This window comes from Puniceibacterium confluentis, assembly GCF_007923445.1.
Classification (GTDB): domain Bacteria; phylum Pseudomonadota; class Alphaproteobacteria; order Rhodobacterales; family Rhodobacteraceae; genus Puniceibacterium; species Puniceibacterium confluentis.
The window spans coordinates 114,002-229,344 of the sequence record NZ_VOJI01000001.1 but is presented as its reverse complement, the minus strand read 5'-3'; the positions used below and the strand labels follow the sequence as shown (position 1 = coordinate 229,344).

Annotated in this window: 100 protein-coding genes and 1 tRNA gene (1 of these 101 cut by a window edge); 38 read left to right on the top strand and 63 right to left on the bottom strand. The window is 63.3% G+C overall.

All coding sequences use genetic code 11. The features are described from left to right. Positions 1–964, bottom strand: partial view of a carbamoyl-phosphate synthase large subunit gene (carB, locus tag FOY53_RS01020; RefSeq protein ID WP_146584771.1) — the 5' portion only. Its footprint begins 2,384 nt before the window's first position; only the first 964 of its 3,348 coding nucleotides appear in the window; the start codon lies at positions 962–964; the stop codon falls past the left edge of the window. A gap of 290 nt (positions 965–1,254) precedes the next feature. Here carB and aspS point away from each other — a divergent pair, with 290 nt between their 5' ends. Next, the gene (aspS, locus tag FOY53_RS01015; RefSeq protein WP_146584769.1) at positions 1,255–3,030 is read left to right on the top strand and encodes an aspartate--tRNA ligase; all 1,776 of its coding nucleotides are present in this window, start codon (positions 1,255–1,257) and stop codon (positions 3,028–3,030) included. Between the two features lie 76 nt (positions 3,031–3,106). Here the strand turns inward: aspS and FOY53_RS01010 are convergent, their stop codons facing one another. The 7 genes from FOY53_RS01010 to FOY53_RS00980 form a co-directional block, all read right to left on the bottom strand. Next, positions 3,107–6,499, bottom strand: a complete 3,393-nt coding sequence (locus FOY53_RS01010; protein ID WP_146584767.1) for an efflux RND transporter permease subunit — start codon at positions 6,497–6,499, stop codon at positions 3,107–3,109. A gap of 3 nt (positions 6,500–6,502) precedes the next feature. Further along, positions 6,503–7,975, bottom strand: coding sequence for an efflux RND transporter periplasmic adaptor subunit (locus FOY53_RS01005; RefSeq protein ID WP_146584765.1), 1,473 nt, complete (start codon positions 7,973–7,975; stop codon positions 6,503–6,505). Between the two features lie 89 nt (positions 7,976–8,064). Beyond that, positions 8,065–8,604 (bottom strand): molybdenum cofactor biosynthesis protein B, encoded by a 540-nt coding sequence (gene moaB / locus FOY53_RS01000; protein WP_146584763.1) that lies wholly within the window; start codon positions 8,602–8,604, stop codon positions 8,065–8,067. 3 nt (positions 8,605–8,607) lie between these two features. Then, complete coding sequence (locus FOY53_RS00995; protein ID WP_146584761.1) at positions 8,608–9,375, bottom strand: uracil-DNA glycosylase; 768 nt, start codon at positions 9,373–9,375, stop codon at positions 8,608–8,610. Positions 9,376–9,573: 198 nt separating this feature from the next. Beyond that, entirely contained in the window at positions 9,574–10,839 is a 1,266-nt protein-coding gene (locus FOY53_RS00990; RefSeq protein WP_146584759.1) for an ABC transporter permease, read from the bottom strand. After that, the gene (locus tag FOY53_RS00985) at positions 10,836–11,642 is read right to left on the bottom strand and encodes an ATP-binding cassette domain-containing protein (RefSeq protein ID WP_146584757.1); all 807 of its coding nucleotides are present in this window, start codon (positions 11,640–11,642) and stop codon (positions 10,836–10,838) included. The genes FOY53_RS00990 and FOY53_RS00985 overlap by 4 nt, the downstream gene beginning before the upstream one ends. A gap of 123 nt (positions 11,643–11,765) precedes the next feature. Next, the gene (locus tag FOY53_RS00980) at positions 11,766–12,770 is read right to left on the bottom strand and encodes a taurine ABC transporter substrate-binding protein (RefSeq protein ID WP_146584756.1); all 1,005 of its coding nucleotides are present in this window, start codon (positions 12,768–12,770) and stop codon (positions 11,766–11,768) included. Between the two features lie 403 nt (positions 12,771–13,173). Between FOY53_RS00980 and FOY53_RS00975 the strand changes: the two genes are divergently transcribed. Together FOY53_RS00975 and FOY53_RS00970 are read left to right on the top strand one after the other, a co-directional pair. Next, positions 13,174–14,562 (top strand): aminotransferase family protein, encoded by a 1,389-nt coding sequence (locus tag FOY53_RS00975; protein ID WP_146584753.1) that lies wholly within the window; start codon positions 13,174–13,176, stop codon positions 14,560–14,562. 77 nt (positions 14,563–14,639) lie between these two features. Then, entirely contained in the window at positions 14,640–15,314 is a 675-nt protein-coding gene (locus FOY53_RS00970) for a GNAT family N-acetyltransferase (protein ID WP_146584751.1), read from the top strand. 224 nt (positions 15,315–15,538) lie between these two features. Here FOY53_RS00970 and FOY53_RS00965 read toward each other — a convergent pair whose 3' ends face one another. Next, a complete protein-coding gene (locus tag FOY53_RS00965) occupies positions 15,539–15,832 on the bottom strand; it encodes a hypothetical protein (RefSeq protein ID WP_146584749.1) in 294 nt (97 codons plus the stop codon). 826 nt (positions 15,833–16,658) lie between these two features. On the opposite strand from FOY53_RS00965, the gene dps reads away from it, so the two are divergent. Then, positions 16,659–17,132 (top strand): DNA starvation/stationary phase protection protein Dps, encoded by a 474-nt coding sequence (gene dps, locus FOY53_RS00960; protein WP_146584747.1) that lies wholly within the window; start codon positions 16,659–16,661, stop codon positions 17,130–17,132. 282 nt (positions 17,133–17,414) lie between these two features. Beyond that, a complete protein-coding gene (rlmN, locus tag FOY53_RS00955) occupies positions 17,415–18,593 on the top strand; it encodes a dual-specificity RNA methyltransferase RlmN (RefSeq protein WP_146584745.1) in 1,179 nt (392 codons plus the stop codon). Between the two features lie 9 nt (positions 18,594–18,602). On the opposite strand, the gene FOY53_RS00950 is transcribed toward rlmN, so the two are convergent. The 3 genes from FOY53_RS00950 to FOY53_RS00940 form a co-directional block, all read right to left on the bottom strand. Next, positions 18,603–19,202 carry a DedA family protein gene (locus FOY53_RS00950; RefSeq protein WP_146584743.1) on the bottom strand — a complete coding sequence of 200 codons (600 nt, stop codon included), beginning with the start codon at positions 19,200–19,202 and terminating at the stop codon, positions 18,603–18,605. A 114-nt stretch (positions 19,203–19,316) separates the two neighbouring features. Then, complete coding sequence (locus tag FOY53_RS23590) at positions 19,317–19,556, bottom strand: isoprenylcysteine carboxylmethyltransferase family protein (protein ID WP_246107238.1); 240 nt, start codon at positions 19,554–19,556, stop codon at positions 19,317–19,319. Between the two features lie 237 nt (positions 19,557–19,793). Further along, positions 19,794–19,985: a hypothetical protein gene (locus FOY53_RS00940; protein ID WP_246107256.1), complete on the bottom strand. Its 192-nt coding sequence runs from the start codon at positions 19,983–19,985 to the stop codon at positions 19,794–19,796. Between the two features lie 365 nt (positions 19,986–20,350). Here FOY53_RS00940 and FOY53_RS00935 point away from each other — a divergent pair, with 365 nt between their 5' ends. Beyond that, positions 20,351–20,812 (top strand): hypothetical protein, encoded by a 462-nt coding sequence (locus FOY53_RS00935; RefSeq protein WP_246107237.1) that lies wholly within the window; start codon positions 20,351–20,353, stop codon positions 20,810–20,812. A gap of 80 nt (positions 20,813–20,892) precedes the next feature. Beyond that, complete coding sequence (gene cueR / locus FOY53_RS00930) at positions 20,893–21,282, top strand: Cu(I)-responsive transcriptional regulator (protein WP_146584741.1); 390 nt, start codon at positions 20,893–20,895, stop codon at positions 21,280–21,282. A gap of 1 nt (position 21,283) precedes the next feature. Here cueR and FOY53_RS00925 read toward each other — a convergent pair whose 3' ends face one another. The 4 genes from FOY53_RS00925 to FOY53_RS00910 all read right to left on the bottom strand — a co-directional run bounded on the left by FOY53_RS00925 (position 21,284) and on the right by FOY53_RS00910 (position 25,220). Continuing rightward, a complete protein-coding gene (locus FOY53_RS00925) occupies positions 21,284–22,048 on the bottom strand; it encodes an NAD(P)-binding domain-containing protein (protein WP_146584739.1) in 765 nt (254 codons plus the stop codon). Positions 22,049–22,210: 162 nt separating this feature from the next. Next, entirely contained in the window at positions 22,211–22,987 is a 777-nt protein-coding gene (locus tag FOY53_RS00920) for an ATP-binding cassette domain-containing protein (RefSeq protein ID WP_146584737.1), read from the bottom strand. Beyond that, a complete protein-coding gene (locus FOY53_RS00915) occupies positions 22,984–24,072 on the bottom strand; it encodes an ABC transporter permease (protein WP_146584735.1) in 1,089 nt (362 codons plus the stop codon). The genes FOY53_RS00920 and FOY53_RS00915 overlap by 4 nt, the downstream gene beginning before the upstream one ends. Before the next feature lie 113 nt (positions 24,073–24,185). Beyond that, entirely contained in the window at positions 24,186–25,220 is a 1,035-nt protein-coding gene (locus FOY53_RS00910; RefSeq protein WP_146584733.1) for a sugar ABC transporter substrate-binding protein, read from the bottom strand. Between the two features lie 294 nt (positions 25,221–25,514). On the opposite strand from FOY53_RS00910, the gene FOY53_RS00905 reads away from it, so the two are divergent. The 3 genes from FOY53_RS00905 (at position 25,515) to FOY53_RS00895 (ending at position 30,300) form a co-directional block, all read left to right on the top strand. Continuing rightward, positions 25,515–25,955 carry an RbsD/FucU family protein gene (locus tag FOY53_RS00905; protein WP_146584730.1) on the top strand — a complete coding sequence of 147 codons (441 nt, stop codon included), beginning with the start codon at positions 25,515–25,517 and terminating at the stop codon, positions 25,953–25,955. Positions 25,956–26,037: 82 nt separating this feature from the next. Next, entirely contained in the window at positions 26,038–27,207 is a 1,170-nt protein-coding gene (locus FOY53_RS00900) for an ROK family transcriptional regulator (RefSeq protein WP_372833463.1), read from the top strand. Between the two features lie 105 nt (positions 27,208–27,312). After that, complete coding sequence (locus FOY53_RS00895; protein WP_146584728.1) at positions 27,313–30,300, top strand: cytochrome P460 family protein; 2,988 nt, start codon at positions 27,313–27,315, stop codon at positions 30,298–30,300. 76 nt (positions 30,301–30,376) lie between these two features. On the opposite strand, the gene FOY53_RS00890 is transcribed toward FOY53_RS00895, so the two are convergent. The 6 genes from FOY53_RS00890 to leuD form a co-directional block, all read right to left on the bottom strand. Beyond that, positions 30,377–30,453 (bottom strand) — tRNA-Pro (locus FOY53_RS00890). 45 nt (positions 30,454–30,498) lie between these two features. Further along, on the bottom strand, positions 30,499–31,464 hold the full coding sequence (locus tag FOY53_RS00885) for a DMT family transporter (RefSeq protein WP_146584726.1): 966 nt from the start codon (positions 31,462–31,464) through the stop codon (positions 30,499–30,501). A gap of 160 nt (positions 31,465–31,624) precedes the next feature. Continuing rightward, entirely contained in the window at positions 31,625–32,734 is a 1,110-nt protein-coding gene (leuB, locus tag FOY53_RS00880; RefSeq protein ID WP_146584724.1) for a 3-isopropylmalate dehydrogenase, read from the bottom strand. Between the two features lie 112 nt (positions 32,735–32,846). Continuing rightward, positions 32,847–33,830, bottom strand: coding sequence for an endonuclease/exonuclease/phosphatase family protein (locus tag FOY53_RS00875; protein WP_246107236.1), 984 nt, complete (start codon positions 33,828–33,830; stop codon positions 32,847–32,849). 17 nt (positions 33,831–33,847) lie between these two features. After that, a complete protein-coding gene (locus FOY53_RS00870) occupies positions 33,848–34,678 on the bottom strand; it encodes a hypothetical protein (protein WP_146584722.1) in 831 nt (276 codons plus the stop codon). Positions 34,679–35,028: 350 nt separating this feature from the next. Further along, positions 35,029–35,634 carry a 3-isopropylmalate dehydratase small subunit gene (gene leuD, locus FOY53_RS00865; RefSeq protein WP_146584720.1) on the bottom strand — a complete coding sequence of 202 codons (606 nt, stop codon included), beginning with the start codon at positions 35,632–35,634 and terminating at the stop codon, positions 35,029–35,031. 93 nt (positions 35,635–35,727) lie between these two features. Here leuD and FOY53_RS00860 point away from each other — a divergent pair, with 93 nt between their 5' ends. Further along, positions 35,728–35,940, top strand: coding sequence for a hypervirulence associated TUDOR domain-containing protein (locus tag FOY53_RS00860; protein ID WP_146584718.1), 213 nt, complete (start codon positions 35,728–35,730; stop codon positions 35,938–35,940). 23 nt (positions 35,941–35,963) lie between these two features. Here the strand turns inward: FOY53_RS00860 and leuC are convergent, their stop codons facing one another. Continuing rightward, the gene (leuC, locus tag FOY53_RS00855) at positions 35,964–37,370 is read right to left on the bottom strand and encodes a 3-isopropylmalate dehydratase large subunit (protein ID WP_146584716.1); all 1,407 of its coding nucleotides are present in this window, start codon (positions 37,368–37,370) and stop codon (positions 35,964–35,966) included. A gap of 539 nt (positions 37,371–37,909) precedes the next feature. On the opposite strand from leuC, the gene FOY53_RS00850 reads away from it, so the two are divergent. Then, positions 37,910–39,262 carry a mechanosensitive ion channel family protein gene (locus FOY53_RS00850; protein ID WP_146584713.1) on the top strand — a complete coding sequence of 451 codons (1,353 nt, stop codon included), beginning with the start codon at positions 37,910–37,912 and terminating at the stop codon, positions 39,260–39,262. Positions 39,263–39,276: 14 nt separating this feature from the next. Here FOY53_RS00850 and tdh read toward each other — a convergent pair whose 3' ends face one another. From tdh to FOY53_RS00830, 4 genes are all read right to left on the bottom strand, one after another. Continuing rightward, complete coding sequence (tdh, locus tag FOY53_RS00845) at positions 39,277–40,341, bottom strand: L-threonine 3-dehydrogenase (RefSeq protein WP_146584711.1); 1,065 nt, start codon at positions 40,339–40,341, stop codon at positions 39,277–39,279. Position 40,342: 1 nt separating this feature from the next. Next, on the bottom strand, positions 40,343–41,527 hold the full coding sequence (locus FOY53_RS00840) for a glycine C-acetyltransferase (protein ID WP_146584709.1): 1,185 nt from the start codon (positions 41,525–41,527) through the stop codon (positions 40,343–40,345). Positions 41,528–41,693: 166 nt separating this feature from the next. Continuing rightward, complete coding sequence (locus tag FOY53_RS00835) at positions 41,694–42,260, bottom strand: helix-turn-helix domain-containing protein (protein ID WP_146584707.1); 567 nt, start codon at positions 42,258–42,260, stop codon at positions 41,694–41,696. A gap of 32 nt (positions 42,261–42,292) precedes the next feature. After that, a complete protein-coding gene (locus FOY53_RS00830; protein WP_146584705.1) occupies positions 42,293–42,484 on the bottom strand; it encodes a hypothetical protein in 192 nt (63 codons plus the stop codon). Positions 42,485–42,719: 235 nt separating this feature from the next. Here FOY53_RS00830 and FOY53_RS00825 point away from each other — a divergent pair, with 235 nt between their 5' ends. The 3 genes from FOY53_RS00825 (at position 42,720) to FOY53_RS00815 (ending at position 47,969) form a co-directional block, all read left to right on the top strand. Continuing rightward, complete coding sequence (locus FOY53_RS00825) at positions 42,720–43,898, top strand: acetyl-CoA C-acyltransferase family protein (RefSeq protein WP_146584703.1); 1,179 nt, start codon at positions 42,720–42,722, stop codon at positions 43,896–43,898. A gap of 171 nt (positions 43,899–44,069) precedes the next feature. Further along, complete coding sequence (gene lysA / locus FOY53_RS00820; RefSeq protein WP_146584700.1) at positions 44,070–45,335, top strand: diaminopimelate decarboxylase; 1,266 nt, start codon at positions 44,070–44,072, stop codon at positions 45,333–45,335. A gap of 36 nt (positions 45,336–45,371) precedes the next feature. Further along, on the top strand, positions 45,372–47,969 hold the full coding sequence (locus tag FOY53_RS00815; protein ID WP_146584698.1) for a TIGR02302 family protein: 2,598 nt from the start codon (positions 45,372–45,374) through the stop codon (positions 47,967–47,969). 162 nt (positions 47,970–48,131) lie between these two features. Here the strand turns inward: FOY53_RS00815 and arfB are convergent, their stop codons facing one another. The 6 genes from arfB to FOY53_RS00785 form a co-directional block, all read right to left on the bottom strand. Beyond that, on the bottom strand, positions 48,132–48,554 hold the full coding sequence (gene arfB, locus FOY53_RS00810; RefSeq protein ID WP_146584696.1) for an alternative ribosome rescue aminoacyl-tRNA hydrolase ArfB: 423 nt from the start codon (positions 48,552–48,554) through the stop codon (positions 48,132–48,134). Positions 48,555–48,837: 283 nt separating this feature from the next. Continuing rightward, a complete protein-coding gene (locus tag FOY53_RS00805) occupies positions 48,838–49,467 on the bottom strand; it encodes a queuosine precursor transporter (RefSeq protein WP_146584694.1) in 630 nt (209 codons plus the stop codon). A gap of 88 nt (positions 49,468–49,555) precedes the next feature. Then, positions 49,556–50,440, bottom strand: coding sequence for an esterase-like activity of phytase family protein (locus FOY53_RS00800; protein WP_146584692.1), 885 nt, complete (start codon positions 50,438–50,440; stop codon positions 49,556–49,558). After that, positions 50,413–51,273 carry a penicillin-insensitive murein endopeptidase gene (gene mepA / locus FOY53_RS00795; protein WP_246107255.1) on the bottom strand — a complete coding sequence of 287 codons (861 nt, stop codon included), beginning with the start codon at positions 51,271–51,273 and terminating at the stop codon, positions 50,413–50,415. The genes FOY53_RS00800 and mepA overlap by 28 nt, the downstream gene beginning before the upstream one ends. 80 nt (positions 51,274–51,353) lie before the next feature. After that, on the bottom strand, positions 51,354–52,718 hold the full coding sequence (locus tag FOY53_RS00790) for an MFS transporter (RefSeq protein WP_146584688.1): 1,365 nt from the start codon (positions 52,716–52,718) through the stop codon (positions 51,354–51,356). Between the two features lie 105 nt (positions 52,719–52,823). Further along, positions 52,824–53,396 (bottom strand): acyl-CoA thioesterase, encoded by a 573-nt coding sequence (locus FOY53_RS00785; protein ID WP_146584686.1) that lies wholly within the window; start codon positions 53,394–53,396, stop codon positions 52,824–52,826. A gap of 135 nt (positions 53,397–53,531) precedes the next feature. Between FOY53_RS00785 and FOY53_RS00780 the strand changes: the two genes are divergently transcribed. The 3 genes from FOY53_RS00780 (at position 53,532) to FOY53_RS00770 (ending at position 57,088) form a co-directional block, all read left to right on the top strand. Beyond that, positions 53,532–53,825: a YggT family protein gene (locus FOY53_RS00780; protein ID WP_146584684.1), complete on the top strand. Its 294-nt coding sequence runs from the start codon at positions 53,532–53,534 to the stop codon at positions 53,823–53,825. Positions 53,826–53,955: 130 nt separating this feature from the next. After that, positions 53,956–56,025 (top strand): DNA helicase RecQ, encoded by a 2,070-nt coding sequence (recQ, locus tag FOY53_RS00775; protein WP_246107235.1) that lies wholly within the window; start codon positions 53,956–53,958, stop codon positions 56,023–56,025. A gap of 307 nt (positions 56,026–56,332) precedes the next feature. Beyond that, entirely contained in the window at positions 56,333–57,088 is a 756-nt protein-coding gene (locus tag FOY53_RS00770; RefSeq protein WP_146584682.1) for a YaaA family protein, read from the top strand. 99 nt (positions 57,089–57,187) lie between these two features. Here FOY53_RS00770 and FOY53_RS00765 read toward each other — a convergent pair whose 3' ends face one another. After that, the gene (locus tag FOY53_RS00765) at positions 57,188–59,707 is read right to left on the bottom strand and encodes a response regulator (RefSeq protein ID WP_146584680.1); all 2,520 of its coding nucleotides are present in this window, start codon (positions 59,705–59,707) and stop codon (positions 57,188–57,190) included. Positions 59,708–59,838: 131 nt separating this feature from the next. Here FOY53_RS00765 and FOY53_RS00760 point away from each other — a divergent pair, with 131 nt between their 5' ends. Genes FOY53_RS00760 through pbpC form a run of 3 tightly spaced genes read left to right on the top strand, consistent with a single transcriptional unit; the run spans position 59,839 to position 67,859 of the window. Continuing rightward, complete coding sequence (locus FOY53_RS00760) at positions 59,839–65,274, top strand: alpha-2-macroglobulin family protein (protein WP_146584678.1); 5,436 nt, start codon at positions 59,839–59,841, stop codon at positions 65,272–65,274. A gap of 10 nt (positions 65,275–65,284) precedes the next feature. Continuing rightward, a complete protein-coding gene (locus FOY53_RS00755) occupies positions 65,285–65,845 on the top strand; it encodes a putative glycolipid-binding domain-containing protein (RefSeq protein WP_146584676.1) in 561 nt (186 codons plus the stop codon). Further along, entirely contained in the window at positions 65,835–67,859 is a 2,025-nt protein-coding gene (pbpC, locus tag FOY53_RS00750) for a penicillin-binding protein 1C (protein WP_146584674.1), read from the top strand. The genes FOY53_RS00755 and pbpC overlap by 11 nt, the downstream gene beginning before the upstream one ends. Positions 67,860–67,946: 87 nt before the next feature. Here the strand turns inward: pbpC and FOY53_RS00745 are convergent, their stop codons facing one another. The 3 genes from FOY53_RS00745 to argH are packed head-to-tail and all read right to left on the bottom strand — an operon-like array spanning position 67,947 to position 69,822. Continuing rightward, positions 67,947–68,255 carry a DUF2834 domain-containing protein gene (locus FOY53_RS00745; protein WP_246107234.1) on the bottom strand — a complete coding sequence of 103 codons (309 nt, stop codon included), beginning with the start codon at positions 68,253–68,255 and terminating at the stop codon, positions 67,947–67,949. Between the two features lie 8 nt (positions 68,256–68,263). Further along, on the bottom strand, positions 68,264–68,434 hold the full coding sequence (locus FOY53_RS22915; protein WP_186766473.1) for a hypothetical protein: 171 nt from the start codon (positions 68,432–68,434) through the stop codon (positions 68,264–68,266). Continuing rightward, positions 68,431–69,822, bottom strand: a complete 1,392-nt coding sequence (gene argH / locus FOY53_RS00740; protein WP_146584670.1) for an argininosuccinate lyase — start codon at positions 69,820–69,822, stop codon at positions 68,431–68,433. Before argH ends, FOY53_RS22915 begins: the two co-directional genes overlap by 4 nt. Positions 69,823–69,845: 23 nt before the next feature. Between argH and FOY53_RS00735 the strand changes: the two genes are divergently transcribed. Further along, entirely contained in the window at positions 69,846–70,403 is a 558-nt protein-coding gene (locus FOY53_RS00735) for a TlpA family protein disulfide reductase (protein WP_146584668.1), read from the top strand. A 73-nt stretch (positions 70,404–70,476) separates the two neighbouring features. On the opposite strand, the gene FOY53_RS00730 is transcribed toward FOY53_RS00735, so the two are convergent. From FOY53_RS00730 to FOY53_RS00685, 10 genes are all read right to left on the bottom strand, one after another. Next, a complete protein-coding gene (locus FOY53_RS00730; protein ID WP_146584666.1) occupies positions 70,477–70,767 on the bottom strand; it encodes a hypothetical protein in 291 nt (96 codons plus the stop codon). Between the two features lie 265 nt (positions 70,768–71,032). After that, positions 71,033–72,127 carry an AbrB family transcriptional regulator gene (locus FOY53_RS00725; RefSeq protein WP_246107233.1) on the bottom strand — a complete coding sequence of 365 codons (1,095 nt, stop codon included), beginning with the start codon at positions 72,125–72,127 and terminating at the stop codon, positions 71,033–71,035. A gap of 121 nt (positions 72,128–72,248) precedes the next feature. Then, positions 72,249–72,938, bottom strand: a complete 690-nt coding sequence (locus tag FOY53_RS00720) for an extensin-like domain-containing protein (RefSeq protein WP_342783932.1) — start codon at positions 72,936–72,938, stop codon at positions 72,249–72,251. Positions 72,939–73,162: 224 nt separating this feature from the next. Continuing rightward, complete coding sequence (locus FOY53_RS00715) at positions 73,163–74,083, bottom strand: prephenate/arogenate dehydrogenase family protein (RefSeq protein WP_146584662.1); 921 nt, start codon at positions 74,081–74,083, stop codon at positions 73,163–73,165. Further along, positions 74,080–75,165, bottom strand: a complete 1,086-nt coding sequence (hisC, locus tag FOY53_RS00710; protein WP_146584660.1) for a histidinol-phosphate transaminase — start codon at positions 75,163–75,165, stop codon at positions 74,080–74,082. The genes FOY53_RS00715 and hisC overlap by 4 nt, the downstream gene beginning before the upstream one ends. A gap of 142 nt (positions 75,166–75,307) precedes the next feature. Further along, positions 75,308–76,729, bottom strand: coding sequence for a homospermidine synthase (locus FOY53_RS00705; RefSeq protein WP_146584658.1), 1,422 nt, complete (start codon positions 76,727–76,729; stop codon positions 75,308–75,310). 146 nt (positions 76,730–76,875) lie between these two features. Next, positions 76,876–77,991: an ABC transporter ATP-binding protein gene (locus FOY53_RS00700; protein ID WP_146584656.1), complete on the bottom strand. Its 1,116-nt coding sequence runs from the start codon at positions 77,989–77,991 to the stop codon at positions 76,876–76,878. A 52-nt stretch (positions 77,992–78,043) separates the two neighbouring features. Further along, a complete protein-coding gene (locus tag FOY53_RS00695; RefSeq protein ID WP_146584654.1) occupies positions 78,044–78,925 on the bottom strand; it encodes a carbohydrate ABC transporter permease in 882 nt (293 codons plus the stop codon). Then, the gene (locus FOY53_RS00690) at positions 78,925–79,821 is read right to left on the bottom strand and encodes a carbohydrate ABC transporter permease (RefSeq protein ID WP_146584652.1); all 897 of its coding nucleotides are present in this window, start codon (positions 79,819–79,821) and stop codon (positions 78,925–78,927) included. Before FOY53_RS00690 ends, FOY53_RS00695 begins: the two co-directional genes overlap by 1 nt. 70 nt (positions 79,822–79,891) lie before the next feature. Beyond that, positions 79,892–81,139 (bottom strand): ABC transporter substrate-binding protein, encoded by a 1,248-nt coding sequence (locus FOY53_RS00685; protein ID WP_146584650.1) that lies wholly within the window; start codon positions 81,137–81,139, stop codon positions 79,892–79,894. Positions 81,140–81,367: 228 nt separating this feature from the next. Between FOY53_RS00685 and FOY53_RS00680 the strand changes: the two genes are divergently transcribed. Next, positions 81,368–82,399, top strand: a complete 1,032-nt coding sequence (locus tag FOY53_RS00680) for a LacI family transcriptional regulator (protein ID WP_222435205.1) — start codon at positions 81,368–81,370, stop codon at positions 82,397–82,399. 3 nt (positions 82,400–82,402) lie between these two features. Here FOY53_RS00680 and pncB read toward each other — a convergent pair whose 3' ends face one another. The 3 genes from pncB to pncA all read right to left on the bottom strand — a co-directional run bounded on the left by pncB (position 82,403) and on the right by pncA (position 86,638). After that, complete coding sequence (pncB, locus tag FOY53_RS00675; protein ID WP_146584646.1) at positions 82,403–83,692, bottom strand: nicotinate phosphoribosyltransferase; 1,290 nt, start codon at positions 83,690–83,692, stop codon at positions 82,403–82,405. Then, on the bottom strand, positions 83,629–85,977 hold the full coding sequence (locus FOY53_RS00670; protein WP_146584643.1) for a PAS domain-containing hybrid sensor histidine kinase/response regulator: 2,349 nt from the start codon (positions 85,975–85,977) through the stop codon (positions 83,629–83,631). Before FOY53_RS00670 ends, pncB begins: the two co-directional genes overlap by 64 nt. Positions 85,978–86,044: 67 nt before the next feature. Further along, positions 86,045–86,638 carry a bifunctional nicotinamidase/pyrazinamidase gene (gene pncA, locus FOY53_RS00665; protein WP_146584641.1) on the bottom strand — a complete coding sequence of 198 codons (594 nt, stop codon included), beginning with the start codon at positions 86,636–86,638 and terminating at the stop codon, positions 86,045–86,047. 110 nt (positions 86,639–86,748) lie between these two features. On the opposite strand from pncA, the gene trhO reads away from it, so the two are divergent. The 7 genes from trhO (at position 86,749) to FOY53_RS00630 (ending at position 94,452) form a co-directional block, all read left to right on the top strand. Beyond that, positions 86,749–87,669 (top strand): oxygen-dependent tRNA uridine(34) hydroxylase TrhO, encoded by a 921-nt coding sequence (trhO, locus tag FOY53_RS00660; protein ID WP_146584639.1) that lies wholly within the window; start codon positions 86,749–86,751, stop codon positions 87,667–87,669. 191 nt (positions 87,670–87,860) lie between these two features. Next, positions 87,861–88,817 (top strand): aldose epimerase family protein, encoded by a 957-nt coding sequence (locus tag FOY53_RS00655; protein ID WP_186766472.1) that lies wholly within the window; start codon positions 87,861–87,863, stop codon positions 88,815–88,817. Between the two features lie 45 nt (positions 88,818–88,862). Then, positions 88,863–89,885, top strand: coding sequence for a hydroxyectoine utilization dehydratase EutB (gene eutB, locus FOY53_RS00650; protein WP_146584635.1), 1,023 nt, complete (start codon positions 88,863–88,865; stop codon positions 89,883–89,885). Next, on the top strand, positions 89,875–90,846 hold the full coding sequence (locus tag FOY53_RS00645) for a cyclodeaminase (protein ID WP_146584633.1): 972 nt from the start codon (positions 89,875–89,877) through the stop codon (positions 90,844–90,846). The genes eutB and FOY53_RS00645 overlap by 11 nt, the downstream gene beginning before the upstream one ends. Further along, positions 90,843–91,319 carry an Lrp/AsnC family transcriptional regulator gene (locus FOY53_RS00640; RefSeq protein WP_146585398.1) on the top strand — a complete coding sequence of 159 codons (477 nt, stop codon included), beginning with the start codon at positions 90,843–90,845 and terminating at the stop codon, positions 91,317–91,319. The genes FOY53_RS00645 and FOY53_RS00640 overlap by 4 nt, the downstream gene beginning before the upstream one ends. 190 nt (positions 91,320–91,509) lie before the next feature. Further along, on the top strand, positions 91,510–92,994 hold the full coding sequence (locus FOY53_RS00635) for an NAD-dependent succinate-semialdehyde dehydrogenase (RefSeq protein WP_146584631.1): 1,485 nt from the start codon (positions 91,510–91,512) through the stop codon (positions 92,992–92,994). Between the two features lie 87 nt (positions 92,995–93,081). Then, positions 93,082–94,452, top strand: a complete 1,371-nt coding sequence (locus FOY53_RS00630) for an aspartate aminotransferase family protein (RefSeq protein ID WP_146584629.1) — start codon at positions 93,082–93,084, stop codon at positions 94,450–94,452. Positions 94,453–94,694: 242 nt separating this feature from the next. Here FOY53_RS00630 and FOY53_RS00625 read toward each other — a convergent pair whose 3' ends face one another. The 9 genes from FOY53_RS00625 to glpD all read right to left on the bottom strand — a co-directional run bounded on the left by FOY53_RS00625 (position 94,695) and on the right by glpD (position 105,034). After that, a complete protein-coding gene (locus FOY53_RS00625; protein ID WP_146584626.1) occupies positions 94,695–95,678 on the bottom strand; it encodes a class 1 fructose-bisphosphatase in 984 nt (327 codons plus the stop codon). Positions 95,679–95,702: 24 nt separating this feature from the next. Continuing rightward, the gene (glpK, locus tag FOY53_RS00620; protein WP_146584624.1) at positions 95,703–97,190 is read right to left on the bottom strand and encodes a glycerol kinase GlpK; all 1,488 of its coding nucleotides are present in this window, start codon (positions 97,188–97,190) and stop codon (positions 95,703–95,705) included. A gap of 141 nt (positions 97,191–97,331) precedes the next feature. Continuing rightward, complete coding sequence (locus FOY53_RS00615) at positions 97,332–99,053, bottom strand: ABC transporter substrate-binding protein (protein WP_146584622.1); 1,722 nt, start codon at positions 99,051–99,053, stop codon at positions 97,332–97,334. A 72-nt stretch (positions 99,054–99,125) separates the two neighbouring features. Then, positions 99,126–99,398, bottom strand: coding sequence for a DUF2160 domain-containing protein (locus FOY53_RS00610; protein ID WP_146584620.1), 273 nt, complete (start codon positions 99,396–99,398; stop codon positions 99,126–99,128). Positions 99,399–99,458: 60 nt separating this feature from the next. Then, positions 99,459–100,331, bottom strand: a complete 873-nt coding sequence (locus tag FOY53_RS00605; protein ID WP_186766471.1) for a carbohydrate ABC transporter permease — start codon at positions 100,329–100,331, stop codon at positions 99,459–99,461. Position 100,332: 1 nt separating this feature from the next. Beyond that, a complete protein-coding gene (locus FOY53_RS00600) occupies positions 100,333–101,205 on the bottom strand; it encodes a carbohydrate ABC transporter permease (protein ID WP_146584618.1) in 873 nt (290 codons plus the stop codon). Further along, entirely contained in the window at positions 101,205–102,305 is a 1,101-nt protein-coding gene (locus FOY53_RS00595) for an ABC transporter ATP-binding protein (RefSeq protein WP_146584615.1), read from the bottom strand. Before FOY53_RS00595 ends, FOY53_RS00600 begins: the two co-directional genes overlap by 1 nt. A gap of 12 nt (positions 102,306–102,317) precedes the next feature. After that, on the bottom strand, positions 102,318–103,406 hold the full coding sequence (locus FOY53_RS00590) for an ABC transporter ATP-binding protein (RefSeq protein WP_146584613.1): 1,089 nt from the start codon (positions 103,404–103,406) through the stop codon (positions 102,318–102,320). A 23-nt stretch (positions 103,407–103,429) separates the two neighbouring features. Then, positions 103,430–105,034 carry a glycerol-3-phosphate dehydrogenase gene (glpD, locus tag FOY53_RS00585; protein WP_146584611.1) on the bottom strand — a complete coding sequence of 535 codons (1,605 nt, stop codon included), beginning with the start codon at positions 105,032–105,034 and terminating at the stop codon, positions 103,430–103,432. Between the two features lie 306 nt (positions 105,035–105,340). On the opposite strand from glpD, the gene FOY53_RS00580 reads away from it, so the two are divergent. Continuing rightward, positions 105,341–106,105, top strand: a complete 765-nt coding sequence (locus tag FOY53_RS00580) for a DeoR/GlpR family DNA-binding transcription regulator (RefSeq protein WP_146584609.1) — start codon at positions 105,341–105,343, stop codon at positions 106,103–106,105. Positions 106,106–106,117: 12 nt separating this feature from the next. On the opposite strand, the gene fliP is transcribed toward FOY53_RS00580, so the two are convergent. Genes fliP through fliF form a run of 4 tightly spaced genes read right to left on the bottom strand, consistent with a single transcriptional unit; the run spans position 106,118 to position 109,368 of the window. Further along, a complete protein-coding gene (gene fliP / locus FOY53_RS00575; RefSeq protein WP_146584608.1) occupies positions 106,118–106,855 on the bottom strand; it encodes a flagellar type III secretion system pore protein FliP in 738 nt (245 codons plus the stop codon). After that, positions 106,852–107,145 (bottom strand): FliM/FliN family flagellar motor switch protein, encoded by a 294-nt coding sequence (locus tag FOY53_RS00570; RefSeq protein ID WP_146584606.1) that lies wholly within the window; start codon positions 107,143–107,145, stop codon positions 106,852–106,854. The genes fliP and FOY53_RS00570 overlap by 4 nt, the downstream gene beginning before the upstream one ends. Next, the gene (locus FOY53_RS00565; protein WP_246107232.1) at positions 107,138–107,737 is read right to left on the bottom strand and encodes a FliH/SctL family protein; all 600 of its coding nucleotides are present in this window, start codon (positions 107,735–107,737) and stop codon (positions 107,138–107,140) included. The genes FOY53_RS00570 and FOY53_RS00565 overlap by 8 nt, the downstream gene beginning before the upstream one ends. Then, the gene (gene fliF / locus FOY53_RS00560; protein WP_146584602.1) at positions 107,737–109,368 is read right to left on the bottom strand and encodes a flagellar basal-body MS-ring/collar protein FliF; all 1,632 of its coding nucleotides are present in this window, start codon (positions 109,366–109,368) and stop codon (positions 107,737–107,739) included. Before fliF ends, FOY53_RS00565 begins: the two co-directional genes overlap by 1 nt. A gap of 118 nt (positions 109,369–109,486) precedes the next feature. Between fliF and FOY53_RS00555 the strand changes: the two genes are divergently transcribed. The 7 genes from FOY53_RS00555 (at position 109,487) to FOY53_RS00525 (ending at position 115,252) form a co-directional block, all read left to right on the top strand. Next, the gene (locus FOY53_RS00555) at positions 109,487–109,993 is read left to right on the top strand and encodes a flagellar basal body-associated FliL family protein (protein WP_146584600.1); all 507 of its coding nucleotides are present in this window, start codon (positions 109,487–109,489) and stop codon (positions 109,991–109,993) included. Positions 109,994–110,005: 12 nt separating this feature from the next. Next, positions 110,006–110,386 (top strand): hypothetical protein, encoded by a 381-nt coding sequence (locus FOY53_RS00550; protein ID WP_146584598.1) that lies wholly within the window; start codon positions 110,006–110,008, stop codon positions 110,384–110,386. Next, on the top strand, positions 110,383–111,009 hold the full coding sequence (locus FOY53_RS00545; protein WP_146584596.1) for a MotE family protein: 627 nt from the start codon (positions 110,383–110,385) through the stop codon (positions 111,007–111,009). Before FOY53_RS00550 ends, FOY53_RS00545 begins: the two co-directional genes overlap by 4 nt. 239 nt (positions 111,010–111,248) lie before the next feature. Then, entirely contained in the window at positions 111,249–111,836 is a 588-nt protein-coding gene (locus tag FOY53_RS00540) for a TetR/AcrR family transcriptional regulator (protein ID WP_146584594.1), read from the top strand. 179 nt (positions 111,837–112,015) lie between these two features. Then, complete coding sequence (locus FOY53_RS00535; RefSeq protein WP_146584593.1) at positions 112,016–112,474, top strand: (2Fe-2S)-binding protein; 459 nt, start codon at positions 112,016–112,018, stop codon at positions 112,472–112,474. 3 nt (positions 112,475–112,477) lie between these two features. Further along, on the top strand, positions 112,478–114,652 hold the full coding sequence (locus tag FOY53_RS00530) for a xanthine dehydrogenase family protein molybdopterin-binding subunit (protein WP_146584589.1): 2,175 nt from the start codon (positions 112,478–112,480) through the stop codon (positions 114,650–114,652). Further along, on the top strand, positions 114,653–115,252 hold the full coding sequence (locus FOY53_RS00525) for an Isoquinoline 1-oxidoreductase subunit (protein WP_146584587.1): 600 nt from the start codon (positions 114,653–114,655) through the stop codon (positions 115,250–115,252). Positions 115,253–115,343 lie beyond the last annotated feature (91 nt).

The window sequence follows — 115,343 nt, the reverse complement described above, 5'->3', positions numbered from 1 at the left end:
CCGAGGAGCGTGACACCCGCGGGTTCATTTCGATCACCACCATGCGGCCATCGACGGGGTTCACCGCCCATTGCACGTTCGAGCCGCCGGTTTCGACCCCGATTTCGCGCAACACGGCAATGCTGCCGTTGCGCATGATCTGGTATTCCTTGTCGGTCAGGGTCAGCGCCGGGGCCACGGTGATCGAATCCCCGGTGTGCACGCCCATCGGATCGACGTTTTCGATGGCACAGACGATGATGGCGTTGTCGGCCTTGTCGCGCACGACCTCCATCTCGAATTCCTTCCAGCCCAGCAGCGACTCGTCCACAAGGATCTGGTTGACCGGCGAGGCGTCCATGCCGGTGCGGCAGTAATATTCATAGTCTTCGCGGTTGTAGGCCACGCCGCCGCCGGTGCCGCCCAGCGTATAGGCCGGGCGGATGATCGCGGGCAGGCCGACATATTCCAGAGCCTCCAGCGCCAGCCGCACACCTTCCTTCAGGTCCGCCTTGCCGTTTGCCAGCTTGGGGGCGGTGATGATCGTTGCCTTGGGGTTCTCAAGGCCGATACGGTCCATCGCCTCGCGGAACAGCTTGCGGTCTTCGGCCATTTCGATGGCCTCGCGCTTGGCGCCGATCATCTCGACATTGTATTTCTTCAGCACACCCATCTCTTCGAGCGCCAGAGAGGTGTTCAGGCCGGTCTGGCCGCCCATCGTCGGCAGCAGTGCGTCGGGACGCTCTTTCTCGATGATCTTGGCGACGACTTCCGGCGTGATCGGCTCGATATAGGTGGCATCGGCCAGTTCCGGGTCGGTCATGATCGTCGCCGGGTTCGAGTTCACAAGGATGACACGGTAGCCTTCTTCACGCAGGGCCTTGCAGGCCTGGGCTCCGGAATAGTCGAACTCGCAGGCCTGGCCAATCACGATGGGGCCAGCTCCGATGATCATGATGGATTTGATATCGGTACGTTTCGGCATGGCTGACCTCGTCAAAGCGGCAGGAGAGTGCACCCGGCGACCCGGGATGCAGACTCGGGGCCGGGGTGCAAATTGTCGTGGGTTATAGACAACGCGGGTTCGGGCGCAACCCCATACCCGCCCGCCCGCCCGACGCGTTCGTGTCGGCCAAAGGCAGAGTTGCCGCAGGCGGCGACGGCATCCGGACGCCGGAACCGGCGATGTCGGCGTCTGACGGCGCGTGCGGCTTGACTTTCGCGCCGCCACAGGATGTACCGCCCTCACCCGGATTTCTAAGAGGACCAGTGCTTATGCATGCCTATCGCACCCACACCTGCGCCGATCTCACGGCCGCGAATGTCGGCGACACCGTCCGCCTGTCGGGATGGGTGCACCGGGTCCGCGATCATGGCGGCATCCTGTTCATCGACCTGCGTGACCACTATGGCATCACCCAGGTTCTGTGTGATCCGGATTCGGCTGCCTTTGGTGACGTAGAAAAGGTGCGCAGCGAGTGGTGCATCCGCATCGACGGCGAGGTCAAGGCACGCGACGCGGCGCTGGTGAACCCCAAGCTGCCCACCGGCGAAATCGAAGTCTTCGTGCGGGGCATCGAGGTACTGGGCGCGGCCGATGAACTGCCGCTGATCGTCTTTGGCGATCAGGAATACCCCGAGGAAACCCGCCTGCGCTATCGTTACCTCGATCTGCGCCGCGAGGTGATGCAGAGGAACATGACCCTGCGTTCGGATGTGGTCGCCTCGATGCGCCGCCGGATGTGGGATCAGGGCTTTCGCGAATACCAGACGCCGATCATCACCGCGTCGTCGCCCGAAGGCGCGCGCGACTTTCTGGTGCCCAGCCGTCTGCACCCGGGCAAGTTCTATGCCCTGCCGCAGGCGCCGCAGCAGTTCAAGCAGCTGATCATGGTGTCGGGTTTTGACAAGTATTTCCAGATCGCGCCCTGTTTCCGCGACGAAGACCCGCGCGCCGACCGCTCGCCCACCGATTTCTATCAGCTTGACCTCGAGATGTCGTTTGTCACCCAGCAGGACGTGTTCGACACCATCCAGCCGGTGATCGGCGGCGTCTTCGAAGAGTTCGGCAAGGGCCGCAAGGTCGACCAGACCTGGGAGCAGATTTCCTACAAGGATGCGGCGCTCTGGTACGGCACCGACAAGCCCGACCTGCGCAACCCGATCAAGATGCAGGTTGTGAGTGAACACTTCGCTGGCTCCGGGTTCGCGATCTTCGCCAAGCTGCTGGAGCAGGACGGAACCCAGATCCGCGCCATCCCCGCCCCCGGCGGCGGCTCGCGCAAGTTCTGCGACCGGATGAACGCCTTTGCGCAAAAGGAAGGTCTGCCCGGCATGGGCTATATCTTCTGGCGCGATCAGGGGCAGGGCATCGAAGCCGCCGGACCGCTGGCCAAGAACATCGGCCCCGAGCGGACCGAGGCGATCCGCCAGCAACTGGGCCTGGATGTTGGCGACGCGGCCTTCTTCCTGGGGGGCAAGCCCAAGCAGTTCGAGGCGGTCGCAGGCCGGGCGCGCACCGCGATCGGTGAAGAGCTGGGCCTGACCGACAAGGACCGCTTTGCCTTTGCCTGGATCGTGGATTTCCCGATCTACGAAAAGGACGCCGAGAGCGGCAAGATCGACTTTGAGCACAACCCCTTCTCGATGCCGCAGGGCGGGATGGAGGCGCTGCTCGGGGATCCGCTCGACGTGCTGGGGTTCCAGTATGACCTGGCCTGCAACGGCTATGAACTGGTCAGCGGCGCGATCCGCAACCACCGCCCCGAGATCATGTTCAAGGCCTTCGAGATCGCCGGCTATGGCGAGGAAGAGGTGCGCAAGCGCTTTGGCGGCATGGTCAATGCCTTCCGTTTCGGCGCCCCGCCGCACGGTGGCTGCGCCGCCGGCATCGACCGCATCGTGATGCTGCTGGCGGACGAGGCGAACATCCGCGAAGTCATCATGTTCCCGATGAACCAGCGCGCCGAGGACGTGATGATGGGCGCACCGAGCGAGCCGACCCCGGAGCAGCTGATGGAGCTGCGCCTGCGGTCGCTGCCACAGGAATAGTTCAATGCGTGGCGGCCTTCGGGTCGCCACCTTTGCCTCCACCGCCGTGTATCGTGGCGGCCGGGGCTGAAAGCTTTCAGCCCTGCGCCGGTCGCCGCCACAGCAGGCGCGCCAGTGACGCCAGCACGAACATGCCCACGGATACCGCCGCCGCGCCCGTCACGAACAGCAGCAGCCCGGCCTGAAGGGCGCCCAGTGCGGCAAGCGGGCCGAACCGCAGCGCTGTCGGCAGGTCTCCGGTCACCGCCGCCCAACCCAGCGTCACCGCCAGCCAGCCCGTCACCAGCATCGCCGCGCACAGCATCAGCCCGCGCACGCCGCGCAGCCGGAACCGCAGCCCGTGGCGCAGCGCCTTGATCTGGCGCGCGATGTCCTGCTGAACCGCGATCAGCGCCGGCACCACCAGCAGCACCAGCACCATGCCGAACCCGAGACCGTAGACCAGGGTGATCACCGTGGGTTTGAGAAACTGCGCATCGGCGGACTTTTCATACAGCAGCGGTGTCAGTCCCAGCACCGTGGTCAGCGTGGTCAACATCACCGGGCGCAGCCGGTCCGCCGCGCCGTCGATGATGGCGGGCACCACGCCGCGCGTGGCGCCGTATTCGTCGATGGTGGTCACCAGAACGATGGAATCGTTGATGATGATGCCGGTCATGCCCAGCAGACCCACCACGGTGAACATGCTGAGCGGCACCTCCCACAGTGCATGGCCGTAGATCGTGCCGACAAGGCCGAAGGGAATGATCGCCATCACCACCAGCGGCCGGGACCAGCTGGCAAAGACCCAGGCGAGCACGAGATAGATCCCCAGCAGCACCAGGATCAATCCGGTCAGTGCATCGCTTAGGAATGCGTCCTCCTGCTCGGACAGACCCGACAGGCGATAATCGACCTGCTTCTCGGCGGCAATCTGCGGCAGGATCTCCTGTTCCAGCGCCTGCATGATCTCGGTCGCGCGTGCGGGATCGTCTTCGGAAATGTCGCCGGTGACGGAAATCAGCCGGATGCCGTTTTCGCGGCGTACCGTGGAAAAGCCGGTGGACCGGGTAACCTGCACCAGGTCAGCGAGCAGGACATAGGCGCCGCCCGGGGTGCGCAACATCATCCGTTCAAGAAAATCCGCCGTCAGTTCCTCTGCGGGCAGCTCCACACGGATCGCCGCCGAGCGCGGCCCGTCGGGATAGGTGGCCGCCTCGATGCCATTCAACCGGTTGCGCAGCGTCGCCCCAAGCGAGTCGATGTCAAAGCCCAGCGCCTGCCCCTGCGGGGTCAGCTCCAGTATCAACTCTTCCTTGTCATAAGACAGATTGTCCTCGACCGCCGACACCTCAGGGAACCGTACCAGAGCGGTCTTGAGCGCCTCGGAGGCGGATTTCAGTACTTCGGCGCTGGCTCCATAGAATTGCACGTCCAGCGCATCGCCGCCGGGTCCGGACCGCATGCCGCGAAAGCTGACGGTTTCGGACATCGGGTGCGGCACCACCGCGTCCTGCAGCGCCGCGACAAAGGCAAAGCTGGAATAGGGCCGCAGGTCCGCCTCGATCAGTTCGATCGAGATCGCGCCCAGCTGATCCGCGTCCTTGCTGTCGGTGCCCGCCATCCCGCGTCCGGCGTTGCCGCCCACCTCGGCGATGACATAAGCGATGGGATTCAGGCCGTATTCTTCCTTGTACTTCTGTCCCAGCGCCTCGGCGGCACGCTGCATTTCCTGCATCATCGCCAGGCTGTCGGCGCGCGTCGCCCCCGGAGCCATGGCAAAGTTTCCGGTGATCGAGGCCTGTTCGGGTGCGTTGAAAAACCGCCATTGCACGTCACCGCGGATCAGCAGGGCCACCTGCGACGCGAGCAACACAACCACCCCGGCCAGAACCGCGTAGCGGAACATCACGACCCCGGCCATGAACGGGCGGAACAGGGTGTCGCGCAGACGGCGGAAGCCCCGGTTCATCAGCCGCGAGGGCAGGTCGTACCAATGTTCCCGGGCCGAATGGGCGATGGCATGGGCCATGTGGTTTGGCAGGATCAGAAAACATTCCACCAGCGAGGCGAGCAAGACCACGATCACGGTAAAGGGAATGTCCTTGATCAGATCGCCAAACCGGCCGCCAACGGCGACCAACCCGAAAAAGGCGATGACCGTGGTCAGTGTGGCGCAGAACACCGGCAGCGCCATCCGCTTGGCCGCCGTTTCCGCCGCTTCGACCGGCGGCATGCCACGGCGGGCCAGGTGGTCGGCGTGTTCGCCCACGACGATGGCATCGTCGACCACGATGCCAAGAGTGATGATCAGCGCAAACAGCGAGATCATGTTGAAGGTGATGCCAAAGGCGAACATCAGCGCGATTGCCGCCAGCATCGCCGTCGGGATTCCGGCCGCGACCCAGAAAGCGGTGCGCGCATTGAGAAACAGAAACAGCAGCAGCACCACCAGCCCCAACCCGGTAAGACCGTTTTCCAGCAGAATATTCAGCCGCCCGGTGATCGCTTCTGACCGCGTGCGGATGAGGTCGATGGTGACGCCGGCGGGCAGTTCCGCCTCCATCCGGTCCGCAACCTGCTGGACCTGATCCTGGATACCGATCGCATCGCCCCGAGCGGTGCGGTCAACGCGGATCGAAATCGCCGGATTGGCGCCGACAAAGTAGGTCCGCTCGCGGTCGGTGCCCTGCAGTTGCAGCCGCGCCACATCGCCCACCGTCACTGTCGATCCGTCCGGGTTCGAGCGCAGGGTGATGCGCGAAATCTGCTCGGCCGAGCGTTTCTCGACCCCGGTCCGGACGCGGGCGTTGGCGCCGCTGACATCCCCTGCCGGGTCGGCATCGACCTCGGCAGCGATGGCGTCGGCGATCTCGCGCAGCGTCACGTCATAGGCGATGAGATTGGCGCCGGGAACTTCGATCAGGATCTGCGGCGCGGCCAGACCGCGGATCGTGGTCCGGGTGACGCCTTCGGCAAACAGGCGGGTGACAAGTTCGTCGGCAAAACGCGCCAGCTGGTCAGGCGCCAGCGGGCCGGTGATCACGAGATCGGTCACGCGATCGTACCAGGCGCCCCGGGTGACCTCGGGCTCGTCCGCCTCGTCCGGCAGGCCGGTGACGGCATCGACGGCCGACTGCACATCCGCGGCCGCCCGCGCCATGTCCCAGTTCGGTTCAAACTCGAGCTGAACCACAGCGCTGCCTTCCCGAGAACGGGATTCCGACGATTCGACGCCCTGCACCACCAGCAGGGCGGGCTCCAGAACCTGCACGATGGCGGAATCGACATCCGCCGCCCCGGCCCCGTCCCAGGTCACCGTGACACTGATGTCATCGACAACGACATCCGGAAAGAACTGGGCGCGCATGTTGGGCAGCGCCAGCCCCCCGGCGGCAAGCATAAGCACCAGCAAAAGGTTGGCCAGCGTCCGATGCCGGGTGAAATAGCTGAGCAGACCACCGGCCGCGGGAGGGGTCGCGCGCACCATGCCCTACCCACCGATCCGGGCTTCGAGGCGCTGAACAACCTGCGCCGGCACCTGCGGTTCGCCCAACTGGGCCAGAATACGCTGCTTCGCCTCGTCCGGCATCCGGCCATTGCCCTGCACAAACGCAACCAGCCGGGCCCGGCGTTCATCGCTGAGTTCGAGCATTTCCGGCTGTGCGGGGGCATTGTCCGCAACGGGGGCGGCACCGGGCGGCTGCAGCGCCCGCACCTTGATGCCCGCGCCCAGCAGCGGCGTGCGCTCGGCCACCACGGCACGCCCTTCCAGGCCCGGAGCACGGACCAGCACATCGTCACCCTGCCGCCGCAGCAACTGCACCTGCATCACTTCGAGCCGGTCGTCCGCACCAAGAACCAGCACCTCGTCCGCCGCGCTCAGGGCCGAGGACGGCAGCCGGATCACGGAATGCAGCGGCGCTTCGTCGATCGAAACGGTCACAAAATCGCCGGGCTTGAATCCGCGCGCCCGGTCGAGGCGGGCAAACAGCTGGCGGCCGGTCTGTCCCTCACCCACGGCGGCGCCTTCCCGCGACAGCGTCCCCGTGGCGACCAGATTGGTGCCAAAGACGTCGAGTGTTGCCGTGACCCTTGCCGGGTCAAGGGCCCCGTCTTCCGTCAGCAGGCGCGCGTACTGCTGGGTCGAGACGCGGAACGCCACCTCGAGCGCGTCGGTGTCGATCAGCTGGGCAAGCTGTTCATTGGCTGACACCAGACGACCCTCGATCACGCTGACCGCGCTCAGCGTTCCGGCAAAAGCCGCGCGGACCTCTGTGTCGGACAGCAGTCGCTGCGCCTCGGAGCGGGCAATTTCGGCACGGGCAAGCGTTGTGCGGGCCTGGTCCACCCGCGCCTCGGCCTCGGCCAGCGCCTTGCGCCGGGCCAGGATGGTGCCGCGCGCCGTCGACGCCGAAAGCTCGGCTGTGTCAGAGGCCGCATCGGTCCCGACTCCCCTCTTCCTCAGGTCAAGCTGGCGCTGAAACTGGCGCTGGTACAACGCGGCCTGTTCCTCGGCTGCGGCGAGATCATCCCGCGCAAGGCTGACAGCCCCGACGGCTTCGCGGATTTCGGCCTCGGCATCCAGCATATCGCTGTTGGCCCGGTCAAGTTCTGCCTGCGCCTGAGACGGATCGATGCGCACCAGCAGCTGATCCTTGGCAACCTTGTGCCCCTCTTCGAATTCCGGGGCGAAGTCGATCAGCCGCCCCGAAGCCGCAGCGCGCAGTTCCAAGGTGCGACGGCTTTGAATCTGACCGAAGGCGGTGAGAACCGGCGCAACGGAGCCCGCCTGCGCCATGAGTGTGTTCACCGCAAAGACCCGTTCGCGGTTTTGCGGTACCCGGGGCTCGTCCGCCATGCGAACCTGCACCGCGTCGCGTACAAGAGCCGCGGCATAAACCAGCAGGCCCAGCGTCAGGGACGCGAGGAACAGTCCTGTCAGGCTCTGTCTCAAAAACCGCATCTGAATTTCTCCTGTCCGGACCCGAAGTCTACCGGATCCGGTCTGCACGCCAAGCCACGACCACGTGACAGGTGATACGTGTGCCGGGGCTATTTCCGTCGCTGGTGTTCGTCGAGGCGCGGAAATATCTCGACAAAGTTACAGGGCCTGTGACGGTAGTCGAGCTGCTTCACCAGGATTTCGTCCCAGGCATCGCCGCACGCCCCCGGGCTGCCCGGCAGCGCAAACAGATAAGTGCCGTTGGCAACCCCGCCAGTGGCGCGGCTTTGCACGGCGGACGTGCCGATCTTGTTCATCGAGACGATGGTGAAAACGGTGGAAAAGGCGTCGATCTCTTTCTCATAGACATCGCGGTGCGCCTCGACGGTCACATCCCGCCCGGTGAGACCGGTGCCACCGGTGGAAATCACCACATCTATGCCGGGATCGGCGCACCAGGCGCGCAGCTGTGTGGCGATTTCATCGCGTTCGTCCCGCAGGATGCGGCGGTCAGCAAGTGTGTGCCCCGCCTGCGTCAATCGCGCGACCAGGACATCGCCCGACCGGTCCTGTGCTGCACCCCGCGTGTCGCTGACGGTCAGGATGGCGATCCGCACCGGGAGAAAATCGCGTGTGGCTTCAGGACTCATGGATCAAGCTTTCAGTTTTGCCTGCAGGTTCAGCAGGTCGGCCCAGGCCGCGCGTTTGGCGATCGGAGTGCGCAGCAGATAGGCCGGATGGACCATTGGCAGCGCCGGCAGGCCAAACGCTTGCGTCCACTGGCCGCGCAGGCGCGTTATTCCGCGTTTTCCAAGACAGGCCTGACAGGAAACATTGCCCATCAGGATCAGCAGGTCGGGTTTCACAAGGGCAACGTGTCGCTGCAGGAAAGGCAGCATCATGGCGATTTCCGCCGGGCTGGGATCGCGGTTCTGCGGCGGACGCCAGGGCACGACGTTGGTGATGTAGACGGCACTGTCGCCACCGCGCTCGCGGCCCAGTCCGATCGCCGAGAGCATTTGGTCGAGCAACTTTCCAGCTTTGCCAACGAATGGCTTGCCTTGCAGGTCCTCTTCGCGGCCCGGCGCCTCGCCGATCAGCATCACCCGCGCAGGCGTGTTGCCGTCCGCGAACACCAGATTACGCGCGCCCTTCTGCAGGTCGCAGAGGCCGTAGCTTTCCAATGCAGCCCGCAGCGCCGGGAGATCCTGTGCCGCCCCGGCCGCTTTTCGCGCCGTATCGACCGGATCTTCAGCCACGTTGGGATGCGGGAGCGCGGCACCGGATGCGGCCGCCGCCACCGCCTCGGCGGCCGCCGCGTAACGGTTTACCGGCATGTCCGAGATCGCCTCGGTCACCCCAAGTTCCACCTGCCATTCAAGCAGGGCCCGCGCACTGTGCCACTCAAGATGCGATTCCATGCCGTCACATTACAACGGAGCACGACGGGCCGAAAGATGCGGCGGTGTCAGCCTGCGCGTCGGCTGGCACATCCCGCATTTGAAAAAGTGCGGAACTGTTTGTGCTGTTCCGACGCCAAAAACTTTTCCTCAAAAGTTTTTGCAAGAATTTTATCAAAATTCTTGGCGCGGCGATCTGTGGCGGAGTGCGCGCGCATCTCAGCTTTTGCCCTTCCACGGCACCAGGATCCGTTCGGCCCAACGCATCAACATGTCGATGCCAAAACCAATCACACCGATCAGAATGATCCCCATGATCACGATGTCGGTCAGCTGAAATTTGGACGCCACCATGATCATCATCCCGGCGCCTTTTTCTGCGGCCACCAGCTCCGCGGCAACAACCGTGCCCCAGCAGACCCCCATTGCCACACGCGCCCCGGTAAATATCTCTGGCAGCGAGTTCGGCACGATCACGTGGCGCATGATCTGCGCCTTGCTGGCACCCAGGGAATAGGCAGCGTGCACTTTGGCGATGTTGACCCCGGACACCCCCGACCGCGCGGCGATGGCCATGATCCAGAGTGCCGCCAGGAACAGCAGGATGATCTTGCCGGTCTCGCCGATGCCCGCCCAGATGATCACCAGCGGGATCAGCGCCAGCGGCGGCACCGGGCGCATGAATTCCACAATCGGGTCAAACCAGCCGCGGAACCAGGCTGACAGCCCCATGGCATAGCCCAGCGGGATCCCCACAAGCGCGCCAAAGAGGAACCCCACCACCACGCGAAACAGGGAAAACCCCAGATGTTCCCACAGAGTGCTGTCCCGATACCCGTCACGGGCGATGTCGACAAAACGCGCCGCCACAGCCTCGGGCGAGGGCAGCCAGATCGGCTCCATCTGCCATCCTTTGGCGGGTTCGAAATTCAGGGTGCCCTTGGGACTCATCCCGACACGGCCGTAGGCGGTCTGGACCGTCCCGCCAGGAGCGAGCGGTTCTCCGTTCACCGCGACGACCGTTTCCTCGACCCCCTCGGGCACTTCGTCATTGCGATCGACCCGCACCAGTCCCGAGCGCCAGGCCCCGATCACATCGACGTCGTTCTTGGCAAATCCATCGCCTGGATCGACCTCGGGAACCTCCGGCGTGTCACCGGCGCGGCTGACGATCACCGTGACCGTGGCGTCATCGCGGCGCCCGTCGCTGAGTTCAGCCGTATAATCAAAACTGGCGGTGCCGATGAACGGGCCGGGCGCGTGCAGGAACGACGGCACCAGTGACGATCCGGTGAAGGCGGCCCAGAGCAGGAAGATCGTCAGCAGCGACACAAACGACGCGAGGCGGTCCGGCACCACCGCGCTTTCGTCGCCAAAGGTCACCGTCTTGAGCGAGGCGTAATCGGTGGTGGTCCGGTGCACGATGCTTTTGACCAGCAGGTAGGAGGCCACGAAGATCGCGGCATACAGCGCCAGAACAATCATGACGCCACCTCTGTACGGCCCATGATTTCCTCTTCCATATCCCAGATCATGCCCAGGATTTCTTCGCGTCGCGCGGCAAATTCGGAATGTTTCTTGACCTGCCTCAGATCGGCCGAAACCCCCATGTCGGCAAAGGGCAGACGGTATTCGCGGTGAATACGCCCGGGCCGGGGTGCCATGACAAGCAGGCGTTCGCCCAGCAGCAGCGCCTCTTCGACCGAATGCGTGATCAGGATGATGGTCTTGCCGGTCTCCTTCCACAGCTTCAGCACCAGGCTCTGCATCTTTTCGCGGGTCAGCGCGTCCAGCGCACCCAGCGGTTCGTCCATCAGGATCACGTCGGGGTCGTTGGCAAGACAGCGCGCAAGTGCCACGCGCTGCTGCATGCCGCCCGACAGTTCATAGACCGACTTTTCCATGAAATCGCGCAGGCCGACGACGTTGAGAAGGTGGTCGACATTGGCACCGTAGTCCTTTTCCCGCAGGCCGCGCATCCGCGGCCCGAAACTGACGTTTTCGCGCACGTTCATCCATTCGAACAGCGCGCCCTGCTGGAACACCATACCGCGTTCCGCATCCGGACCGGTGACGCGGTGGCCGTTCAGCGTGATACGGCCTTCGGTCGGGGCGAGAAAACCTGCCACGATGTTCAGCAGCGTCGTCTTTCCGCAACCCGAGGGCCCCAACACCGAGAGCAGCTCACCCTGCGCCAGTTCGAGCGAGACATCCTGCAGCGCCTGGACCGATGTGCCGTTGGGCAGATCGAAGCGCATCGAGAGGTTTTCGATCACAAGTCCAGTCATTGCGGCCTCATTGCTGTTCCAGATAATAGAAACTGCCCCCGCATTCCGGCTCTCGATCCCGACCCGCTGCCGCGCTGGACAGGGGGTGACGAGGTCGGCGCGGAACACAGGGGCAGCGTTGGCCTACATGCCGTTGGCGGCAGCGAGCGGTCCGGTGTTCACATTGTCCGCATAACTCGGCAGCGCGGAATCGATGGATCCAGCATCCACAAAGACCTGCGCGACGCCCTTCATGAACTCCTGAGCCCCGCCAGCGAGCCATTTGGACGACAGCTGATCTTCGACCGACGGGAAGATGAAGGTCGCAAGCGTCGCCATGGTTTCCTCTTCGGACATGCCCGCATCCTTGGCAATCACCGGCAGCATCTCGGCGCGCTTCGACTCATCGGCCCACATCGCATTGGCATCGGCCGTCACCTTCAGAAACTTCGCCGCGGTATCGCTGTTCTCGGCAACCCAGGAGGCCGGTGCGCTGGTGACGTCAAACACCAGAATGCCCAGATCTTCCTTTTCGGCGCCCGTCAGCAACACATTGCCGAATTCCTTGGCCCGGCGCAGCGAACCGCCCCAGCCGCAGAACATGTCCACCGATCCCTGCGCAATCGCGGCAGCCCCGTCCGGCGGCGCCATATCGACAACATTCAATCCGGCAACATCAACGCCAAAGTGGGACATCTGCTTGAGAAACCCATAGTGCGCGGCAGTGCCCAGAGGCACCGCGACCTTCTTGCCCGCCAGTTCTCCCGTGCTGTCCTTGTCGATCTCGAGCGCTTCGGCCACAACGCAATTGTCATTGTCGGAATAGCTGACCGCCACATCGAGAATCTGCAGATCCTGTCCAGCGCTGGTCGCCACCACAAACGGCGGCACACCCTGGCTGACCGAAATCTGCACATCACCCGACGCCATTGCCGCAGACATGGCCGTGCCGGTGTCAAAGGACACCCAGTTCACGGTCATCCCCAGAGCCTCGTCATAGGTGCCCATCTGCTTGGCGTATTCAAAGGGCATCGGCCATTCGAGGAAATACCCCACGGTCAGCGTGCCATGTGCCGCCGCATGCGCCTGGCCCGCACCGACCAGCGCCAAAGCCGCCGCGGTTCCCATCATCATTCGTTTCATTGTCATTTCATACACTCCCGTTGGCCCCCGTTCTGCGGGGGGACGTTGCGGCCTTGCGGGCGATCAGTCGCCTCTCTGAGCCTGAAGGCGCCCGAAAGAGCGCCCTGCCATTGATCCGAACGGAAAAGTACAAAGCGATCAACGTTTATTCTTGGTGCCGCCCGGCATGTCGTCGCGCCTCCGCCTGGGCGCGTAAAAACCCAACCCCCAAGGAATCGTCGGCTTTTCAGGCTCTTCCCGGAGATTTCCATACCATTTCGCGTTTGCCACAGTTGGATTGGCTATATAGGCGCGCCCGATCTGGCCCTAACCAACGCCGTGGAAAGGGGCTGATGTGACGGTGTCACGGACACCCTCTGTCCCGGGGCCATACTGGCTATCGCCCATCCTCATTCCAACGGAGTTTCCCATGGACGGAACATTCTCTGAAAACGACCTCAGCCGCGTGGTGGCCGCCGACAAGGCCCACGTCTGGCACCATTTGAGCCAGCACAAACCCTACGAGACCACCGACCCGCGGATCATCGTCGAGGGCAAGGGCATGAAGGTCTGGGACCAGCACGGCAAAGAGCACCTTGATGCCGTGTCGGGCGGTGTCTGGACCGTCAACGTCGGCTATGGCCGCGAAAGCATTGCCAACGCCGTGCGCGATCAGCTGATCAAGCTCAACTACTTTGCCGGCTCCGCAGGTTCGATTCCCGGCGCCCTGTTTTCGGAAAGGCTGATCGAAAAGATGCCGGGCCTGACCCGCGTCTATTTCACCAACTCTGGTTCCGAGGCGAACGAAAAGGCATTCAAGATGGTCCGCCAGATCGCGCACAAGCGCTATGGCGGCAAGAAGAACAAGATCCTGTTCCGCGACCGCGACTATCACGGCACCACCATCGCCTGCCTGTCGGCGGGTGGTCAGGACGAGCGCAACGCCCAGTACGGTCCTTTTGCCCCCGGGTTCGTGCGGGTGCCGCACTGCCTGGAATACCGCGCCGCCGATCAGGGAGCTCCGGTCGATAATTACGGCGAATGGGCCGCGAACCAGATCGAAGAGGTCATCCTGCGCGAAGGCCCCGACACCATCGGCGCGCTGTGCCTCGAACCCGTGACCGCTGGCGGTGGCGTGATCGTGCCGCCCGCAGGCTACTGGCAGCGGGTGGGTGATATCTGCAAAAAGTACGACATCCTGCTGCATATCGACGAAGTCGTCTGCGGCGTCGGGCGCACCGGCACCTGGTTCGGCTATCAGCACTACGGGATCGAGCCGGATTTTGTGACCATGGCCAAGGGCGTTGCCTCGGGCTATGCCGCCATCGCCTGCTGCGTCACGTCGGAACGGGTGTTCGAGATGTTCAAATCGGATGCATCGGATCCGATGGACTATTTCCGTGACATCTCGACCTTTGGCGGCTGCACGGCCGGCCCGGCGGCAGCGCTTGAGAACATCCGCATCATCGAAGACGAGAACCTGCTCGAAAACACCACCCGCATGGGTGACTACATGCTCGACCAGCTCGGTGCGATGATGGACCGTCACCGGGTGATCGGCAACGTGCGCGGCAAAGGTCTGTTCCTTGGCGCCGAACTGGTCAGCGACCGGGACAGCCGCACGCCCGTCGCGGAAAAGCAGGTTCAGGCGGTGGTGTCCGACTGCATGGCCCAGGGTGTCATCATCGGCGCGACCAACCGCTCGGTGCCGGGGTTCAACAACACCCTCTGTTTCTCACCCGCACTGATTGCGACAAAGGATGACATCAACCATATCCTCTCGGCCGTCGACGGCGCCCTGACCCGCGTATTCGGCTGATCCTCTCCCGCCCTGCAGATCGCTGCGGGGCGGAGTTGGCCGCGTTCCGGACTCACCCGTTTCCGAAAGCTTCCCCCATGACCCGACCGCAGCCCGTCGGCGCACCCGTTTCGCTGTCCCTGCCGCGCCCGCGCCCACCGCGCAGCGCCATGCAGGGGAGCTATGGACGCCTGGAACCAACCAGCCTTGCGCATGTGCCCGCGCTTTACCGCGCGTTTGCCGTGGACGGGGGCGCAGGTGACTGGACCTATCTTCCCTACGGTCCGTTCGCGTCAGAGACGGCCTTTGCCGACTGGGTGTCAGTGGCCTGTCCGGGCGAGGATCCGCTGTTCCACACCATCTATGACAGGGACGGCACGGCGCAGGGGATGGCGAGTTACCTCAGAATTGATCCCGCCAACGCGTCGATCGAAGTCGGTCACATTCATTTTTCCCCGGCCCTGCAACGCACCGCACTGGCAACCGAAGCGATGGCCTTGATGATGGCCCGCGCCTTCGACGAGCTTGGCTACCGGCGCTACGAGTGGAAATGCGATGCGCTGAATGCGCCGTCACGGGCCGCAGCCGAGCGGCTTGGCTTCACTTTCGAAGGCATCTTCCGTCAGGCATCGGTGGTCAAGGGGCGCAACCGCGACACCGCGTGGTTCTCGGTGCTCGACAGCGAATGGCCGCGCATCAAGGACAGGTTTGCACACTGGCTGGCGCCACAGAACTTCGACGCCGCCGGACAACAGATCGCCGCCTTGCGCTGACTCCAGAGGTCCGAAATTTCCCGGATTGCAGGCCTCCTGTCAGGAACGGATATTTCGGCAGTGGCCAAAGAGGTTTCACCGGGCATTTTGTCGGGATGTCGGCTGGCGGCATACAAGTACCAGCCGCAGCCTGCGCGCCCCGCGGTCCGCACGGGCGGCAATGGCGAGGGTCATGCCCTTTCGGGTTGCGGCGGCGGTCAGGTCGAAGCGCCGGTCAGGAGGCTTCAGGACTTTGCCAAACGGCTTTGCGGACGGGTGCTGCCCACTGGATAGAACGGAAGATCCTCGTGGCCGACCGCGCTGGCGTCATCCGCCCTTGGGCGCCTGCCGCTCATGGCGCAGTAGACCGTCGTGAAACACAGGCAGAGGAAACTGCCAAAATTGTAAAGTGCAAAGGCCTTTAAAAAGCTCGCGCCCATCAGCAGGCTCACAGCCAGCACGACCGCCCCGAGCAATATGGCCATGAACATCAGGCCGGCAACATTGGGGCCCTCCTGTACATCCAAATCAACGTCCATCTGTTTTCTCCTTTTCCCGGATCTGGCAGGAACACCATACCGAAAACCGGGAATTTCCTGTCCGCGCAAAGGGCGAGAACGGCCGACCTTAAGATCGCGCCCTACCCGGACGTATAGACCGTCGGCACCCCATCGACTTGAGGGACTGATTGGTGCTGCGGTGAGCACGTGTCCTCCGGCGGCGACCGGATGTGCGGTGTCGCAGGGCACGGCAAGGCGCAGGATTGCCGCGGGGACCGGGCGTGCCCACAAGGCGCTGGACTGCCGGATCAGCAATGCTGCAATGCAGAAATTACATAGCTGAGCTATTGTGCGCTCGCAGCATAGGCCCTATCTTGAGGGGGAAGATCGGTTCTTCCTCCTCCCTGGACCGATCAGAACTAGAGGGCGGCACCTACCTCCTCCCGGGTGCCGCCTTTTTTCTTTTCCCGACGATCCGTCCGGAAAAGGCCCGTGCCAAATCCCACCGCCCGCTACCTGCCTGCGCACTGCCAAGCCGTGAATGTGACGGTCCGGGCGGGACGACAGAAAAGTCACGGCAGAACCCGTTCAGCAGGTGCAGCCGTTGCCAGGGCCCGCAGCACAACCGGGATCTGACGCCCGGGGTACCGTTCGGCCGCCCGCGATGACCTGATGCTGTGATCCTTCACAGTCCGCACGGGACGGAACGGTTTGGGACATTGATGCGTTGACCCGCCGAACGCAGGGAAAAGCCAGTGCAACCTGTGCGGACCTGTGCCGCCGTCGCTGTCCTCGGCCATACGCGCCCTGCTCTCGCATCGCCGCCCAAGCCTCGTGCGGCCCAATGAATCAATAGGAGATGCCAATGCCCACTCATTTCGTGGAAGAACTGAAGCAGGATGTCCGGCAGCAGATGGTCGATCTGCTGAACGAAAACCTGTCCAACGCCATTGCCCTGACGCTGGCCGTCAAGCAAGCGCACTGGAACGTCAAAGGCCGGGGGTTCATCGGTGTCCACGAACTGCTGGACGATGTTGCCGACCGTCTGCGCGAGGGCGCGGACCTGATGGCGGAACGCGCCGTCATACTTGGCGGCTTTGCAAAAGGCACCACCGAAGTTGTCTCTGAGAAAGCCACCATGGAGGCTTACCCGGTCGACATTTCGGACATCGAAGCACACATCAAAGCCTTGAAAGAGCGCTTCATGTTTGTCGGCGGCGAGGTCCGCAAGGCGATTGAAACCGCCGGTGACGCAGGCGACGAGAACACTGCGGACATTCTGACCGAAGTGAGCCGCGCGCTGGACAAGGATGCCTGGTTCATCGGCGCCAACGCCTGAACCATCACCGCATTTGAGGCACGACCTGCACTTTATTGCAGGTCGTGCCCACGCGGCAGAGCGAGCCAACGTCTTCGTGCCCCGATGACCGCAGCAAACGTCATCGCCCAGTGCCTGCGCGGCCATTCGCCGAACGACAACGCCGTGGCGCGGGAAGATCTTATACGACCGTCTCGCACATTCTCTCCCGGACAGCGGCGCATCCGGCGGGGCGGCGATTCTTTTTGGCAATTGCCGACGAATCCTGTATGGGGCGCTCTTTGAGACTTAGGATGACGTGTCATGTCTGCGCAAACGCCGATCACTCAGGACGTTCTGACGATCCCCCGCAAGCTGCCCGAGGGGCCGGTGAACCTTGTCGGCCTCACCCGGCCTGCGATGGCCGAGGCGCTGCGCGCCGTCGGCACCCCGGAAAAGCAGATCAAGATGCGGGTCAACCAGATCTGGCAGTGGGTCTATCACTGGGGGGTGCGCGACTTTGATCTGATGACCAACCTGGCCAAGGAGTTCCGCACAAAGCTGTCGGAAAACTTTGTGATCAGCCTGCCCGAGATCGTCTCGAAGCAGGTGTCGTCGGATGGCACCCGCAAGTATCTGGTGCGGATCGCCGGCGGACACGAAGTCGAGGTGGTCTACATCCCCGAAGAGGACCGCGGCACGCTCTGTATCTCGTCCCAGGTGGGCTGCACGCTGACCTGTTCGTTCTGCCACACCGGAACCCAAAAGCTGGTGCGCAATCTGACCGCAGGCGAAATTGTCGGCCAGATCATGCTGGCCCGCGACGATCTGGGGGAATGGCCCGAGCAGGGAGCGCCCAAAAACGAAACCCGGTTGCTGTCCAACATCGTGCTGATGGGTATGGGCGAGCCACTGTATAATTTCGACAACGTCCGGGACGGCATGAAGATTGCCATGGACCCGGAGGGCATATCGCTGAGCCGCCGCCGGATCACCCTGTCGACCAGTGGCGTGGTGCCGGAAATCGCCAAGACCGCGCAAGAGATCGGCTGTCTGCTGGCGGTGTCGTTCCATGCCACGACGGACGAGGTCCGCGACCGGCTGGTGCCGATCAACAAGCGCTGGAACATCGAGACGCTGTTGGGCGCGTTGCGGGACTATCCGAAAGTTTCGAATTCCGAGCGGATCACCTTTGAATACGTGATGCTGAAAGGGGTGAACGATTCGGACGAGGACGCGCATCGTCTGGTCGAACTGATCCAGGGCATCCCGGCCAAGATCAACCTGATCCCGTTCAACGAATGGCCCGGCGCGCCGTACCAGCGCTCCTCCGGCAACCGCATTCACGCCTTTGCCGATATCATCTACAAGGCGGGATATGCGTCGCCGATCCGCACACCGCGCGGCGAGGATATCATGGCCGCCTGCGGTCAGTTGAAATCGGCCACCGAACGGGCGCGCAAGTCGCGGGCGCAGATCGCCGCAGAGACCGGACAGGGGTGAGCCCGGCGCTCAACTGCGCAGGAAGCTCTGGACCAGGCGCCACAGGTACACCGCGAGCAACAGCAGCAAAATGCCGTTGGTGATCGGGTTCAGCCAGTCGGCGACACGGTCAAAGTGGCTGCGCAGCAGGTATCCCGCAAGCGCCAGCGCTGTGGTCCACAACAGGCTTCCAACCGCCGAATAGAGCAGGAACGGCAGCATCGGCATGCGCGTCAATCCGGCCGGAACCGAGATCAGCGTGCGCACGCCCGGCACCATCCGGCCGAAAAACACCGCCCCGGCCCCATGGCGGCGAAACCAGGCCAGCGCCCGGTCCAGGTCTGTGTTTGTCAGGGTCAGCCACCTGCCATAGGCGCTGATGAACCTGCGCAGCCGGTCTTCGTTCGTCCACCGGCCGACCCAGTACCAGAGCGCCGCTCCGCCGACCGACCCGAGCGTGCCCATCAGGATGATCGCCACAAAGCTGAGCTGTCCCTTTGCCGACAGGTAGCCGGCAAAGGGCATCACCAACTCCGAGGGGATAGGAGGAAACACGTTCTCGAGCAGCATCAGAAGGGCCACACCCAGGCTGCCCAAAGCCGACAACCAGTTGGTGATGACATCAAACATGGGCCTGCTTCGATCGCTTCAATGGAAAATCGTCCGGACGGCGGTCACGGACCGCTACACCCAACGCGCGGCGCAGCAGATTGATCCGAACATTTCGGGCAAACGGCGCATCCGTCACGTCGGTCGCTGCGCCGCCAGGGTGCTGTTTTCCACCCGGATGCGTTTCCATAGCATCGCTGCATTCAACACGGCAAAGATCCCCGCAACCCAATGCAGACCCGGCAACATCGGTGCCGCGACAATTTCAGCCACCACCAGAGTATAATTCGGACCGTGCACGACCAGCGGGTGATGCAGGACAATCACCCGTGTCGTCCAGCGGTGGCCCAGGGTGGCCAGTCTCCAGACACGCAACACCTGCAGCCCCGGCAAAGAGCGCGAGCCAGGGCCAGGACACCGGGCGGCTGTGGCCAAAGACGACGATGCACGACAGCCACGCCGCGTGCAGCGCCACCATGGCCGGGTAGTGCCCGGCACCCACTTCGTAGCCGCCCTGCGCCAGCAACCGCGCCGTGTTCCGACGGGCGATGACAAGTTCGCTGAACCGTTGCAGCAGGAGAAAGCCAAGAAACAGCCCTGTCGCGACCGGCATCAGACAGCGCGTGCCGAAACATGGAACGGCAGGAACGAGGCGGTAAAACCGGGCCCCGGAGCGCAGGCCATCATCTGGCCGGCCTGGCCGGAGTCCAGCACCGCCTTCATCACGAAAAGCCCTGTCGGCGCAGACTTGTTGCCGGACTGCCGCAGCGTTTCGCGCTCGGCATCGAGACTGTCCCGTCGCAGGCGCAGGGCGCCTTCGACCGCCTTGACAACCTTGGTTCCACCGGGGTGGCAGACAAACCGGTCGATCTGGCTGGATTCAAGGTTGGCCGCGTTCAGAGCGCCGGTCGCGGCATCGGCAAATGCCTCGGCAGATCATGGCCGCGGCGGACCGGTCACACCACTTGATACCTGAGCAGTGTTTGGGTTCCCTGTGGCCCTGCCATCAACGCCGGGTTCTGCCCGGCGGGATCGAGCGTGCGCCGGGTGGCACGTCGTCCCGCCCGCGAAAGCCCGCGGTGCGACCTGTAGTGGCACCGGCGTGGAATAGATATCATACTAATTTTATCAGGATTGACAAAGCCGGAACGTCGCGGCATGGATTTTGCATGAAACACGCCCTTTTCGATGTGACCCCGCCCCGACCGAAGACGTTGCGCGACCTGCGCCAGCCCGAGGCGCGACTGGTGGCGATGCTGCGGCTCTGGCACACGGATGAAGCCGGGCAGGTACAGGTCTGGAATGACTTGTGTGCCGTGCTCGGATCGCACCGGGCACGCGCCTGCCTGTCCGCTTTTGAGGATGTGCTCCGGTTGTTGCACCACCACGGTTGGCGGGCGCCCAGCCTTTTGCCCCCGGAAACCAACCGTCTGTCGGCGGACGAGACCAGTTTTGCCCGCTTTGTGCTGGCTGCCACCGAACAGGACCGGGACGCCGCCTCGGCCGAGGCGCATTATCATGTGCGCTGCGAAGGCATTCTGCCGCTGGTGCTTGCAGCCTCTCGGCTGGGGCTTCCGCTGTTGTGTGAAGAAAGCCGCTGTCGTCTGCATGCGGCAATGCGTCCGATCTGAGCCTGCGGCAGAGGGGCTTGACCTTCCTGCTGCCGGAACCTTTATCAGAGGAACAGAGACACTCGTAGGGGAGAAATGCTGTGAATATCGGAGATGTTGCCAGACGCGCGAGCCTGCCCGCCAAGACCATCCGCTATTACGAGGATATCGGCCTGGTCAAACCCCTGCGGGACACCAATGGCTACCGCGCCTTCCGGGACCAGGACCTGCACAAGCTGGCATTTCTGAGCCGTGCCCGCACCCTGGGGTTTACCATCGAGGACTGCCGCACCCTGATGGCGCTTTATGCCGATCAGGAACGGGCGAGCGCGGACGTCAAACGGATTGCCGAAGTGCACCTGACGCAGATTGACGACAAGATCGCCCAGCTTGAGGCGATGCGCGACACGCTTTCGGAACTGGTGCGCAGCTGCGCCGGGGACCATCGCCCCGACTGTCCCATTCTGAAAGATCTGGCTGCCGGCGTATAGGTCAGGGCCTGGCGCGCATGCTGTCTGCGATCCCGTCCAGGATCCCGGGCAGGGCATCTAGCGTGCCGGAACGGGTCAGCCCGTCGACCATCTGCAGATTCAGCGTCTGCGGCGTGGCAAGTTCCGCGCGCGCCTCGGACAGGCGGCCGGAACGGTCAAGCGACAGGTTTTGCAGAAATCCCGTGACCAGGTTGGCCACATAGATCTCGGCCTGATCGGCATCGCCGGTCTGGCCCGCCAGCCACTGGCTGGCCTGCTCCAGAAGGCTCAGCGCGGCGGTGGTCATCGTGGAAGCCGCAAAATGGTCGATCAGCGCCGCCTCGTCCGTTTGCGGCAGGACCGGATTCCGGCCCCCGAACAGCGCTGTCAATGCGCCCGGGTTGCCTGCAACCGGAAGCGGGCAGCCGCCGCTTTCGATGAAGCCATAGGGAATGGTCACGGAGAGCTCGGTTGCGGGGGCACAGGCGGCCGCGAGAGCGACCAGCGGCACTCCGGCCATCACCGAAATCACCCGGTGCTCAGCCCGCCACGGAAGTGACGGGACCACATCGGCCCAAACGGCCGGGCGCAGGCACAGAAACACGATGTCGCTGGTCTCGACAACTTGCGGGTTGGCGGCGACGCGGATGCCCAGCCCGGCAGAGGCAAGCGCCGCCGCCGTGTCGGCACTGCGCTCGGACACCGTGACGGCATGGCCGTCCCGCGCCAGAGCCCGCGCCATCGGGGCCGCAATGTGGCCGGTGCCGATAAAACCGATGCGCTGCATTAGGGGCCTCCTGTTCCGTGCACAGGTCCAGTCTGGCGCACCCGGCGCGGGGATGCACCCCTGATTGCAGACGGCGACACCCGCGCCGGTTCGGGCGCGGGTGTCGTTTGCTTGCGTGGCCGGCGGGGCGAATCCCGGTGCCCGACGGCGCGGTGCCCGCCCTCAGGCCGCGGCCACCTGATCCGGGACCTTGGCCCCGGTCATATAGGCCACCGCATCCGACATCGAATGTTCCTTCGGATCGATCACACACAGACGGCTGCCCAGACGGTGGACGTGGATCCGGTCGGCCACCTCGAACACATGCGGCATGTTGTGGCTGATCAGCACGATCGGAATCCCGCGCGAGCGTACTTCCTGGATCAGTTCCAACACCTTGCGGCTTTCCTTCACCCCCAAGGCTGCGGTCGGCTCGTCGAGGATGATGACCTTGGAGCCGAAGGCCGCGGCGCGGGCGACCGAAACACCCTGACGCTGGCCCCCCGAGAGGGTTTCCACCGCCTGGTTGATGTTCTGGATCGTCATCAGGCCCAGATCGTTCAGCTTTTCCCGGGCGATGCGGCCCATTTCCTTGTTGTCGAGCATCTTGAGGTATTTGCCCATGAACCCCTGCTTGCGGATCTCGCGGCCGACAAACATGTTGTCGACGATCGACAGGGCCGGCGACAGGGCGAGGGTCTGGTAGACGGTCTCGATCCCGGCGTTGCGGGCGTCCAGCGGATTGGCAAAGTGAATCGGCTTGCCTTCCAGTTCGATGGTGCCTTCGTCAATCTGCACCGCGCCCGAGATCGCCTTGATCAGCGATGATTTCCCGGCGCCGTTGTCGCCGATCACCGCCAGGATTTCCCCGGGATACAGATCGAAATCGGCGTTGTTCAGGGCGGTGACGCGACCGTAGCGTTTAACCAGTCCACGGGCCTTGATCATTGGCTGTGTCATGCTGAAACCTTTCTGATCCACTGGTCGATTGCGACCGCAAGAATGATGAGCCAGCCGATGGCAAACACCTGCCATTGCACGTCCAGACCAGCCAGACGCAGACCCGATTCAAAGACACCGACGATAAGCGCCCCGAACAGCGGGCCGAGGATCGAGCCGCGTCCGCCAAAGAGCGAGATGCCCCCGATCACCACGGCGGTGATGCTTTGCAGGTTGGCTTCGGCAAAGGCATTCGGAGAGATCGACCCGACCCGGCCGATCGAGGCCCAGGCCGCGATGCCGACGACCAGACCGGCGCTCATGTAGACAGTCAGCAGGGTACGGTCGGTCTTGATGCCGGCCAGTTCGGCGGCTTCCTTGTCATCGCCGATGGCATAGACATGGCGGCCCCAGGCGGTCTTGTTCAGCATGTACCAAAGCACCGCAAAGACCAGGATCATCAGGACCACGCCAAAGGTGATGCGGGCCGAACCCAGCGAGATGAAACTGCCAAAGACCTTGAGCGCGGCTGCTTCGGCATCAATGTCCTGGCTGCGGATCGACTGCGATCCGGTCAGCAGACGCAGGATCGACAGGAAGATGTACCAGGTGCCCAGCGTCACGATGAACGGCGGCAGCTTGATCCGGGTCACGAACAACCCGTTCATCAGCCCGCCACCGACCGCGACGATAAATCCGGCGATCAGGGCAAAGAAAGTCGGGACGCCCAGATTCACCCCGAGCAGCCCCATGACGACGGCGGAAAAGATCATCAGCGCCCCCACCGACAGGTCGATGCCGGCAGTCAGGATGATCAGCGACTGTGCCGCCGCCAGAATGCCGATGATAGACACCTGTTGCATCACCAGCGACAGGTTGAACATCGTCAGGAACTTGCCCTCGGTGACCATCGGCAGGCTGAAGACAAGAACACTGACCACCAGAACCAAGACCGGAACCAGCGTCGGATTCAGGTGCAGCACATGCTGGACCGTGCCCATGAACCCCCGGCGACTGTGCTCGAACTGGGCGACCTTCTTGTCGCTTGCGTCCAGCGTGCTTTCAAAATCCTGACCCTTGCGGGCCGGTTGCGATGTATCGGACATAATGTCTCCTCCCCCGCCTCAAGAATGCTTGCGGCGACTGGATACGTCAAAACTTTCAATGGATGAGGGCGGGTGGGACGGGGCTTGAGCGCCCCGTCCCGGATGTGCGGGGCTTAGCCCCAGCACTTTTCCAGGGCTTCGTCGGACGTGATCGACGGGATGCCGTCAACCGGCTGGTCGGTCACCAGCTCGACGCCGGTGTTGTAAAAGTCGAGACCTTCGGAGTTGCTCGGCTTTTCACCGCTTTCGGCGAAGTTCTTGATCGCGTCGATGCCCAGCGATGCCATCAGCAGCGGGAACTGCATCGAGGTCGCGCCAATCACGCCTTCCTTGACGTTCTGGACACCTGGGCAGCCGCCATCGACCGACACGATCAGCGCCTGATCCTGCATGCCAAAGGATTTCAGCGCCTCATAGGCACCGGCGGCGGCGGGTTCGTTGATGGTGTAGACCACGTTGATGCTGCTATCGATCTGCATCAGGTTTTCCATCGCCGTGCGGCCGCCTTCTTCGTTGCCGTTGGTGATGTCGTTGCCGACGATGCGGGGGTCGTCTTCGTCACCGATGTCGGTCGGGTCCTTGATGTCGATGCCAAAGCCCTGAAGGAACCCGTTGTTGCGCAGGTAATCGACAGAAATCTCCGAGGCGTTGAGGTCAAGCAGTGCGATCTTGGCGCCCGAAGTATCCCCCATCTTGGCGGCGGCCCATTCGCCGATCAGTTCGCCCGCCTTGAAGTTATCGGTGGCGAAGGTGGCATCAGCCACGTCCGCAGGCTCGAAGGGCGTGTCGAGCGAGATGACCAGAATGCCGGCCTCGCGGGCCTGGGTGACGACCGGTGTCAGCGCCGGGCCGTCAGACGGTGTGATCAGGATGCCCTTGACGCCGGCGGCGATGCAGGTCTCGACAGCGGCAATCTGAGATTCCACGTCGCCGTCAAGCTTGCCCGCAAAGGTTTGCAGGTTCATGCCATTCTCTTCGGCGGCCTTCAGAGCGCCTTCCTTCATCTTGACGAAGAAGGGGTTGGTATCGGTTTTGGTGATCAGGCAGGCGCCGGTTTCATGCGCAGCGGCAAAGGCCGGCGCGGCCAGCAGGGTCATCACGGCGGCGGTGCCCATCAGGCCTGCGGTACGGGTTTTGGTGAAAGTCATGGTTGTCCTCCCATCGGGTAGCAAAGACCGGCACTGCCGGCGTTCAGTCCGGGGACACACCTCCCTGTGTGCCGCCCTTGTTATCATATGACATAGAATCACCCCGTTGTGTCAATAAATAAATCACTCTTATTTATTATTGACAGACTGGCCAGATCGCGACAGTATTTTGATACATCATCGCGACACACGGCAGGAAATGGAGGAGGGGGTAAACGCGATGCACAAATGTTCGGCTCGCCTGAAACACCTCCTCAAGCATGTTAGCGGCACCAGTTCCACGGAGAATAACGCATGTTGATTGGCATTCCTGCCATATTAGGGCCTGAACTGCTCTTTACGCTTCGCTCCATGGGGCACGGCGACGAAATCGCCCTCGTGGACGGGAATTATCCTGCGCAGGAACATGCCCGGCGGCTGATCCGGGCGGACGGTCATGGTGTTCTGGCGCTGTTCGAGGCGATCTTGCGGGTGATGCCGCTGGACAGAACCGCGCCGGTCGCTATCTTTCGCTCGGCGCTGAACAACGACCCTGCGCAGCGTGGGCCGGTTCATGACCAGATAGACGCGGCGAGCGCCCGGCTGGCCCCGAGTTTCGGAATCGAGCCTCTGTCGGGCCAGGATCTTTATCCCCGGGTCCGCTCCGCCCACACGATCGTTGCCTCCAGCGAGACGGCGCTTTTTGCGAATGTGGTGCTTCGCAAAGGCGTCATTGACCAGACAGACCTCCCATAACCTGTTGCAGCCAATAGGATTGACTCCCGTGACACAGCCTCAAACCCCTGCTTCCGACCTGCTGAAATCCGACGGCAACGGCATGCGCGGCACGAACCAGAGCGGGATGCGGGCACACAATGAACGCCTCGTGCTTACCCTGGTGCGCCGCCATGGCGCGCTGGCCAAGGCCGAGATTGCCCGCGCCACGGGCCTGTCGGCGCAGACGGTATCGGTCATCATGCGTCAGCTTGAAACGGACGGGCTTCTGGTCAAGGGCGATCCGGTGCGCGGCAAGGTCGGCCAGCCTTCGGTGCCGATGCGTCTCGACGCAGAGGGTGCCTACTTCCTGGGGCTGAAGATCGGGCGGCGCAACGAAGAGCTGGTTCTCATCGACTTCCTGGGGCAGATTCAGGGCCGGGTGCAACGCACCCATGCCTATCCTCGCCCTGACGACACCTTGCGCTTTGCCCTGGACGCCCTGGAAGCTCTGACCGCCCCGCTGAAAAAGGCCCAGCGCGCGCGAATCGCCGGGCTGGGCGTCGCGATGCCCTTTCAGATGTGGAACTGGGCGAGCCTGATCGGCGTCGACCCGGCCGAGATGGCCTCGTGGCAGAATCGGGACATCCAGGCGGATCTGGCCGAACATGTGCCCTATCCGGTCTATATCCAGAACGACGCCTCCTGCGCCTGTGGGGCCGAACTGGTATTTGGCGAACGCGATACCCCGCGCGACTTTCTGTATTTCTACGTTGGCTACTTCATCGGCGGCGGACTTGTCCTCAACGGCGCGCTCTACAACGGCCGCACCGGAAATGCCGGCGCCCTGGGCTCGATGCCCGTTCCCGGTCCGACCGGTTCCGTGCAGTTGATCGACGTGGCCTCTCTGTCGGGCATCGAACGACTGCTCATCGCTCGGGATGAACCCACGCAACACCTGTGGGGGGCACCGGAAAACTGGAGTCTTGATCCTGTGGTGTTGGACCAGTGGATTGACGGGGCAGCACGCGGCATCGCCCATGCAATCGCCGCCGCATCCTCGCTCATCGACTTTGAATCCGTGATGATCGACGGCTGGATCCCACCGGCCCTGCGGGACCGGCTGGTGATCGAAGTCAGCACCGCTCTGGCCGACATCAACATGGCTGGAATCACACCGCCTGCGGTGCAGGTCGGGACGGTCGGCCCGGCAGCAAGGTCGCTGGGCGCGGCCTGCCTGCCGCTGTCGGAACGGTTTCTTGTCGATGGTCAGACCTTTCTGAAACAGCTCTGACAACGTCAGGTCGGTCTCTGCACAGCATCGCTACACTTTTTAGTTGCATGACAGCCCATCCCTTCGCATCCTGACCCAAAGCTATTTTCAGCAAAGGGGATTGTGATGACGCGTCTGTTGGCATGCCTGGCGTTTGTTTTGGGATCGGTGCAGGGCGTACAGGCTCAGGGGCAGCCCGCCAACCTGCCGTTGCCTTCCGAATTGCCGCTGCTGGATTATGAAAGCGCGCTTTATCCGTTCATCGCGGAACGCCGGTTTGCCGAACTGGGCTGGACTCCGGACAAGAGCTGGCGGGATACCGGCCCTTTCGTGCTGGATACCTCGTACGGCGTGCATCCCGCTGTGCGGATCTATTACTCTCCCGGCGTGATCGACTGGCTTGAAGGCGGACGTCTGGGCGCGGTCCCGGACGGCGCCATCGTGGTCAAGGAAATGGTCAGCCCACCGGCGGCGCGCTACAACGAATACCGCGCATTGCTTGAGTACATGCATCCCGACGACCCGGCCCGGGTCGAGGCCGAGATGCTTGGCTACCTGAAAAAGGACAACAACCTGAACTGGACCGTGATGGTCAAGGACAGCGCGCTCAGCCACGGCGGGTGGTTCTTCGCCTCGGTGGCGCAGGATGCCAGGACGGACAGCTTCGATGCGCCCTACAACCCGCCCTCGGGTCAGGCCGGTGCCGGAACCTGCATGCGCTGCCATGCCTCCTCGGCCAACGAACTGATCTTTTCGACCCTGTCCAATGTCCAGGGGTACCCGGGCGAGCCGCTGATCTTCAGCGTCGACGAAAGCTGGCGCAAACTTGACGATTTTCCCCCGGGGCCATTCAACCTGCCCAAGTGGCAGCGTCCCGCCATGGGGGCCTCCGAAGGGGAGTTGATCGACGATCTGTTCCATGACCGCACGGTTCTGGCCAAGCTGAACGCCACCGCCCCGGATTCGCCCGCAGAGGTGAATCCGGTCTTTGCCGAGATGTTCCCGCCCACAGGTGGCATTGATGTGCCGCAGGATCAGGTGCAGAAACTGCCCAGCGAATGGCTTGATCATGTGCCGGCGCGACCCGACGATCCGCAGCACTTCCTGAGTTCGGACAATTGCATCGGTTGTCACGGCGGCCTTGGCGGGCCGCCCTCGGGCACGACGATGTTCCTGCAGGACGGACCGAAATACGGCGACGGCTACAACATTTCGGAATATGGCGAGTGGCGCTGGTCACCGATGGGCCTGGCCGGGCGCGATCCGATCTTCTTTGCCCAGCTGGAAAGCGAATTCGCCCTGCTGGAAGCGGCCGGAAACGGCGATCTGGTCGCCAATGTCGGCACCACCTGCCTGTCCTGCCACGGCGCAATGGGCCAGCGCCAGCTCGAGATCGACGCCCATGCCAACCCCGACGCAGGCCTTGATCCGAACAACTTCAAGGTCGCTTACTCCCTGTTGCACGACCCGTTGACCCAGGCCGAGAAAGAGGCGCAGCAGGCGGATGGCACCTATCCCTACCACCAATATGGCAACCTCGCACGCGAAGGCATCTCCTGCGCCGTCTGCCATCACATCGCGCCCCCCCAGCGGGCCGAGGGCCAGCCGGAATACAACAAGCTCGACACCTACCTCATGAACGGCACGACGGGCGTTTTCCGTCTGAACGCCGCAGACAAGCTGATCGGCCCGTTCCAGGGCGTGCGTCAGAAGCCGATGCAGAATGCCATGGGCCTCACCCCCGAGCATGACGACTACATCAAGGACAGCGAGTTGTGCGGCGCCTGTCACACCATCAACCTGCCCAATGTCGATGCCAGCCCCGACAAACCCCTGCCCGGGTACACCGAGGCGGATCAGGCCGTGTTCAATCAGGCCTCGGCCAATGGGTCGGCCTTCCTGAACAGCCAGTATGGCGTCACCTTTCCCGAGGCGTTGACCCAGTTCCAGCATTCGGTCGAACAGGCGACCTATATCGAATGGGTCAACAGTTCCTATGCAGATCCGGGCACGGCACAATCCTGCCAGGACTGCCACATGAAGGGCAATTTCCAGAGCGTCGACGGCAAAATCAAGGTCGACGCGATCACCACGCAGATTGCGACAATTCAGGACAGCATGATGCCTGATGTGGAAAACCTGCTGCCCGTCGAAGACGTCACCGTACCCTTCCGCGAAGGCTACAAACGGCACAACTTTGTCGGACTGAACGCATACATGATCGAAATGATGCGCCAGTTCACCGACGAGACGGGCCTGAGCCTCACCGATCCGATGACCTATGCCGACAACGGCGCGCAATTGTCGATCGACACGATGCAGTTGCAGGCCGAGAACGAGACGGCCCTGGTGACACTGGACCTGGACTCAGGATACGGCGGCCTGGTGGCTCAGGTCTCGGTGGAAAACAGGACCGGGCACCGTCTGCCGTCGGGCGTCGGGTTCCGGCGCGCCTTCCTCGAGGTGAAAGCGGTGGATGCGGCGGGAGATACGCTGTGGTGTTCCGGCTGCTCCAACGACGCCGGCGTCATCCTGGGCGCCGAGGGCACGCCGCTGAAGACCGAGTTTCTGGACGTCGTGCCGGATGGCGCGGACGAGGCACTGTACCAGCCGCATCACCAGATCATCGACAGCCCCGATCAGGTCCAGATCTACGAAGAACTGACCCAGAACGCGGAGAAGGTCTTTACCACCAGCTTTGTCCACCGGGTGTACCACCCCAAGGACAACCGGTTGACGCCACACGGCACGCTGACCCCGGGAACCGAAGCCTTTCGCGCCAAATTCGGCGACAGCGAAGTGACGGCCGCCTTCATGAAGGCCACCCTGCCCGAGGGCCGCGCCGCATCGGATCCGGATTTTGAACCCGGCAGGGATCGGCTGGAATACCGAATCACGCTGCCGGACGGCGTGGACCCGGGCACGGTGACGGTGACGGCGACGCTGATGTCTCAGGCGATACCGCCCTATTATCTCAAGCAGCGCTTTCAAACCGCGCCCACTGGGCCGGCAACGCAACGGCTGTACTATTTCGCGAGCCGCCTTCAGACGACCGGCACGCTGATCGAAGGCTGGAAATTGCGCACGGCGTCAGCATCGGCGCAACTGCCCTGATCCACCGGGCAAAGGCGTCAGTCGACCGGGTCTGACCGAGAGGCGGATGCGGGTGACTGGGCGTTTTCGGGGAAATTGGTCGGAGTGAGAGGATTCGAACCTCCGACCCCCTGCTCCCGAAGCAGGTGCGCTACCAGGCTGCGCTACACTCCGACCGTGGCGGGCGGGATAGCCCGTTGTGAATGGTTTGGCAAGGGGTCAGTGCGGTTCTCTGTCACGGTCTTTGCGCAGCCGCAGGAGCGAACTGATCCGCGGAATGGTTCCGGTCTCGAACCGGCTGCGGTTTTGCAGCACGGGGGTGTTTTCCGAATTGTCGGCAACCCCCTCGCGCACCACGATATAGATGCCGCTGGCGATGATGATGCCGGCGCCCAACACCGTCAGAGCGTCGGGAAATTCGTCAAACAACAGGACGCCGAACACCGTGGCCCACAAGATCTGGGAATACTGCATCGGTGCGACAATGACCGCTTCGGCCGCCTTGTAGGCGTAAATGATGATGATCGACGCGGTGAACCCCAACAGCGCCATTGCGGCATTCATCGACAGATGCTCCAGCGGCATCGGGACATAGACAAAGGCCGTCAGGATCCCCATCACCACAAAGTTTGTCAGCATCGGATAGAGCACCAGAACCACCGGGCGCTCTTCGTTGCCGATCTTGCGCACGATGATGGAGGCCAGCGCCGAGGTGAAAGACGCCACCAGCGCGGCCATGTGGCCGACCGACAGTTCCGTTGTCCCGGGACGCAGCACGATCAGGACTCCGCCCAGACCCACGATTACCGCCATCCAGCGCCGCAGGCGCACCCGTTCGCCCAGAATCGGAATCGACAGGACGGTGATCATCAGCGGCGCCGCAAACAGAATCGCGTAGACCTCTGCCAGCGGCAAATTGGAAAACGCGTAAAAGGCCGCCCCCCCCGTGGTCACCGCAGCCACCGTGCGCAAGGCCGTCCACCAGGGGTGGATCGGGCGAAGATGTCCCGGCTCGGCATCGCGAATCAGCAATATTATGGCCAGCGGAAAACTGAACAACACGCTGAAGAACACGATCTGAAACGGGCTGTAGGTGCCGCCCAGCGCTTTGACGATGACGTCGTGGCTGGCGTAGATCCCAAAGGACAGCAGCGACAGCAACGCCCCTCTCGCGTTCGGACTCATCATCGCGCCACCCTTGTTGTTTTCGCTAACAGGCACCGTGCTAAACCCGCAACCCGGCGCATTTCAAGAGAGAATGCCGCGGGACTTCGATTGCACCCGGTGATCGGCAACAAAAAGCCCCCGCTCGGGGGGCTTTCGCGATCTCAGACCTGTCCGCGGCTCAGGACAGGCTGGCGTCAAGCGCGGCAACCACCGCATCGCCCATTTCGCTGGTCGACACCGGGCTACGCCCCTCTTCCCCCAGAAGATCCGCAGTGCGGTAGCCGTCCGCGAGAACTTTCTCCACAGCCTGCTCCAGCCGCGTGGCCTCGTCCCCCTGATCAAAGCTGTAGCGCAGGGCCATGGCAAAGCTGAGGATACAGGCGATCGGGTTCGCCTTGCCCTGCCCCGCGATGTCAGGGGCCGAGCCGTGCACCGGTTCGTACAGCGCCTTGGGACGGCCATTGGCCATCGGTGCGCCAAGACTGGCCGACGGCAGCATGCCCAGCGAACCGGTCAGCATCGCGGCGAGGTCCGACAGCAGATCTCCGAACAGGTTGTCGGTGACGATCACGTCGAACTGCTTGGGCCACCGCGTCAGCTGCATGGCGCCGGCATCAGCGTACATGTGCGACAGTTCCACGTCGGGATATTCGGTGTCACCGATGCGCTGAACCACCTCGCGCCAGAGCACGCCGGACTCCATGACGTTGGCCTTTTCCATCGAGCACAGCTTGTTGCCCCGCTTGCGGGCCATTTCGAAACCGGACCGCGCCACACGCTCGATCTCGGATTCTGTATAACGCTGGGTGTTGATGCCGACGCGCTCGTTGCCCTCCTTGATGATGCCGCGCGGTTCGCCGAAATAGACGCCGCTGGTCAGTTCGCGGATGATCATGATGTCGAGCCCGGCGACCACGTTCTTTTTCAGCGAGGAAAAATCCGCCAGCGCATCAAAGCACTGCGCCGGACGCAGGTTCGCATACAGGTCCATTTCCTTGCGCAGACGCAGCAGACCGCGTTCGGGTTTCACACTGAAGTCCAGAACATCGTATTTCGGGCCACCGACCGCGCCGAGCAGAACCGCATCGACCTCCTGAGCCTTTGCCATGGTGTCGTCGTGCAGCGGCGTACCATGCTTGTCATAGGCCGCACCGCCAACCAGATCCTCGCTCACATCAAAGGCCAGGTCGCGCTTGGTGCCATACCAGTCGATGATCTTGCGGACTTCGGTCATGACCTCGGGGCCGATGCCGTCGCCGGGCAGGATAAGAAGCGAGGGGTTGCTCATGGTGGGGTGTCCTTTGGTCACATGCGTTGCGCCCTCGCGTAACCGGGCGGCGCCGGATCGTCAAGAAATGCCGTCTTGCCTGCGTTCGGGACACCGGCGTTTCGAGGCGCGATCACGATCCGGGATCGGTGTCGATGTCGACCCAGACCGGTCGGTGGGCGCCCACCGGATCACCCTGCCCCGCGGCCACAACCCGCAGGGCGGACGAAGGCAGGGCGTAGCTGACCCGCATGGTCCCGGGCCCCGGGGCTGGCCAGTGGGCGGTGTCGCTGCCAGGGGCCGGATCCTGCACCCTGGGGTCTGCCAGGAACGCCCGCATCGCCGCGCGACGACCGTCACCACGCAGCGGATCGAGATTGGCATTGCCCAGCAGAACGAACCGCTCACCGGGTGGTGGCTGCGGCAATGCGCCATTCAGATACTGCTGCCAGAGCCGCAGTTCATCCGCGTTGCGTCGGCCATTGCGGTCCTCGGGCCCGTCAAAAACCGGCGGTGTGGCGTGAAAGGCCAGGACGTGCAGTCTTTCCCCGTTCGACAGGATGACCGGGACGTCCCAATGCGCCGTGCTCGACAGCCGCTGAAGATCGGCGCCGACGTCATCCAGGGCCATGCTGCTGCCCGGAAAATCACGCCAAAGCAGTTGACTGAGATCGGAAATCTCGCCGGTGTCCAGCGGCAGACGGGACAAGAGTGCAAGCCCGCCCTGCCCGTTGAAATAGCCAAAGCCCTGCGCGTCGCGTGGCCCGCCCAGGCGCCCGTCGCCGTCAAGGTCAAGCCCGGTCGGCCAGCCGCTGTTTGGACGTCGTGCGAACAGGTGCGCAAATCCGGCACCGTGCTCTGCCAGACGTGCGTTCAAAGCAGCAAGCGCCTGTAGGTCATGGTCGAAATCAATATCGCTCAGCAACAGGACATCCGCCTTCAGACGCGCGATTTCCTGTACCACGGTCGAAATTTCCGGGTCGCGATCCTCGAGAATGTCGCGCAGCAGCAGGCCCGGACCCTTGCGGCTGAGATCCACATGCCACGTGGCGACGCGCAGGGTTTCGGCGCCGATGACCGTGGGGAAAAGCGTGCTGGCGACGATCTGCAACGCCACAATCAGCAGAGCCTTTATCAGGCGGCCTGATACTCGGTCTGCGCATAGGCGCGGCGACGCTTTTCCTCGATCAGCTCGGCGATCCGGCTGAGGGCGATACCGCGCATCATCAGGCTGGCCGGCAGAAACGCCCATGCAGTCATTGTCCAGATCAGGGTTTGCGGATCACTGAGTGAGATCGGATCCGCAATACCGGTTGCGGCTTTCATTACAGCCGGGATCAGGAATGGCAGAAGAAACCCTAAGGCGACGTTAACATGCGCGTCGCGCTTGAGCCGGAAAATGACGTCACCGCCGGCCGTGGGGTCAAACAGTGGCAGGTTGACCCAGAAATTGAACGCCCCCTTGCGAATAGGCCAGTTCAGCACCCGGACCAGCGCCACAAAGATCAGCATGGAAGAGAACGAAATCAGATAGGCCAGACCGGCATGGGTGCGCACCTTTTCCAGCACCGCCAGCGGCGCGTCGTGCGGCACCAGCAGCACCATTAGCCGGACCGGCGAAAACGGAAAATCCATGGCCGCCCCGATGCGGGCACCGATATTGGTCAGTGTCTGGCTCAACAGGGTCGGGTCGGTCACGCCATGGCTGATCGCCGTCAGCAGCACCACGGTCAGGAACAAGGCGACAAAGCGCAGGCGGTTGAAGGGCGGCGCGTTGCGGAATTCGATCACGCTGGGGTAGAGGCTGTAATATTCGACAAAGGTCAGCAGGGCAGCAAGCAACGCGAGCAGAGCGACCATCTGGGTCGTATCCGCAGACACGCCACGCAAAGTCAGCGCGGGCAATGCAATGAGCATAGCCACCATAAAGGCGCGAGCGCCCGCGCCGATTATGCGCTGTATCACTGCCGTATCCTTTCAAATCGGACGGACGCGATTCGATGCCGCGCCCTTGTCCCAACCTGTGTGCGCCAATTGTGGCGCTCTGCCTCATTCTTGCCCAATTCTTGCCTTCTTTCCTCAGGAGCCTCAAGCACCTTGGAAACAATCGGCAATGATTACGGCCAAAACAGGGTGGGGTTGATGCCCGATTACATCAAAAATTTAGCGACAATAAGGCCACTCTATGGGGAACAACCAGATGTCGTGTACCCATACGGCTCGCTCCACTAGAGTGGCGGTAAAGTTTTAAACATCTATTAGGACAAAAGACGCCCCCGCGCCGCTTTTCTTGCGCTGGCACGGGGGAATCCGGGTCAGACCCAGGGGCGGGACTGGGCTGCGGCCTTTTCGAACGTGTCGATTGCGGCGGCCTTTTCCATCGTCAGGCCGATATCGTCGAGACCGTTCATCAGGCAGTGTTTCTTGAAGGCATCCACGTCGAAGGAAAACACCTCGCCGTCCGAGGTGGTGATGGTCTGGGCCTCAAGGTCGACCTGCATCCGGGCGTTGGCCCCCTTTTCGGCGTCCTTCATCAGCACGTCGATCTGCTCTTGCGGCAGGGCAATGGGCAGGATGCCGTTCTTGAAACAGTTGTTGTAGAAGATGTCGGCAAAACTGGGGGCGATGACGCAGGAGATGCCGAAATCCTTGATCGCCCAGGGGGCGTGTTCGCGCGAGGAACCGCAGCCGAAGTTGTCTCCCGCGACGATGATCTGTGCATCGCGATACTGTGGTTTGTTCAGCACGAAGGTCGGGATCTCGTTGCGGTCGTCGTCATAGCGCATCTCGTCAAAGAGATTCACCCCAAGACCGGAGCGTTTGATCGTCTTCAGGAATTGCTTGGGAATGATCATGTCGGTGTCGACGTTGATCAGGTCGAGCGGCGCGGCAATGCCGGTAAGTTTGTCGAACTTGTCCATTGGATGTGTCCTTTTCAAAGGCTCCTGGGCCGGTTGCGGAGCCGCGGCGCGGCGCCGCGGGTTGGCACGGGCAGAAGCAAGGGAGTTTGCATCATGTCGTTACGCGAAGGCTCAAAGGTTGAGTGGGACTGGGGCAACGGCACCGCCACCGGCAAGATCGTCAAACGTTATACGCAGAGGATCACGCTGGACATCAAGGGGACCGAGGTCACCCGGAACGCCAGCGAGGGCGAACCGGCCTTCCGGATCGAGCAGGACGACGGCGACGAGGTGCTGAAGTCCGCAAGCGAGGTCCGCAAGGCCTGAGGTCATGTCGGTGCCGCCGCCGGTCACATCAGATCACGCACGTCTGTGAGGTGCCCGGTCACCGCCGCCGCCGCCGCCATTGCCGGTGACATCAGGTGGGTGCGTCCGCCGCGTCCCTGGCGACCCTCGAAATTGCGGTTGGACGTCGCCGCACAACGCTCGCCCGGCGAAAGCTGGTCGGGGTTCATCGCAAGGCACATGGAACAGCCGGCCATGCGCCACTCGAATCCGGCCTCGATGAAGATGTCGGCCAGTCCCTCTTCTTCGGCCTGCGCCCGGACCAGGCCCGAGCCGGGAACGACCATCGCGCGCATCCCGTCCTTGACCTTCTTGCCCTTGAGGATCGCTGCGGCGGCGCGCAGATCCTCGATGCGGCCGTTGGTGCACGATCCGATGAAGACGGTGTCGATCTTGATCTCGGACAGCGGCGTGCCGGCTGTCAGACCCATGTATTCAAGCGAGCGCTTGGCGGCGTCGACCTTGCCCCCGGTGAAACTTTCGGCGGCGGGAACAAGGGCGGTAATCGGCAGGACGTCCTCGGGTGAGGTGCCCCAGGTGACAACCGGAGCGATGTCTTCGCCCCTGATGGTGACCACTTTGTCCCATTGAGCATCCTCATCGGTGAACAGGGTCTTCCACCAGTTCATCGCCGCTTCCCACTGGGCGCCCTTGGGGGCGTGCGGACGACCTTTTACATACTCAAATGTCTTTTCGTCCGGCGCGATGAGACCGGCGCGGGCGCCACCTTCGATCGCCATGTTGCAGACGGTCATGCGGCCTTCCATCGACAGGTCGCGGATCGCCTCGCCGCAATACTCGATGACATAGCCGGTGCCGCCGGCGGTGCCGGTCTTGCCGATCACCGAGAGGGTGATGTCCTTGGCGGTGACACCGGGCGCGAGCTTGCCGGTGATCTCGACCTTCATGTTCTTGCCTTTGCGCTGGATCAGCGTCTGGGTCGCCAGTACGTGTTCGACCTCGGAGGTGCCGATGCCGTGGGCCAGCGCACCAAAGGCACCGTGGGTCGCGGTGTGGCTGTCGCCGCAGACCACGGTCATGCCGGGCAGGGTCCAGCCCTGTTCCGGGCCGACGATGTGCACGATGCCCTGGCGCACGTCCGAGACCGGGTAGTAGTGGATGCCGAAATCCTTGGCGTTCTTGTCGAGCGCCTCGACCTGGATGCGGCTGTCTTCGGTCATGGTGGAGGCATCGGCGCGGTCAAGCGTGGTCGGCACGTTGTGATCCGGTACGGCGATGGTCTTGTCCGGGGCGCGCACGGTGCGGTTTGACATGCGCAAGCCCTCGAACGCCTGCGGGCTGGTCACTTCGTGCACCAGATGGCGGTCGATGTAGAGCAGGCAGGTGCCGTCGTCAGCCTCGTGGGCGACATGGGCATCCCATATCTTGTCATAGAGCGTCTTGGGGGACATGCGTCCTCTCCCTTTGATGATATTCGTAAATTGGGGGCTGGCAGTGCCGATGTGCGCCCGGGTCCGGGCGCGCAGACTTATAGTCGGGCCAGCACAGTGTGCGTGGCGCCGAAAAAGCGCTCGCGCAGGCGTGCGCGGTCATCAAGGTCGAACACCAGTGTCATAGGTCGGCAGATACCCCTTTGATCCGAGTCTATCAAGAGCCGGGTTGACCACAGCCTCTCCGGCGCCTTGCCGGATATCCCGCGTCCCGCGTTGCCGACCGGGGCATCTCTTCAGGGTCTGCCTCAGGGCCGCGGCCCGCGGGTCTGCCGTCTCCGCCTGTAGATTTGTCCAACGGTCTGCCCATCGGACCGGCACACCAGATCACCCGGTCCCCTGCCGGTTACTCCCGGACGCGCCCTGTCCCGGGATGGCGCAGGGCCCGGCGCCGGGTCGGCTGCCTGCACCCCGGCCGGCTTTGCCGACCGCCACTGCGTGACGCTTGCCTTGCCGGGATTCTTGGTGCAACGCTGGGCAGATGGCATACAGGATTGCACATGAACCCAGATGAGCAGACGGAAGCGCCGCTCGATCAGGTGCAGGAAATCGCTCTGGGTCTGTTCGCGCGCAGCGAAGCCTTCCTGATCGGACTGCTCCGCCCCTGGAATGCCTATCAGCTGATCATTGCCCTCGGGGTCTTTGCAGTCGCGCATGTGCTGGCGGCGATCCTGAAGCCACGGGTCTACGAATGGATGCGCGGGCTGGAAGGCTTGCCGAAGTGGCAGATGCGCCTGTTGGTCATCATGCACCGCCGACTGCGCATGATCCTGTTTGTTCTCATCATCTGGCTCATTGTGGCCATCATGCTGGAGGTCACCTGGCCGTCGCGGTCCTACATCCTCGGGGTGATTGCCGACCTGGCCACGGCCTGGCTGTTCATCGTCTTTGCGACGCGCCTGATTGCCAACGGCTTTCTGCGCGCCGCGGTGCGCTACGGCGCCTGGGCCTGGGTGACCCTGACGATCCTGGGCCTGACCGGCGATGCCCAGACCGTGCTCGACAGCTTCGCGCTCAGCGTCGGGGAAACACGCATATCGGTGTGGCTGGTGCTGCAGGCGGCGGTGACTCTGGGTTTGCTGATCTTTGTCGCGCGGTTCCTGGCCACCACCACGTCGGCGCGGATCCGGCGCAACGACGAGATTTCGCCGTCGATGCAGGTGCTGGCCATCAAGTTCCTGCAGGTGGTGCTGTATGGAACGGCGTTCTTTTACGGGTTGAAGCTGGTTGGCGTCGACCTGACCGGACTTGCCGTGCTGTCCGGTGCAATCGGCGTCGGCCTGGGCTTTGGCCTGCAAAAGGTGGTGTCCAACCTTGTCTCGGGCATCATCATCCTGCTCGACAAGTCCATCAAGCCGGGGGACGTGATCAGTCTTGGCGAGACCTTCGGCTGGATCGAGGCGCTGGGAGCGCGCTATGTCAGTGTTGTCACCCGTGACGGCAAGGAATACCTGATCCCGAACGAGGACCTGATCACCGGGCAGGTGGTGAACTGGTCCCATTCCAACGAATTCGTGCGGCTGGATATCTATTTCGGCACCGCCTATCAGGATGACCCGCATCGTGTGCGCCGCATCGCCATTGACGCCGCCGCCGGTGTGACCCGGGTACTCGCCTTCAAACCGCCCGTCTGCCACATCGTCGGGTTCGGCGATTCCTCGGTCGACTATATCCTGCGCTTCTGGATCAGCGATCCGACCGGGGGCCTGACCAATATCCGGGGCAACGTCTATCTTGCGCTCTGGGACGCGTTCCGGGAAAACGACATCTCGTTCCCCTACCCGCAACGCGAAGTCAAGGTTCTGGACGGCTCGGTCCTGCGCACGACTTCAGAGCGCGCATTGCCAGAATAAGCGGGCGCCCGGCGTCACTCGGGTTGTGCCCCGCGCGCCCCACCGCGCCAGTCCAGCACCACTTTGCCACTGGTTCCCGCGCGCATCGCCGCAAAGCCTTCGTCGAATTGATCGACCGCGAAACGGTGGGTGATCACCCGGCGCACATCCAGTCCATTTTCGAGCATGGCGATCATCTTGTACCAGGTCTCGAAAATCTCGCGACCATAGACCCCTTTCAGGGTGATCGCCTTGAACACGATCCGGCTCCAGTCCACCGGCGATTTGCCCGGCGGAATGCCCAAGAGCGCGATGCGGCCGCCCATGACCAGCGCCTCGACCATCTGATCCAGCGCACGCTGGTTGCCCGACATCTCAAGCCCGACGTCAAAGCCCTGCTTCATCTTCAGTCTGGGGATGACGTCCATCAGATCCTCGCGGCCGACATTGACCGGGACCACATCCGTCACCGTAGCGGCCAGATCCAGCCGCGCCTGGTTGACGTCGGTGATCACCACGTGCCGCGCGCCGACATGGCGCGCAACCGCCGCGGCCATGATGCCGATCGGCCCGGCCCCGGTGATCAACACGTCCTCGCCGACCAGATCAAAGGACAGAGCGGTGTGCACGGCATTGCCCAGCGGGTCGAGAATCGCGCCGATCTCGTCATCAATGGCTTCGGGCAGAGGCACCACGTTGAAGGCAGGCAGACGCAGGTATTCGGCAAAGGCGCCGGGTTCATTCACCCCGATCCCGCGGGTGGCCGGATCGAGGTGGAATTTGCCCGCACGGCTCTGGCGGCTGGTCTTGCCGATCAGGTGCCCCTCGCCCGAACATCTCTGCCCCAGTTCCAGCCCTTCGACATTGCGGCCGATCTCGACAATCTCGCCCGCGAACTCATGCCCGGTGATCAGCGGCACCGGCACGGTGCGCTGCGCCCAGTCGTCCCAGTTCCAGATATGCACATCGGTGCCGCAGATGCCGGTCTTGTTGATCCGGATCAGTACATCCTCGGGGCCGATCTCGGGGACCGGCGCGCGCTGCATCCACAATCCCTCGCGGGGTTCGGCCTTGACCAATGCCTTCATGTCATTGCGCATCTCAGATCACCCCCAGTGATTTGCCAACCCGGCCAAAGGCCGCCAGCGCCGTGTCCAGATCGTCGCGGAACAGCGCCGCGTTCATCTGCGTGCGGATCCGCGCGCGCCCCTTGGGCACCACCGGAAAGAAGAAACCCGAAACATAGACGCCTTCGTCGAACAGGCCGCTGGCCATGTCCTGCGCCAGCCGCGCGTCGTGGGTCATCACCGGGATGATCGGATGCTCGCCGGGCAGCACTTCGAATCCAAGGTGCTCGAGCCCGGCACGCCAGTAGCGGGCATTCTCGAACAGACGGTCGCGCAGACGATCGCCTTCGCGAACCAGGTCCAGCACTTCGAGTCCGGCGGCCACAACCGCGGGCGGCAGCGCATTGGAGAACAGGTAGGGTCGCGCCCGCTGCCGCAACAGGTCGATCACCGGTTGCGGCCCGGCGATATAGCCGCCGATGGCGCCGCCCAGCGCCTTGCCCAGCGTGCCGGTCAGAATGTCCACATTGACGCCAAAGTGTTCGGGCATGCCCGCGCCCGTCGCGCCCATGAACCCGGTGGCATGACAGTCATCCACCATTGTCAACGCCTCGTAGCGCGCAGCCAGCGCCGTGATCTCGGGCAGCGGCGCGAGAAAGCCATCCATGCTGAACACGCCGTCGGTGGCGATCATCACATGCCGCGCTCCGTCCGCGCGGGCCTGCTTGAGCTGCGTCTCAAGGTCGTCCATGTCGGCATTGGCATAACGATAGCGGCGCGCCTTGCACAGCCGCACCCCGTCGATGATCGAAGCATGATTGAGGCTGTCACAGATGATGGCATCCTCTGGCCCAAGAAGCGGCTCGAACACTGCGGCATTGGCATCGAAACAGGCCGCGAACAGGATTGAATCCTCTTTGCCCAGGAAAGCTGCCAGCTTTTGTTCCAGCGCCCTGTGCAAATCCTGGGTGCCGCAGATGAACCGGACCGAGGCCATGCCGTAACCCAGCCTGTCCATCGCCGCTTTTGCCGCCGCGATCAGCCGGGGGTGTGCGGCGAGCCCAAGATAATTGTTGGCACAGAGGTTCAGCATCCCGTGACCGCCGACGGTGATCCTTGCGCCCTGCGGCGACGTGAGGGGCCGTTCCACCTTGAGCAACCCGTCCGCCTCGATGTCGCGGAGTGTTTCGGTGATCCGGCTCAGAAAGGCGTCATTCATGCTGTTCTCCTGATCGCTGCGCGGTTTCTATCATAACGGATTAATATCTCAAATAGAGGAAATGCGTTAAAGTGGAAAAATTCCACTATCGCGGAAATACGCGAGGCCGTGCAGCGATCAGCGGCAGGCCACGCGGCCGGGATCCGGCGCCGACCCACCACGGGCGTCAGGCGTCTTGTACCACCAGAAACGCCCGGGCGGCGCCGTCCTGCGCGCGGATCGCGTGTGGCAGATCCGCCGCATAGCGCGCTGTGTCACCCGGCCCCAGAATCTCGGAAGCCGTGCCGGAGGTGATTTCGATCCGACCCGCGATGACGGTCAGATGCTCACGCGCGCCCCGCCGGTGCGCGGCACTGACCAGAGCCCCACCCTCGCCAAGTTGCAGGTCGTAAACTTCGTGCCGACCCGCGTCTTCGGGTGGCGACAGGATCCGCAGGCGGCAGGACTTGCCCCGGTTGTCTATCGTGGGCACCTCATCATTGCGCAACAGTTCGATCCCGGCGCCGGTGGTCGCGCCGTCCAGAAGCCCGGCAAAGTCGACCTGAAGCGCGCGGGTCAGATTCCAAAGCGTCGCGATGGTCGGCGACGACGTGCCGCGTTCGATCTGGCTGACCATCGAACGCGAGACGCCCGAAACCTTGGCCACGGCGTCCAGCGACAGCCCCTGCGCGCGCCGGGCATCCCTGAGCCGCGTCGGCAGGCGTGACAGGATATCTTCCGGTTCTTCCGTCATAGCAGAATCCATGTCCTGCGCGGTGACGGCTGTCAACTGCGGATCAAACCTCCACCGCGCCAATCAGCATTTGCGGCGGTGGCCGTGATGTTCACGATGTCCCCAAACACAGGTCCGGCATCGGTCATCACCGCATCCATCACGGACTGATCGGCAAAGACCGGCGTCGCGATGGCACAGTGTGCCGCAAGCGTGTCCGGCCCGCCCGCCGCCCCCTTTGTCACCAGACTCTGCGCAATATGCGACCCGATCCGGGCAGCCCCATCGGAATGTGGGGATCTAGGTAAAGGTCATAGTCTAAATTTGTCGCCTCGGTGATCGGGCAGAAGAGCTGCACAGAAAGGCTCGTGTTCTGCCTTTCTGCTCGCGCCGGGTTCGCGCAGGTCTGACGAAACGTTGCGGCTGACAAGCAGGTCACGCCGCCGCATAGTCCGTGCAAAGCATCAAGGAGTTACCCCCATGTCCGACGACATCGTCATCCTGAGCGGTGCACGCACCGCCATCGGCACCTTTGGCGGCGCGCTGGCGTCCACTCCGCCCATCGCCCTGGGCGCCACAGTCACCCGGGCCGCGCTGGAACGTGCCGGAGTCGAAGGCGGGCAGATCGGTCACGTCGTCTTTGGCCATGTGATCAATACCGAGCCGCGGGACATGTACCTGTCCCGCGTTGCGGCGATCGAGGCCGGCATTCCCGACACCGTCCCGGCGATGAACGTCAACCGGCTTTGCGGGTCCGGCGCGCAGGCGATAGTCTCGGCGGTGCAGTCGCTGATGCTGGGCGATGCGGATTTTGCCGTCGCGGGCGGCGCGGAAAACATGTCCCGCAGTCCGTTCATCGTGCCGCAGCAGCGATGGGGCGCCAAGATGGGCGACGTGCGCACGCTGGATATGATGCTGGGGGCGCTGAACTGTCCGTTCGGCACCGGGCACATGGGGGTGACCGCGGAAAACGTCGCCGCCGAACACGACATCAGCCGCGGGGACCAGGACGCCTTTGCGCTGCAAAGTCAGGAACGTGCCGCAAGCGCCATCGCCGAGGGCCGGTTCAAGGAACAGATCGTGCCGGTCGAGGTACGCGTCAAGCGCGATGTCGTGGCCTTCGACACCGACGAGCATCCCAAGGCGACCAGTGCCGCGGCGCTGGCCGGGTTGCGCGCGGTGTTCCAGAAGGAGGGCAGTGTGACCGCCGGCAATGCCAGCGGCATCAACGATGGCGCGGCGGCGCTGGTCTTTGCACGTGCAGGGGCGGCATCCTCTGCGGGGCTGACCCCGAGGGCGCGGGTGCTTGGCTATGCCCACGCCGGTGTGCGCCCCGAGGTCATGGGCATCGGCCCGGTGCCGGCGGTGCGGAAGCTGTTGGAACAAACCGGTCTGTCGGCTTCCGATTTCGACGTGATCGAGAGCAACGAAGCCTTCGCCGCGCAGGCTTTGGCCGTGAACAAGGTCCTTGGTCTCGACCCGGCCCGGGTCAACCCCAATGGCGGCGCCATCGCGCTGGGGCATCCGGTTGGCGCAACCGGCGCGATCCTGACCGTGAAGGCGCTGTACGAACTGGAGCGCACGGGCGGCAAGCGGGCGCTGATCACAATGTGCATCGGCGGCGGGCAGGGCATCGCTCTGGCCATCGAGCGGGTGTAAGCCCGGCGCTTGGTCCGACCCGGGGGGCGCGGTCCTTCGGGTCGGACCAGAGAAATTGCCGGCCGATACGCCCTCGTGGTCGGCCTTCCCGGTGAGGTCAGCGCCTGTTTTCGGGCTGGTCCGGGGCGCGACGCTGCGGTAGATGGCCCCTATCAACGGACGGAGGCCGGCTTGGACCATTTTCTCTATCGCGACGGCCATCTCTATGCCGAGGATGTGCCGCTGAGCGAAATTGCGGCGCAGGTGGGCACACCGTTCTATGTCTACTCCACCGCCACGCTCGAACGGCATTACCGGCTGTTTGACGAAGCGCTGGAAGGCATGGAGCATCTGGTCTGCTACGCCATGAAGGCGGCGAGCAATCAGGCCATTCTCAAGACGCTGGCCGCCCTTGGCGCCGGCATGGACGTGGTTTCGGGCGGCGAATATGCCCGCGCCAAAGCCGCCGGCGTGCCGGGAGAGCGGATCGTGTTTTCCGGCGTCGGCAAAACCCGCGATGACATCGCAATGGCGCTGGCAGGCGGCATCCGCCAGTTCAACGTCGAGAGCGAGCCGGAGATGCTGGTGCTTTCAGAGGTCGCCAGCGCGATGGGAAAGGTGGCGCCGATCACCATCCGGGTCAACCCGGATGTGGATGCCAAGACCCATGCCAAGATTGCCACCGGCAAATCCGAGAACAAGTTCGGCATCCCGATTGCCAAGGCCCGCGCCGTCTATGCACAGGCCGCCGCGCTGCCGGGGATCGAGGTGGTCGGAATTGACGTGCATATCGGATCTCAGCTGACCGATCTCGCGCCGTTCGAGGCAGCCTATCTCAAGGTGGCCGAACTGACCGAACTCCTGCGCGCCGACGGTCATGCCATCCGCCGCCTGGATCTGGGGGGCGGACTGGGCATCCCCTATGCCCGCTCGAACGAGGCGCCGCCGCTGCCGACGGATTACGGCAAACTGATCCGGCGCACTGTCGGCCATCTGGGCTGCGAGATCGAGATCGAACCGGGGCGGCTGATCGCCGGGAACGCCGGACTGCTGGTCAGCGAGGTCATTTACGTCAAACAGGGCGAAGACCGCGAATTCCTGATTCTGGACGCGGCGATGAATGATCTGATCCGCCCGGCGATGTATGACGCCTGGCACGACATCGTGCCGCTGGTGGAACCCGAAGCAGGCCAGGAACGGGTGCCCTATGACATTGTCGGCCCGGTCTGCGAATCCGGCGACACCTTTGCCAAGGGCCGGATGATGCCCAGATTGCAGGCGAACGACCTCGTGGCCTTCCGGTCTGCCGGTGCATATGGCGCGGTTATGGCGTCAGAATACAACACAAGGCCGCTTGTCCCCGAAGTTCTGGTGAAAGACGATCACTTTGCGGTCATTCGGGCCCGTCCAAGCTTTGACGAAATGATATCCCGCGATACCATCCCCGAATGGCTGTAGGGCATCCTTCCTGCGGCTGATCTGCAGGAGCGACCCATGGCGCCACCCGAAACACTGCCGCACGAGGTCTTTCAGGCTGTGCGCGGGCCGTTGCGGCTGACACGCGCGGGCATGCTGGCCGAACGTCTTGTGCGCTGCTTCTGGCCGCTGTGGTCGGTGCTGATTGCCGCTTTGGCTGCGCTGATGCTCGGCCTTCAGGATCTGGTAAGGGTCGAGGTGGTCTGGGGCGTCGCACTGGCGCTGGCGCTGGCGATGCTGGCCGCCCTGATCTGGGGACTGCGGCGTTTCCGGGTGCCGACCCGCGAGGGGGCACTGACGCGGCTGGACGCCACGATGCGCGGCAATCCGATCCAGACGGCGCTGGATACCCAGGCGATCGGCGGCGACGACGCCGCCTCGCTGGCTGTCTGGCGCGCACATCAGGCGCGGATGCGGGCACGGCTGGCCGAAGCACGGGCCGCGCACCCGGACTTGCGGGTGTCGCGCGCGGACCCGTTCGCGCTGCGGTATGTGGCGCTTCTGGCGCTGTTCACGGCGCTGCTGTTCGGCTCGGTCCTGCGGGTGCAGTCCGTCACCGGAATGGGCCCCGGCGGCGGTGGGCTTGCAACCGGTCCGACCTGGGAGGGCTGGCTCGAGCCACCGGGATACACCCGGCTGCCGTCGGTTTATCTGAATGACATCACCAATGCCGCGCTGATCGCCCCCGAGGGCGCACAGATCACCCTGCGCATGTATGGCGAGGTTGGCGCGCTGCGCGTGACCGAAACCGTTTCCGGCAATCCCCTGCCCGAAGACGGCAATACCGCCACGGCGCAGGAATTCACCGTGGTACAGTCCGGCACGCTTTCCATCAATGGTCCCGGCGGTCGCAGCTGGGATGTGGCGATGACCCCGGACACGCCACCCATTGTCACTCAGTCCGGCACTGTCGAGACGAGTTATGACGGCGAGGCCGCGATTCCGTTTTCCGCCAGTGACGATCATGGAGTCGTTGCCGGCACCGCGCGGTTTTCCCTGGCCCTGAGCGAGGTTGACCGGCGCTACGGGCTGCGCATCGACCCCGAACAGCGCCCGGTGATCGAGGTGCCGCTGCCGATGCCGATTTCGGGCGACCGGTCTGATTTCAGCGAGACCCTGATCGAGAATTTTTCGGAACACCCCTGGGCCAACCTGCCGGTGACCGTGCGCTTTTCGGTCGAGGACGCGGCACAGCAATTCGGTACGGCGGCAGATCAGATCATGACCCTGCCCGGACGCCGGTTCTTTGATCCGATGGCTGCCGCGATCATCGAACAACGCCGCGCGCTGCTGTGGAACCGCGACAATGCACCCGAGATCGGGCAGTTGCTGCGTGCGGTTTCGCACCGGCCGGACGATATCTTTCGCTCAGCGGTGCATTACCTGCGGCTGCACACGATCCTGCGGCGGATGGGGAATTTTGCCGACCACGGCATGACGGACGAACAGCAGGCCGAACTGGCGACCGCGATGTGGGATCTGGCCCTGCTGCTGGAGGAGGGCAATCTCGAGGATGCCCGCGAAAGGCTCAAACGTGCGCAGGACCGGCTGTCCGAAGCGATGAAGAACGGCGCCTCGGATCAGGAGATTGCCGAACTGATGCAGGAGTTGCGCGAGGCTACCGACGATTACATGCGCCAGCTTGCCGCCGAAGCGCAGAAAGAGGCCGAGCAGAATCCGGAGTCCGAGATGTCCCAGAACCAGCAGGGCATGGAGATGAGCCAGAGCGACCTGCAGGCGATGATGGACCGGATCCAGCAATTGATGGAAGAAGGCCGCATGGCGGAGGCGCAGCAGGCGCTGGAAGAGTTGCGCGAGATGATGGAAAACATGCGCGTCACCCAGGGCCAGGGTCAGGGCCAGCAGTCCCCCGGACAGCAAGCGATGGAAGGACTGGCCGAGACGCTGCGCGAACAGCAGGGCCTGTCGGATCAGGCCTTTCGCGACTTGCAGGATCAGTTCAACCCCGACCAGCCGCCCGGTCAGCAGGGCCAGCAACCGGGCGAGGGTCAGCAGCAGGGACAGGGGCAGCAACCGGGACTGGGGCAGCAGGGCCAGGGTCAGCAGCCGGGTGAGGGCCAGGGTCAGCAGCGTGGCGAACAGGGTCAGGGCGGCCAGCCGCTGGAGCAGGACCTCGCCCAGCGACAGCGCGAGCTGCGCGACGAACTGAACCGGCAGCGCGGCCGCCTGCCCGGCCAGGGTACGGCCGAGGGCGAGGCTGCGCGCGACGCGCTGGAACGGGCCGAAGGCGCGATGGAGGGCGCCGAGGATGCGTTGCGCGGCAATGATCTGGCCGAGGCGATCGACAGACAGTCAGAGGCGATGGAAGCCCTGCGCGAAGGCATTCGCAACCTGGGTGAAGCCATGGCGCAACAGCAACAGAACCAGGGACAGCAGGGCATGGCCGAGGGCACCGAGCCCGGGCAGCAGCGCGACCCGCTGGGACGCAGCGCCGGCAGCAATGGCCAGATCGGTTCCGAAGAAGGTATGTTGCAGGGCGAAGACGTCTACCGGCGCGCCCGCGAGCTTCTGGACGAGATCCGCCGCCGCTCTGGTGAGGGACAGCGGCCCGATGCCGAGCTCGAATACCTCGAACGCCTGCTGGAACGGTTCTGACCGGTCTTGCCACCGGGCATTCCGTCGCTTTGGACCCGGGGTGCCCAATCTGTGAAAGGGGCGCCTGTGCGCCGCGTCGGACCGCCTCCGGCGGGAGTATTTGCAAAGAGAAGAAACCGCCTGTCTGCGCCTGAAGGCCGCCGGGTCGGCACAGGGGCTGCGTCAGATGTCGCCGTCGACGCGGCCACGCAGCGATTTCACCTCGCCCCGGACCTTCTTGGCCTGCAGGCGGCGCTTTTTCGATCCGAGTGTGGGTTTTGTCGGAATCCGGCGTTTGGGTTTTTCACAGGCCTGCAGGATGAGCGCGCCCAGCCGGTCGCGGGCAATTTCGCGGTTCCGGGCCTGGCTGCGGGTCTCGTCCACCTGGAGTATCAGCGCGCCGTCCTTGGACCAGCGGCGCCCGGCCAGTTTGCGCAGACGGGTCTTGACCGGCGGCGGCAGGTTGGGTGAGCGCTCGGCCTCGAAGCGCAATTCGACGGCCGAGGACACCTTGTTCACATTCTGCCCTCCGGGGCCGGAGGCGCGGATGAACTGTTCGCTCAGCTCCCAGTCCTCGATCGTGATCCTGTCGTTGATCCGTAGCATCGTCTGTCCCGTCACCCTGGCGTCGTTCAAGGTCGACACCGTGCAGTCGGAAAGGGCCGCCCGATCTTCGGACGGCCCTTCGAGAATTCAGGAGGTGGGGCCGGTTAGGCACTCACCAATTCGGGGTTTGCCACCCAAGGGATTGCCCTACGGCGCGCGCCTCCGAACTGTTCCGACACCTCTCTCCAATGTTTCTCTCGACACTGGATCACCTCCTTTCAGTTTTGTTGAACCTAAGGAAAAGGTGGCACGAGATGTTTGAATCGCAAAGCGTTTTTTGTCCTCAGGCGTGGATTTTTCCGGCAAGTGCCTTTGAAACGATCATCCGGAACGGCACCAGCGCAACCAGGGCAAGCGCCAGTTTCACGCTCCAGTCGGCAACGGCCAGAGACACCCAAAGCGGTACAACCGGCCCGATGCCCAGCAACGGCAGCGCCTCTCCCGCCCAGGAGACGTCATTGCCGGGTTCGATGAACGTCAGCGCGGCCGAGAACGCAATGGTGAAGAACAAGGCGGTGTCGACAGTCGACCCGACAAGGGTCGATGCGAGCGGGGCACGCCACCAGGCCCCGGCACGCAGCCGGTCAAAGATGGCCACGTCAAGCAACTGCGCCGTGAGAAACGCCAGGCCGGAACCGATGGCAATGCGCCAGGTGACCAGCGGGCCGAATTCGCCGACGATCCGGGTGCCGATGAAAGAGCAGAGGATGCCGACCACAAAGCCGGCGAACACCACCTGGCGGGCAGCGCGCGCACCGTAGATCCGGTTCATCAGGTCGGTGACCAGAAAGGCGAAGGGATAGGTGAAGGCCCCCCAGGTGAGCCAGTTTCCGAACAGGAACTGCACGAGGATGTTGGAGGCAAGGACGATGGCCGCCATGGCCACAATTCCGGGAAGGTGTTGACGTGTCATCTGCATGGCCCGTTTTTCCAAGGTTGCGGGAACTTGGCCCCCTGTCGGGGACCGGAGGGCCTTAAACCCGGTCGGGCCGCCGCGCAAGTTATTCCGTGACGGCGTATTCCACGAACTCGGTGCGCTGGAAGAATTTGAAGTTGTCATCCGAGATCATTGTCAGCCGGATCCGCCCGTCTGTGTCGCGCCAGACCGACAGCCCTTCGAGGTTGTCGAACTGGCCGTTGCGGGATTGCAGCAGGATTTCTCCGTGGCTGATGCTGGATCGGGTGACGTCAAAGCGGCGCACACGGGACAGAAAGCTGAGGCCGGTAAAGCTGCGTTCCAGAATGTAGAGTCGACCGTCGGGGCCAAAGTCCGCGCCCACCACCAGAAAGCCGCCAAACCGCGGAATCGAGAACGGCTGATCCCAGCGGCCGTTCCGGAAACGGTAGACCGGGAAGCCGGTCGTCAGCTCTCCGGACCGCTCGGGCAGGGTGTACAGCCAGCCGCGTGCGTCTACCGCCAGCGCTTCCAGCCCCGAATTGTTCCGCATCTGCTGGAACGCCGGCGGCCGGGGCAGCGGCACGGGGCGTGCCTTGCGGTATTCCCAGACACGGGTGTCGCCCTCGAAGGAAATGTAGGTGCGCCCGTCTGCCGCGATGGCGAGTCCCTCGCTGTCACCGTGGTGCTGCGGCAAGGGCCTGCCTTCGCGGCCCTCAAGCGCGTGAAGCGGCCCCGAGGCGACACGGCTGATGCGCCCGTTGCTGCGGGTGAATGTGCCGCGCAGGATGTGGGCGCGATCGCTGATGGCGGTAAAACCGGTGCCGTCGGCACTCAGCTCGAGTCCGGAAAACCCGCCAAAGTCCGGGTCCGGCAGGGACCATGTGAACGCGCCGATGAATTGCACCCGCCCCGACGGCTCGGCCGACACGCCAAGTGTCAACAGAGCCGCAAGCGCCGCGCCTAGCGCGATGCGAGCACGCCGGAGCATTGACCGGGAAGATCGTTCAGAGTGAGTTCACGTTTGGGTTTCGGCTTGGGTGCGTCGGGATCGCGCGGCTTGGCTGGCGGCGGGTTCAGGATGTTGTTGACCCAGGACTGCGCGTCGGCGCAGCCATCCCCGGCGGGTGGCGGCGTCTGGTTGACGCAACCCGACGCCCCCGGGGGGCAGGCCAGTCGCACGTGGAAATGAAAATGATGTCCGTACCAGGGCCGGACCTTGCCCAGCCAGCTGCGTTCACCCTTTTCGTCGTTGCACATCTGCACCTTGGCGCCGGGAAAGATGAAAATCCGCGCGACACGCGGGTCGCTGGCGGCGGCCTTGATTATTTCATGGTGGGCACGGGTCCAGTCACTATTGACGTAGGCGCCTTTGGCCCGCTGCATGGAGATCGAGGAAATGTCCTCGCGTTCGGCACGGCTGCGCGAGAGCGTCGTGGGTGGCAGCATCCAGATATCGGCATCCAGTCCGATCTGGTGGCTGGCGTGGCCGGTCAGCATCGGGCCGCCCTTGGGCTGACTGATGTCGCCGACATACAGCCCGGCCCAGCCGGGATGTTGCGCCGCCTTGCGCGACAGGTCCTGAATGAAATCAATGGTGGTCGGCTGCCCCCAGTTCCGGTTGCGCGACAGGCGCATCGCCTGCCAGGTCGCACCGGTTTCGGGCAGCTGGACATTGCCGGCGGCGCAGCCCTTGGCATAGCTGCCAAAGGGTTCGGCCCGCTGCGCCGAGGCGCTGTGTTCATTGCCAAACAGCTGCTTGGCGCTTTTGCTGGAGACCACTCCGGACACCGGCACCGCCATTGCGGCGGCCCCGCGCGACATGGACTGGAGGTTGCTGGAAGGTTTCCCGCCACCACAGCCGACAAGGGCGGTGATCAGCGTCAGGGCCAGAATGGGTCGGATCATACTGCTCGATCTCCGTCGGGTTTTACCCAGAGTAGCAGAATCAACCCCACTGCGAAAAGCCCGATCAGCGGCGAGACCCCAACTTGTTGTGATCCGCTGGCATAGGTGGCAATCCCGATCAGGGTCGGCGCCATGAAACTGGTGGCCTTGCCCGCCAGCGCATAGAGGCCGAAGGCTTCGGTCATGCGCAGCGGGTCCGCCTGACGCACCATCATCGTGCGGCTCGCGGACTGGATCACCCCGCCGGCGGCGCCGATCATCGCGCCAACGACGTAAAATGCGATGTCGGGCAGCTTAGACCCCGGCGCGACTGCAATGCCCAGAACGGAGTCGCGCGAAATCAGCACAATGGCGACGGCCACACCGGTCAGGATCAGGATACAGGCCGTGATCACCGGCTTGGGTCCGAAACGGGCGTCGGCCATGCCGCCGAGCCAGGCAAACAGAGCGCCGGCGATGATGGCAAGGATGCCGAAGATTCCCACATCGACCACGCTCCAGCCCAGAACGCCGGCCGCGTAGATGCCGCCAAAGGCATACATGCCGTTCAGCGCATCGCGGTAGAACATCGACGATCCGAGATAGGCAAACAGCGACGGCGACTGCGGCAGGCGCTTCAGCGTCGCCTTCAGGTCGCGCAGGGCCGTGGCCACCGCCCCCTTCGGGGCCGGGCGTGCGCGCGGGTCGCGCACGTAGACAAAGAACGGGATCATGAACACCGCGTACCAGATCGCTGTCAGGGGGCCGACGAAACGTGTGCCTTCGCGCGCCTCTGCGTCCAGCCCGAACAGCGGCGACAGGCCGACAAAGGTCTTGCCGGTGGTCGCGCTTTCCGCAAAGAGCACCAGCATGATGACAAGGGTCATCAACCCGCCAACGTAACCGAAGGCCCAGCCATTGCCGGAAATGCGGCCGATCTCTTCCTTCGGGCCAAGATCAGGCAGCATGGCATTGGTAAAGATCGTCGCGAACTCCATGCCGATCATGCCAATGGCAAAGAAGAACAGCGTGGCGATCAGGTTGAAGTCGCCGGGAGCGGCAAACCACAACATCGCCGAGCCCAGCACGTAAAGGCCGGAAAACAGCCAGATCCAGCGAAGCCGGTTGCCGCCGGTATCGGCGAGCGCGCCCAGCACCGGTGCCAGAATCGCAATGACCACGCCCGCCGCGCCGATGCCAAAGCCCCAGGCGGATTGCGCCGCGGTGCCGTCGCCCATCAGCTCCTTGACGTAGGGCGCAAAGATAAAGGTGATCAGCAACGTGTTGTAAGGCTGACTTGCCCAGTCGAAAAAGAACCAGCCCCAGATCCGTTTGCGCAGCGTCGACGCCCTTGCGGTGGTGATATCTGCTTCAATGGTCATGTCGCCCCCTGCCTTTGCGCCGATAAGACGGTCTGGCGCAAAGGCTGGCAAGCGGGTTTCGCTCTGATGGCGGCAAAACCCGAGCCGCCACAGGCAGACCGCGGCCTATGCGGGCTGTCTGTCCGGCAGGGCGGTGGCAACCGCATCCTGCATCGGCGGCCAGGGGCGCATCGCTTCGGCCTCTGTCCATTGCCGCACCCACTCCGGCATGGGTGGCGAGGATGTCTCAAGCCCCATGGCCGCCATCAGGCGCGCCGTCGAAACGATGCCGCTCTGATCCGTCACGGCCGAACGATAGACCGCATGGCTGGAACATTCTCCGTCGGTTTTCCACATGCTTTGTTCCACGTACAGGAACCGCGCGTCCCAGCACAGCAGCCGCGAGCGCATCTCGACCTTTTCGAACATCCGCACCCGGCGGCGGTAACGCACCGCGGTTCCGGCAATGATCAGCCCCCACCTTTCACGCCGAAGCACCGTCAGCAGTCCGCTGCGCTGCGCCAGCGGAATCCGCCCCAGATCGAAAAGCGTGAGCGCGCGGCCGTTGTTGAGTTCCTTCCACAGGTCGATGTCCCAGGGCCAGCACAGGTGGTGCGAAACATGCACCTCGCCCAGCGCGAGCGGTGGCGCGTTGCGAAAGAGGCGCAATTCCTTGAACAGTCGGACGATGGGATACATGGCGGACTCCTGATTTGTGTCCCTTTCGGGCAAGTCGGCCCCCCGAGGTCAACTGGAACCTAGCGGCACTCTTGCCCTTTGTGAACCGCGCCCTTAGGTCTTGGGCGCTTGTCGCGTAAAAAGGAACCCTGCCCGATGCAATCGCTGTTTCAGATCTTCATGCTCCTTCTGGACATCGTCTGGTTCTTCATCATCGCACATGTCATCATGAGCTGGCTGATCAACTTCCAGGTGCTCAACCTGCGCCAGCCGCTGGTTGCCCAGATCTGGGACGGACTGAACCGTCTGCTTGAGCCGATGTATTCGCGCATCCGCCGGATCCTGCCCGCGATGGGCGGAATTGATCTGGCCCCTCTTGTGGCGCTCGTGGTGGTCTATGCCCTGCGGATCATCCTCGCCAACAACGCCGGGTATTTTTACGGATACTGAAGGTACCACGGGGCGATTCCGCCGACCCGGTCAGCGGCGGGTGAAACCGGACGCCGGGCACTTGTTTACCGATTCTTAGTGTGTGAGACTTGGTATCAGAGCAGATATAGTAAAATAACAGGTTCAACCCATGCCCGACGGCCTTGGCGGAGAGATTTCCGGCGCGAATGCGATTCTGCGTGACGTTTTCGGGTTCGACGCATTCCGCCCCGGTCAGGGCGAGATTGTCGAGGCTGTGGCCCGGGGCGAAAACGTGCTGGCGATCATGCCGACTGGCGGCGGAAAATCCTTGTGTTTTCAGCTTCCTGCCCTGCTGCGTCCGGGCGTCACACTGGTCATTTCGCCACTAATTGCACTGATGCGCGATCAGGTGCGCGGCCTGCGCGAGGCGGGCGTGGCGGCTGGCGCACTGACTTCGGGCAACACCGAGGAGGAAACCGAGGCGGTCTGGTCCCAGCTGTCGGACGGCACGCTCAAGCTGCTGTATCTCGCTCCCGAACGGCTCGCCAATACCGGCACCCAGCGGATGCTGGCCCGCGCGGGCGTGTCGTTCATCGCCGTCGACGAAGCGCATTGCGTCAGCCAGTGGGGCCATGATTTCCGCCCGGATTATCTGCGCATCGGCGAACTGCGCCGCGCGCTGGATGTGCCGCTCGCCGCGTTTACCGCCACCGCGGATGCCGAAACCCAGGTCGAGATCGTGCAGCGCCTGTTCGAGGGCGAACAGCCCGCGACCTTCCTGCGCGGCTTTGACCGGCCCAACATCCACCTCGCCTTTGCCGCCAAGGATGGCCCCCGGGCGCAGATCCTGAACTTTGCCGCCGCGCGCAAGGGTCAGTCAGGGATCGTCTATTGCGGCACCCGGGCCAAGACCGAAGGTCTGGCCGCGGCGCTGAGCCAGGCCGGCCATACTGCCTGCCATTATCACGGCGGCATGGAGGCCGATGCCCGCCGCCATGTCGAAACCCGGTTTCAGCAAGAGGACGGGCTGATCGTGGTGGCGACGGTGGCCTTTGGCATGGGGGTGGACAAGCCCGACATCCGCTGGGTGGCCCATGCGGATCTGCCGAAGTCGATCGAATCCTACTATCAGGAAATTGGCCGCGCCGGCCGGGACGGCGCCCCGGCCGAAACCCTGACCCTGTTCGGCCCCGACGACATCCGACTGCGCCGCACCCAGATCGACGAAGGACTGGCCCCGCCGGAACGGCAGGCCGCGGACCACGGTCGGCTGAACGCCCTGTTGGGGCTGGCCGAAGCGCAGCAATGCCGCCGCAGAACCCTGCTGGGATATTTTGGCGAGACAGACATCACCTGTGGCCACTGTGACCTGTGCGAAACCCCGCCCGACGTGTTCGACGGCACCGAGGCGGTGCGCAAGGCCCTGTCCGCGGCGCTGCGCACCGGCGAAAGCTTTGGCGCCGGGCATCTGATCGACATCCTCACCGGGACTGCCACCGACAAGGTCAAGGCGCGCGGCCATGACTCCCTGCCGACCTTCGGTGTCGGGCGCGATCTGAGCAAGACGGCATGGCAGGGGGTGTTCCGGCAGATGATGGGCTTTGACCTGATGCGCCCGGATGCCGCCCGCCACGGCGCGCTGGTGATGACCGAAGCCGCCCGCCCGCTGCTGCGCGGCGAGGACACCATCACACTGCGCCGCGACAGCCTGAACCGTGCCGCCTCGGACCGCCGACCGGCTGTCAAGGCGCTGGTCAGCGACGAGGACGCACCGCTTTTGTCGGCCCTCAAGGCCAAGCGGCGGGCCCTGTCCGAGGCGGCCTCATTGCCGGCCTACATGATCTTTCCCGACCGCACGCTGATTGAAATGGCCGAGGACAGGCCGACAAATCTGGACGCGATGGCGCGGATAAATGGTGTCGGCGCCAAGAAACTCGAAAAATATGGCGCCGAGTTTCTCTCGGTGATCACCGGCGCGGGCGAAGAGATGCACCCAACCCGGCGCAGACTGGCCGGTCGCGATGCCGGGGATATCTATGACAGGTTGCTGGCCGCACAGTCGCAACTGTCACGCGGACCCGAAGGGCATGACAAGCCACTCAGCTGTTCCGCCGGGCAACTGGCCAAGGTGGCACAGATGCGGTCTCCGGATTCGCAGGCGCTCGAGAATTTGCTGGGTGAACGGCGGGCCGAACGGTTCGGGCCGGCCTTTCTGGACGTTCTGCAAAGCGATTGCTAGGCCCCGGGCCGCTCTGGATTGCCCTGTCCCGGAGTCGCGCCGGGCCAGGGGGGCGCAGGACGCAATCGCACCCGACCGGCGGCCCTCGCCAGCGAAATCAACGGTTGCCGCGCCGCGACGACGACAGGAGGCGCTGACCGCGTTTGCACCGCCGTGCACATATCACGAAGCCCGAGCCAAACTATGGCAGGGCGCTTTCGTCACGGGTTGGCTCGGGCGCGCAATCCGTGCAGAAGGTCGCTCTAAACCAGTCCAGTCCGCAGATCCGTGATTTGCGCCAACTTTCGATCAAGACGGGAACCGCTCTGTGCTTATTCTGTTGTCACCGGCCAAGAATGTTAACGAAGAACGCGCAGCCGGTCGTGCCGCCACGACCCCGCGCTTTCTCGACGAAGCCGAAGAGATTGTATCGGTGGCGCGCCATTGGTCCGACGATGAAATCAGCCAGATCATGAAGGTGTCGTCGGCGCTGGCCAAGCTCAACCGCGAAAGGTTCTCAAGCTGGTCGCGTGGCGGTGAATGCGCTGCCGGACTGCTGTTCGACGGCGACGTCTACAAGGAACTGGAACTCAGCACCTTCGACGCACAGGCTCTGGATCTTGCATCCCGGCGCTTGCGCCTGCTCTCGGGTCTGTATGGCCTGCTGCGGCCAACGGATGGCGTTCAGGCCTACCGCATGGAAATGGGACGCCGTTGCCCGGGTCATCCGGCGGGCACGCTGTACAAATTCTGGGGGACAAAAATTGCCAGGGCCATTGCCGACGATGCCCGCGCCATCAAGACCAACATTGTCCTGAATCTTGCTTCGGAAGAGTACAGCAAAGCCGTCGATCCGGCGGCCCTGGACGATCTGACGGTGATCAGCCCACGGTTCGAGGAAGAGCGCGGCGGTACGCGCAGGGTGATCGGGGTATCCGCCAAACGTGCGAGAGGCGCGATGGCCCGATGGGTTCTGCATTCCGATGCATCGGAAGCCGGGGACCTGCATGGGTTCGATGTGGGCGGGTACGTCTTTGATTCCGAAGCCTCGGTTGAAAATCGTCCGGTCTTTGTCCGGGGCTGACCCAGGGCACAGGATTCGCTTTCGGGTCATGAGACCTCTGGCTTCCAGAGCACTTCACGTTTCGGTCCCCCGGTACGAAGCGAAGGCGCCGGTGGCGGGCTACCCGACCTCCCGCTTGTGGGCGGGCGTGCCGACATAGGTTTCGAATTTGGCCAGCAGCTCGGCCTTGCGCAATGGCTTGGTCAGGTAGTCGTCCAACCCCGCTTCCAGTATCGCTTCCCGGTCGCCCGACATCGCGTGGGCCGTTACCGCGACAATCGGCACGTGCGTCCCGCCGCCTTCGAGTGCGCGGATTTCACGGGTCGCCTGTTTGCCGTCCATGCCGGGCATAGAGATGTCCATGAAGATGATGTCCGGCCGCTGCGCCTGAAATGCCGCGACCGCCTCGAAGCCATTGCTGGCAAATGTCAGATCCAGGTCCAACGCCGCCACCATCTTGCGGAACACCAGTTGGTTGGTCTTGTTGTCCTCAGCCAGCAAGACGCGCAGCGGCGCCAGATCGCTCTTCGGGGCGGTGACAGCCAACGGTGGATCCTTGGGTGCACTCTGGGCGTCCAACCCTTCGATCGCTGCAAACAACGCGCTGCGGGACACCGGCTTTTGCAGAATGGCGGCGACCGCCTGACGCAACGGGCTGTTCTGCAGCGCGCCGGGAGTGCGGGAAAACAGGAAAATCGGCACCGCCTGCCCCTTGTGCCGCAGCTGTGCGGCCAGTGCCGCGCCCTCCATGTCCGGCAGGTCCTGTTCAATGATCAGCAGATCCGGCGGGTCGGCCATCAGGTCCAGCGCCTCGGCACCGGTCAGACAGAACGAGACGTCGAGCCCCAGAATGCCCAGCTGCTTGCCAAGGATGCTGCGGGTGGCGCTGTGGTCATCGACAACCAGCACCCGTTTCAGCCCGTCCGGCACCCTGGCGGTTTCATAGGTCACCGGCTCGTCGGTTGGCAGCACCACCCGAAACCCGAAACAGGTGCCCTTGCCTAGCTCGGATTCGACCCAGATTTCGCCGTCCATCAGCTGGATCAGCTTGCGGGTGATGGCGAGGCCCAGGCCGGTGCCTTCGAACTGGCGATTGCGCTCATCGTCGACCTGATTGAATTCGCCGAACACGTGATCCACTTTGTCCGCAGGAATGCCGATGCCGGTGTCTTCGACCGTGATGTGAATGGCTGTCCGGCCCTCAGCGGCCGGGATGCCGACAATGCGGACCAGAACGTGCCCGTCGATGGTGAACTTCACCGCATTGCCCAAGAGATTTGTCAGCGCCTGACGCAGACGCCCGGGGTCGCCGACGAACCGGCTTGGCAGGAACATGTCGTAATCGACCAGCAGCTCAACCGACTTGTCGCGCGCAGAGGGCTGTAGCAGCATCACCACCTCGTGCACCGCGCGCTCCAGATCAAAGGGTTCGGGGTGGAGCACCAGTTTTTCGGCTTCAATCTTGGAGAAATCCAGCACGTCGTTGATGATCACCAGCAGCGCCTCGCCGGAACTGCGGATGGTTTCCGCATACAGCCGCTGCTCTTCCGTGAGATCGGCGTCCATCAACAGGTCGGCCATGCCGACCACACCGTTCATCGGCGTGCGGATTTCATGGCTCATGTTCGCAAGGAACGAGGATTTCGCACGATTGGCCGCCTCTGCCCGGGACTTGGCCACTTCCAGATCGCGCTGCACCTGCTTCATCTGGCTGATGTCGATGCGCAGCCCGACCCGACCGCCATCAGTGGTTTCTTTCTCGTAGACGCGCAGCCACCGGCCGTCGCTGAGGCGCTGTTCGTGTTCGACCGAGGTTCTGCGGTGCATGTCCATCCGCTCTTCCAGCCACGACTCCTCGCGGCCCAGCGCATCGGCATATTGGCCATTGGCCAGACCGAAACGCAGGATTTCCTCGAATGTGGTGCCGGGGATCATGGCTTCGGCGCTCGCCTCGTACATGGCACGATAGGGGGCATTGCACATCAACAGCCGGTCATCGGAATCGTAGATCACAAAGCCGTCGGGCAGTTCTTCGACCGCCGACCACATGCGCATCAGTTCGGTGATGTCCAGCGCAAGGCTCACAATGCCGCCATCCGGGGTACGCCGGTCCTGGATTTTCAGGAACTGTCCGGACCACAGACGGATTGTCACCGGCGGGATCACCTCCATCTGCCAGCGTGCCAACATGCGGTCCCGCCAGTCGCGGGGTGACGCCCCCTGCAGATCCGCGATGCCTTCTTCGATCATCATGTCGACGATATGCGGATAGCTGGCACCCGGGGCGATCGTGTCCAGCCCCTCGAACAACGCAAGGTATGGGGGGTTGGCAATTTCCAACAGTCCATCGGCATTGAACAGGGCAAATCCGTCGCGGACCGAGCGCAGCGCCTTCCAAAGCTGCCCCTCGACCACTTCGATCTTCTGGAACGCCTCGCCCAGTTCGGTTTTGACCCGCGTGTTCTCGTCCCGCACATTCGCCACCTCGGCGCGGGTTTCGGTGATTTCGTGGCTGAGTTTGCGGGCATGGTGCCCCAGTTTGCGGTTGGCGGAAAACAGCTCGGCCTGCTTGAGTTCAAGCAGCCGCTCCGCCGCCAGTCGCGCGCGCCGTTCCTCGGCCAGTTTCTGCGCCAGACTCATGCCACTCTCCGCCACATAGGCGCACTTTTGCGCGGACAGGGTGAATAAGTGTTTAAGCCGGCCCGGCGGGAATCGTTGCGCGGGCCTTGGCTGCCATGCCACCATACGCTGATTGTTCCGGGAGGATTTTCATGCGTCGCGTCCTTACAGCCCTCATGCTTGTGATGATGGGTCCTGCGCCCGCGATCGCACAGGATCCGGTTCCCGAGCGGCGGCTGGTGATGACCCGGGACGTGGACTTCTACGGGGCTGACCTGCAACCTCTGTTCGACACCACGCTGGACGCCTGCCAGAGGGTTTGCCTGAACGACGCAGGCTGCAACGCCTTTACCTTCAACAGCCGGTCGCGCGCCTGTTTTCCCAAATCCACCGTTCGCGACCGCCAGCCCTATGACGGCGCTGTCTCGGCTCAGGTGTTGCCCACATCGTCAACGGTGCTGTCGCAAGCGGCATTGCGGGCGCAGGATCTGGCATTTCTGGAGGCCGCCGATCTGATCCAGGCCCGTGCCGAGGCCGACGCGCTGGCGGCGCGCCATGCCGGGGGCGAATGGAGCGTCGAACAGCTTTTGCAGGCGGCGCGGGATCAGGCGGCGCAGGGCAACATCCGGGATGCGATGAACTGGATCGGCGCCGCGCTGGCTCAAAGCGATGCGCCCGATCACTGGCTGGAATATGCGCATCTGGCCGGAAGCCTCGCCGACGGGACCGAAAGCGGAGACGGGCACGAGCTGCGCCTCCGGGCGGAACTGGCAGCGGTCAACGCCTATCTGCGGGCCGAAACCACCGCCGCCCGGGTCAGTGCGCTGGTGGCCCTGGCCCGGACGCTGGAGCCGTTGGAGCGGGGTCGCGAGATGATACCGGCGCTGCGACTGGCCGAAAGCCTGCAGCCGCGCGCCGACGTGACCGCTTTGCTGGACGAGGCCATCGGCAAATACGGCTTCCGGATCGTGGAAACGACCGTCGCGGCGGACAGTGCCGCGCCGCGGATCTGCGCCGAGTTCTCGGAGCCGCTGGTTCAGGCCGGACTCGACTACGCGCCGTTTGTGCGCCTTCCGGATCCGCGACTGGTGGTGCAGCCTTCCGAGCGGCAGATCTGCATTGACGGTGTCGCGCACGGAGAGCGCTACGCCCTGACCTTCCGCGCCGGCCTGCCCTCGGCCGAGGGAGACGCCCTGACCCGCGACGTTCCGGTGACGCTGTACGTGCGTGACCGCAGCCCTTCGGTCCGCTTTCCCGGCCGCGCCTATGTGCTGCCACGTTCGGCCGATGCCGGATTGCCGATCGAGACGGTGAACCTTGACTCCGTGCTTCTGACCCTGTCGCGGGTCAGTGACCGCAATCTGGTCCGGACGATGCAGGACACCTATTTTGGCCGTCCGCTGGGGCAATACGAGCTGGATTTCTTTCAGCGCGATCTGGCCGAAGAGATCTGGACCGGCGTCGGAGAGGTCGAGAACAGTCTGAATGCCGATATGACGACCCGGTTGCCGCTGGGCGCGGTTCTGCGGGACCAGGACCCCGGCATCTATGCGCTGAGCGCGCGCATAAAGGGTGCGGATCCCTACGAGGATCCGGGCGCGACCCAGTGGTTCGTGCTGAGCGACATCGGTCTGGCCACCCTGTCCGGTGCGGACGGCTTGCATGTTTTTGCCCGCAGCCTGGCGGATGCCCGGCCCCTGGCCGGACTGACAGTGACGCTGGTGTCGCGGTCCAACCGCGAACTGGCCGTGGCGCAGACCGACACCGACGGCATGGCCCGGTTTGATCCCGGCCTTGCCCGTGGCACCGACGGCGCCGCGCCCGCGCTTGTCGTGGTGCGCGACGGGGACAGGGACCTCGCCTTCCTGTCACTGAGCGATCCGGCTTTCGACCTGTCAGACCGTGGCGTCGAGGGGCGCGAACCGGCGGGGCCGATCGACGCCTTTCTCACCACCGACCGCGGGGCCTACCGGGCCGGAGATGTTGTTCACGCCACCTCGCTGCTGCGGGATTCCGATCTGCGGGCCATCGACGGTCTGCCGGTGACCGCGATCCTGACCCGACCCGACGGCGTCGAACATTCCCGTACCCTGTCCGCCCGTGGTGTGGCCGGCGGGCATGTGTTCAGCCTGCCGCTGGCGGCCTCGGTGCCGCGCGGCACCTGGCACCTTGCGGTCCATGGCGATGTCACCGCCCCCGCCCTGGCCGACCGGACCCTGCTGGTCGAAGATTTTGTTCCCGAACGCATCGACTTTGATCTGACCCTGCCCGAGGGCGCGATCCGTTCTGCCGCGCCACCGCCGCTTGAAGTCTCTGCGCGGTATCTGTTCGGTGCGCCGGGTGCGGATCTGCCGATCGAGGGCGAGGTGCGGCTGTCGGCCCGCGACACTCTGGAGGCCTTTCCCGGCTACCGGTTTGGCCTGCATGACGCCGACAGCGACATTCAGACCCGCAGCCTGCCCGGGGATCTGCGCACCGATGTACAGGGTGCGGCGCAGATCGCCCTGCCCCTGCCCGACGCAGCAGACATTACCGCGGGTCGTCCCTACAGTGCCGAAATCATCCTGCGGCTGTCCGAAGGCTCGGGCCGCCCGGTGGAACGCAGCCTCACCCGTCCGCTTGCGCCCCTGCAGCCGATGATCGGCATCCGTCCGCTGTTCGACCAGGTGGTGCCCAATGGCGCCGAAGCGCAGTTCATGGTGCAGGCCATCGGCCCGGACCTGACCCCGGTGGCAATGCAGGCACAATGGACGCTGAACCGGGTCGAGACCCGGTATCAATGGTATCAGCTGTACGGCAACTGGAACTGGGAACCCGTCACAACCCGGACCCAGGTCGCATCGGGCAAAGTCACTCTCGGAGCGGCGCCAGTGGCGCTGGCACAGGCGGTTGACTGGGGGCAGTACGAATTGCTGGTCGAGAGTCTGGACGGCGGCCACGTTGCCACGTCCGTCGGGTTTGATGCGGGTTGGTATGCCCCCGCCGATGCCGCCGCGACGCCCGACACGCTGGACCTGTCGCTGGACAAGCCCGGGTATCGGCCGGGGGAGACGGCAACCCTGCGCATTGTGCCGCGCTATGCCGGTCATGCGCTGGTATCGGTGCTGAGCAACCATGTCATCGCGATGCAGGCTGTCGAAGTGGTGGAGGGCGAAAACCTGATCCGGCTTCCGGTGACCGACGAATGGGGCGCCGGCGCCTATGTCACGGCGCAGGTGATCCGGCCCATGGATGTGGCGGCGGGACAGAACCCGGCACGCAGTCTGGGCCTGGCACATGCCTTGATCGATCCGGGCGCGCGCAAGCTGGAAGTGTCGATTGAAACCGCCGACGAGTCGGCGCCGCGCGCGCCACTGAAGGCCTCGGTCCTCGTGGATGGTCTTCAGCCGGGACAGGAGGCCTATGTGACGCTGGCGGCTGTCGATCTGGGCATTCTGAACCTCACCGGGTTCAAGTCACCCGATCCGTCGGCGCACTACTTTGGCCAGCGGCGGCTTGGGGTCGAAATCCGTGACCTGTACGGGCGGCTGATCGACGGAATGAATGGCGCAATGGGAGAGGTCAGGTCAGGCGGCGATGCTTCGGCGCAGATGCGGCTGCAAAGTCCGCCACCCACCGAGCAGCTGGTGGCCTTTTTCTCGGGGCCGGTTGCCGTTGCGGACGGGCGCGCAGAGATCCGTTTCGACATCCCGGAGTTCAACGGCACGGTGCGGCTGATGGCGGTCGCCTGGTCCCCCACGGCTGTCGGTCAGTCCAGCCGGGAAGTACTGGTGCGCGACCCGGTGGTGGTCAACGCCAGCTTGCCGCGGTTCATGGCGCCCGGCGACAGCTCGCGGCTGTTGCTGGAGATCGTCCATGCCAAGGGGCCGACCGGACCAATGGAACTGGAGATCACAGCCCCGGGCCTGACGCTGGACGCGGCTGCGCTCCCCGCCCGGGTGGACGTCACACAACAGGGCACGGCGCGACTGCAGGTGCCGCTTACCGCCCCGGACGTCGGCGACCATACCATCCGGGTGGCCCTGACCACACCCGACGGCACGCAGCTGGTCAAAACCCTTGTCCTGGGTGTGCGGGCAAACGACCCCCCGGTGGCGACAACCCGGCGGTTTTCGCTCGCCCCGGGGCAGACCTTCGTGCTGAACGGCGATGTCTTCGACGGGCTGCGCCGCGATACCGCGACGGCGCTGTTGTCCGCCGGGCCGCTGGCGCGGTTCGACGCTCCGGGTCTGCTGGCATCGCTGGACCGCTATCCCTATGGCTGCACCGAACAGGTGACCTCGCAGGCCCTGCCGCTGCTGTATCTGTCCGACCTGGCCGAGGCGATGGGTCTGGGCACAACCGCGACGCTGGGCAGCCGCATCGAGCAGGCGATCACCAGAATCCTGACGCGACAGGCCGCGAACGGCGCCTTTGGCCTGTGGGCCGCCGAGTCCGGCGACTTCTGGCTGGATGCCTATGTCACCGACTTCTTGAGTCGGGCACGGAGTGCGGGTCACGACGTGGCCGACATTGCCTTCGCAGCGGCTCTGGACAATCTGCGCAACCGCATCTCCTACGCCGCAGATTTCGATCAGGGCGGCGAGGACATCGCCTATGCATTGATGGTACTGGCCCGCGAGGGGCAGGCGGTGATGGGCGATCTGCGCTATTATGGCGATACCAAGGCGGATGATTTTGCCACCCCGCTGGCGCTGGCGCAGATGGGCGCGGCGCTGGCCAGCTATGGCGATCAGACCCGCGCCGATCTCCTGTTCGCAAAAGCCGCACAACGGCTGTCGGGTGACTCCCGCCCGGACACACAGGTCTACCGCACCGATTACGGCACTGCATTGCGCGATGCCGCCGGTCTGCTGGCTCTGGCGGCCGAATCCGGAAGCACGGCGGTCAACCGAGACGCGCTGGCGGCGCAACTCGCGGCGGCGGACCGTCCGCTTTCGACCCAGGAGCAGAGCTGGTCCCTGCTGGCGGCGCACGCGCTTGTGCAGGACCCGTCAGTGGCGGGGCTGACCGTCGACGGCGCGCCGGTGGCCGGACCCTTCATCCGGCGGCTGTCCGGTGACACAATCCAGCCGCAGGACATCAGAAATGCCTCGGACGCGCCAACCGACATTACCCTGACCACCCTGGGTGTCCCCGATCTGCCCGCCCCGGCGGGCGGCTATGGCTACGCGATCGAACGGGCCTACTACACAATGCAGGGCGATCCGCTGTCCGGCCCGGTCACACCCGGCGACCGGCTGGTGACAGTGCTGACCGTGCGTCCGGCCGAGGACGGTGGCGCCCGGCTGATGCTGAACGATCCGTTGCCCGCAGGCTTCGAGATCGACAACCCGAACCTGTTGCGGGCAGGCGACATCCGGGCGTTGGGCTGGCTGGAACCGGCAGAGACCCGCACTGTCGAGTTCCGTGCCGACCGCTTCCTTGCGGCCGTCGACTGGCAGTCGGCCGAGCCGTTCCAGCTTGCCTATGTCGTGCGCGCCGTGTCTCCGGGTCGTTTTCACCATCCCGCGGCATCGGTCGAGGACATGTATCGCCCGCAATATCGCGCCTGGACCGGAACCGGTACGCTGGACATTGCCGAATGAGGGGGACGGAATGAGCGGTACAGTGATCAGCCGGATGCGCTGGCGTGCGCTGGACCGCGGTGGCGAAGACAACTGCGCCCTGACCCATCTGGATGGCGGCTGGATGCTGGTCGGCCATGCGCGGTTTCACGACGACCTGGGCTGGGCGGCTCTGGACTATGTGATCCGCTGCGGCCCGGACTGGACCACCAACAGTGCCGACATCACCGGCACCCATGGCGAAACCCGGGTTGCCCTGCGGGTGGTGCGCACCGGGGCGGCGTGGCAGGTCAACGGCATTCTGCAACCTCAGGTCGCCGGGGCCACCGACATCGACCTCGGGTTCACCCCGGCAACCAACCTCATGCCGCTGCGCCGCCTGCCGCAGATCGGGCGGCTGCCCTGCCGGGCTGCCTGGCTGCGGGTGCCGACCGGCGCGGTCGAGCCGCTGGACCAGACCTACACCCGCCAGCGTGGACACATCGTCCAGTACCACGCCGAACAGACCGGCCATGCCACACAGCTGCGGGTGAACGAACACGGCTTTGTCACCCATTATCCCGGGCTGTGGGAGGTGCAGCATGCGCCTTAGGCACGGCCTTTCGGCGTTGTTTCTGGCCCTGTGGTCCGGCGCGGCACTGCGTGACGGGATCGACACCTGGATCGACACCACCGGACTGCCGCCGCTGGTGATCGCCACCTCTCCCGAGGTGCGCGACCGCAACGGCGCGCTGCTGCGCGCCTATACCGTAGAAGACGGTCGCTGGCGGATGCAGGTCTCGGCCGAGGCCGTCGATCCGCTGTTTGTCACCATGCTGCTGGCCTACGAGGACAGACGGTTCCCCACACACAACGGACTGGACCCCCGCGCCATTCTGCGGGCCGGGCTTCAGGCCCTGTTGCAGGGAGAAATCCTGTCCGGCGGTTCGACCCTGAGCATGCAGGTGGCACGCCTGCTTGAGGACAGCGGCACCGGGTCATGGACTGGCAAACTCAGACAGGCCCGGGTGGCGCTGGCGCTGGAACGACAGCTCGACAAGGGCCGGATCCTGTCGCTCTACCTGCATCTGGCACCCTATGGCGGCAACATCGAAGGTCTGCGGGCGGCCACACTGGCGTATTTCGGCAAGGAACCGCGCCGCCTCACTCCGGCAGAGGCCGCTCTGCTGGTTGCCCTGCCGCAGGCACCGGAATCCCGCCGCCCGGACCGCTTTCCCGACGCCGCGCGCACTGCCCGCGACCGGGTGCTTGCGCGCATGGCCCGCGCCGGAGTGCTGAGCGCAGAGGCGGTGCAGGCCGCACGCCGCGACCCTGGTCCCACAATGCGCCGCGCGGTGCCACAGCTTGCGCCGCATCTGGCCGACCGGGCGTTGTCACTGGGGGGCGCTCGGGTGATCACGACGCTGGATCGTGACCTGCAAAGCCAGCTGGAGGATCTGGCGCGGCGACATATGGCGGGTCGGGATGCCCGCCTGTCGCTGGCGTTGCTGGTGGCGGATCACACAACGGGTGAGATCCTTGCCTCGGTCGGCTCACCCGACTACGCCGCCACTCCCGGCCAGGGGTTTGTCGACATGACGCAGGCGCTGCGCTCGCCCGGCTCGACGCTGAAGCCACTGGTCTACGGGTTGGCTTTTGACCGTGGTCTGGCACATCCCGAGACGCTGATCCCGGACACGCCGGTGCAGTTCGGCACCTATGCGCCACAGAACTTTGACAGGCTGTTCCGCGGCGAGGTGCGCGTCAGCGAAGCGCTGCAACTCTCGCTCAATATTCCCGTGGTGCGCCTGACCGAAGCGCTGGGGCCCGCGCATGTGATGGATGCCCTGCGCCGCGCCGGTGCGAGCCCGCAACTGCCCTCCGGCGTGCCGGGCCTGGCGGTCAGCCTCGGCGGCGTCGGGCTCAGCCTGCAGGACCTGGTGCAGACCTATGCCATGCTGGCCCAGGGCGGGCGCGCCACACCTCTGCGCTGGAGCGGCGCGGCGCCGGTCGCCGGCAACCAGGTTCTTGGTCCGCGCGCCGCCTGGCAGGTCGGGCACATCCTCGCCGGGATCCCGCCCCCGGCGAACGCCGGGCCACGCGGGCGGGTGGCGTTCAAGACCGGCACGTCCTACGGCCATCGCGATGCCTGGGCCCTGGGCTATGATGGCCGCTATGTGGCCGGAGTCTGGATCGGCCGGCCGGACGGCACACCGGTGCCCGGTGCCTTTGGGGCCGACGCCGCCGCGCCGCTGCTGTTCGAGGTGCTGGGCCGGGTCCGCCCCCGGCCGGTGCCGCTGCCGGCACCACCCGCCGATACGCTGATGGTCGCCAATGGCGCACTGCCCTTGCCGCTGCAACGGTTCGGTGGGCCACAAGGCCGCGCCGCGAAACTGTCGATCCGCTTTCCCCCGGACGGCGCCTTGCTCGAGGCCAACTCCCTCGGCATTCCCCTGAAATTGCGCGATGGCACGGCGCCCTTCACGGTCCTGCGCGACGGCGCTGTCGTCGCCGCCAACCGGCGCCGGTCCGACCTGCTGATTCCCACCGGAGGGCCCGGTTTCACCATCCTGTCGGTGATCGACGCCACCGGCGCGTCGGACCGGGTGTCGCTGGAACTGCGCTGAAACCCCGGATCTGCAGCTGACTTCTCCGGGACATGAAATTCCCGGGGAGCCCGCGCCCACTGTGCAGTCAGGGGCAGCTCCCCCGGCTCAGCCGACCGGGCGCGAGCGGAAATACAGATAAAGCGGCAGGCCGCAGCTGACCCCGATTCCAAAGATCGCCGGAATGCAGACCAGCGCCAGCCAGTTCCGCCGCACCGCCACTTCGGACAGGATCCACAGCGTCAGCACAACGGCTGCGATCGTCAGGTCCCAGACCAGACCGGTCGACGACGCGTTGACATGCCACGCGTCGATCAGGGCAGCCGCGTCCCAGCCATTCTGGCGCAGGAAGGTCACGAACCAGTACATCGGATGCACCGTACCCCAGACGGCCAGAGCCAGCCAGAGATGGCGCAACCGCAAAGTCAGAACCCGAGCCCGAGCGAGAACGGCCCCTTGCGCAGGCCGACCCCGCCGCCCAGCGTCACACCGTTGCTGCCACCGCTCAGGCTTGCGGTGTACGACGGGCGGATCGGGTCACCATCGGCACCACAGCCCGCCAGTGCCAGAACCCCAAGTATCGCTGCAATCCTCATCCCAACGTCTCCTGCCAGCGGGCCACCTGTTCGCGCACGCGCATCGGCGCGGTGCCCCCGTAACTCAGACGCGACGCGACAGAGTTGTGCACGCCCAGCACCTCGAACACCGCCTCGGTGATGCCCGCGTGCACGCCCTGCAGGTCCTCAAGAGCGAGGTCCGGCAGATCGCAGCCCTTGGTCTCGGCCAGAGCCACCAGTGCGCCGGTCACGTGATGCGCCTGACGGAAAGGTAGGTCGAGAACGCGCACAAGCCAATCCGCAAGATCCGTGGCCGTGGAAAAGCCGCTGGCCGCCGCGCGTTCCAGCGCATCGCGGTTGGCGGACATGTCCTTTACCATGCCCTCCATCGCCGCCAGCGCCAGCATCAGGTTGTCGGCGGCGTCAAAGACCTGTTCCTTGTCTTCCTGCATGTCCTTGGAATAGGCCAGTGGCAGCCCTTTCATCACCATCATCAGCGCCACGTTGGCGCCGAAGATCCGGCCGATCTTGGCACGGATCAGCTCTGCCGCGTCGGGGTTCTTCTTTTGCGGCATGATGCTCGAGCCGGTCGAGAACCGGTCGGACAGGGTCACGAACCGAAACTGCGCCGAAGACCAGATCACCAGTTCCTCGGCAAAGCGGCTCAGGTGCATGGCGCAGATCGAGGCCACGCTCAGGAACTCCAGCGCGAAATCCCGGTCAGACACGGCGTCCAGCGAATTGGCCATCGGGCGGTCAAAGCCCAGCGCCTCGGCAGTCATGTGGCGGTCAATGGGGAACGAGGTGCCGGCCAGCGCAGCGGCGCCTAGCGGCGATTCATTCATCCGCGCCCGTGCATCCCGCACCCGCGACAGATCGCGCGCGAACATTTCGACATAGGCCATCATGTGATGCCCCCAGGTGACCGGTTGCGCGGTCTGCAAATGGGTGAACCCCGGCATCACCCAGTCAGCACCTGCCTCGGCCTGAGTCAGCAGTGCCTTCATCAGCGCGACAAGGCCCGCCTCGGCAGCGTCCAGCTGATCGCGCACCCAGAGACGGAAATCAGTGGCCACCTGATCGTTGCGCGACCGCGCCGTGTGCAGACGGCCCGCCGGGGTGCCGATCACTTCGGTCAGGCGGGATTCGACGTTCATGTGAATGTCTTCGAGCGCGGTGGAAAAAACGAAGGTGCCGGCCTCGATCTCTGACAACACCGTGAGAAGGCCTTTTCGAATGGCCTCGACGTCGCTAGGACTGACGATGCCCGTCGCGCCCAGCATCGCGGCATGGGCCCGAGATCCGGCAATATCCTGTGCCGCCATCCGCTGGTCGAATCCGATCGAGGCATTGATCGCCTCCATGATCGCATCCGGTCCCGCGGCAAAGCGGCCGCCCCACATCTGGTTCGAGGTTGTGTCAGACATCTGCAAAGCCCTTCGGAGGCAAAATGAAACGGTTTCTTTACGCGTTCGTCTATACCGGCCTTGCCCTGCTTGCAAACCCGGCCCTTGCCGACATCAACACCGCATCCGCGCTGCGCGACGGCGACATGAAGAAGATGAACTTCCATTCCGAACCCAGGGCAGCGGGCACGTCGGAATTCATCACCTTCGACGACACCCCCCTGACGCTGGCCAACTATCACGGCAAGTGGGTCCTGCTGAATTTCTGGGCAACCTGGTGCGCGCCCTGCCGCAAGGAAATGCCAATGCTGGCAGCATTGCAGACCGAACTGGGCGGCGAGAGTTTTGAGGTTGTGACCATCGCCACCGGGCGCAATCCCCCGATGGCGATGGAAAATTTCTATGCCGAGATCGGTGTGACCAACCTGCCGCTGCATCGCGACCCCAAATCGGCGCTGGCGCGGGAAATGGGGGTTTTGGGTCTGCCGATCACCGTTATTCTGAACCCCGAGGGACAAGAAGTCGGGCGGCTTCAGGGCGATGCGGACTGGTCGTCGGACAGTGCCACCGCCATGCTGCGGGCGCTGATAACAAACAACTGAGGCGGGACAGCCCCCTGCCCCGCCTCCGTCCCGCGTGCCCCCACGCGCCGTTTTGACGATTCAATCCATCAGATCAAACCGTCAGTATCGGTCCCCGGATAAACATGTAGTGACTGCCCTTCGCGCGCGGCGGCAGCCCATAGGCCGCGTTCTTCTGAAGCCGGCACCCATCCACCAAGACCTGGAGCGGTGTCTCGAGCGACGCAAGCTGTGCTTCGGGATCGATGCGCGCCCAGGCGACATAGGAGATCAGCTTGTCGCGCAACCGAAGGTTGGACGGCGCGTCGTGGTGCTTGGACATCGCCATATCCAGCGCAAACGGCCAAGCCACAACAATCAGAAACGCAAAGAACAAAAGCCGCATCGGCACCTTCCAGTTGACGGGCTCAGACGACCCTGAAGGGCAGAATGTGGCAGCTTTTCGGCAGGAGCAAGCAGATTGCCATATTTCCGCCACAATGTAGACAGTCTGTCAGGCAATGCGGGCTGTGGCCGGAAACCGTTTCCAAATGCCGCTCCGCATTTAAGGTTTTGTTAAATCATCCGTTCACAATCAACCCCTTAGAGCCGACATGCCTCTTTGGCGTCATCGCTCCCAAGGCGTCGGTCAAAGCGGACGGGCCGCAGCTTTAGCGATGATCGCTCCTCGCCCGCAGCCAGCGGAACACCAGCGGTGCAAACAGGATCACCAGCGTGATCCGCACCACGTGATGGCTGGCGACATAAGCAACCTCGGCGTGCATGGCGAGCGCGACAAGGCTCATCTCCGCCAGTCCGCCGGGAGAGTAGGCAAGCAGAACCTGTTCGATGGTCTGGCCAAACAGCGTATGGAACGCCACGGCGAAAACCACCGTGACCGTCAGCATGATGAGTGTCGCCCCAAGGCTGAGCAGCAATGCGTGCGCGATCTGTCCCGCCCTGGCCCCGACAAACCGGCAGCCGATGATGGTGCCAAGGATCACCTGCGCCAGCACGACCAGTTCCGACGGCGGCGGATAGTCGGCAATCCCGGACAGATGCGCCACCGCGCTGACCAGCATCGGACCGATCAGCGTCGGCGCCGGAAGGCGCAGCAGCGGGCCGACATAATACCCGAGGACACCGCAGAGCAGCAGAACCCCCAGATCCTGCAGCGGGATCTCGGCAAAGCCGACCCCGAATTGCGACCGGTCCCCCAGATCATGGCCGGCGATCAGACGAAACCAGACCGCCACCAGCGAGACCACAACCACGATGCGTGCCGCGTGGGCCAGCGCAATTCTGGCATCGTCCCCGCCATAATCGCGTCCGATGAGGATCATCTCGTTCAGTCCGCCGGGCATGCCCGCAAAAAATGCGGTGACCGCGTCAAAGCCGCCAAACCGGCGGTAGAATGGCACAACCAGCACACAGGACACGGCGAGGTAGAGAGCCAGAAAACTGAACGACACCAGCCAGTCTCCGGCCTGCGAGACGACCTCGGGCCTGAAGCCCGCGCCGAGCATCACGCCAATCACCACAACCACATAGGGACGCACCAGCATCGGTGGCCGGATCGGCGCGCCCAGCACGGCGGCGATGGTGTTGAAGATCATCGGCCCCAGCATCCAGGGCAGCGGCGCACCGATGGCATTGAACAGCACACCGCCTGCCGTCCCGAGCGCCAGCGCCAGTGTGATATATCCCAACATCGCACGCCGCGACAGCGCCCCGGGCTGTGGGTCGATGTTTCTGTAAGCTACCATGAATTCATGGCAAGGGTTCTGAGCCGGTGCCGCACGGCCTTGCTCACCTCATGTGATTTCTGGCGCAGAATGGCACCCTTGACCGTTCTTCGGACTGTTGGGTGGAACTGTCAAGCGCGGCTCAGCGGCAGTAGGATCCGTTGCGGTGTCGTGCTGTGTCAAAATGGAAATGGTCACGGTGGAAGCCGTCTGACCCCGGACCAAGCACAGTGCCAAAAGGCCCGCAGGCCGCGCGATGCAGTTTCTTGAGCAAGGTACCGTCCCTGCCGTTGTCCCAGCCGTCCAGAACGGTGATCTCGGTGCCGTCGCGCAGCCGGACACCGGAAATGTCGATCGCCCGGCCCTTGCCATGCTCGGAAATCTTGGCGCCGCTCTGGTTGTTGCGCGACCGGCAGGCATAGTGCGCCGCGACATTGATCCGTGCCACGCCACCGCCGCGTGATCCCACCGCAGGGGCCAGCGCCGTGTCGACCCAGCGCTTGAGCGTCTTTGCAGTGGTGCAGTCGATCGTCGCCTGCTGGCTCAACGCTATGCCGCTGACCGACCGCAGCTTGACCGCGTCCTTGATGCCGCAGCCACTGATCCGCCCGGGCACAAAACCGACCTTTTCGCCCTGAAGCCTGGGGTCGCCACACACCGCGCCGCGCGCCTCTTCCTGACGCTGGGCCATGGCCTTGCGCACGATGGCGCCCGGGCGCAGAGAGGGGCGCAGGGCCTGACGGATCGCCAGAGGTGATGCCTCGGCAAAGGCGCGGACCTGCTCCAGCGCGGCCAGCGGTTCGGCACGTTCGACCGGTTCAAGCCGCGACATGCGTGCGAACAGCCTGGCAGCCAGAGCGGCCTCGAATATTTCGGGTCGCGCGGCTGGGCGGCTTTTTGCCGACAGGCGGTCAGATTGGCGGTACGGCGCCAACTGCGGGGTCGCGGCCGTCAGCGCCAACAGTCGAGCAACCGGGCGGAGTGAATTTTTGGGGGCCTGAGCGACGGCGGGAGTGGCAAGCGCGATAACTAACAAGGCATTGATAATAAACCGCATTATCTCTCCGTCTTTGCGCGCCCAAAGTCCGGGGCATCCGTGTCCTGTCCAGCCTGAATGATACCACGGCGAATGGCGCGCGTCCGGGTAAAATAGGCGTGCAGGTGATCGCCGTCACCGGTGCGGATGGCGCGTTGCAGGGCAAAGAGCTCTTCGGTAAAGCGGCCAAGGATCTCGAGCGTGGCCTCCTTGTTGTTCAGGAAAACGTCGCGCCACATCGTCGGATCCGACGCCGCGATGCGGGTGAAGTCGCGGAAACCGGCGGCGGAATACTTGATCACTTCGCTGTCCGTGACCCGGCGCAGATCATCTGCCACCCCCACCATGGTGTAGGCAATCAGGTGGGGCGTGTGGCTGGTCACGGCCAGAACCAGATCGTGGTGCTCGGCGTCCATCACCTCGACATTGGCGCCGAGCGCTTTCCAGTAGACGGTCAATGTGTCCACGGCTTCGGGCGCGGTGCCCTCGACCGGGACCAGCAGACACCAGCGGTTGTCGAACAGCGTGGCAAAACCGGACTCGGGGCCCGAATGCTCTGTTCCCGCCAGCGGGTGTCCGGGAACAAAGTGCACGGTGTCGGGCAGGTGCGGCAAGACGGTTTCGATCACCATCTTCTTGACCGAACCGACGTCGGTGACAGTGCAGCCGGGTTTCAGATGCGGGGCGATTTCGGCAGCAACAGACCCCATCGCCCCGACCGGAACGGCAAGAACAACAAGATCGGCGTCCTTCACCGCCTCGGCGGCGCTGTCGCAGATCGTGTCACACAGACCGATGCGCCGCGCGGTGTCGCGGGTGGCAGCAGAGCGGGCGTAGCCTGCGACATGACCCGCCACGCCACGGCGCTTCATCGCCCAGAACATCGACGAGGCAATCAGGCCAAGGCCGATCAGGGCGACGCGGGGATAGACCTCGGTCATCGCTGACCCGCCTTGAACTGCCCCACAGCATGGGCCACGCGGCGGCACGAGGATTCATCACCGACGGTAATGCGCAGGGCGTTGGGCAGTTTGTAGGACCCGACCCGGCGCACGATCAGCCCCTGGCTTTGCAGGTAGAGGTCACAGGCCTCGGCTTCGTCCTGCGAGCCAAAACGGGCAAGCACAAAGTTAGCGGTCGACGTGTCTGACGGCACGCCGTGTTCGGCCAGCGCTTCGGACAGCCAGGCGCGCATCCGGGTGTTTTCCGCACGACATTTTTCGGCATAGGCCTGATCGCGGACCGCCGCCTCGGCCGCCACCAGTGCCGTGCTGGACAGATTGAACGGGCCACGGATGCGGTTGAGCACGTCAATAATCGCCTGCGGACCGTAGCCCCAGCCGACGCGCAGGCCACCCAGACCGTAAAGTTTTGAAAAGGTGCGGGTCATCACAACGTTGTCGCGTGTCTCGCTCAGTCTGGCGCCGCCGTCGTATCCCTCGACATAATCGGCATAGGCACCGTCAAGCACAAGAATGGCCTGCGGCGGTATGCCCTCTGCCAGCCGCTCAAGCTCGGCCGTGCCGATCATCGTGCCGGTGGGATTGTTGGGGTTGGCAAGAAAGACCAGTTTGGTGCGCTCACTGCACCCGGCCAGAAAGGCATCGACGTCTGACACCCGCTCGCTTTCGGCGACTTCGATCGGGGTTGCGCCAGCGGCCAGGGCGCTGATGCGGTACATGCCGAAACCGTGGACCGAATGCACGACTTCGTCCCCCGGCCCCGCATAACACTGACACAGGAAATGGATGATCTCGTCGCTGCCGACGCCACAGATGATGCGGCTTGCCTCCAGACCATAGATCTCGGCAATCGCCTGCCGCAGGGACGCGTGGTCGGTGTTGGGATAGCGGTGCAACTCGTGGGCCGACCGCCGGACTGCCTCCATCGCGGCGGGGCTGGGCCCGAACGGGTTTTCATTCGAGCTGAGCTTGACCACGTTGGACACCCCGTCCACATGCGCCTTGCCGCCCTGATAGAGGGCGATCTCCATGATCCCGGGCTGGGGAGTGATCTGTGTCATCTTTGTTCTCCTGTCCGGATGTCTTTAGCGGGCAGGGTTGCGCAAGAAAAGCGGCAAGTGGCGGCAGCTCTGATGCCGCGCGCCGGAAACCGGTTGTGATGGCAGCGGACAGGCCCGGACCTGCTCGGCTGCGCCCGCCCGCTCAGCTGGCCAGCACGTTGCGGAACTGCCAGGGGTCGGATTCGTCTATATCTTCGGGGAAATGCTCCCAGCGGTCCTGAAGCGGGGTCCAGTCGGTATAATGCGCCTCGACCGGGCCAAGGTAGGGGCGCTGCACGTCAAGACAACGCGCGTGGTCCATCTCGTCCGTCTCGACGATCCCCGCCCTTGGGTTTTCCAGGGCCCAGACCATGCCGGCAAGCACGGCGGAGCTGACCTGCATCCCGGTGGCATTCTGATAAGGGGCCAGATCGCGGGTTTCGGCGTTGCTCAGGCGCGACCCGTACCAGAGGGCGTTCTTCGCATGACCGAACAGCAGCACGCCCAACTCGTCGATGCCCTCGACGATCTCGTCCTCGGTCAGGATGTGATGCCTGCTTTGCTGGCGACCTGACCCGAACATCTCGTGCAGGGACAGGACAGCGTCATCCGACGGGTGATAGGCGTAGTGGCAGGTGGGGCGAAAATCCGGAGCGGCGGCGTCGCCGACGGTGTAATAATCGGCAATCGAGATCGCCTCGTTATGGGTCACGAGATAACCGAACTGCGGCCCCGGGGTCGGACACCAGGTGTGCACGCGGGTGATCGCGCCGGGACGGTCCAGCCAGATGCCGGCCTGACAGCCGGTGTCATGGGAATGCCCGTTTTCCGGAAACCAGGTTTCATGCGTGCCCCACCCCAGTTCGGCCGGCTGGAAACCTTCCGAGATGAACCCTTCGACGGACCAGGTGTTGACAAAGACGTTGCGCGGGCGCGGTACCCGCCGCGCCTGGGTGTCGCGTTCGGCGATGTGCACGCCTTTGACACCCAGATCCTGCATGAGCGTTGCCCAGCCCTGGCGGTCGTTCGGGGTGGTGACGTCGCTGCCGGTGTCGCGTGCCAGGGTCAGCAGCGCCTCTTTTACAAACCAGCTCACCATACCGGGGTTGGCGCCGCAGCAACTGACCGCCGTGGGGCCGCCGGGGTTGGCGGCCTTTTCGTCACGGACCTTCTGGCGCAGCGCATAATTGGTGCGGTCCGCATTGTTCTGGGTGTCAAAGTAGAATCCGGCCCAGGGTTCGACCACGGTGTCGATGTAAAGCACCCCCAGATCGCGGCAGTACCTCATCAGGTCCAGTGACGAGGTGTCGACCGAGAGATTGACGCAGAAGCCTTTGCCTTCGCAGAAGATCGCACCCAGAACCGCGCGGTAGTTGTCCTTGGTGATCGCCGTTGGCAAATGCTTCAGCCCGTGCTGACGCAGGAAATTTGCCTGCGCCGCGTCGGGTTCGACCACGGTAAGCTTGCTGGCGTCATAGTCGAAGTGCCGCTCGATCAGCGGCCAGGTGCCCTTGCCGATGGATCCGAAACCAATGATCAAGATCGGGCCATCAATGCGGCCGTAGACCGGGTATTCCTGTGTCATCCTGCGCCCTCCTGCGGGTGGTGCAGCAACACCTATCGTGACGGCGACAGAAGGGAAACGGGTCACGCTCGGGCTGGAACGACAACGCCCGCCAAGAGTGGCGGGCGATGCACAGAGACGTCCGGTGGGCGGAGGCTGTCAGGGACTCAGGCGATCCGGTTTTCGGTCTTGGGGTCGAAAACCACCGACTTGTCCATGTTGATCGCCAGATCGGCGATGTCCCCGGCGTTGACGTGGGCGTCGGCCCGCATCCGGCCGATCACGTCCTTGCCCGCCATTGTGGTGGTGATGAACGTGTCCGACCCTGCGGGTTCGGTCACGTCGACCTTGTTCTGCACCGGCACGACGGTGTTGGCGGACTTGTCGGCGCCGTCGGGATCGGTGATCGCTTCGGGGCGGATACCGAGCACGACCTTTGTGCCGTCGCGGCCCGACAGAGACGATGCGGGCAACGGCAGCGGCAGCGTCAGCGGGTGGCCGTTATGGTCGGTGATTTCGGCGGCGGCATCTGCGCCCTTGATGCGGATCACCGCATCCAGAAGGTTCATCGACGGCGACCCCATGAAGGCCGCAACAAAGATGTTGTTCGGGGTATCGTAGATCTCCTTGGGGGTGCCAAGTTGCTGGATGTAGCCGCCGTTCATCACCGCGATGCGGGTCGACAGCGTCATCGCCTCGATCTGGTCGTGGGTGACGTAGACAATCGTGGTGCCCAGGCGCTGGTGCAGCTTCTTGATTTCGGTGCGCATGTCCACGCGCAGCTTGGCATCAAGGTTGGACAGCGGCTCGTCGAACAGGAAGACGTCGGGATCGCGGACCAATGCGCGCCCCATGGCGACACGCTGGCGCTGGCCACCGGACAGCTGGCCCGGCTTGCGGTCGAGCAGCGGCTTGATTTGCAGCATGTTGGCGACCTTGTCCATCGCACGGTCACGCTCTTCCTTGGGGACGCCGTGCATCTCCAGGCCAAAGGTGATGTTCTTGCCAACGGTCATGTTGGGATAGAGCGCGTAGGACTGGAACACCATCGCGATGTTGCGCTTGGACGGGTGCACCCCGTTCATCGCCTTGTCCTTGATCGAGATGGTGCCCGAGGAAATCTCCTCGAGGCCTGCGATCATGTTGAGCAGCGTGGACTTTCCGCAGCCCGAGGGACCGACGAGCACAAGGAATTCGCCCTGTTGCACGTCGATGTCGACGCGGTGCAATACCTCGACCGCGCCGTAGGACTTGGTGACGTTGTCGATCTTGAGAAAGCTCATGAGGGCAACCCTTCGGTTGAAGTAACGTGAGACGGAGCGCGGTTCATCGCCATCACCCCTTGACCGAGCCGGACATCAGTCCGCGCACGAAGTACCGGCCTGCCACGATGTAGACGAGCAGTGTCGGAAGGGCGGCATAGATCGCGCCTGCGAAGTGGACGTTGTACTCTTTGACCCCGGTAGAGGAGTTCACGAGGTTGTTCAGCGCCACGGTGATCGGTTGGCTGTCGAAATCCGCGAAACTGGCGCCGAACAGGAAGTCGTTCCAGATGTTGGTGAACTGCCAGATGATGCAGACCACGGTGATCGGACCCGAGGACGGCATGAGAATGCGCCAGAAGATGCCGAAAAAGCCCGCGCCGTCCATCATCGCCGCCCGCACCAGTTCGGTCGGAAACACCGCATAGTAGTTGCGGAAATAAAGTGTCGAAAAGCCGATGCCATAGACCACATGCACAAGGATCAGGCCGGTGGTCGTTCCGGCAAGGCCGGTGAGGCCCAGCACACGTGCCATCGGGATCAGGACGATCTGGAACGGGATGAAGCAGGAAAAAAGCATCAGTCCGAACAGGATCGTATCGCCGCGGAACCGCCACTTGGTCAGCACATAGCCGTTCAGCGCGCCAAGCACGGTGGAAATGGCGACGGCCGGCACGACCATCTTGATCGAATTCCAGAAATAGGGTTTCAGGCCGGTGGGCTCGACGCCGATCTGTGCGGTTGACCAGGCAGCACGCCAGGCGTCCAGGGTCCATTCGCGCGGCAACGACATCATGTTGCCGCCGGTGATTTCCGAGAGTGGTTTCAGGGAGTTGATCACCATGATTGCAAAGGGCAGCAGATAAAACAGCGCCATCAGCAACAGGAACAGGTAGATGAAGGCGCGGCTGATCCGGCCCGTCCGCAGGGCGGTATCCTGAGTTGCGACAGACATTATTTTTTCTCCCGCAGTTCGGCGTAAAGATAAGGCACCATGATCGCCGCGATGGTCATCAGCATGATGACGGCAGACGAGGCGCCGATGCCCATCTGGTTGCGGGTGAAGGTGTAGGAATACATGAACGTCGCCGGCAGCTCTGTCGCCCGCCCCGGTCCGCCGCCGGTCAGCGCGATGACGAGGTCATAACTCTTGACCGCAAGATGGCTCAGGATGACAAAGGCTGACAGGAAGGCCGGGCGCAGTTGCGGCAGAATGATCCGGCGGTACATCTGCCAGTTCGATGCGCCGTCCATCTGCGCGGCCTTGAGGATTTCGTTGTCGATGCCCCGCAGGCCGGCCAGGAACATCGCCATGACAAACCCGCTGGATTGCCAGACGGCGGCGATCACAACGGTGTAGATCGCGTAGTCGGAATTCTTGATCCAATCAAAGCTGAAGCTTTCCCAGCCCCAGAGATGCATGGTGTGTTCAAGCCCGATGCCGGGATCAAGGAACCACTTCCACGCGGTGCCGGTCACGATGAAGGACAGGGCCATCGGATACAGGTAGATCGGGCGCAGCAGACCTTCGCCACGGATCTTCTGATCCAGAAAGGTGGCGAGCCCGAGGCCGATCAGCGTCGAGATACCGATGTAAAGCCCGGCAAAGATGCCCAGATTGGTGATCGATGTGGTCCAGTGCGAGAGCCGGAACAGCTTGGAATAATTTTCGAACCCAACCAGGTTGAAGCTGGGCAGAATGCGGCTGTCCGTAAAGGACAGGTAGACCGTGAAGATGATAAAACCGTAGACGAACAGGAAAATCACCGCCAGCGAAGGCGAGAGCACCAGTTTCGGAATGAGTGTCTGCAAACGGGTTTTGAGATCCGCCTGCGTCGGTGCAGATGCCATGGCTCTGTCCAGTCTGTCAGGGGAGAGTGGGAGGGCTCTGGCGCGCGCGGCGCCAGAGCCCGGTGCGCAGTTACTGCGCGATTTCGATGGCTGTCACCAGTTCTTCGGCCGCCGTCTGGCTGTCGAAGGAACCGTTGAAGAAGGCCGTCACAACGTCATAGTAAGCGTTCTTGATCGACGCCGGGGCGCCATAGCCCTGCGCCAGCGACCCGAACAGGTTGCCCGAGGAGGATGCCGCCGCGAGATCCGCGATGCCCTTCTTGCCGCAGGCGTCAAAGTCGGTGTCAGGCACATCGGTACGCGCGGGAACCGATCCCTTGACCACGTTGAACGCGGACTGGAAGGTCGGAGACATGATCGCCGTGGCAAGCGCCGCCTGCTCTTCCGAAACGACGCCGCCCTGGTCGAACATGGCGAACTGGTCAGCGTTGAACATCACCTGGTCCTGGGTGCCCGGGAAGCGGAAGCAGAGGAAATCCTCGTCCGGGACCTTGCCGGCAGCGACGAATTCGCCCTTGGCCCAGTCGCCCATGATCTGCATGCCCGCTTCGCCGTTGATGACCATCGCCGTTGCAAGGTTCCAGTCACGACCCGAGAAGTTGTCGTCGACGTTGGCGCGGATGGCGCCGAGACGGTCGAACGCCTGCTTCATCGTGTCAGAGCCCAGCGCTTCGGGATCGAGGTCGATCAGGGCCTTCTGGTAGAACTCGGGTCCACCGGTCGACATCACGACGGAGTCAAACAGCGTGGCTTCCTGCCAGGGCTGTCCGCCCTGCGCGATCGGCGTCACGCCCGCCTCTTTGAGGGTCGCCATTACCGCTTCGAACTCTTCCCAGGTGGTGGGAACGGTAAGATTGTTGTCGTCAAACAGCTTCTTGTTGGCCCAGACCCAGTTCACGGAGTGGACGTTGACCGGCGCAGCCACCCAGCTGCCTTCATACTTGGCGAACTTCTGCAGCGCCTCGGGAACCACGGCATCCCAGCCGTTTTCCGCGGCAGCATCGTTGAGGTTGGCAAGCGCGCCTTCCTTGGCCCAGTCGGTGATGTCAAAACCCAGCATCTGCACGGCGGTCGGTGCGTTGCCCGAAGTGACCCGCGCCCGCAGAACGGTCATTGCCGCCTCGCCGCCGCCACCGGCAACCGGCATGTCCATCCAGCCGATGCCCTGCGCTTCAAGGTCGCCCTTGAGCACGTTCAGCGCAGCCGCTTCGCCGCCAGACGTCCACCAGTGCAGAACCTCGACGTCCGCAGCCACGGCCGTGGTTGCGGACAGCGCCAGAACGGCTGCAGACAGTTTGAGGTGTTTCATAAGTGTCATAGGTATCCTCCCAGATAGGTACGATAATGTCTCGTCCGCCGCTATTGTAACGATTTAAATCCCGGGTGTGTCAACTGGTTTTTTCACATGAAAGAATTTGTTCGCACGCGCAGCATAAAAGCGTTTTGAAACCGGTGGCTTATGAAAGTCGTTGACAGCGGCGCTTTGGTTGTAACGATATAAAGCAGTCAGTGCCTCGAATCTGACCAATTGGAAATGGACACTCAAGTGAGCAAGGAACCGCACCCCACGCCCCCCGTCGGAAAACCTACGCTGAAGACGGTTGCGCAGGCGACAGGCTATGCGGTCACGACGGTGTCGCGGGCACTGTCCAACGATCCGAAGATCGCGCAGTCGACCCGGGACACCGTCGCCAAAGCCGCGAAATCGCTGGGGTATGTGCCGGATCGCGCGGCGCAGAGACTGCGCACCGGGCGCACCAAGGTGATCTCGCTCCTGATCAACCCCGGGCACGAATATCTCGGCTTCACCCATGTGCTGCTGAACGGCATCACCGCCGCGCTCAAGGGCACGGGGTATTCGGTCACGATCACCCCCGATTTCATTGATTCGGACCGGGTGTCAGCCATCGAAAACATCCTGCGCAACAACCTTGCCGACGGCATCGTGTTGTCGCGGACCGAATGTTTCGACCCCCGGGTGCGGCTGCTGCTGGAAAAGGATTTCCCCTTTGTCAGCCACGGGCGGACCGAGTTCACCACGCAGCACGCCTTTGTCGATTTCGACAACGAAGCCTTTGCCCGTCAGGCGGTTAAATGGTTGCTGAAGGCGGGGCGCAAACGCCTGATGATTGTGCTGCCGCAGGCGCAATTCACCTTTTCCCAGCATCTCCGATTCGGCTTCCTGTCCGAGGTGCGCGAAGCGGGAATCGATCACATCATTCCTGAAAACCTTACCATCGACACCCCGCCGGCCGAAATTGCCCGCCAGCTGACCAGCCTCCTGCTTTCGGAGTCACCGCCGGACGGAATCGTCTGCGTCGGCGAGGTCATGGCACTGGCGGCTCTTGCGGCGATAGACGATGCCGGGATGGTGGCGGGAGACCAGGTGGATATGCTGATCAAGCAGGCCTCACCGGTGTTCGACCTGATGCGGCCCAAGTTCCGCTCGATCTTTGAGGATGTCGAAATGACCGGGCGTGCCATGGGGGAAATTCTGCTGCGGCGGATCGACGGTGCGCCCCCCGAGACCCTGCAAAGGATCATCGCGCCGGTGGATGGTCCGCACCTTTCCGGCTGAGCTTCAGACCACGACCTCGAACGGCTTCTGCGCCCCGACATCAAAAACCCGTTTGTAGCGCTCAATCTCGTCCTGCGGGCCCATCGCCTTGTTCGGGTTGTCCGACAATTTGACCGTTGGACGCCCGTTGGCCGATACCGCCTTGCAGACCAGACTGAACGGCGCCAGCCGGTCGCCCTCGGTCAGCCCGCGGAAATCATTGGTGAGCAGAGTGCCCCAACCGAAACTGACCCGCACCCGGCCCAGGAACTGCTTGTGCAGTTCGACAATCTTGGCCTCGTCCAGCCCGTCGGAAAAGATCACCAGCTTGCTGCGCGGATCCTCGCCGCGTTCCTGCCACCAGCGGATGGCGGTTTCGGCACCGGTTGCCGGATCGCCGCTGTCGATGCGGATGCCGGTCCAGCCCGCCAGCCAGTCGGGCGCATTGCGCAGAAACCCGTTGGTTCCGTAGGTGTCGGGCAGAATGATGCGCAGGTTGCCTTCGTGCTCTTCGTGCCAGTCCGCCAGAACATCGTAGGGGGCGTTGGCCAGCGCGGCATCGTCCTCGGCCAGCGCAGCATAGACCATCGGCAGTTCATGCGCGTTGGTGCCGATGGCCTCCATATCGCGGTTCTTGGCGATGAGACAGTTCGAGGTGCCGGCAAAGCCCTTGCCCAGACCTTCCTGCATCGCCTGAACGCACCAGTCCTGCCACAGAAACGAGTGCCGCCGCCGGGTTCCAAAGTCCGCGATCCGCAGATCCGGAACGGTGCGCAGGTGTTCGACCTTTTCCCAGAGCTTGGTCATCGCACGGGCGTAAAGCACCTGCAGCTCGAACCGTCCCATGGTGTTGAGCACGGCACGGCCACGCAGCTCCATCAGAACCGCGAGGGCCGGAATTTCCCAGAGCATCACCTCGGGCCAGCTGCCCTCAAAGGTCAGCTCGTACTGGTCGCCGACGCGCTCCAGATGATAGGGGGGCAGGCGCAGATTTTCGAACCAGTCCATGAAATCCGGGCGGAACATCTGCCGTTTTCCATAGAAGGTGTTGCCGCGCATCCAGGTCGATTCACCGCGCCGCAGCGACAGGGACCGGATGTGATCCAGCTGTTCGCGCAATTCGCCCTCGTCGATCAACCGGGCCAGCGGAATGTGGGTAGACCGGTTGATCAGGCTGAACGTCACCTGGGTTTCGGGTTTGTTGCGGAACACCGACTGGCACATCAGCAGCTTGTAAAAATCGGTGTCGATCAGAGACCGGACGATCGGGTCGATCTTCCACTTGTGGTTCCAGACGCGGGTTGCGATGTCCAATTCACGGCCTCTTCTGCTTGCTCATTCCGTGATACGCGAAGCCTTGGGGGCGATCCAAGCGGTTTATCGCCTCGGGAACAGCGCGCCAGCGCCGCCAGAAGATCAGCCTTTCGGACGGGTTTGGGCAGAAAATCATCCATTCCCGCCGCCAGGCAGGCAGCGCGGTCCGAATCAAAGGCATTGGCAGTCAAGGCGATGATATGTGGCTGCGGCCCGTCCATCTGCCGGATCACCTGCGTTGCCGAGATACCGTCAAGCACCGGCATCGACATGTCCATGAGCACAATATCCGGCCGGTGCTGCGCCACCAGATCCAGCGCTTCGGCTCCATCTCCGGCAAACCACAGCGTAATCTCGAGGTCCGACAGGTAGCGGGCGATCAGCAGGCTGTTGGTGCGGTTGTCTTCGGCGAGCAATATCTTCGTACCTTCAAGGTTCGGACTGCCGGTCCCTTCGGGCTGGCGGGGTGCGGCACGATCATGTTTCTGCTGCGTCCCGGCCTCGAAGGTGAACACAAACACCGACCCCGAGACATCACCTGGCGCCAATTCCAGATTTCCCCCCATGCGTCGCGCCAGCTGCCGCGAGATGGCGAGGCCCAGTCCGGTGCCGCCATATTTGCGTGTGGTGGCCACATCCGCCTGTTCAAACTGGTCGAAAATGCACGCGGCCCGGTCGGCAGGCACTCCGATACCGGTGTCCGATACCGTGATCCGCAGGACATGGGACGCCGTCTTGTTCTCGACCGACACGTGCAGGGTTACGCCCCCCGCGTCGGTGAATTTGATGGCATTTCCCAGCAGGTTGAGCAGCACCTGACGCACGCGGCCTTCGTCACCGACGACAACGTCCGGCAGCGGGCCATCGTGGCAGATGTCCAGGAACAGCCCCTTGTCCCGGGCGGAGCCACGCAGCAGGTCCGCCGACATCCGGATGCACCGGGCAAGGTTGAAGGGATCTTCCGCCATGCCCATCTTGCCGGCATCGAGCTTGGAATAATCCAGGATGTCGTTGATGATGCGCAGCAAGGCTTCGGCCGAAGTATGGATGGCGCTGACATATTCGCGCTGCTGGGGGGCCAGCGCCGTTTCAGACAGCAGGTCGGACATTCCTATGATGCCATTCATCGGAGTCCGGATCTCGTGGCTCATGGTGGCGAGAAATGCAGCCTTGGCGCGCGCGCCCTCTTTGGCGCGGGATGTCGCGCGGGTCATTTCAAGTGCATGGCTCTTGGCATCGGTGATGTCGCGCTCGATCGCGATGACGGTCTCTGTCAGCCCCCGGTCGTCGCTGATCGGAACGATATTGGTTTCAACCCAGATCTTTCGCCCGTCCTTGGCGTAGTTCAGGATCTCCGAGCGCAGCGGCCGGCCGTCTTTCACTGCCGCCCGGATCGCCGCGACCGTCTCTGCGCTGGTTTCATCGCCGTTGAGCAGTCTGCCAACGGACTGGCCCACAGCCTCGGCAGCGCTGTATCCGGTCGTCTGAACAAAGGCGTCGTTGACCCAGACAATTGTTCCGCGGCTGTCCTGCATGATCACGCTGTCATTGGCATGACGGGCCACCAGCGCCAGCTGGCGCGCTTCGCGCTGGCTTTCGAAAAGATCCTGATTGCTTTGCGCCAGCGCCCGGGCCCCCGTCAGCAAGTCACGGCTCGACCGCACATGGGCACGTTCGGAATCGACCACCAGTTGCAGAAAGATCCGCGCACTGTAGGCCATCAACAGCACGCCCATGACTTCGTAGCCGTGGTGCGGGTCAAGCCCGCCGGCCAGTGCGACGTCGGCCCCCAGATATCCGGCCCCGGCCAGCATGTAGATCGCCAGCCGCGTCCGGGCCGCTGGCGGGTGATAGGGCATGACCACGCCGGCATTGATCGCGGCGGCAATGAGGAACGCGAAGGCGAAAAAGCTGGCGTCCACTCCGGCGGTATTGCCAAGCGTGACCAGGATACAGCCGGAAATTGTCAGCGCCTGGAAACCGGCGGTCAGTGTCGTCACCGCTCTGATCCGGGCAAAGCCGCGCCCCTGCCGCTGCCAGCGCGGCACCTGGCGCAATGCCGTGCAGTCAACAGCTTCGCCCAGAAGGGCTAGAGCGGCGACCGCCACACCGGTTGCAACGGTTTCCAGCAACGCCAGGGACAGCGCGCCGATCAGCGTCAGCCACTGCCGTGCCCAGAAATAGGCGACCCGCCCGCGGGCGTAACGGGCCAGGCGTCCCTCGGGAGACTGGCGCATCTCGAAAGCCGTCACCTGAGCTTCTGAACTGGAAAGAGCCTGCGCCATGCGGGATGTCCACCAAACCTGTTCAGCCCGGTGTACCCCGCGTTAGGTTAACAAAGTGGCAAACGCCTCAGATCAGCTCGATCCCGGCTTCCTGCATCGCCGACCGCGCCGCGGCTAGCGATCCGCCGACGTCGATGCCGCGCGTCGCCGCACTCAGAACCGTCACATCGTAGCCCAACCGCGCGGCATCAATCGCCGAATAGAAGACGCAAAAGTCATAGGCGAGCCCGGTCAGCGTCACAGTGTCGATCCCGCGGCTGCGCAGATAGCCATCAAGCCCGGTCGGAGTGGCATGGTCGTTCTCAAAAAAAGCCGAGTAGCTGTCGATGTCCCTGCGATACCCCTTCCTCAGGATCAGATCCGCAGGATCCAGATTCAGTGCCGGGTGAAAGGCGGCGCCCCGCGTGCCCTGAATACAGTGATCGGGCCACAGCACCTGCGGTCCGTAGGGCATCTCGATGCTGTCCAGCGGTTCCTTGCCCGGGTGCTGGCTGGCAAACGAGGAGTGTCCTGCAGGATGCCAGTCCTGCGTCAGGATCACGGCGTCGAACCCGGACATCAGTTCGTTGATCGGCGCGACCACCGCATCTCCGTCAGGCACGGCCAGCGCACCCCCGGAGCAGAAATCGTTCTGGACATCGATGACGATCAGGGCGGACATGGCAATACTCCCGGCTATGCACTCTCAGACTAGGGTGTGGCGATGGCAGGCTCAACAGTGCGCGGCTTCACGCTCTTGATCCGGCGCCGTGGCAGGCGTACATCGCGGCCATGTTCACCGTCGCCGCCCTGTATCATTTCACCCGGTTCCAGAACCCCGCCGCATTTCAGGCGCCTTTGCGCGCTGCCTGCCTGTCGCACCGTGTCACCGGTACGCTGCTGCTGGCGCCCGAGGGAATCAACGGCACCATCGCCGGGCCGGACTCGGGCGTTGCGGCCGTTCTCGAACAGATCCGCGCCCTGCCCGGCTGCAACGGGCTCGAATGGAAAGTCTCAACCGCGCAGCAGCGTCCCTTTGCACGGATGAAGGTGCGGCTGAAAAAGGAAATCGTGACCATGGGTCAGCCGGATGTCGACCCCCTTGCGGGAACCGGCCACTATGTTGCGCCCGCCGACTGGAACGCCCTGATTGCGGCACCGGATGTCGCCGTGATCGACACCCGCAACGATTACGAAGTCGCCATCGGCAGCTTTGACGGTGCCATCGACCCGCAGACAGCCAGTTTCCGCGAATTCCCGGACTGGTGGAAAGCGAACAGCCACCGCTTTCACAACAAACGGATTGCGATGTTCTGCACCGGCGGCATCCGGTGCGAGAAATCGACGAATTACCTGCTGGGTCAGGGGGTCGCAGAAGTGTATCACCTGAAGGGCGGCATCCTGAAATACCTCGAAGAGGTGCCAGAGCAGGACAGCCGCTGGCACGGGGACTGCTTTGTCTTTGACGGTCGCGTCTCGGTCGGGCACGGGCTGAGCGAAGGCCCGCACGAGCTCTGCCACGCCTGCCGCCGCCCCATCCTGCCAGCGGACTACCATCGCCCGGAGTTCGAGGAAGGGGTCGCCTGCCATCTCTGCGCCGCGGAGACGACAGCCGACGACAAGGCCCGTTTCCGCGAACGCCAGAAGCAGATCGCCCTGGCCCGCAGCCGCGGGCAGCGTCACCTGCAGCAGGACGTTTCGGACGATTCCTGACCCGCGCCCCGACGCGGGCTCTCGAACATCTCCGGGTTCAGATATCCCGGGGAAATCCGCAGGATGGGGGCAGCGCCCGCTTTTTCACCACCCGAGGTCAGCACCAGCAGCGCATCGCCGGGCGCGGCCCGTTTGACACCGCCGCCGCAACGGTCAATGTGGGATCGACCCCATTTTGCAGGAGTGCTGCCGTGAAATCCAGCGATCCCATCCAGAGCCACACCCTGCGCGACGGTGACGTAGAGATCACAGTCCTGTCGCTGGGCTGCGTCGTGCAGCATTGGCGCGTCGGAGCGGTGCCGGTTGTCCTGGGCTACGCAGATCCCGAAGCCTATCGCAGCAACCCTGTCGCCATGGGTGCCCTTTGCGGCAGAGTGGTGAATCGCATTCGCGATGCCCGCTTTGAGCTGGACGGCGAGGTCTGGTCACTGGATGTCAACGCACCGCCGCATCACATTCACGGCGGCTCGGGCGGGTTCGGCCTGTCCAACTGGAGCCTCACGCCCGATGGTGACCGCGCCGTGACCCTGCGCCTGCATGCGCCGCATCTGGATCAGGGATATCCCGGCGCGGTTGATGCCGAAGTGCGCATGACACTCGACGGCCACCGCCTGAGGTATGACATGACCGTGGTGCCCGACCGCGAAACACCGGTCAATCTGGCCCAGCATCTCTATTTCAACCTCAACGGGTTCGGAGACGTGCGCGACCACAGCCTGCGGATTGCGGCGTCGCGTTACACACCGAACGGCCCCGACCTGATGCCGACAGGTGAAATTGCCGATGTCGCCGGTACGGACTACGATTTCCGCTCCGCGAAAGTGCTTGCCGCAGCGGACCCCGACCGCAAGGGCTGGGACGGCAATCTGGTGCTGGACGCCGGTCCCGGGCCACAGGCCGAAGTGACGGCGCCCAATGGCATGCGCCTGCGTCTGTGGACGGATCAGCGCGGCATCCAGCTTTACACATCCAATACTCTCGGCGCGCACACCGAACCAAATGACAGTGCCGCGCATGCGCCGTTTGCCGGCATCTGCCTTGAGGCGCAGAACCTGCCCGGGGCGCTGAAGCATCCGCAGTTCGGCTCGATCCTGTGCAGCCCGGCAAACCCCTACCGTCAGCAGCTCGAAATCGAGATCACCCCTTGAGATCCCCGTCTTTCGCGCTCCCGCTGCACCGCCTATAGTCCGGCCATGACCGACCGTAGCGCCCTGCCCCTGACGCTGGACGATATCCAGACCGCCGCCGACGTGCTGCGCGGTCTGTCCGACGCCACGCCGCTGGTGCCGTCGCCCTACATGGAACGGCAATTCGGCCAGCCGTTCTGGCTCAAGCTGGAAAACATGCAACCCATCGGCGCGTTCAAGCTGCGCGGCGCGCTCAACGCGATGGCAAACCTGCCCGAGGGCACCACCGGCGTGACCTGCTGTTCCACCGGAAATCATGGCCGGGGCGTCGCCTATGCAGCGGCGAAAAAGGGCCTGCGGGCGGTAGTCTGCATGTCTGAACTGGTGCCGCAGGCCAAGGTCGACGGCATCCGGGCGCTGGGGGCCGAGGTGCGCATCACCGGGCATTCGCAGGACGAAGCCCAGGCCGAGAGCGCCCGGCTGGTGCGCCAGGAAGGGCTGGTCGACATCCCGCCCTTCGACGATCCCTTCGTGATCGCCGGTCAGGGCACGATCGGGCTGGAAATTCTGCAGCAACAGCCGGAAATCGAAACCCTGCTGGTGCCGCTGTCCGGTGGTGGGCTCGCGGCGGGTGTGGCGCTGGCGGCCAAGGCGCTGAAGCCTTCGGTCAGGGTGGTCGGCATCAGCATGGACCGTGGCGCCGCAATGTACGAGAGCCTGAAGGCCGGACACCCGACAGCGGTGCCGGAGTATGCCAGCCTTGCGGATTCGCTTGGCGGCGGCATCGGCGTCACCAACCGGCTGTCGTTTCCGATGTGTCGCGCCCTGCTGGACGACGTGGTGCTGGTAAGCGAACAGGAGATCTACCGCGCCATGCAAACCCTGTATTATGAGGACCGCATCGTAGCCGAAGGCGGCAGCGTTGTTGGCATCGCCGCTCTTCAAGCGGGCAAACTGACCCTGGACGGCCCGACGGCAACGGTGATCACCGGGCGCAATCCGGACATGGAGGTCTTTACCCGCATCGTCTCAGGTCAGGACGTGGTGCTTGGTGAAACGACGGTCAGGGGAATGCCCTATGCCGTCTGAGATTCGCATTCTGACAGAAGATCACCTGCGCGCGATGGTGCCGCTGGATCTGGCGCTGGTCGATGTGGTCGAAGCAGCCTTTGTCGCGCTTGCGGGCGGCAGAGTGATCATGCCGCCGATCCTGTCGATGGACCTCGCCGCCGTCCATGGCGAGGTCGATGTCAAGACGGCCTATATCCCCGGGCTCGACAGCTTTGCGTTAAAGGTCAGCACCGGGTTCTTTGACAATGCCGCCCGTGGCCTGCCCAGCCTGGGTGGGTTGATGACAGTTTTCTCTGCCACCACCGGACAGGTTCAAGCGGTGCTGCTGGACAACGGCTTTTTGACGGACATGCGCACCGCCGCGGCCGGCGCGGTGGCCGCCCGGCATCTGGCGCCGACCGAGGTCACAACCGCCGGTGTCATCGGCACGGGCCTGCAGGCGCGGTTGCAGATGCGGGCGGCACATCTGGTCCGGCCATTCGAACGGGTGCTGGTCTGGGGCCGCGACCCGCAAAAGGCCGCTGTCTGCGCTTCGGACCTGGCCGCGGCGCTGGGGATCGAGGCGGAACCGATCACCGATCCGGCAGAACTGGTGCGACGCTCTCAGCTGGTGGTCACCACCACCCCGGCGCGGGTTCCGGTGCTGCAGGCGGAATGGCTGCACCCCGGGTTGCACGTGACGGCAATGGGATCCGACGCGCCGGGCAAGATGGAACTGGCACCCGGGGCGCTGCTGCGCGCGGATCTCTATGTTGCGGACCGGGTGTCGCAGGTCGAACGTCTGGGCGAACTGCGCGCCGCGCTGGACGCCGGCATCTGGACCCGGGGCACGCCGCCCGAACTGGGCGAGATCATCACCGCTGTCCACCACGGGCGACCGTCGCAGGACGCGATCACCATCGCCGACCTGACCGGGACCGGGGCGCAGGACACCGCCATTGCCAGCCATGTTCTGAGCCTGACCGACACGCCATGCTGAAGCTTGACGCCCGCGACATGGAAATTCTTCGGGTGCTGAGCCGACAGGGTCGGATCACCAAGGCAGAGCTGGCCGACCGGGTCGGGCTGTCGCCAACGCCCTGCTGGGAACGGTTGAAAAAGCTGGAAACCGCCGGCATCATCGAAGGCTACGGGGCTCGACTGTCGCTGAAGGCCTTTGGTCCGCATGTGGTGGTGTTCGTCGCCGCCGAACTCGAGGGCCACAAGGCGGAACATTTCCAGGCTTTCGAGCGGGCGGTGATGCTGCACGAAGAGGTCACATGGTGCTGGGCGCTGGGGGGTGGGTTCGACTACCTGCTGCAGGTCGTGACACGGGATATTGATGCGTACCAACGGCTGATCGACGCGTTGCTGGAAGCGCGGATTGGCCTGGCTCGCTACTACACCTATATCGTGACAAAGCCGGTGAAGTCCTCCTTCGGCCCGCCTCTCGGGTTGCTTGGCGACAATTGATGGCGCGGCGCCCGTCCTGACCGACGCCCGGCCAGCGGCGCAAATGGACATTCTGTTCTGCCGGGCGCCGGTTTGGGCTGGTTTCCCGCGACATGGCAGAGGATTCCTCTGCCAGCCACAGCGATTTTGGTCTCACTCACTGGCGGCACAAAGTTAGCCTGACTCCAGTCCAGTCCAAGGAGTTGAGCCCGTGACCGTCCATCAGACTTTGCCAAAATCGCCGCTGTCGCAGGTCTCTGATCCGCGGCTGCTGCGCAGTTTCTCCTACATCGGCGGCAAATGGGTCCGGGCGGCGGATGGTGCCGCCTTTGCCGTGACCAACCCTGCGGACGGCCAGTGGCTGGGCGAAGTGGCGAGCCTGTCCGGCGCAGAAGCCGCGGCCGCCGTGGATGTGGCTCAGGCGGCTTTTGCAACATGGTCGGCCACCCTGCCCCAGGAGCGCGCCCGCCTGCTGCGCCGCTGGTACGATCTAATGATCGAGCACCGCGAGGATCTGGCGACACTGATGGTGCTGGAACAGGGCAAACCGATTTCCGAGGCCCGCGGCGAGATCAGCTACGCCGCCGACTTTGTCGAATTCTACGCCGAAGAAACCCGGCGTCCCAACATCGAAGGCGTGACCTCCCATCTGCCGGACGCCGAGGTCGAACTGTGGCGCGAACCCGTGGGTGTGGCCGCGCTGATCACGCCGTGGAACTTTCCGGCGGCGATGCTGACGCGAAAAGCCGCCGCCGCGCTGGCCGCAGGCTGCACCGTTGTCTCTCATCCCAGCGCCGAGACGCCGTTTTCGGCGCTGGCGCTGGCAGAGCTGGCAGACCGTGCAGGCTTTCCGCCGGGCGTGTTCAACGTGATTACCGGATCGGCGCCGGTGATCGTCGAGCCCTGGACCAAGGATTCCCGGGTGCGGGTGCTGTCCTTTACCGGCTCAACAGAAGTCGGGCGCCTGCTGTACCGGCAATGCGCCGACACGGTAAAGACGCTGATCATGGAACTCGGGGGGCATGCACCCGTGCTGGTGTTCAAGGATTGTGACCTCGAACAGGCCGTTTCCGAAAGCATCAAGGCAAAATTTGCAACCTCCGGTCAGGATTGTCTGGGCGCGAACAGGATCTTTGTCGAACGGCCGGTATACGAAGCGTTTGTCGAGAAATTCACCGAGTCCGCGCAGCGCCTGACTCTGGGACATGGCCTTGAGGATCCCGACCTCGGGCCGCTGATGAACGAAAAGGCGGTCGCAAAGCAGGAAGAGCACGTGGCCGACGCCCTGGCCAAGGGTGCGCGGCTGGTCTGTGGTGGCATGCGCAATGCGCTGGGGCCGCTGTTCTATGAACCGACCGTGCTTGCGGAAGTGCCGTCTGACGCGGCGATATTGCGCGAGGAAACCTTTGGACCGGTGGCGGCCATTGTGCCGTTTGACACCGAGGAAGAGGTCATTGCGCGGGCAAACGACACGGAATACGGGCTGGTCGCCTATGTGCACACGGTGGACCCGCGCCGGATCTACCGGCTGGCCCGGGCGCTGCAGTTCGGCATGGTCGCGGTGAACCGGACCAAGGTCACCGGCGCGCCGATCCCCTTTGGCGGAATGAAGCAGTCCGGGCTGGGGCGCGAAGGCGCACGCCAGGGGCTCGAGGCGTTTACCGAAATCAAATACGTGTGCCGCGACTGGGCATGACGGGAATCCGGGGCAGCGGGAAAAGAATTTTCGTCCGAAAATTCTGGACCCGGCGTCCCGCACAATATTTTACCTAGAGGAAGAACCATGCTGAAAAACGATATGCTGGAGCAGTGGGACCGGGAGAGCTTTTTCCACCCTTCGACCCATCTGGCGGAATTCGCCCGCGGAAATGTGGCGCAGCGGATCGTGACCGGTGGCACCAACTGCCATATCGAAGATCGCGATGGCAACCGCCTGCTTGACGCCTTTGCCGGGCTGTACTGCGTCAACGTCGGCTACGGCCGGCAGGACATCGCCGAGGCAATTGCCGCGCAGGCCAGGGAGCTGGCCTACTACCACTCATACGTCGGCCACGGCACCGAAGCGTCGATCACCCTCGCCAAGATGATCATGGACCGTGCGCCCGCACATATGTCCAAGGTCTATTTCGGCATGTCCGGGTCGGATGCCAATGAGACGAACATCAAACTGGTCTGGTACTACAACAACATCCTCGGACGGCCCGAAAAGAAGAAGATCATCTCGCGCTGGCGTGGCTACCATGGCTCCGGTCTGATGACCGGGTCGCTGACGGGACTCGAGCTGTTCCACAACAAGTTTGACCTGCCGCTGTCGCAGGTGATCCACACCGAGGCGCCCTATTATTTCCGCCGTCCGGACCCGGCGATGAGTGAGGCGGACTTTGTGGCCCATTGTGTGGCCGAACTGGAAACGCTGATCGAAGACGAGGGTGCGGAGTCGATTGCCGCCTTCATCGGCGAGCCGGTGCTGGGAACCGGAGGCATCGTCCCGCCACCTGCCGGCTACTGGGAGGCTGTTCAAAAGGTGCTGGAAAAGCACGATATCCTGTTGATTGCCGACGAGGTCGTGACCGGCTTTGGCCGTCTGGGCACAATGTTCGGCTCTGAGCATTACGGATTGAAACCCGACCTGATCACCATCGCCAAGGGGTTGACCTCGGCCTATGCGCCGTTGTCCGGCTCGATCGTGAGCGAGAGGATGTGGAAGGTTCTCGAGCAGGGCACCGACGAAAACGGCGCCATCGGCCATGGCTGGACCTACTCGGCGCATCCCATCGGAGCGGCGGCGGGCGTGGCCAACCTGAAGCTGATCGACGAGCTGAACCTCGTGCAGAACGCCGGAGAGACCGGCGCCTACCTCAACAGGGTCATGGCCGAGGCGGTCGGCGGCCATGCCAGGGTCGGCGACGTGCGTGGCGAAGGCATGTTGTGCGCGGTCGAGTTCGTGAAGGACCGTGACAGCCGCACCTTCTATGACGCCGCCGAGAAAATCGGCCCGCAACTGTCTGCGGCACTTCTGGAGCAGGGCGTGATCGCCCGGGCAATGCCACAGGGCGACATTCTGGGCTTTGCGCCCCCCTTCTGCCTGACCCGGGCAGAGGCTGACGAAATCGCCGGCAAGACCGCCATCGCGGTGAAAAAAGTCCTGGGGTGAGGATCACGGACCCCGCGTTGAAGGCGCGGGGTCCCGTCTTTCCGAAGTTGCCCGCCGGATTTACGGCCAATCTTCCGTTGGCGTAACACGCGGTTCAACCGTCATCAGCCTTGCCACCATGGTCTGCAAATGAGGCGGTCGCAACGCGCCACCTCCCGCGCCGGGCGGGTGATGGCGCCGCTGCCAAAGGCGATGCCCGGGACTGGCAGGCAAATCGCCGTCTCGCTGCGCGCCGTGACCGCTCAGGCCCGGGCAGGCTGGCGGTGCATCTGTTCGAGCAGTTCGACTTCCTCGCGCGAGCCGAGAATCGTCGCCGTGCGCTGGTGTGGTTGGGTCGGAACCAGGTCGAGGATGCGTTCGGTGCCGGTGGACCCGAGACCGCCGGCGGCCTCGATGATCTTGGCCATCGGCGCAACTTCGTACAGCAGGCGCAGGCGACCGCCGGCCGCACGATTCTTGTCATCCAGCGGATACAGGAACACGCCGCCGCGCATCAGGATCCGATGCACCTCGGCCACCATCGAGGCCACCCAGCGCATGTTGAAATCCTTGCCGCGCGGACCTTCCTTGCCGGCCAGGCAGTCATCCACGTAGTCACGGACCGGCTGATCCCAGAACCGGCTGCGGGCGGAATTGATCGCGAATTCGGCGGTGCCGTCAGGTATCGTCATGCTGGGCTGGGTCAGACGGAAAATGCCGGTACCCTGGTGCAGGGTGAATCCCTGCACACCCTTGCCCGCCGCCAGCACCATCATCGTGGCGGGACCATACAGCGCATAGCCGGCAACCAGCTGGTCGGCGCCCTTGCGCAGCACGTTCTTGTCGCCGTCCGCCTCGACCTGCATGATCGAAAAGATCGTGCCGACAGACAGGTTGGTGTCGAGATTCGACGACCCGTCCAGCGGGTCGAAAAACAGCATGTAATCGCCCTTTTTCGGCTCTTTCAGCCAGACGACCTCTTCGATTTCTTCCGAGACCAGCGCGGCCAGACGGGGCGAATTGGCACAGGTCGACACAAAGATGTCGTTGGCGATGATATCCAGCGGCTTCTGGTCTTCGCCCTGCACATTGCTGCTGCCGGCGATGCCGAGGTTGCCCTTTAGCGGTCCGTTGCGCACCTCATATGCTGTGGCGCGGCAGGCAGAAGCGATATCTTCCAGAAGGAAGATCAGGTCCGAGTCGTGACCAGCATCGGTCAAGTGGCGGCGCAGGGTGATCGCGGTCATTGCAGGTCTTTCCAATCAATCTTGTCAAAAAGTCATTGCGGCCGAAACCGCGCGTTTCCAGGCGCCGTATTTGGTGGCCCGGTCACCATCGGACATGTCAGGCTCAAAGCTGCGGTCAAGCCGCCACAACTTGGCAAATCCGTCCATGTCCGGGTACACGCCGGCGCGCTGCCCGGCAAGCCACGCCGCACCCATCGCCGTGGTTTCCAGCACCTGTGGGCGATCAACCGGCGCGCCGATGATGTCGGACAGGAATTGCATCGCATAATCACTTGCCGACATGCCGCCATCGACCCGCAGGGTCTGGTCCCCCCCTTCCGGGGTCCAGTCGGCATGCATCGCTTCCAGCAGGTCGCGGGTCTGGTAACCGACAGATTCCAACGCCGCGCGGGCAAATTCAGCCGGGCCGGAATTGCGTGTCAGACCAAACATCGCTCCCCGGCATTCGGCGTTCCAGTAGGGGGCGCCAAGACCGGTAAAGGCCGGGACAAGGACAACGTTCTGACGCGCGTCCGCCTGTTGGGCCAGGGGCTGCGTCTCTTTGGCATCGCGGATGATCTTCAGTCCGTCCCGGAGCCACTGCACCACCGCACCGGCAATAAAGATCGACCCTTCCAGGGCGTAGGTCGGCGTGCCGTCCAGTTGATAGGCAATGGTGGTCAGCAGGCGATTGCGGGATTTCACCGGCGTTTTCCCGGTGTTGAGCAGCGCGAAACAGCCGGTGCCATAGGTTGATTTCAGCATCCCGGGCTGGAAACAGGCCTGACCCAGCGTCGCTGCCTGCTGATCGCCCGCAACCCCCAGAATCGGGATCTCGCGGCCGAACAGATCGGGACGGGTGCTGCCGAAATCGGCGGCGCAATCCTTGACCTCGGGCAGCATCTGCATCGGAATGTCGAGCAAATCGCAGATTGTCTGCGACCAGCGTCCCTTGCGGATGTCGTACAGCAGGGTGCGTGCCGCGTTGGTCGCGTCCGTCACATGCTCGGCACCGCCAGTCAGTTTCCAGATCAGGTAGCTGTCGACGGTGCCGAACAGCAGCTTGCCCTGCCTGGCCTTTTCCCGTGCGCCCTCGACCGTGTCGAGGATCCATTTCAGCTTGGTCCCGGAAAAGTACGGGTCGAGCAGAAGACCGGTCCGGTCAGTGAACATTTCCTCGTGCCCCGCGTCGCGCAGAGCGGCGCAGGTATCTGCGGTGCGGCGGTCCTGCCAGACGATCGCCCTGTGGATCGCCTGCCCGGTGTCCCTGTCCCAGACCACGGTGGTTTCCCGCTGGTTGGTTATGCCGATCCCGGCAATGTCCCCGGCGGAAATATCGGCCCGCTCCATCACCTGGCGGCAGGTGCCCGCGACAGTCGACCACAGGTCGGACACGTCGTGCTCCACCCAGCCAGACGCCGGATAATGTTGCTCGAACTCTTCCTGCGCAACTGCGGTCACCTTCATCTGCGCGTCAAACAGGATCGCCCGGCTGGATGTGGTGCCCTGATCTATGGCCAGGATGTAGCGCATGGCCGCTCCTCTCTCTTGCTGTGAGTCACCCTGAACAAAACGGGGACCGGCGGTGTCGGCCCCGCTGTGCACAAGGTCCCGCCGACGGCGAGCAAAGCACAAAAAAGCCGGAGCCCCAAGCGGGGCTCCGGCGGTGGTGTGTCACTTCCACGAAGCGATCAGTTCGTCATAGCTGACGGTCTTGGGCTCTTCGTCCTCGTTCTCCAGCTTGGGCTTGGGTGCGCCCGGCTGCTCGAGCCAGTATTCGGCCGTCTCGACGGGGTTCATCTTCGGGCCGATGTCGCCCTGGATGCCGGCCCGCTCAAGACGCTCCATCACCGATTCCATGTCACCGCAGAGGCTGTCCAGAGCTTCCTGCGAGGATTTGGCGCCGGACATGGCGTCACCGATGTTCTGCCACCACAGCTGCGCCAGCTTGGGATAGTCAGGCACGTTCGTCCCGGTCGGCGACCACTGAACCCGGGCCGGCGAGCGGTAGAATTCCACCAGTCCGCCAAGTTTCGGCGCGCGCTCGGTAAAGCTTTCGTGCTGAACGGTGGATTCGCGGATGAAGGTCAGACCCTCATGCGCCTTCTTCACGTCGACGGTCTTGGAGGTGACGAACTGGGCATAGAGCCAGGCCGCCTTGGCACGGTCGACCGGGGTCGATTTCATCAGCGTCCAGGAACCCACGTCCTGATAGCCGACCTTCATGCCTTCTTCCCAGTAGGCGCCGTGCGGCGAGGGGGCCATGCGCCATTTCGGCGTGCCGTCCTCGTTCATCACCGGCAGGTCGGGCAGAACCGTCGCCGCGGTAAAGGCGGTGTACCAGAACATCTGCTGCGCGACATTGCCCTGCGCCGGGATCGGGCCGGCCTCGGAGAAGGTCATGCCCTGCGCGGCGGGCGGCGAGTAGTCCTTGAGCCACTTGATCGCCTTGTCCACGGCGTAGACGGCCGCGGGCGAGTTGGTGGCGCCGCCACGGGTCATGCAGGCGCCGACGGGCTGCGAGTTCTCGTTGACGCGGATGCCCCATTCGTCGACCGGAAGGCCGTTGGGTTCACCCTTGTCGCCCATGCCGGCCATCGACATCCACGCATCGGTGTAGCGCCAGCCAAGGCTGGGATCTTTCTTGCCGTAGTCCATGTTGCCAAAGACTTCGCCCGTGACGTCCAGATGGCTGAGGTCACGGCCGGTGAAGAACTCGGCGATATCCTCGTAGGCCGACCAGTTGACCGGAACGCCCAGGTCATAGCCGTACTTTTCCTTGAAATCGGCCTTGTTCTTGTCGTCGTTGAACCAGTCGTAGCGGAACCAGTAAAGGTTGGCGAACTGCTGGTCGGGCAGCTGGTAAAGCTCGCCGTCCGGGCCCGTGGTGAACTGGGTGCCGATGAAGTCGTCGATGTCGAGACCGGGGTTGGTCACATCCGCGCCCTCGTTCGCCATCCAGTCGGTCAGGCTGCGCGCCTGCTTGTAGCGCCAGTGGGTGCCGATCAGGTCGGAGTCGTTGATATAGGCGTCATAGATGTTCTCGCCCGACTGCATCTGCGTCTGCAGCTTTTCGACGACGTCGCCCTCCCCGATCAGGTCATGGGTGATCTTGATGCCGGTGATCGCGGTGAACGCGGGCGCCAGTACCTTGGATTCATAGCTGTGGGTGTCGATGGTTTCCGACACGACCTTGATGTCCATGCCTGCAAACGGCGCAGCCGCGTCCACGAAGAACTGCATTTCTGCTTCCTGTTCCGCGCGGGTCAGGGTGGACAGGTCACCGATCTCGGAATCGAGAAACGATGTCGCCGCCGCCATGTCTGCGACCGAAGGGCTTGCAAAACACGCAAGTGCCGCGGCCACTGCGGTGGTGGATTTTAGATTGAGGTTCATTTGGTTCCTCCCATTATTGAACCGTTTTATCGTATCCGGGATCTTCTAACGCCCCGGATGTGCCGTTCTCTCTCAGACGAAGCGGAAGACCGCGACGGCGTAGATCAGGCAGACAATCAGCGCGTATGGTTGGTGCGCGCCGACGATCCCGAGCCAGGCCAGATTGATGAAAGCCGAACCCAGAAGAGTGATGAAGAGGCGGTCGCCCCGTGTCGTTTCGATTTGCAGGACACCCGTGCGCGGGGTCTCCGGGAATTTGATTGCGAGGATCGTGAAGGTGATCAGCAGCAGGGCGATCACTCCGAAAAAGGCCGCCGTGGGCCAGGTCCATGCCATCCATGCCATGTCAGAGGCTCCTCATTGCTGTCTGTACGGGCCGGGTCCGGCCAAATTCCATGATCATCCTTACACCCTCCCCAGGGCAAAGCCCTTGGCAATGTAGTTGCGCACGAAATAGATCACGAGCGCACCGGGCACGATTGTGAGCACCCCGGCCGCGGCCAGCACACCCCAGTCGAGGCCCGAGGCCGAGACCGTACGGGTCATCGTGGCGGCGATCGGCTTGGCATTCACCGAGGTCAGCGTGCGCGACAGCAGCAGTTCGACCCAGGAGAACATGAAGCAGAAGAACGCCGCGACACCGATGCCCGATGCCACAAGCGGCATGAAGATCTTGATGAAGAACCGACCGAAGGAATAGCCGTCGATATAGGCCGTCTCGTCGATCTCTTTCGGCACGCCGCGCATGAAGCCTTCGAGGATCCAGACCGCCAGCGGCACGTTGAACAGGCAATGCGCCAGCGCCACGGCGATGTGGGTGTCGAACAGCCCGACCGAGGAGTAAAGCTGGAAGAACGGCAGCGCAAAGACGGCCGGCGGCGCCATGCGGTTGGTCAGCAGCCAGAAGAACAGGTGCTTGTCACCCATGAAGCTGTAGCGCGAAAACGCATAGGCCGCGGGCAGCGCCACCGAGATCGAGATCACCGTGTTCATCACCACATAGGTCAACGAGTTCACGTAACCCATGTACCAGCTCTCGTCGGTCAGAATGGTGATGTAGTTGGCAAAGGTCAGATTGCGCGGGAACAGCGAGAAGGTGCCGAGGATCTCGGTGTTGGTCTTCAGGCTCATGTTCAGCAACCAGTAGATCGGCAGCAGCAGGAACAACAGGTAGAGCCCCATGACGATGGCCGAGCCCTTGACCTTGATGCGTCGCTTGGTGCCCTGGGCTGTCAGGTTGCCCGGGATGGCGTTCGGGTTTGTGGTCACGTCGGTCATGTTACACTCCATCCCGTTTGTCGAGGTTGACCATGACGGTGTAGAACACCCATGAAATCAACAGGATCACGAGAAAATACATCAGCGAGAAGGCCGCGGCGGGTCCAAGGTCGAACTGTCCCAGCGCCATCTTCACAAGGTCGATGGACAGGAAGGTCGTGGCGTTGCCGGGGCCGCCGCCGGTGACGACGAAGGGTTCGGTATAGATCATGAAACTGTCCATGAAGCGCAGCAGGATCGCGATCATCAGCACCCCCGTCATCTTGGGCAGTTCGATATAGCGGAACACCGCCCAGCGACTGGCCTGATCGATCTTGGCGGCCTGATAATAGGCGTCGGGGATCGACTGCAGACCGGCATAGGCCAGCAGCGCCACCAGCGAGGTCCAGTGCCAGACGTCCATCACGATCAGCGTGCTCCAGGCGGCCAGAAACCCCTGGGTGTAGTTGTAGTCGATGCCCAGCGACGCCAGCGTATACCCCAGCAGGCCGATGTCGACGCGGCCGAAGATCTGCCAGATGGTGCCGACCACGTTCCACGGGATCAGCAATGGCAGCGACATCAGCACCAGGCAGAACGACGCCCAAAAACCCTTTTTGGGCATGTTCAGCGCCACGAAGATGCCCAGCGGCACCTCGATCGCGAGGATGATGGCCGAAAACACCATCTGACGGCCCAGCGCGTTCCACATCCGGTCGGAATGCAGCAGCTCGTCAAACCAGGTGAGACCCGCCCAGAAGAACTGGTTCTGGCCAAAGGTGTCCTGAACCGCGTAGTTCACCACGGTCATCAGCGGGATCACGGCAGAGAAGGCCACGAGAATGAGAACCGGCAGGATCAGGAACCATGCCTTTTGATTGACAGTCTTTTCCATTACGCAGCCCTTCCCCGGTTGTCCTGTACGCCGGACGGATTGACCAGCCAGTCGTCGGCGTAGACATTGATGTGATCCGCCTGAAAGACGACGCGGGTCATGTCGGCACCGATGATGTCGCCCTCATTGGCGATGATGTTGATGTCATGCCCGGCAAAGCTGGCGCGGACGATCTTGTGACGGCCCACATCCTCGATCCGGCGCACCTCGACCGGAAGCCCCTCGGTGGCCGACAGCTTGCAGTACTCCGGACGCACACCGATCTCGACCTTGCCCTGCGGCGCGGGATAGCTGGACGCCAGCTGCACCTCGTGGCCGTCGACGCGCGCGGTATTGCCCTGCACCGTGGCGGGCAAAACGTTCATCCCGGGTGAGCCGATGAAATAGCCCACGAAGGTATGGGCAGGCCGCTCGAACAGCTCTTCGGGTGTGCCGATCTGCACGACGCGGCCGTCATACATCACGACGACCTTGTCCGCGAAGGTCAGCGCCTCGGTCTGGTCATGGGTCACGTAGATCATCGTATGACCGAATTCGTGGTGCAGCGATTTCAGCTGCGTGCGAAGCTCCCACTTCATATGCGGGTCAATCACCGTCAGCGGTTCGTCGAACAGCAGCGCGTTCACATCCTCGCGCACCATGCCGCGCCCCAGACTGATCTTTTGCTTGGCATCGGCGGTCAGGCCCCGCGCCTTGCGGTTCAGCATTTCTTCCATGCCGATCATCTCGCCGATCTGCTGCACGCGTTGCGCGATATAGGCCGGGTCCGCGCCGCGGTTGCGCAGGGGAAAGGCCAGATTGTCGCGCACCGTCATCGTGTCATACACGACAGGAAACTGGAAAACCTGCGCGATGTTGCGTTCGGCTGTCGGCGCCTGGGTCACATCGCGACCATCAAACAGGATGCGCCCCTGTGACGGGTTCAGAAGCCCCGAGATGATGTTGAGCAACGTTGATTTGCCGCAGCCCGACGAGCCGAGCAAGGCATAGGCCTCGCCGTCGACCCAATCGTGGTTCAGCTCTTTCAGCGCAAAATCGTCTTCGGATTTCGGATTGCGCAGGTAGGAATGGGCGAGGTTGTCGAGTGTGATCTTGGCCATGTACTCTCTCCCTCAGGCGGCTTGCGCATAGGCGGCGGGGGCCACAAGTGCGCCTGTTCTGTCAAAGATATAGATGTGACTGGGGTCGAGATAGACCGCGAGATCCTCGCCCAGAGGCAGCTTGTGAATGCCGTGGATCAACCCGACCCAGCGTTCGCCCTGATGCTGCAGGTGAATGAAGGTTTCCGATCCGGTCAGTTCCGTCACCACCAGCCGGGCGGTAAAGCCGACGGCGCCTGCGGTGTGTTTGCGGATTTCAAGGTGATTGGGCCGGAACCCCGCAGTGTAGTCCCCATCCGGCAGCTCAGCCAGCTTGCCCACGGCCGGGGCGCTTTCGTTGCTGCCAAACTTCAGGGTCTGGCCGGATTTCCGGATTTCTACAAAGTTCATCGGCGGATCGCTGAACACCCGCGCCGTGGTCGCATCCATCGGATGGCGATATACATCGGGCGTCGGACCGAACTGCGTCACGCGCCCCTCCCAGAGAGTCGCCGTATTGCCGCCCAGCAGCAACGCCTCTTCGGGTTCGGTGGTGGCATAGACAAAGATGCTGCCTGCTTCTTCGAAAATCTTCGGGATCTCGATGCGCAACTCTTCGCGCAACTTGTAGTCAAGGTTGGCCAGCGGCTCGTCCAGCAGCACCAGCCCCGCATCCTTGACCAGCGCGCGCGCCAGCGCACAACGCTGCTGCTGACCGCCGGACAGTTCCAGAGGCTTGCGTTGCAGCATCGGGGTCAGCTTCATCAGATCCGCGGACTTGAGCACGGCAGCGTCGATTTCGTCTCTGGTCTTGCCCAGCAGGCGCATCGGCGAGGCGATGTTGTCATAGACCGTCATCGACGGGTAGTTGATGAACTGCTGATAGACCATCGCCACCTTGCGATCCTGCACCCGCATCCCGGTGACATCCTCGCCATTCCAGTGAATGGTTCCGGTGTTCGGAACGTCCAGTCCGGCCATCAACCGCATGATCGACGTCTTGCCCGAGGAAGTCGGACCAAGCAGCACGTTCATCGTGCCCTTTTCCAGTGTCAGATCGGTCTTGTGAACGTGGGTCTGCCCGCCCACAACCTTCGAGACTCCTTGCAGTGCAAGCGTCATATCGTCCTCCCCCCTTTGTCCGGTTACTGCGCGGCGTGTGCCGTTCTGTCAGTCCGGGTGTCCTTCATGAAGCGATCAAGCGTCGCAATCTCAACGTCCGTCATCCGCAGCCCCAGCTTGGAGCGGCGCCAGACCACATCCTCGGCGGTGCGGGCATATTCCCTGACCATCAGCCAGCGGACTTCGGATTCTGTCAATGTCCCACCGAAACTCCGGCCCAGATCATTCTCCGTCTTTGCCGCTCCAAGGATGTCAAAGGCTTCGGTGCCATAGGCGCGGACCAGCCGCTGCGCCCAGGGTCTGGTCAGGAACCGGTATTGCTGTTCCAGACTTTCGATCAAAGCCGACACACCCGTAACCGGAAAATCGCCCCCCGGCAGCGTGACGCCGGCGGTCCATTTTTCTGGCAGATCGCCGAAATACGGTTTCAGACGGTCGAGCGCACCCTCTGCGAGACGGCGGTACGTCGTGATCTTGCCGCCAAAGATGTTCAGGACGGGCGCGCCGCCGGTGTCATCCACCTTCAGCGTATAATCGCGCGTCGCCGCCGTTGCGCTGCTGGCGCCGTCGTCATACAGCGGACGGACCCCGGAATAGGTCCAGACAATGTCATCGCTCGTGACCGGAATCTTGAAGTATTTCGATGCGAAACGGCACAGATATGCCTGCTCTTCGACCGAACAGACCGGCTTTTCCGCCGGATCCGGGTGCTCGGAATCCGTGGTGCCGATAAGGGTGAAATCCTGTTCGTATGGGATGGCAAAGATGATCCGCCCGTCCTCACCCTGGAAAAAATAGCACTTGTCGTGATCATAGAGCTTTTTCGTGACGATGTGGCTGCCCTTGACCAGACGCACCCCTTCCTTCGAATTGCTGTGTACCTTGGTGCGGATGATGTCACCCACCCAGGGCCCGCCGGCGTTGACCAACACATTGGCCTGCACCCTGCGCTGCGCCCCTGTGTCGCTGCTCTCGAGCAGGATCTCCCAATGGCGGTCGACGCGCGTTGCCGACAATACCTTGGTGCGGGTCATGATCTGCGCGCCCCGCGCTTCGGCATCGCGGGCGTTCAGCACCACAAGCCGGGCATCCTGAACCCAGCAGTCCGAATATTCATATGCCTGCACGAACTTGTCCTGCAATGGCGCGCCTTCGGCCCCCGATGTCAGATCGACAGTGGTCGTGCCCGGCAGAATTTTGCGCCCGCCCAGATTGTCGTACATGAACAGGCCCAGCCGGATCAGCCAGGCGGGACGACGCCCCTTCATCCATGGCATCACGGCGTTGAGCAGCTTGGACGTCGGGGTTTCAGTCTCGAACCGCATGTCCTTGTGATACGGCAGGACAAAGCGCATCGGCCAACTGATATGCGGCATTGCGCGCAGCAATGTCTCGCGCTCGATCAGGGATTCGCGCACCAGATGAAATTCGAAGTACTCCAGATAGCGCAGGCCGCCATGAAACAGCTTGGTGGATGCGGAAGAGGTGGCCGAAGCCAGGTCATTCATCTCGGCAAGCGCCACTGACAGGCCGCGTCCCGCCGCATCCCGTGCGATGCCACAGCCGTTGATGCCACCACCGATGATGAAAAGGTCAACCGCCTCGGTCTGAGCATCTGCGTCGGACATGGACCCCCCCCCGGGCACTGTTCGCTTGCGACAAATCATGACAGCGTTTGATCAGGAATGAAAGTCAAATAAGTTCGAATTCTTTCGGTTTCACAAAATTCCTGTAACTGAATGACATTGCTCCGCAAAATGATGCGCATCCGACAGTCACACGCCAGATTCTGCCGAAAATTGGTACGACGATGTGCGCAAATGTGCGATTTTGTGCGATAGTGCGCCGAATCGAAGCCGATGAATGGTTTCTACTGAGATGTTCCCGAAACCTGTCACCGACCGGGCGGGAAACGCGGGACGGAGATCTGGAGAATGTCACAAACCTTTCGTCATCCGGAAATTCTGGAAATCGCACGCCGGGAAGGCCGTGTGACCGTCGAACGCCTTGCCGATTATTTCAGTGTCACGCAGCAAACCATCCGCCGTGACCTGACTGATCTGGCAGACGCGGGCCAGCTTGAACGTGTCCATGGCGGCGCGGTGCTGCCTTCCGGAACTTCCAACATCGAATATGAAGACCGCCGCGCACTGAACGAAGCGGCCAAGGTCGCGATCGCCCGGGCCTGTGCGGCGCGCATCCCGTCGGATTCCTCGGTATTTCTGAACATCGGAACCAGCACCGAGGCTGTCGCACGCGAACTGCTGCGGCACCAGAATCTGCTGGTGGTGACCAACAACATGAACGTCGCCAATATTCTTGTCGCCAATCCCGAGTGCCAGATTGTCGTTGCCGGCGGATCCCTGCGCCGCTCGGACGGAGGTCTGGTGGGCGACATGACGACGCAGATCATCCGGCAGTTCAAACTCGACCTGGCGGTGATGGGCTGCTCCGCGCTGGATGCGGACGGAGACCTGCTCGACTTCGACTTTCAGGAGATCGGGGTCAGCCAGGCCATCCTCGAACAGTCGCGCAGCGCCTTTCTGGTCGCCGATACCTCCAAGTTTCAGCGCAACGCGCCGGCCCGCATCGCGTCGATGTCGGAAATCGACACCTTTTTCACCGATGCCCCACCGCCTGCGGCATTGATTGATCATTGTCGTGAATGGGGCACCGAGATTGCCCTGTGTCCGCCCTGAGGCCTTCGTCTGTCAGAAGTAGCTGCGCACAAGACTGCTTGCGATCAGCGACCAACCGTCGGCGATGACGAAAAAGGCCAGCTTGAACGGCAGCGACACAATCGCCGGCGGCACCATCATCATGCCCATCGACATCAGCACAGCGGCAACCACGAGATCTATGATCAGAAACGGGAGAAAAATCAGAAACCCGATCTGAAACGCCCGGGCAATTTCCGACAGCATGAAGCTGGGCACGAGAATCGACAGATTTGCGTCCGGGCTCAGTTCCGCAGACTGCGCATCCGGCCGCAGTTCCGCCATGGCATGAAAGGTGTTCGGGTCGATGCGTGCGGCCATAAACACGCGAAACGGCTCCATTCCGCGTGCAAAAGCCTCTTCGACGTCGATCTGGTCCGTCAGCAAGGGCGCGATTCCGTTGGCATAGGCGGCCTGGAACACCGGCTCCATCACGAAATAGGTGAGGAACAAGGCAAGGCTGACAATCAGCATGTTGGGCGGAGATTGCTGCAAGCCAATCGCCTGGCGCAGAATAGCGAGCACCGTGACGACGAAAGGAAAGCACGTCACCATCATGGCAATGCCGGGTGCAAGGCTCAGAAGGGTGATCAGGGCAATCAGTTGCAGGCTGGTGGCAGTGACGGATCCGCCTTCGCCCAGATCGAGCGAAAACTGCTGCGCCGACGCGGGGTGCGCCGAAAAAAGCAACACCAGCGCCAGAGTTGCTGCCAATATGCGGGACAAGGTCAGGATGGCGCCTGAAAGTCAGTCACTTTGGTCAGCCGCACCGCCAGCGTGGTTTGCCCTTTTCCTTCCACCACTTCCAACGCGCCGATGCCAATCAGCTGGTCTCCGACGAAAAGCTCGACCGGGTCATCAATCTTCCGGTCAAGCGTCAGTACCGAACCTTCATCGAGTTTGAGAAGGTCGCGGACCAGCGGCCGCGCGCGGCCGACCGAGACCGTGATCTCGATCGGGACCGAAGTAAAAGGCATCGCTCCGTCCGCCCTTATGGATGTCTCCTGAGTTGCATTATCCATTGGCCACCTTCTTTCGGTTCTCGTTTACAAAGCCCTGCAACGCACTGCTCACATCGGACAGGATCGAGGTGAGGTCTATTTGCTGTTCAGTTTTCCCAAACCGGATATCCGCTTGCCCCCCGGACATGGTGTCATCTTCCGTCACACTGAGCGGAAAGCCGAATTCCTGGTCAAGCAGACCTGAAACTGCTTCAATGTTCTCCGGCGCGACCACTATCTCGACACCCAGCGCGCCAATGGCGCGGCTCTGAGCCTTCAGTTGCTCGAGGATGTGCAGGCCCAGAGCCTCATGGGCAATCCGTGGCAGTACGCTGCGGACGATGTCTTCCAGCAAGGGGTTCATCGCGCTCAAGACCTGAGAGTAGGCTTCATGATACGTGAATGACATGTCCTGCAAGTTCTGCGCAAAATCACTGGAAATGCGTGTCTGGTCATCCGACTGCGCCTTGATCGCGTCATCCCAGCCGGCCCGGTAACCGTCCTCGAATGCCGCGAGTTTCAGACCTTCAAGCGCCTCCTCACTCATACCTGCGCAGGAGGCTGGCAGTTGCGCGGCCACGTCAAAATCCTCAAGAAGTTCCTGTATGCGCATCAGCCGACCTCTTCCGGTTCATCAAGCCAGTTGCGCAGGATTTCGACCGTCTCGTCACGCCTCTGATCGATCAGACCGCGCAACCGTCGAACAGGATCGTCCGAAACCTCGCCAAACGCCGGTTTCTCCTTGTTGGAAAATTCTCGTGCAGGGGCAATGGCGGGAAGGGTTGAAATCCCGTCGACTGGGTCGATCTCTCCGATCAGAGCGTCTGCTCCACTCCTGTCGGGTTCATGTGCCGCATTGCCCAGCGCGAGCGGCCGGTCGTCGGACAAGGCCTGTGCCATGACTTCTCCCCCACCCATCAGGATCGGACGGACAACGAACAACCCCAGGACCAGCGCCACGACGGCGAGTACGCCTATTTGAATCAGGGAGATCGGGTCGAGGTTCGCTTGCAGCCAACCCGGAGCGACCGCTTCGGTCCCCAGTCCCTGGGGGCGCTCGAATGGCAGCGAACGGATTGTGATGGCATCACCGCGCGCCTCGTCCAGACCGACCGCAGACGCGACAAGATCCTTCAGAGCGGTCAGTTCGCTGTCCGGCAGCGGCACAAAATTCAGGTTGCCCTGTCCATCCGGCGAGAAGGTGCCGTTGACCAGTACCGCAACCGTCAGGCGTTTGACCGCGCCTGCCGATCGGGTGATCTCGCGGGTCGTTTCGGAAACCTCATAATTGATGCGTTCGCGCGTCTCACTGTTCTGGCTGGACGCACTGTCGCCCCCCTCATCCCCGCCCGTCGGCAAGTTCGATGCCACAGTCACATCCGCACCGCCACTGTCCTGGGATTGGCTCGACCGCTCTTCGGTATCGGAACTGATGACCACCCGGGTCTGCGGATCAAGGCTGCGCTCGACTATCGATTCGCTCTGGGTATCGGTATCCACGCTGACCTCAACCACCGAGTTTCCGTGGCCCACACGTGCATCGATCAACCTTTGGACGCGGTCTCGGAGTTGAGCTGCCTTGTCGGTGCCGCCGCTGGGCGGCACGCCGTCCTCTGATCCAATCAGTCCGTTCTCTCCGTCGATGACCGCGACGTTTTCGGCCTCCAACCCGGGCACCGCAGAGGCCACAAGATACTTCAACGCCCGCGCCTGCGATGCCGTCAGGCTATTGCCTGAGGTGCTGACGGAAATCGACGCCGACGGGGTAACGTTTCGCTGGAACGGATTGGCCGAACTATTGGCGATATGAACCCTGGCCTGAGTGATTTGCGGGTTCGCAACGATGGTGCGGGCGAGCTCGCCCTCCTTGGCACGCCAGTAGGCGGCATCGAACATTTGTGACGTGGTGCCGAAGCCGGAGAGGCTGTCCAGAAGTTCGTAGCCCTGGTTGCTGTTTGCAGGCAATCCTTCGCTTGCCAACGTCATCCGCAGCGCGTCGCGGTCAGGCGACGGTACAAATATCGACCCGCCGCGGATGTCGTAGGGGACGGCCCGCTGTTCCAGCGCACTCACCACGTCCCCGGCCGCACCCGATTCGAGCCCGGAGTACAACAGCGCCATTCTGGGGGTTGCAACGATGCGGGACATTGCCAGAACCGCCGCGAACATGGCAAGGCTGGCGCCCAGGACCATGATCCGACGTCGCGCGCCCAGGGCGTTCCAGACAGTCAGGATCTGTTTCAACAGCTACCTCCGATCAGATGTGTTCTACTTCTGTTTCAGCGACATCTTTGGCGCAGCGGCCTTAATAATCCGTTAGTTCCTTCGGGTATAAAAAAGCTTCGACGAGTGAGGGAAGAAAATGACCGATGCCGCCGCGCCGGATGTCGAACCGGAAAAGAAATCGTCGAGAATGCCCATGATCATCGGTCTGCTTCTTGCGCTGGTCGGTGGGGGCGGCGGGTTTTTTGCTGTCTCCACCGGGCTCCTGTTCGGCACGGATAAACACGCCGAGGAAGCCGACAGGCAGGTGGAGGGTGGCGAGGATGTCCCCGCCAAACTGCTGCCGGACATAGCCTTTGTTTCGCTGCCACAACTGGTGGTGTCGCTGGGCCCCGGTTCAGAGAGTCGGCATCTGATATTTCGTGCGGATCTGGAGGTGCCTCGCGACAAGGTGGCGGACGTGGAGGCGATCCTGCCGCGCATGGTTGACGTTCTCAACAGTTATCTGCGCGCCCTGGAACCGCGCGACATTGAGGAACTCTCTTCACTGGTCAAGCTGCGGGCACAAATGCTGCGTCGCGTCCAGCTTGTCGCAGGGCAGGAACGTGTCCGTGATCTGCTGGTCATGGAGTTCGTCCTGAACTGAAAGGAGATATGCTTGGAGTTTGTTGCAGATATTCTACTGGTTGCCGGCGCATTGGGAGCCGGATTCTACTGCTTTATTCTGGCGCGACGACTGACGCGCTTCAATGATCTCGAATCCGGCGTTGGCGGTGCGGTTGCGGTTCTCTCCGCTCAGGTGGATGATCTGTCGCGGGCCCTGGTGACAGCACAGAAAACCGCCGGATCTTCGACTTCGACGCTCAACGAGTTGACGGAGCGGGCTGAAGACGTTGCCAAGCGTCTCGAACTCATGGTGGCCTCGATGCACGATCTGCCGCCGAATGGTGCGGCCGCTGAACCGTCCACGCAATCGCAGACGCAACCCGCCCAGGAACCTGTGTTTTCCCGTCGCATGCAGTCAGGGGCGACTCGATGAGCCGCGTGAAACAAGTGGTTGCCGCGTCGGGAAGGCCGCGAAAACCGCGCAAAAGGCGCGCAAAGGGATCTTTGGCTGTGATTGGCGGATTGCTGGTGGCCTCGGCACTGGTGAGACTGGGCGGAGACGCAGGCCAGGCCTTCGCCAAGGGCTCTGCTCCGACCGAAGCCCGCCTGGCGGACAGCATCGATGCGCCGGAAACCTGCGCGTCCGAAGCGGACATTGCGCCGATCCTCGCGGCAATTGATCAACGTGAAGCACGTGTGGTCAAGCGGGAGAGTGACATTCGCTCGCGAATGCAGGCTCTGTCGCTGGCCGAGACCGAGATCGACCGCAAGATGACGGCATTGGTTGATGCCGAACAGAAGCTGCGCAGCACGCTGGCCGTCGCGGAAACCGCCGCCGAGGACGACTTGACCCGGCTCACCGAGGTCTATGCGACGATGAAGCCGAAGCAGGCCGCTGCCCTTTTCGAAGAGATGGATCCCGAATTTGCCGCCGGCTTTCTGGGACGCATGCGGCCGGATGCGGCTGCAGCGATCATGGCGGGCCTGAGCCCCAGGGCCGCCTACACGGTCTCGGTCATGCTCGCTGGGCGCAACGCGGATGTTCCCAGGAAATAGTGCCTTTGATGCGGTAGCCGAACCTGTTTCTGGTTCCGAAATCGCGCGAGCGCATGGAACTCACCCGGTTGGGCGTTGCGCTCGGCAAGCCACGCGGTTGACTTTGGCATATTACGCGGTAGGCAGACAAAGCGCGATGCGCGCGGCCATCGGACATCAAGACCTTGACCAAGAGCCATTGGATATCAGACGCAAAGTGGGTGCGCGCCGGTCAGCAGAGTCGCAGCCAGAAGACGCAGATGGCCCTGCTCGACGCCGCCGAATCCTTGTTCGCCGAACGGGGGATGGACGCGACTTCCGTGGCCGAAATTGCCGCTTTGTCGGGCTGTTCGGTTGGATCGGTCTATCACCACTTTCGGGACAAGACGGCATTGCTTCACGCCATTCTGGAACGGCTGAACGCCGAGTTGCGCGACACCATGCGCCAAATTGTCGAACCTGAACGTTGGCAGGGCGCCCCCATTCGCGCGATCCTGCACGGATACCTGGAGTTTTTGCTTGAGGTGGGACGTTCCCGGCCCAGCCTGAAGGTGCTCGACATGCCGGAAGTGCGTCAGGACAGCCGCATCTGCGAACGCCTGATTGCGTCAAAGCGTGAATCCTTTGATGGTCTGTACCGACTGCTGTCGGACAGGCGTGCCGAAATTACCCACCCGGATCCGGATGTCGCCATCCGTCTGGTGCTGGACCTCATGATGGCGATGCTCAAAGCGCGGGCTGGTGCCTTTGGCTATCCTTCGCAACTTTCAGGCGTGGGTGACAGCCGTTTTGCCGATGAAGTGGTGCTGGCCGCCGCCGCCTATCTTGGGTTGCCCGAATCCGCTTGAGTCGCTTGACCTCGGAGAGAGCGCTTCTAATTCCCATTGGGTAGCTGGTTGACAGCCGCACGCAAACGGCAGAAACAGAATCAAAGTTCAGATTCAATTTATGGCACCCATGCCAAAAACCTTGTGATGAGCGGCGCGCACATGACGCCGGTTTCGAAACGTCAACAGAGGGTGGTCAGATGACAAACTTCACAATCAACGGCAGGGACGTCACTGTCGATGTCGAGGCGGATACACCCTTGCTTTGGGTTGTCCGGGACGAACTGCGCCTGACAGGCAGCAAGTTTGGCTGCGGCGTTGCCCAGTGCGGCGCCTGCACCATGATGGTCGACGGGATGCCGCGCCGGACCTGCATCACACCGGTCGGATCCGTTGACGGCGCCAGCATCGAAACCATTGAAGGCCTGGAAGGCCGCGAAGCAGAGGCGGTGGCCGCTGCCTGGCAGGGTTTGGATGTGCCGCAATGCGGCTGGTGCCAATCCGGCCAGATCATCAGCGCCACGGCGTTGCTGCGCGAGGTGCCCAAACCCACTGACGACGATATTGATGCCGCGATGGCCGGGAACGTCTGCCGCTGCGCCACCTATGTGCGGATCCGTCAGGCCATTCATGACGCCGCTGACTCGATGGAGGGTTGAGCCATGACCATTCAAAGCCGCAGACAGTTTCTCGCCACCGGGGCCGGCCTCGTGATCGGACTTGCGCTGCCGATAAAGGGCCGTGCGCAGTCCGGCGCGGCTGCCGTGCTGAGCAAGGACGGATCCGCCGCAGGGACGTTCGCGCCAAATGCCTTTGTGCGCGTGGCGCCGGACAACACCGTGACGGTGATGATCAAGCACATCGAATTCGGTCAGGGGCCCTTTACCGGCCTTGCCACGCTAGTGGCCGAGGAAATGGACGCCAGCTGGGCCCAGATGCGTGCCGAATCCGCCCCTGCCAATGACGAGCTTTACAAGAACCTGTTCTTTGGCTTGCAGGCCACCGGCGGCTCGACTGCGATGGCGAATTCCTACATCCAGATGCGGCAGGCCGGCGCCGCCGCCCGCGCCATGATGGTTGCCGCAGCCGCCGAGGCATGGGACGTCCCGGCAACGGAAATCAGTGTCGCGGACGGCGTCGTCACACATGCGCAAAGTGGTCAGTCCGCCTCGTTCGGCGATCTTGCCGAAGCTGCGGCGCGGCAGACGGTGCCTGTGGAACCGGCGTTGAAGAATCCCAGTGAATTCAAACTGATCGGAACCGACCGACCCAAGCTGGACACCGCTGCCAAGTCCGATGGCACTGCGATATTCACCATGGACGTCCATCGCGAGGGCATGCAGACGGTTGTCGTGAAACACCCCGATGTTGTTGGCGCAGCCGTCGCTTCGTTCGATGCCAGCGCAGCACTGGAGGTCAAAGGCGTGGTTGCCGTCCGCCAGATCCCGCAGGGTGTCGCCGTCTATGCCACATCGACGGGCGCGGCGCTCAAGGGCCGCAGCCTGCTGACAGTCTCGTGGGACACCAGCATGGCGGAGACGCGTTCAAGTGATCAGATCTATGAGGATTTCTCACAGGCAGCGACACGCGAAGGCGGGGTCGTGGTCGAAGAAACCGGTGACTCCGGTGCCGCGATCGACGCTGCCGAGATCGTGCACGAAGCGGAATTCCGGTTTCCATATCTGGCGCATGCCCCGATGGAGCCGCTGGACGCGGTGCTTGAACTGAAGGACGGCAAGGCCGAGATGTGGATGGGCGCGCAATTTCCGGGGGTCGACAAGGGTGCGGTGGCCCGGGTTCTGGGCCTGGATGGCGCAGACGTCGCGCTGAACGTGATGCTTGCGGGGGGCAGCTTTGGACGCCGCGCCCAGACCACCGCCCAGATCGGCAGCGAAATCGCCGAGATTGCAAAGGCTGCGGGCAGCGACGGAGCATGGAAGCTGGTCTGGACCCGCGAGGACGACCTGACCGGCGGCTATTATCGTCCCTTGACGGTGCATCGCATGCGGGCCGGTCTCGACGCGGACGGCAACATCGTTGGTTGGGAAAACACCGTTGCCAACCAGTCGATCATGCTGGACACCTTCTTTGACGATGGCAAATCCGAAGGCACGGACCCGACGTCTTATGAGGGATCGACCAAGATGCCCTATGACCTGCCTGCGCTGCGGGTGAACTGGGTGCGGATGGAAAGCCCGCTGTCGGTTCTCTGGTGGCGCTCTGTGGGCCACACCCACACTGCCTATGCAACCGAAGTATTCCTGGACGAACTGCTTGAAAAAGCGGGGAAAGATCCGGTGCAGGGACGTTTGGACCTTTTGAAATCCGAAGCTGGGCGCGACCGGGCCGTACTGGAAAAGGTCGCCGAGATCGCCGGATGGGACGGCGAGCGGGTCAAGGGCGACCGGGCTTATGGTCTGGCTCTGCACGAAAGTTTCAGCACCTACGTGGCGCAGATCGTCGAAGTGTCGGACGCGGGCGGCTATCCGCGGGTACACAAGGTCTGGGTGGCGGTGGATTGCGGAGTCGCGGTAAACCCCAACGTGATCCGCGCGCAGGTCGAAGGCGCGGTTGGCTATGGCCTGGGGACGGCCCTGTTCAACGAGTTGACGCTGCTGGAGGGTGGCGTCGTGGCCCAGAAGAACTTTGACACGTATCGCATGTTGCGCATCCACGAAATGCCCGAGATCGAGGTTGCGATCATCAACAGCGTCGCCGATCCCACCGGCATCGGAGAGCCGGGTACGCCCCCGATCGCACCCGCCGTGGCCAATGCCTGGCGCGCGCTGACAGGACAGGCCGTGCGCCGTCTTCCCTTCAAATCTGCAGGTGCCTGAATGAAACGTCTTATCCTTGCCCTCGGCCTGACCCTCGCCGGCGCGGCGTCGGCCGAAACCGTCAACGGCCTGAAAACCGCCGATGAATTCGCCGGGGTCCAAAACGATGAGGAACGGTCGGTCGCTGTGTTTCAGGAGATGATGAAAGTCATCGAAAGCCCGCGCTGCCTGAACTGCCACCCAAGGGGCGACACGCCTTTGCAGGGGGATGACATGCATCCCCACATGCCGCCTGTCCAACGGGGCGTGGCCGACTTCGGGGCGCCCGGGATGTATTGCACCACCTGCCACGGTTCGGAAAATGTCGCGTATTCCACCGGAGACGGGTCGATTCCAGGACACGTGCCGTGGCAACTTGCGCCCGTTGAAATGGCGTGGGTCGGCAAGTCCGCGCCAGAGATCTGCGCGCAACTGAAGGACCCCGCGCGCAACGGCGGCCGGGACCTTGCCGAGATCCACGAGCATATGGCCGAAGACGGATTGGTTGGCTGGGGCTGGACTCCGGGCGAGGGTCGGACCCCTGCCCCGGGGACGCAGGCAATTTTGGGTGAATTGGTGCAGGCCTGGATCGACACCGGAGCCATGTGCCCCGAAAGCTAGGGTCTGCGGAATTTAACGGACGGCCCGGAGCCCAGGCTCCGGGCTTTTTTCCCTGTTCCCTGCTTCAAACGGTGCGAGAATATCTTGCGTA

Excerpts from the sequence above, each read along its gene's own strand:
- aspS (WP_146584769.1), top strand. The coding sequence starts at position 1,255 with ATGCATGCCTATCGCACCCACACCTGCGCCGATCTCACGGCCGCGAAT.
- FOY53_RS01010 (WP_146584767.1), bottom strand. The coding sequence starts at position 6,499 with ATGGTGCGCGCGACCCCTCCCGCGGCCGGTGGTCTGCTCAGCTATTTC.
- FOY53_RS01005 (WP_146584765.1), bottom strand. The coding sequence starts at position 7,975 with ATGCGGTTTTTGAGACAGAGCCTGACAGGACTGTTCCTCGCGTCCCTG.
- moaB (WP_146584763.1), bottom strand. The coding sequence starts at position 8,604 with ATGAGTCCTGAAGCCACACGCGATTTTCTCCCGGTGCGGATCGCCATC.
- FOY53_RS00995 (WP_146584761.1), bottom strand. The coding sequence starts at position 9,375 with ATGGAATCGCATCTTGAGTGGCACAGTGCGCGGGCCCTGCTTGAATGG.
- FOY53_RS00990 (WP_146584759.1), bottom strand. The coding sequence starts at position 10,839 with ATGATTGTTCTGGCGCTGTATGCCGCGATCTTCGTGGCCTCCTACCTG.
- FOY53_RS00985 (WP_146584757.1), bottom strand. The coding sequence starts at position 11,642 with ATGACTGGACTTGTGATCGAAAACCTCTCGATGCGCTTCGATCTGCCC.
- FOY53_RS00980 (WP_146584756.1), bottom strand. The coding sequence starts at position 12,770 with ATGACAATGAAACGAATGATGATGGGAACCGCGGCGGCTTTGGCGCTG.
- FOY53_RS00975 (WP_146584753.1), top strand. The coding sequence starts at position 13,174 with ATGGACGGAACATTCTCTGAAAACGACCTCAGCCGCGTGGTGGCCGCC.
- FOY53_RS00970 (WP_146584751.1), top strand. The coding sequence starts at position 14,640 with ATGACCCGACCGCAGCCCGTCGGCGCACCCGTTTCGCTGTCCCTGCCG.
- FOY53_RS00965 (WP_146584749.1), bottom strand. The coding sequence starts at position 15,832 with ATGGACGTTGATTTGGATGTACAGGAGGGCCCCAATGTTGCCGGCCTG.
- dps (WP_146584747.1), top strand. The coding sequence starts at position 16,659 with ATGCCCACTCATTTCGTGGAAGAACTGAAGCAGGATGTCCGGCAGCAG.
- rlmN (WP_146584745.1), top strand. The coding sequence starts at position 17,415 with ATGTCTGCGCAAACGCCGATCACTCAGGACGTTCTGACGATCCCCCGC.
- FOY53_RS00950 (WP_146584743.1), bottom strand. The coding sequence starts at position 19,202 with ATGTTTGATGTCATCACCAACTGGTTGTCGGCTTTGGGCAGCCTGGGT.
- FOY53_RS00935 (WP_246107237.1), top strand. The coding sequence starts at position 20,351 with ATGAAACACGCCCTTTTCGATGTGACCCCGCCCCGACCGAAGACGTTG.
- FOY53_RS00925 (WP_146584739.1), bottom strand. The coding sequence starts at position 22,048 with ATGCAGCGCATCGGTTTTATCGGCACCGGCCACATTGCGGCCCCGATG.
- FOY53_RS00920 (WP_146584737.1), bottom strand. The coding sequence starts at position 22,987 with ATGACACAGCCAATGATCAAGGCCCGTGGACTGGTTAAACGCTACGGT.
- FOY53_RS00915 (WP_146584735.1), bottom strand. The coding sequence starts at position 24,072 with ATGTCCGATACATCGCAACCGGCCCGCAAGGGTCAGGATTTTGAAAGC.
- FOY53_RS00910 (WP_146584733.1), bottom strand. The coding sequence starts at position 25,220 with ATGACTTTCACCAAAACCCGTACCGCAGGCCTGATGGGCACCGCCGCC.
- FOY53_RS00905 (WP_146584730.1), top strand. The coding sequence starts at position 25,515 with ATGTTGATTGGCATTCCTGCCATATTAGGGCCTGAACTGCTCTTTACG.
- FOY53_RS00900 (WP_372833463.1), top strand. The coding sequence starts at position 26,038 with ATGCGCGGCACGAACCAGAGCGGGATGCGGGCACACAATGAACGCCTC.
- FOY53_RS00895 (WP_146584728.1), top strand. The coding sequence starts at position 27,313 with ATGACGCGTCTGTTGGCATGCCTGGCGTTTGTTTTGGGATCGGTGCAG.
- FOY53_RS00885 (WP_146584726.1), bottom strand. The coding sequence starts at position 31,464 with ATGAGTCCGAACGCGAGAGGGGCGTTGCTGTCGCTGCTGTCCTTTGGG.
- leuB (WP_146584724.1), bottom strand. The coding sequence starts at position 32,734 with ATGAGCAACCCCTCGCTTCTTATCCTGCCCGGCGACGGCATCGGCCCC.
- leuD (WP_146584720.1), bottom strand. The coding sequence starts at position 35,634 with ATGGACAAGTTCGACAAACTTACCGGCATTGCCGCGCCGCTCGACCTG.
- FOY53_RS00860 (WP_146584718.1), top strand. The coding sequence starts at position 35,728 with ATGTCGTTACGCGAAGGCTCAAAGGTTGAGTGGGACTGGGGCAACGGC.
- leuC (WP_146584716.1), bottom strand. The coding sequence starts at position 37,370 with ATGTCCCCCAAGACGCTCTATGACAAGATATGGGATGCCCATGTCGCC.
- FOY53_RS00850 (WP_146584713.1), top strand. The coding sequence starts at position 37,910 with ATGAACCCAGATGAGCAGACGGAAGCGCCGCTCGATCAGGTGCAGGAA.
- tdh (WP_146584711.1), bottom strand. The coding sequence starts at position 40,341 with ATGCGCAATGACATGAAGGCATTGGTCAAGGCCGAACCCCGCGAGGGA.
- FOY53_RS00840 (WP_146584709.1), bottom strand. The coding sequence starts at position 41,527 with ATGAATGACGCCTTTCTGAGCCGGATCACCGAAACACTCCGCGACATC.
- FOY53_RS00835 (WP_146584707.1), bottom strand. The coding sequence starts at position 42,260 with ATGACGGAAGAACCGGAAGATATCCTGTCACGCCTGCCGACGCGGCTC.
- FOY53_RS00825 (WP_146584703.1), top strand. The coding sequence starts at position 42,720 with ATGTCCGACGACATCGTCATCCTGAGCGGTGCACGCACCGCCATCGGC.
- FOY53_RS00815 (WP_146584698.1), top strand. The coding sequence starts at position 45,372 with ATGGCGCCACCCGAAACACTGCCGCACGAGGTCTTTCAGGCTGTGCGC.
- arfB (WP_146584696.1), bottom strand. The coding sequence starts at position 48,554 with ATGCTACGGATCAACGACAGGATCACGATCGAGGACTGGGAGCTGAGC.
- FOY53_RS00805 (WP_146584694.1), bottom strand. The coding sequence starts at position 49,467 with ATGACACGTCAACACCTTCCCGGAATTGTGGCCATGGCGGCCATCGTC.
- FOY53_RS00800 (WP_146584692.1), bottom strand. The coding sequence starts at position 50,440 with ATGCTCCGGCGTGCTCGCATCGCGCTAGGCGCGGCGCTTGCGGCTCTG.
- mepA (WP_246107255.1), bottom strand. The coding sequence starts at position 51,273 with ATGTCGCGCGGGGCCGCCGCAATGGCGGTGCCGGTGTCCGGAGTGGTC.
- FOY53_RS00790 (WP_146584688.1), bottom strand. The coding sequence starts at position 52,718 with ATGACCATTGAAGCAGATATCACCACCGCAAGGGCGTCGACGCTGCGC.
- FOY53_RS00785 (WP_146584686.1), bottom strand. The coding sequence starts at position 53,396 with ATGTATCCCATCGTCCGACTGTTCAAGGAATTGCGCCTCTTTCGCAAC.
- FOY53_RS00780 (WP_146584684.1), top strand. The coding sequence starts at position 53,532 with ATGCAATCGCTGTTTCAGATCTTCATGCTCCTTCTGGACATCGTCTGG.
- recQ (WP_246107235.1), top strand. The coding sequence starts at position 53,956 with ATGCCCGACGGCCTTGGCGGAGAGATTTCCGGCGCGAATGCGATTCTG.
- FOY53_RS00765 (WP_146584680.1), bottom strand. The coding sequence starts at position 59,707 with ATGAGTCTGGCGCAGAAACTGGCCGAGGAACGGCGCGCGCGACTGGCG.
- FOY53_RS00760 (WP_146584678.1), top strand. The coding sequence starts at position 59,839 with ATGCGTCGCGTCCTTACAGCCCTCATGCTTGTGATGATGGGTCCTGCG.
- FOY53_RS00755 (WP_146584676.1), top strand. The coding sequence starts at position 65,285 with ATGAGCGGTACAGTGATCAGCCGGATGCGCTGGCGTGCGCTGGACCGC.
- pbpC (WP_146584674.1), top strand. The coding sequence starts at position 65,835 with ATGCGCCTTAGGCACGGCCTTTCGGCGTTGTTTCTGGCCCTGTGGTCC.
- FOY53_RS22915 (WP_186766473.1), bottom strand. The coding sequence starts at position 68,434 with ATGAGGATTGCAGCGATACTTGGGGTTCTGGCACTGGCGGGCTGTGGT.
- argH (WP_146584670.1), bottom strand. The coding sequence starts at position 69,822 with ATGTCTGACACAACCTCGAACCAGATGTGGGGCGGCCGCTTTGCCGCG.
- FOY53_RS00735 (WP_146584668.1), top strand. The coding sequence starts at position 69,846 with ATGAAACGGTTTCTTTACGCGTTCGTCTATACCGGCCTTGCCCTGCTT.
- FOY53_RS00730 (WP_146584666.1), bottom strand. The coding sequence starts at position 70,767 with ATGCGGCTTTTGTTCTTTGCGTTTCTGATTGTTGTGGCTTGGCCGTTT.
- FOY53_RS00725 (WP_246107233.1), bottom strand. The coding sequence starts at position 72,127 with ATGGTAGCTTACAGAAACATCGACCCACAGCCCGGGGCGCTGTCGCGG.
- FOY53_RS00720 (WP_342783932.1), bottom strand. The coding sequence starts at position 72,938 with ATGTCGCGGCTTGAACCGGTCGAACGTGCCGAACCGCTGGCCGCGCTG.
- FOY53_RS00715 (WP_146584662.1), bottom strand. The coding sequence starts at position 74,083 with ATGACCGAGGTCTATCCCCGCGTCGCCCTGATCGGCCTTGGCCTGATT.
- hisC (WP_146584660.1), bottom strand. The coding sequence starts at position 75,165 with ATGACACAGATCACTCCCCAGCCCGGGATCATGGAGATCGCCCTCTAT.
- FOY53_RS00705 (WP_146584658.1), bottom strand. The coding sequence starts at position 76,729 with ATGACACAGGAATACCCGGTCTACGGCCGCATTGATGGCCCGATCTTG.
- FOY53_RS00700 (WP_146584656.1), bottom strand. The coding sequence starts at position 77,991 with ATGAGCTTTCTCAAGATCGACAACGTCACCAAGTCCTACGGCGCGGTC.
- FOY53_RS00695 (WP_146584654.1), bottom strand. The coding sequence starts at position 78,925 with ATGTCTGTCGCAACTCAGGATACCGCCCTGCGGACGGGCCGGATCAGC.
- FOY53_RS00690 (WP_146584652.1), bottom strand. The coding sequence starts at position 79,821 with ATGGCATCTGCACCGACGCAGGCGGATCTCAAAACCCGTTTGCAGACA.
- FOY53_RS00685 (WP_146584650.1), bottom strand. The coding sequence starts at position 81,139 with ATGACACTTATGAAACACCTCAAACTGTCTGCAGCCGTTCTGGCGCTG.
- FOY53_RS00670 (WP_146584643.1), bottom strand. The coding sequence starts at position 85,977 with ATGGCGCAGGCTCTTTCCAGTTCAGAAGCTCAGGTGACGGCTTTCGAG.
- pncA (WP_146584641.1), bottom strand. The coding sequence starts at position 86,638 with ATGTCCGCCCTGATCGTCATCGATGTCCAGAACGATTTCTGCTCCGGG.
- trhO (WP_146584639.1), top strand. The coding sequence starts at position 86,749 with ATGTTCACCGTCGCCGCCCTGTATCATTTCACCCGGTTCCAGAACCCC.
- eutB (WP_146584635.1), top strand. The coding sequence starts at position 88,863 with ATGACCGACCGTAGCGCCCTGCCCCTGACGCTGGACGATATCCAGACC.
- FOY53_RS00645 (WP_146584633.1), top strand. The coding sequence starts at position 89,875 with ATGCCGTCTGAGATTCGCATTCTGACAGAAGATCACCTGCGCGCGATG.
- FOY53_RS00630 (WP_146584629.1), top strand. The coding sequence starts at position 93,082 with ATGCTGAAAAACGATATGCTGGAGCAGTGGGACCGGGAGAGCTTTTTC.
- FOY53_RS00625 (WP_146584626.1), bottom strand. The coding sequence starts at position 95,678 with ATGACCGCGATCACCCTGCGCCGCCACTTGACCGATGCTGGTCACGAC.
- glpK (WP_146584624.1), bottom strand. The coding sequence starts at position 97,190 with ATGCGCTACATCCTGGCCATAGATCAGGGCACCACATCCAGCCGGGCG.
- FOY53_RS00615 (WP_146584622.1), bottom strand. The coding sequence starts at position 99,053 with ATGAACCTCAATCTAAAATCCACCACCGCAGTGGCCGCGGCACTTGCG.
- FOY53_RS00610 (WP_146584620.1), bottom strand. The coding sequence starts at position 99,398 with ATGGCATGGATGGCATGGACCTGGCCCACGGCGGCCTTTTTCGGAGTG.
- FOY53_RS00605 (WP_186766471.1), bottom strand. The coding sequence starts at position 100,331 with ATGACCGACGTGACCACAAACCCGAACGCCATCCCGGGCAACCTGACA.
- FOY53_RS00600 (WP_146584618.1), bottom strand. The coding sequence starts at position 101,205 with ATGGAAAAGACTGTCAATCAAAAGGCATGGTTCCTGATCCTGCCGGTT.
- FOY53_RS00595 (WP_146584615.1), bottom strand. The coding sequence starts at position 102,305 with ATGGCCAAGATCACACTCGACAACCTCGCCCATTCCTACCTGCGCAAT.
- FOY53_RS00590 (WP_146584613.1), bottom strand. The coding sequence starts at position 103,406 with ATGACGCTTGCACTGCAAGGAGTCTCGAAGGTTGTGGGCGGGCAGACC.
- glpD (WP_146584611.1), bottom strand. The coding sequence starts at position 105,034 with ATGTCCGACGCAGATGCTCAGACCGAGGCGGTTGACCTTTTCATCATC.
- FOY53_RS00580 (WP_146584609.1), top strand. The coding sequence starts at position 105,341 with ATGTCACAAACCTTTCGTCATCCGGAAATTCTGGAAATCGCACGCCGG.
- FOY53_RS00570 (WP_146584606.1), bottom strand. The coding sequence starts at position 107,145 with ATGGATAATGCAACTCAGGAGACATCCATAAGGGCGGACGGAGCGATG.
- FOY53_RS00565 (WP_246107232.1), bottom strand. The coding sequence starts at position 107,737 with ATGCGCATACAGGAACTTCTTGAGGATTTTGACGTGGCCGCGCAACTG.
- FOY53_RS00555 (WP_146584600.1), top strand. The coding sequence starts at position 109,487 with ATGACCGATGCCGCCGCGCCGGATGTCGAACCGGAAAAGAAATCGTCG.
- FOY53_RS00545 (WP_146584596.1), top strand. The coding sequence starts at position 110,383 with ATGAGCCGCGTGAAACAAGTGGTTGCCGCGTCGGGAAGGCCGCGAAAA.
- FOY53_RS00540 (WP_146584594.1), top strand. The coding sequence starts at position 111,249 with ATGGCCCTGCTCGACGCCGCCGAATCCTTGTTCGCCGAACGGGGGATG.
- FOY53_RS00535 (WP_146584593.1), top strand. The coding sequence starts at position 112,016 with ATGACAAACTTCACAATCAACGGCAGGGACGTCACTGTCGATGTCGAG.
- FOY53_RS00530 (WP_146584589.1), top strand. The coding sequence starts at position 112,478 with ATGACCATTCAAAGCCGCAGACAGTTTCTCGCCACCGGGGCCGGCCTC.
- FOY53_RS00525 (WP_146584587.1), top strand. The coding sequence starts at position 114,653 with ATGAAACGTCTTATCCTTGCCCTCGGCCTGACCCTCGCCGGCGCGGCG.